Origin of the sequence: Streptomyces sp. NPDC047917 (assembly GCF_043204345.1) — a bacterium.
In the GTDB taxonomy this organism is placed as follows: Bacteria; Actinomycetota; Actinomycetes; order Streptomycetales; family Streptomycetaceae; genus Streptomyces; species Streptomyces sanglieri.
This window is the reverse complement of record NZ_JBIDCA010000008.1, coordinates 1-115,343: the sequence shown is the minus strand read 5'-3', so window position 1 is coordinate 115,343 and position 115,343 is coordinate 1. Positions and strand designations below refer to the sequence as shown.

General features: G+C 72.5%; 86 protein-coding genes, 1 tRNA gene and 2 pseudogenes (1 of these 89 running past the window's edge). 36 read left to right on the top strand and 53 right to left on the bottom strand.

Annotated elements, in window-relative coordinates; all coding sequences use genetic code 11:
- On the top strand, nt 1-1,002 hold the 3' portion of the coding sequence (locus ACGF8B_RS20535) for a von Willebrand factor type A domain-containing protein (RefSeq protein WP_392740356.1). Its footprint begins 606 nt before the window's first position; 1,002 of the gene's 1,608 nt are visible here — the last part of the coding sequence; its start codon lies off the left edge, out of view; it ends in the stop codon at nt 1,000-1,002.
- Nucleotides 1,003-1,220: 218 nt separating this feature from the next.
- Nucleotides 1,221-1,688 carry a DUF1772 domain-containing protein gene (locus ACGF8B_RS20530; protein WP_392740354.1) on the top strand — a complete coding sequence of 156 codons (468 nt, stop codon included), beginning with the start codon at nt 1,221-1,223 and terminating at the stop codon, nt 1,686-1,688.
- A gap of 18 nt (nt 1,689-1,706) precedes the next feature.
- On the opposite strand, the pseudogene ACGF8B_RS20525 reads toward ACGF8B_RS20530, so the two are convergent.
- The 5 genes and pseudogenes from ACGF8B_RS20525 to ACGF8B_RS20505 form a co-directional block, all read right to left on the bottom strand.
- Nucleotides 1,707-2,020, bottom strand: a pseudogene (locus tag ACGF8B_RS20525) (L-rhamnose mutarotase).
- Between the two features lie 22 nt (nt 2,021-2,042).
- Complete coding sequence (gene rhaS / locus ACGF8B_RS20520; protein ID WP_392740351.1) at nt 2,043-3,110, bottom strand: rhamnose ABC transporter substrate-binding protein; 1,068 nt, start codon at nt 3,108-3,110, stop codon at nt 2,043-2,045.
- Nucleotides 3,111-3,155: 45 nt separating this feature from the next.
- Nucleotides 3,156-4,205: an ABC transporter permease gene (locus ACGF8B_RS20515; protein ID WP_392740348.1), complete on the bottom strand. Its 1,050-nt coding sequence runs from the start codon at nt 4,203-4,205 to the stop codon at nt 3,156-3,158.
- On the bottom strand, nt 4,189-5,244 hold the full coding sequence (locus tag ACGF8B_RS20510; RefSeq protein WP_392740345.1) for an ABC transporter permease: 1,056 nt from the start codon (nt 5,242-5,244) through the stop codon (nt 4,189-4,191). Before ACGF8B_RS20510 ends, ACGF8B_RS20515 begins: the two co-directional genes overlap by 17 nt.
- Entirely contained in the window at nt 5,241-6,779 is a 1,539-nt protein-coding gene (locus ACGF8B_RS20505; RefSeq protein WP_392740342.1) for a sugar ABC transporter ATP-binding protein, read from the bottom strand. The genes ACGF8B_RS20510 and ACGF8B_RS20505 overlap by 4 nt, the downstream gene beginning before the upstream one ends.
- A 335-nt stretch (nt 6,780-7,114) precedes the next feature.
- On the opposite strand from ACGF8B_RS20505, the gene ACGF8B_RS20500 reads away from it, so the two are divergent.
- Entirely contained in the window at nt 7,115-8,626 is a 1,512-nt protein-coding gene (locus ACGF8B_RS20500) for an FG-GAP and VCBS repeat-containing protein (RefSeq protein ID WP_392740339.1), read from the top strand.
- A 507-nt stretch (nt 8,627-9,133) separates the two neighbouring features.
- Here ACGF8B_RS20500 and ACGF8B_RS20495 read toward each other — a convergent pair.
- Nucleotides 9,134-9,206, bottom strand: a tRNA-Arg gene (locus ACGF8B_RS20495).
- Nucleotides 9,207-9,534: 328 nt separating this feature from the next.
- Between ACGF8B_RS20495 and ACGF8B_RS20490 the strand changes: the two genes are divergently transcribed.
- The 8 genes from ACGF8B_RS20490 to ACGF8B_RS20455 all read left to right on the top strand — a co-directional run bounded on the left by ACGF8B_RS20490 (nt 9,535) and on the right by ACGF8B_RS20455 (nt 19,959).
- Nucleotides 9,535-11,193, top strand: coding sequence for an ATP-binding protein (locus ACGF8B_RS20490; RefSeq protein WP_392741011.1), 1,659 nt, complete (start codon nt 9,535-9,537; stop codon nt 11,191-11,193).
- The gene (locus tag ACGF8B_RS20485; protein ID WP_392740337.1) at nt 11,190-13,091 is read left to right on the top strand and encodes a YfjP family GTPase; all 1,902 of its coding nucleotides are present in this window, start codon (nt 11,190-11,192) and stop codon (nt 13,089-13,091) included. The genes ACGF8B_RS20490 and ACGF8B_RS20485 overlap by 4 nt, the downstream gene beginning before the upstream one ends.
- Nucleotides 13,092-13,190: 99 nt before the next feature.
- Complete coding sequence (locus ACGF8B_RS20480; RefSeq protein ID WP_392740334.1) at nt 13,191-13,751, top strand: single-stranded DNA-binding protein; 561 nt, start codon at nt 13,191-13,193, stop codon at nt 13,749-13,751.
- A 297-nt stretch (nt 13,752-14,048) separates the two neighbouring features.
- The gene (locus ACGF8B_RS20475) at nt 14,049-15,497 is read left to right on the top strand and encodes an LAETG motif-containing sortase-dependent surface protein (RefSeq protein ID WP_392740331.1); all 1,449 of its coding nucleotides are present in this window, start codon (nt 14,049-14,051) and stop codon (nt 15,495-15,497) included.
- A 262-nt stretch (nt 15,498-15,759) separates the two neighbouring features.
- A complete protein-coding gene (locus ACGF8B_RS20470; RefSeq protein WP_392740328.1) occupies nt 15,760-16,944 on the top strand; it encodes a PQQ-binding-like beta-propeller repeat protein in 1,185 nt (394 codons plus the stop codon).
- A 242-nt stretch (nt 16,945-17,186) separates the two neighbouring features.
- A complete protein-coding gene (gene ettA, locus ACGF8B_RS20465) occupies nt 17,187-18,851 on the top strand; it encodes an energy-dependent translational throttle protein EttA (protein ID WP_392740326.1) in 1,665 nt (554 codons plus the stop codon).
- Nucleotides 18,852-18,856: 5 nt separating this feature from the next.
- Nucleotides 18,857-19,279: a thioesterase family protein gene (locus tag ACGF8B_RS20460; protein WP_342285932.1), complete on the top strand. Its 423-nt coding sequence runs from the start codon at nt 18,857-18,859 to the stop codon at nt 19,277-19,279.
- On the top strand, nt 19,276-19,959 hold the full coding sequence (locus ACGF8B_RS20455; protein WP_392740325.1) for a hypothetical protein: 684 nt from the start codon (nt 19,276-19,278) through the stop codon (nt 19,957-19,959). The genes ACGF8B_RS20460 and ACGF8B_RS20455 overlap by 4 nt, the downstream gene beginning before the upstream one ends.
- A gap of 132 nt (nt 19,960-20,091) precedes the next feature.
- On the opposite strand, the gene ACGF8B_RS20450 is transcribed toward ACGF8B_RS20455, so the two are convergent.
- The 6 genes from ACGF8B_RS20450 to ACGF8B_RS20425 all read right to left on the bottom strand — a co-directional run bounded on the left by ACGF8B_RS20450 (nt 20,092) and on the right by ACGF8B_RS20425 (nt 30,590).
- Entirely contained in the window at nt 20,092-21,288 is a 1,197-nt protein-coding gene (locus ACGF8B_RS20450) for a serine hydrolase domain-containing protein (protein WP_392740324.1), read from the bottom strand.
- Nucleotides 21,285-22,844: an alpha/beta hydrolase gene (locus ACGF8B_RS20445; protein WP_392740321.1), complete on the bottom strand. Its 1,560-nt coding sequence runs from the start codon at nt 22,842-22,844 to the stop codon at nt 21,285-21,287. Before ACGF8B_RS20445 ends, ACGF8B_RS20450 begins: the two co-directional genes overlap by 4 nt.
- A gap of 111 nt (nt 22,845-22,955) precedes the next feature.
- Nucleotides 22,956-23,921 (bottom strand): ABC transporter ATP-binding protein, encoded by a 966-nt coding sequence (locus ACGF8B_RS20440; protein ID WP_392740318.1) that lies wholly within the window; start codon nt 23,919-23,921, stop codon nt 22,956-22,958.
- Nucleotides 23,918-26,719 (bottom strand): FtsX-like permease family protein, encoded by a 2,802-nt coding sequence (locus ACGF8B_RS20435; RefSeq protein WP_392740315.1) that lies wholly within the window; start codon nt 26,717-26,719, stop codon nt 23,918-23,920. Before ACGF8B_RS20435 ends, ACGF8B_RS20440 begins: the two co-directional genes overlap by 4 nt.
- A gap of 1 nt (nt 26,720) precedes the next feature.
- A complete protein-coding gene (locus tag ACGF8B_RS20430; RefSeq protein ID WP_392740313.1) occupies nt 26,721-30,014 on the bottom strand; it encodes an FtsX-like permease family protein in 3,294 nt (1,097 codons plus the stop codon).
- A gap of 171 nt (nt 30,015-30,185) precedes the next feature.
- Nucleotides 30,186-30,590 (bottom strand): globin, encoded by a 405-nt coding sequence (locus tag ACGF8B_RS20425; RefSeq protein WP_392740310.1) that lies wholly within the window; start codon nt 30,588-30,590, stop codon nt 30,186-30,188.
- 154 nt (nt 30,591-30,744) lie between these two features.
- Here ACGF8B_RS20425 and ACGF8B_RS20420 point away from each other — a divergent pair, with 154 nt between their 5' ends.
- Nucleotides 30,745-31,725, top strand: coding sequence for a methyltransferase domain-containing protein (locus tag ACGF8B_RS20420; RefSeq protein ID WP_392740308.1), 981 nt, complete (start codon nt 30,745-30,747; stop codon nt 31,723-31,725).
- A 42-nt stretch (nt 31,726-31,767) separates the two neighbouring features.
- Here the strand turns inward: ACGF8B_RS20420 and ACGF8B_RS20415 are convergent, their stop codons facing one another.
- The 14 genes from ACGF8B_RS20415 to ACGF8B_RS20350 form a co-directional block, all read right to left on the bottom strand.
- Complete coding sequence (locus ACGF8B_RS20415; RefSeq protein WP_392740307.1) at nt 31,768-33,063, bottom strand: FHA domain-containing protein; 1,296 nt, start codon at nt 33,061-33,063, stop codon at nt 31,768-31,770.
- Nucleotides 33,064-33,200: 137 nt separating this feature from the next.
- Nucleotides 33,201-34,559 carry a VWA domain-containing protein gene (locus tag ACGF8B_RS20410; protein WP_392740304.1) on the bottom strand — a complete coding sequence of 453 codons (1,359 nt, stop codon included), beginning with the start codon at nt 34,557-34,559 and terminating at the stop codon, nt 33,201-33,203.
- Between the two features lie 123 nt (nt 34,560-34,682).
- The gene (locus tag ACGF8B_RS20405; protein ID WP_392740301.1) at nt 34,683-35,999 is read right to left on the bottom strand and encodes a protein phosphatase 2C domain-containing protein; all 1,317 of its coding nucleotides are present in this window, start codon (nt 35,997-35,999) and stop codon (nt 34,683-34,685) included.
- A gap of 2 nt (nt 36,000-36,001) precedes the next feature.
- Nucleotides 36,002-38,758 (bottom strand): tetratricopeptide repeat protein, encoded by a 2,757-nt coding sequence (locus ACGF8B_RS20400; protein ID WP_392740298.1) that lies wholly within the window; start codon nt 38,756-38,758, stop codon nt 36,002-36,004.
- A 64-nt stretch (nt 38,759-38,822) separates the two neighbouring features.
- Complete coding sequence (locus ACGF8B_RS20395) at nt 38,823-40,145, bottom strand: hypothetical protein (protein WP_392740297.1); 1,323 nt, start codon at nt 40,143-40,145, stop codon at nt 38,823-38,825.
- Between the two features lie 105 nt (nt 40,146-40,250).
- Nucleotides 40,251-41,294, bottom strand: coding sequence for a glutamate ABC transporter substrate-binding protein (locus ACGF8B_RS20390; RefSeq protein ID WP_392740294.1), 1,044 nt, complete (start codon nt 41,292-41,294; stop codon nt 40,251-40,253).
- Nucleotides 41,295-41,305: 11 nt separating this feature from the next.
- Nucleotides 41,306-42,697, bottom strand: coding sequence for a hypothetical protein (locus ACGF8B_RS20385; protein WP_392740291.1), 1,392 nt, complete (start codon nt 42,695-42,697; stop codon nt 41,306-41,308).
- 396 nt (nt 42,698-43,093) lie between these two features.
- On the bottom strand, nt 43,094-44,068 hold the full coding sequence (locus ACGF8B_RS20380) for an N-acetylglucosamine kinase (protein WP_392740289.1): 975 nt from the start codon (nt 44,066-44,068) through the stop codon (nt 43,094-43,096).
- Nucleotides 44,059-45,348 carry a 6-phospho-beta-glucosidase gene (locus tag ACGF8B_RS20375; protein WP_392740287.1) on the bottom strand — a complete coding sequence of 430 codons (1,290 nt, stop codon included), beginning with the start codon at nt 45,346-45,348 and terminating at the stop codon, nt 44,059-44,061. The genes ACGF8B_RS20380 and ACGF8B_RS20375 overlap by 10 nt, the downstream gene beginning before the upstream one ends.
- A 3-nt stretch (nt 45,349-45,351) precedes the next feature.
- Nucleotides 45,352-46,254, bottom strand: coding sequence for a carbohydrate ABC transporter permease (locus ACGF8B_RS20370; protein ID WP_384776537.1), 903 nt, complete (start codon nt 46,252-46,254; stop codon nt 45,352-45,354).
- A 1-nt stretch (nt 46,255) separates the two neighbouring features.
- A complete protein-coding gene (locus ACGF8B_RS20365; RefSeq protein ID WP_384748566.1) occupies nt 46,256-47,197 on the bottom strand; it encodes a carbohydrate ABC transporter permease in 942 nt (313 codons plus the stop codon).
- Nucleotides 47,198-47,204: 7 nt separating this feature from the next.
- Nucleotides 47,205-48,539: an ABC transporter substrate-binding protein gene (locus ACGF8B_RS20360; protein WP_392740284.1), complete on the bottom strand. Its 1,335-nt coding sequence runs from the start codon at nt 48,537-48,539 to the stop codon at nt 47,205-47,207.
- Nucleotides 48,540-48,601: 62 nt separating this feature from the next.
- On the bottom strand, nt 48,602-49,825 hold the full coding sequence (locus tag ACGF8B_RS20355) for an ROK family transcriptional regulator (RefSeq protein WP_392740282.1): 1,224 nt from the start codon (nt 49,823-49,825) through the stop codon (nt 48,602-48,604).
- 220 nt (nt 49,826-50,045) lie between these two features.
- Nucleotides 50,046-51,110, bottom strand: coding sequence for a mechanosensitive ion channel family protein (locus ACGF8B_RS20350; RefSeq protein WP_392740280.1), 1,065 nt, complete (start codon nt 51,108-51,110; stop codon nt 50,046-50,048).
- 365 nt (nt 51,111-51,475) lie between these two features.
- Here ACGF8B_RS20350 and ACGF8B_RS20345 point away from each other — a divergent pair, with 365 nt between their 5' ends.
- Entirely contained in the window at nt 51,476-52,012 is a 537-nt protein-coding gene (locus ACGF8B_RS20345) for an HNH endonuclease (protein WP_018552807.1), read from the top strand.
- A 47-nt stretch (nt 52,013-52,059) separates the two neighbouring features.
- Here ACGF8B_RS20345 and ACGF8B_RS20340 read toward each other — a convergent pair whose 3' ends face one another.
- The gene (locus ACGF8B_RS20340) at nt 52,060-55,074 is read right to left on the bottom strand and encodes a beta-N-acetylglucosaminidase domain-containing protein (RefSeq protein WP_392740277.1); all 3,015 of its coding nucleotides are present in this window, start codon (nt 55,072-55,074) and stop codon (nt 52,060-52,062) included.
- 332 nt (nt 55,075-55,406) lie between these two features.
- Here ACGF8B_RS20340 and ACGF8B_RS20335 point away from each other — a divergent pair, with 332 nt between their 5' ends.
- From ACGF8B_RS20335 to alc, 5 genes are all read left to right on the top strand, one after another.
- On the top strand, nt 55,407-55,691 hold the full coding sequence (locus tag ACGF8B_RS20335) for a hypothetical protein (protein WP_392740275.1): 285 nt from the start codon (nt 55,407-55,409) through the stop codon (nt 55,689-55,691).
- Nucleotides 55,692-57,902, top strand: a complete 2,211-nt coding sequence (malQ, locus tag ACGF8B_RS20330; RefSeq protein WP_392740272.1) for a 4-alpha-glucanotransferase — start codon at nt 55,692-55,694, stop codon at nt 57,900-57,902. It begins immediately after the preceding gene.
- Between the two features lie 276 nt (nt 57,903-58,178).
- Nucleotides 58,179-58,391, top strand: coding sequence for a hypothetical protein (locus ACGF8B_RS20325; RefSeq protein WP_093542474.1), 213 nt, complete (start codon nt 58,179-58,181; stop codon nt 58,389-58,391).
- Nucleotides 58,392-58,500: 109 nt separating this feature from the next.
- The gene (locus ACGF8B_RS20320; protein ID WP_392740269.1) at nt 58,501-59,424 is read left to right on the top strand and encodes a LysR family transcriptional regulator; all 924 of its coding nucleotides are present in this window, start codon (nt 58,501-58,503) and stop codon (nt 59,422-59,424) included.
- A gap of 55 nt (nt 59,425-59,479) precedes the next feature.
- Nucleotides 59,480-60,619, top strand: a complete 1,140-nt coding sequence (gene alc, locus ACGF8B_RS20315) for an allantoicase (protein WP_392740267.1) — start codon at nt 59,480-59,482, stop codon at nt 60,617-60,619.
- Between the two features lie 151 nt (nt 60,620-60,770).
- Here the strand turns inward: alc and pepN (ACGF8B_RS20310) are convergent, their stop codons facing one another.
- Nucleotides 60,771-63,347, bottom strand: a complete 2,577-nt coding sequence (gene pepN, locus ACGF8B_RS20310; RefSeq protein ID WP_392740265.1) for an aminopeptidase N — start codon at nt 63,345-63,347, stop codon at nt 60,771-60,773.
- Nucleotides 63,348-63,446: 99 nt separating this feature from the next.
- Here pepN (ACGF8B_RS20310) and ACGF8B_RS20305 point away from each other — a divergent pair, with 99 nt between their 5' ends.
- The gene (locus tag ACGF8B_RS20305; protein WP_392740262.1) at nt 63,447-63,671 is read left to right on the top strand and encodes a ribbon-helix-helix domain-containing protein; all 225 of its coding nucleotides are present in this window, start codon (nt 63,447-63,449) and stop codon (nt 63,669-63,671) included.
- Nucleotides 63,664-64,011 carry a type II toxin-antitoxin system PemK/MazF family toxin gene (locus tag ACGF8B_RS20300; RefSeq protein ID WP_392740260.1) on the top strand — a complete coding sequence of 116 codons (348 nt, stop codon included), beginning with the start codon at nt 63,664-63,666 and terminating at the stop codon, nt 64,009-64,011. Before ACGF8B_RS20305 ends, ACGF8B_RS20300 begins: the two co-directional genes overlap by 8 nt.
- Before the next feature lie 70 nt (nt 64,012-64,081).
- Here the strand turns inward: ACGF8B_RS20300 and ACGF8B_RS20295 are convergent, their stop codons facing one another.
- The 4 genes from ACGF8B_RS20295 to pepN (ACGF8B_RS20280) form a co-directional block, all read right to left on the bottom strand.
- Complete coding sequence (locus ACGF8B_RS20295) at nt 64,082-65,110, bottom strand: aspartate-semialdehyde dehydrogenase (protein WP_392740258.1); 1,029 nt, start codon at nt 65,108-65,110, stop codon at nt 64,082-64,084.
- Between the two features lie 190 nt (nt 65,111-65,300).
- Nucleotides 65,301-68,615, bottom strand: a complete 3,315-nt coding sequence (locus ACGF8B_RS20290; RefSeq protein ID WP_392740256.1) for a S8 family serine peptidase — start codon at nt 68,613-68,615, stop codon at nt 65,301-65,303.
- A gap of 329 nt (nt 68,616-68,944) precedes the next feature.
- Entirely contained in the window at nt 68,945-70,030 is a 1,086-nt protein-coding gene (locus tag ACGF8B_RS20285; protein ID WP_392740253.1) for a hypothetical protein, read from the bottom strand.
- A 331-nt stretch (nt 70,031-70,361) separates the two neighbouring features.
- Complete coding sequence (gene pepN, locus ACGF8B_RS20280; protein WP_392740251.1) at nt 70,362-72,983, bottom strand: aminopeptidase N; 2,622 nt, start codon at nt 72,981-72,983, stop codon at nt 70,362-70,364.
- A 132-nt stretch (nt 72,984-73,115) separates the two neighbouring features.
- Between pepN (ACGF8B_RS20280) and ACGF8B_RS20275 the strand changes: the two genes are divergently transcribed.
- Nucleotides 73,116-73,766 carry a DsbA family protein gene (locus ACGF8B_RS20275; RefSeq protein ID WP_392740249.1) on the top strand — a complete coding sequence of 217 codons (651 nt, stop codon included), beginning with the start codon at nt 73,116-73,118 and terminating at the stop codon, nt 73,764-73,766.
- On the opposite strand, the gene ACGF8B_RS20270 is transcribed toward ACGF8B_RS20275, so the two are convergent.
- Nucleotides 73,729-74,337, bottom strand: a complete 609-nt coding sequence (locus ACGF8B_RS20270) for an NUDIX hydrolase (protein ID WP_392740247.1) — start codon at nt 74,335-74,337, stop codon at nt 73,729-73,731. The genes ACGF8B_RS20275 and ACGF8B_RS20270 overlap by 38 nt on opposite strands.
- A 179-nt stretch (nt 74,338-74,516) precedes the next feature.
- On the opposite strand from ACGF8B_RS20270, the pseudogene ACGF8B_RS20265 reads away from it, so the two are divergent.
- Nucleotides 74,517-75,208: pseudogene (locus ACGF8B_RS20265) on the top strand (ArsR/SmtB family transcription factor); the annotation flags it as partial.
- 58 nt (nt 75,209-75,266) lie between these two features.
- On the opposite strand, the gene ACGF8B_RS20260 reads toward ACGF8B_RS20265, so the two are convergent.
- The 5 genes from ACGF8B_RS20260 to ACGF8B_RS20240 form a co-directional block, all read right to left on the bottom strand.
- Nucleotides 75,267-78,860 (bottom strand): hypothetical protein, encoded by a 3,594-nt coding sequence (locus tag ACGF8B_RS20260; protein ID WP_392740244.1) that lies wholly within the window; start codon nt 78,858-78,860, stop codon nt 75,267-75,269.
- A gap of 596 nt (nt 78,861-79,456) precedes the next feature.
- Nucleotides 79,457-80,110 (bottom strand): TOPRIM nucleotidyl transferase/hydrolase domain-containing protein, encoded by a 654-nt coding sequence (locus ACGF8B_RS20255; protein WP_392740241.1) that lies wholly within the window; start codon nt 80,108-80,110, stop codon nt 79,457-79,459.
- Between the two features lie 132 nt (nt 80,111-80,242).
- Complete coding sequence (locus tag ACGF8B_RS20250; protein ID WP_392740238.1) at nt 80,243-80,710, bottom strand: tectonin domain-containing protein; 468 nt, start codon at nt 80,708-80,710, stop codon at nt 80,243-80,245.
- A 241-nt stretch (nt 80,711-80,951) separates the two neighbouring features.
- On the bottom strand, nt 80,952-81,791 hold the full coding sequence (locus ACGF8B_RS20245; RefSeq protein WP_392740236.1) for an MOSC domain-containing protein: 840 nt from the start codon (nt 81,789-81,791) through the stop codon (nt 80,952-80,954).
- Entirely contained in the window at nt 81,788-82,444 is a 657-nt protein-coding gene (locus tag ACGF8B_RS20240; RefSeq protein ID WP_392740233.1) for a CatB-related O-acetyltransferase, read from the bottom strand. Before ACGF8B_RS20240 ends, ACGF8B_RS20245 begins: the two co-directional genes overlap by 4 nt.
- Before the next feature lie 75 nt (nt 82,445-82,519).
- Here ACGF8B_RS20240 and ACGF8B_RS20235 point away from each other — a divergent pair, with 75 nt between their 5' ends.
- From ACGF8B_RS20235 to ACGF8B_RS20220, 4 genes are all read left to right on the top strand, one after another.
- Nucleotides 82,520-83,188: an O-methyltransferase gene (locus tag ACGF8B_RS20235; protein ID WP_392740231.1), complete on the top strand. Its 669-nt coding sequence runs from the start codon at nt 82,520-82,522 to the stop codon at nt 83,186-83,188.
- Nucleotides 83,189-83,281: 93 nt separating this feature from the next.
- The gene (locus ACGF8B_RS20230) at nt 83,282-83,800 is read left to right on the top strand and encodes a proline dehydrogenase (protein ID WP_392740228.1); all 519 of its coding nucleotides are present in this window, start codon (nt 83,282-83,284) and stop codon (nt 83,798-83,800) included.
- 219 nt (nt 83,801-84,019) lie between these two features.
- On the top strand, nt 84,020-85,231 hold the full coding sequence (fabV, locus tag ACGF8B_RS20225; RefSeq protein WP_392740226.1) for an enoyl-[acyl-carrier-protein] reductase FabV: 1,212 nt from the start codon (nt 84,020-84,022) through the stop codon (nt 85,229-85,231).
- A 198-nt stretch (nt 85,232-85,429) separates the two neighbouring features.
- Nucleotides 85,430-86,302 carry an alpha/beta fold hydrolase gene (locus ACGF8B_RS20220; RefSeq protein WP_392740224.1) on the top strand — a complete coding sequence of 291 codons (873 nt, stop codon included), beginning with the start codon at nt 85,430-85,432 and terminating at the stop codon, nt 86,300-86,302.
- Between the two features lie 120 nt (nt 86,303-86,422).
- Here the strand turns inward: ACGF8B_RS20220 and ACGF8B_RS20215 are convergent, their stop codons facing one another.
- The 9 genes from ACGF8B_RS20215 to ACGF8B_RS20175 form a co-directional block, all read right to left on the bottom strand.
- Nucleotides 86,423-87,064, bottom strand: coding sequence for a superoxide dismutase (locus ACGF8B_RS20215; RefSeq protein ID WP_362445666.1), 642 nt, complete (start codon nt 87,062-87,064; stop codon nt 86,423-86,425).
- A gap of 130 nt (nt 87,065-87,194) precedes the next feature.
- Entirely contained in the window at nt 87,195-88,610 is a 1,416-nt protein-coding gene (locus ACGF8B_RS20210) for an FGGY family carbohydrate kinase (protein ID WP_392740222.1), read from the bottom strand.
- Between the two features lie 14 nt (nt 88,611-88,624).
- A complete protein-coding gene (locus ACGF8B_RS20205; RefSeq protein ID WP_392740219.1) occupies nt 88,625-89,671 on the bottom strand; it encodes an NAD(P)-dependent oxidoreductase in 1,047 nt (348 codons plus the stop codon).
- The gene (locus ACGF8B_RS20200; protein ID WP_392740217.1) at nt 89,668-90,744 is read right to left on the bottom strand and encodes an ABC transporter ATP-binding protein; all 1,077 of its coding nucleotides are present in this window, start codon (nt 90,742-90,744) and stop codon (nt 89,668-89,670) included. Before ACGF8B_RS20200 ends, ACGF8B_RS20205 begins: the two co-directional genes overlap by 4 nt.
- Nucleotides 90,745-90,764: 20 nt before the next feature.
- Nucleotides 90,765-91,583, bottom strand: coding sequence for a DeoR/GlpR family DNA-binding transcription regulator (locus tag ACGF8B_RS20195; protein ID WP_384748472.1), 819 nt, complete (start codon nt 91,581-91,583; stop codon nt 90,765-90,767).
- Nucleotides 91,580-92,701: an ABC transporter ATP-binding protein gene (locus ACGF8B_RS20190; RefSeq protein WP_392740213.1), complete on the bottom strand. Its 1,122-nt coding sequence runs from the start codon at nt 92,699-92,701 to the stop codon at nt 91,580-91,582. The genes ACGF8B_RS20195 and ACGF8B_RS20190 overlap by 4 nt, the downstream gene beginning before the upstream one ends.
- Nucleotides 92,698-93,528: a carbohydrate ABC transporter permease gene (locus ACGF8B_RS20185; RefSeq protein WP_384748466.1), complete on the bottom strand. Its 831-nt coding sequence runs from the start codon at nt 93,526-93,528 to the stop codon at nt 92,698-92,700. The genes ACGF8B_RS20190 and ACGF8B_RS20185 overlap by 4 nt, the downstream gene beginning before the upstream one ends.
- 37 nt (nt 93,529-93,565) lie before the next feature.
- Nucleotides 93,566-94,537: a carbohydrate ABC transporter permease gene (locus ACGF8B_RS20180; protein WP_392740211.1), complete on the bottom strand. Its 972-nt coding sequence runs from the start codon at nt 94,535-94,537 to the stop codon at nt 93,566-93,568.
- A 3-nt stretch (nt 94,538-94,540) separates the two neighbouring features.
- On the bottom strand, nt 94,541-95,968 hold the full coding sequence (locus ACGF8B_RS20175; RefSeq protein WP_392740208.1) for an ABC transporter substrate-binding protein: 1,428 nt from the start codon (nt 95,966-95,968) through the stop codon (nt 94,541-94,543).
- Between the two features lie 159 nt (nt 95,969-96,127).
- On the opposite strand from ACGF8B_RS20175, the gene ACGF8B_RS20170 reads away from it, so the two are divergent.
- Together ACGF8B_RS20170 and ACGF8B_RS20165 are read left to right on the top strand one after the other, a co-directional pair.
- On the top strand, nt 96,128-97,555 hold the full coding sequence (locus ACGF8B_RS20170; RefSeq protein ID WP_392740205.1) for an FGGY-family carbohydrate kinase: 1,428 nt from the start codon (nt 96,128-96,130) through the stop codon (nt 97,553-97,555).
- A gap of 93 nt (nt 97,556-97,648) precedes the next feature.
- A complete protein-coding gene (locus ACGF8B_RS20165) occupies nt 97,649-98,290 on the top strand; it encodes a histidine phosphatase family protein (protein ID WP_392740202.1) in 642 nt (213 codons plus the stop codon).
- Here the strand turns inward: ACGF8B_RS20165 and ACGF8B_RS20160 are convergent.
- A complete protein-coding gene (locus ACGF8B_RS20160; protein ID WP_392740199.1) occupies nt 98,280-99,698 on the bottom strand; it encodes an amino acid permease in 1,419 nt (472 codons plus the stop codon). The genes ACGF8B_RS20165 and ACGF8B_RS20160 overlap by 11 nt on opposite strands.
- Nucleotides 99,699-100,234: 536 nt before the next feature.
- Between ACGF8B_RS20160 and ACGF8B_RS20155 the strand changes: the two genes are divergently transcribed.
- Nucleotides 100,235-100,831, top strand: coding sequence for a biotin transporter BioY (locus ACGF8B_RS20155; RefSeq protein WP_259931165.1), 597 nt, complete (start codon nt 100,235-100,237; stop codon nt 100,829-100,831).
- On the opposite strand, the gene ACGF8B_RS20150 is transcribed toward ACGF8B_RS20155, so the two are convergent.
- Together ACGF8B_RS20150 and ACGF8B_RS20145 are read right to left on the bottom strand one after the other, a co-directional pair.
- On the bottom strand, nt 100,812-102,110 hold the full coding sequence (locus tag ACGF8B_RS20150) for an FAD-binding oxidoreductase (RefSeq protein ID WP_392740196.1): 1,299 nt from the start codon (nt 102,108-102,110) through the stop codon (nt 100,812-100,814). The genes ACGF8B_RS20155 and ACGF8B_RS20150 overlap by 20 nt on opposite strands.
- Before the next feature lie 71 nt (nt 102,111-102,181).
- A complete protein-coding gene (locus tag ACGF8B_RS20145) occupies nt 102,182-103,636 on the bottom strand; it encodes an amino acid permease (protein ID WP_392740194.1) in 1,455 nt (484 codons plus the stop codon).
- 271 nt (nt 103,637-103,907) lie between these two features.
- Between ACGF8B_RS20145 and ACGF8B_RS20140 the strand changes: the two genes are divergently transcribed.
- Together ACGF8B_RS20140 and ACGF8B_RS20135 are read left to right on the top strand one after the other, a co-directional pair.
- Nucleotides 103,908-104,396, top strand: a complete 489-nt coding sequence (locus ACGF8B_RS20140; protein WP_342283107.1) for a ribose-5-phosphate isomerase — start codon at nt 103,908-103,910, stop codon at nt 104,394-104,396.
- A gap of 83 nt (nt 104,397-104,479) precedes the next feature.
- Complete coding sequence (locus ACGF8B_RS20135) at nt 104,480-105,289, top strand: Fpg/Nei family DNA glycosylase (protein ID WP_392740190.1); 810 nt, start codon at nt 104,480-104,482, stop codon at nt 105,287-105,289.
- Between the two features lie 43 nt (nt 105,290-105,332).
- Here ACGF8B_RS20135 and ACGF8B_RS20130 read toward each other — a convergent pair whose 3' ends face one another.
- On the bottom strand, nt 105,333-106,565 hold the full coding sequence (locus tag ACGF8B_RS20130; RefSeq protein WP_392740188.1) for a GNAT family N-acetyltransferase: 1,233 nt from the start codon (nt 106,563-106,565) through the stop codon (nt 105,333-105,335).
- Between the two features lie 105 nt (nt 106,566-106,670).
- On the opposite strand from ACGF8B_RS20130, the gene ACGF8B_RS20125 reads away from it, so the two are divergent.
- Nucleotides 106,671-107,816 (top strand): PP2C family protein-serine/threonine phosphatase, encoded by a 1,146-nt coding sequence (locus ACGF8B_RS20125; protein WP_392740186.1) that lies wholly within the window; start codon nt 106,671-106,673, stop codon nt 107,814-107,816.
- A gap of 179 nt (nt 107,817-107,995) precedes the next feature.
- Here ACGF8B_RS20125 and ACGF8B_RS20120 read toward each other — a convergent pair whose 3' ends face one another.
- Nucleotides 107,996-109,186 carry a cation:proton antiporter gene (locus ACGF8B_RS20120; RefSeq protein ID WP_392740183.1) on the bottom strand — a complete coding sequence of 397 codons (1,191 nt, stop codon included), beginning with the start codon at nt 109,184-109,186 and terminating at the stop codon, nt 107,996-107,998.
- A 318-nt stretch (nt 109,187-109,504) separates the two neighbouring features.
- Here ACGF8B_RS20120 and ACGF8B_RS20115 point away from each other — a divergent pair, with 318 nt between their 5' ends.
- From ACGF8B_RS20115 to ACGF8B_RS20105, 3 genes are read left to right on the top strand one after another with little or no spacing between them, the layout of a single operon-like run.
- On the top strand, nt 109,505-110,350 hold the full coding sequence (locus tag ACGF8B_RS20115) for an ABC transporter ATP-binding protein (RefSeq protein WP_392740181.1): 846 nt from the start codon (nt 109,505-109,507) through the stop codon (nt 110,348-110,350).
- Nucleotides 110,350-112,830 (top strand): ABC transporter permease, encoded by a 2,481-nt coding sequence (locus tag ACGF8B_RS20110; protein ID WP_392740178.1) that lies wholly within the window; start codon nt 110,350-110,352, stop codon nt 112,828-112,830. The genes ACGF8B_RS20115 and ACGF8B_RS20110 overlap by 1 nt, the downstream gene beginning before the upstream one ends.
- A gap of 9 nt (nt 112,831-112,839) precedes the next feature.
- A complete protein-coding gene (locus ACGF8B_RS20105) occupies nt 112,840-113,346 on the top strand; it encodes an HD domain-containing protein (protein ID WP_392740176.1) in 507 nt (168 codons plus the stop codon).
- Between the two features lie 18 nt (nt 113,347-113,364).
- On the opposite strand, the gene ACGF8B_RS20100 is transcribed toward ACGF8B_RS20105, so the two are convergent.
- A complete protein-coding gene (locus ACGF8B_RS20100; protein WP_392740173.1) occupies nt 113,365-114,519 on the bottom strand; it encodes an acyltransferase family protein in 1,155 nt (384 codons plus the stop codon).
- Nucleotides 114,520-115,019: 500 nt separating this feature from the next.
- Here ACGF8B_RS20100 and ACGF8B_RS20095 point away from each other — a divergent pair, with 500 nt between their 5' ends.
- Nucleotides 115,020-115,214 carry a hypothetical protein gene (locus ACGF8B_RS20095; RefSeq protein ID WP_124717718.1) on the top strand — a complete coding sequence of 65 codons (195 nt, stop codon included), beginning with the start codon at nt 115,020-115,022 and terminating at the stop codon, nt 115,212-115,214.
- Nucleotides 115,215-115,343 lie beyond the last annotated feature (129 nt).

Below are 115,343 nucleotides of genomic sequence, written 5' to 3'. Positions count from 1 at the left end.
ACCGACGAACTCCGCGACGACGACTCAGTCTCCCTGGTCACCTTCAGCGACGAGGCGAAGACCCTGCTGCCGATGACCCGGCTGCGCGACCACCGGGGCCGGATCCGCGACCGGGTCGACTCCATGGAACCCACCGACTCCACCAATGTGGAGGCCGGCATCCGCCGCGGGTACGACGAGGCGGTCGACGGCCATGTCGAAGGCGCCAACAACCGGGTCGTGCTGCTCTCCGACGCCCTCGCCAACACCGGCGAGACCGACGCCGCGGCCGTCCTGGAACGCATCGGCTCCGCCCGCCGGGACCACGGCATCACTCTCTTCGGGGTCGGCGTCGGCAGCGACTACGGCGACGCGTTCATGGAGCAGCTCACCAACAAGGGCGACGGCCACACCACCTACATCGCCGACGAGGAGCAGGCCCGCAAGGTCTTCGTCGACCAGTTGCCCGCCCACCTCGAACTGACCGCGCGCGACGCCAAGGCCCAGGTCGCCTTCGACCCGAAGACCGTCAAGCAGTTCAAGCTCATCGGGTACGAGGACCGCAAGGTCGCCGACGAGGACTTCCGCGACGACCGCGTCGACGGCGGCGAGGTCGGCCCCGGCCACACCGTGACCGCGCTCTACGCCGTACGGCTCAGGACGGGTGCCTCGGGGCACGTGGCGACGGCCACCGTGCGCTGGCTGGACCCGAAGACCCGGGCACCGCACGAGGAGAAGGGCACGGTGGCGACGGGCGCGATCGGCGGACCGCTGTGGGACGGCGACAGCAAGCGTCTCCAGGTGACCGCGGTCGCCGCCTGGTTCGCCGGGTCACTGCGCGGCGAACAACTGCCCGGCGCGCCCGGCCTCGGCGAACTCGCCTCGCGGGCGGGCAGGCTGGCGGAGGCCACCGAGGACGAATCCGTACGGAAGCTGGCGACCGCGATCGGGCAGGCCGACCGGCTCAGGGGAGGGGCGGGCGACGGCGGTTCCGGGGGAGCGCGGGAGGGCGAACTGGACTGAACGGGGCACGGGGCCGGGGAGAGCCGGCGCGGTCCGCACCGACCTGCGCGAGGGGCTGGGGAGAGCCGGTGTGGTCCGCGCCGACGTCCACGAGGGGGCGGGGAGAGCCGGTGCGGTCCGCGCCGACCTGCACGCGGGGCTGGGGAGAGCCGCTGCGGTCCGCGCCGACCTGCGCAATCCGGCTGTGCGGGGCGCCCGGCGACGCCATGATGTTCGGCATGTCGTCCTCCCTGTCCTCCCTGTTCCTGGCGCTTGCCGTGATCACGACGGGCCTCTACGCCGGATTCATGCTGACGTTCCGGATCGCGATCATGCCCGGCATCGCGGCACTGCCCGACGAGCGGTTCACCGACGCCATGCGCCGCTTCAACGAGAAGGTGCCCGGACCGGTCTTCCTGCTCCTCTTCCTGGGGGTGATCGCCCTCCCGGCGGTCGTCGTGTTCGGCGGCGACGGCGGCACGGACCGGGTGCTCGCCGTCGCGGCGCTGGTCTGCGCGGTCGCCGGGCACCTGATCACGATCGGCGGCAACATCCCGCTGAACAAGGCGCTCGCGGAGTCCGAGGGCGGCGACGACAGCGCGGCCCGCGCGGCGTTCGAGGCCCGCTGGAACAGGCTCCACCTGGTCCGGACGGCGCTCTCCCTCGCCGCGTTCGCCCTGCTGGCAGCGGTCGGGGCCGATCTCTGAGCCGGGCGGCGGTCCCGCTCACGCGAGGTGGAAGACCTCGGTGAGCGGGACCGTCGCCTCGCCGGCCGCCTCCGGCTGCTCGAAGAAGTCCGCCATGTCGCGCTGCCACCGCTCGTTGACCCCGGTCGCGGCCATCGCCTCGCGGGCCGCGTCGAAGTCAGGTGTCTCCAGATGGCCGACGAGCAGGCCGTCCTCCCGCAGGAAGAGCGAGTGGTTGTCCGGCCGGCCGCACGGAGCGCGGCGAGCAGGTCCGGCCGGACCGCGGCGTGGCGCTCGCGGTACTCGTCGATCCGGTCCTTGCGTATGGTCAGCGGAAAACAGACACGCTGCACGGTGCGGGCCCCCGGTGTCCGGTCAGAAGTCGAACTTGTCGATGTTCTTGCGGTCGAAGACGGTCGGCTCGCCGAGGATGACCTCACCGTCCTTGCCGACCGTGTACTCGCCGAGCCTGCCCGCCTTGAACTTCTCCCCCTGCGCGCCGGTGATCTGCCCGGACGCCAGCGCGGCGGCGGCGTACGAACCGAGGTGGCCCAGCTCCTGCGGGTTCCACAACGAGAACTGCTCGACCGTGCCGTCCTTGACGTACTTGCGCATCTGGTTCGGCGTGCCCAGACCGTTCAGCACGACCCTGCCCTTGTACGAGGAGTCGCTCAGATAGCGGGCGGCGGCGGCGATGCCGACGGTGGTGGGCGAGATGATGCCCTTCAGGTCCGGATACGCCTGCATCAGGCCCTGCGTCTGCTGGAACGACTTCTGGTCGGCGTCGTCCCCGTACGCCACCTTCACCAGCTTCATGTCCTTGTACTTCGGCAGCTTCAACTCGTCCTGCATGAAGCCGATCCAGGTGTTCTGGTTGGTGGCGTTCTGGGTGGCCGAGAGGATCGCGACCTTCCCCCGGTAGCCGATCTGCTCACCGAGGTGCTGCACCAGACTGCGGCCGATCCGCTCGGAGCTCGCCTGGTTGATGAAGAGCTGACGGCAGTCCTTGGCGGTGTCGGAGTCGTACGCGACGACCTTGATGCCCTTCTTCATGGCCTGCTTCAGCGGGCCGCACACCGCGTTGGGGTCGTTGGCCGCGACCAGGATCGCGTCCTGGCGCTGCTGGATCAGCGTGTTGATGTAGCTGACCTGCGAGGAGGCGCCGGCGTCGGAGGGGCCGACCTCCTTGCCCGTGCCGCCGTACTCCAGGGCCGCCGCGATGCCCGCGTCGTCCACGATCTTCTCGTACGGGTTGTTGATCTGCTTGGGCAGGAAGGCCAGCTTCAGGCCCTTCTTCAGCGGCGCGTCCGGATCGGCCTTCGCCGTGGCCCCGGACTTCGCGGAGTCCTTGCCCACGCTGTCCTTCGTGGTGCCGGAACAGGCGGCCAGGGCGAGGGCGAGGGACACGGCGGCCGCGGCGGTCGCGGCGGTGCGGAGCATCATGGCGGTGACGTGCCTTTCGACGGGGGACAGGGGGGGGGAGGGGGTTCAGAGCCGGTCGCCGGCGGCGCGCCGGTGCCGTCGTTCGACGACGGCGGCGATCACCCGGGGGGTGAGTACGGACGCCACGAGCAGCAGGCCGGTCACGATCACCTGCACCTCGTTGGCGACGTCGTTGAGCGTCAGGAGGTTCTTCAGCACTCCGATCAGCAGCACCCCGGCGACCGCGCCGAAGAGGGTGCCCTTCCCGCCGTCGAAGTCGATCCCGCCGAGCAGCACGGAGGCGATCACGAGCATCTCGAAGCCGAGACCGTTGTCGGCGCGGGCACTGCCGTACCGCAGCGTGAACAGGACACCGGTGAACGAGGCGAACAGCCCCGTCACGACGAACAGCAGCAGCTTGATCCGCTTGACCCGGATGCCCGCGAAGTACGCCGCCTCCTCCTGGGCACCGATGGCGAACAGCGAACGGCCGAACCCGGTGGCGTGCAGCACGACCGCGGTGATCACCGCGAGGACCGCGAAGAGCAGGACCGGGTACGTGAGGAAGGTGCCGGGCACCGTGGTCGTGTCGACGGTCCACCGCGCGTACGTGGCCGGGAAGTCGGTCACCGCGTCGCTGCCCAGCGCCACCGAGGCCAGGCCCCGGTACAGGGCCAGGGTGCCGATGGTGACGGCCAGCGACGGCAGCCCCACCCGGGTGACCAGCCAGCCGTTGAGCAGCCCGCCCGCCACACCGGCCAGCAGCACCACCGGAACGATCGTCTCGAAGGCCCAGCCGGCGTTCCACAGCGCACCGGTCAGCGCACTGCCCAGGCCCAGCATCGAGGCGACCGACAGATCGACCTGACCGGCGACGACGAGCAGCGTCATCGGCAGCGCGATCAGGGCGACCTCGACGACATCGTTGAACGCGAAGGCGAGGTTCTCGCCGGAGCCGAAGCCGTCCGTGGAACCGAGGCCCACGACGATCACCGCCACCAGGAGCACCCCGACCGCGGTGTCCCAGCGCAGCGCCAGGCTCCGTACCCGGCCGGCCGGGCCCTGCCCGGACCGCGCGGCGTCCGCCGCCTCCCGCGTCTCAGCCGCCGTTCCCATGCCGGGCGCTCCTCTTCCTCAGTGCGGCGGTCATCCGCAGGTTCACGATCCGGTCGACACCGATGGCGAGCAGCAGCAGCGCACCGGTGATGGCGCCCTGCCAGAAGGAGCCGACCTTCAGCACGACCAGGACGCTGCCGATGGTGGTGAGCAGCAGCGCGCCCAGCGCCGCGCCCCAGACCGTCCCCGTACCACCGGTGATGGCGACGCCCCCGACGACCACGGCGCTCACCACGGTCAGTTCCCAGCCGTGCGCGTTGTCCGCGACGACCGTGCCGAACCGGGCCAGCCACAGGGCCCCGGCGAAACCGGCGACGGCCCCGGAGAAGACGTACGCGGCCAGGATCCGGCGGCGGATCGGGACCCCGGCGAGCAGGGCGGCCTCCGGGCTCGAACCGATCGCGTACAGCTCCCGGCCCGAGCGGTGGCAGCGCAGGAAGTACGCGGTCGCGGCGAGCAGCAGCAGGGCGATCAGCGGCAGGTACGGCACTCCGAGAACGCCGCCGCTGCCGAGCCCGAGGACCCGGTCCGGCACCTCGGCGGCGCTGATCTGGTCGCCCTGCGCCCACCAGTAGTCGACGCCCTGGATGATGTAGAGCATGCCCAGCGTCACGACGAGCGCCGGGACCCCGCCGAAGCTCACCAGGGCGCCTGAGACGAGCCCGCAGACCACCCCGACGGCGACGCCGAGCAGCAGCACGGTGAGCACCCCGTGATCCGTTCCGGCGACGAACCTGCCGCAGGCGAAGGCGGAGAGACCGACGACCGACCCGACCGACAGATCGATGTTGCGGGTGATGACGACGGCCGACTGACCGACCGCGAGCAGCACCAGGATCGACGCGTTGAGCAGCAGGTCCTTGACGCCCTGGCCGGACAGGAACCGCGGGTTGGCGACGGAGGTGACGAGGACCAGCAGGAGGAGTGCCCCGGCGATGGAGATCTCCCTGGCCCGGAACACGGCGTCCACCAGCGCGGCGGCGCTGCGGGGCGGGGCCCCGGCACCGATGTCCGGCGGACCTTCGACGGTGGTGGTCATGGAGCCGTCCTCCCGCCCAGGCCGGTCGCCGCGGCCATGACCGATTCCTCGGTGGCGGCGCGGCGCGGGAGTTCGGCGACGAGCCGGCCCTCGCGCATGACCAGGACCCGGTCGGCCATCCCGATCACCTCGGGCAGATCGGAGGAGATCATCAGCACCGCGAGCCCGTCCGCCGCCGACGCGGAGAGCAGCCGGTGGACCTCGGCCTTGGTGCCGACATCGATGCCGCGGGTCGGCTCGTCGACGATGAGCACGGCCGGCTCGGTCGCCAGCCACTTGGCGAGCACGACCTTCTGCTGGTTGCCGCCGGACAGCACACCGACGGCGTCCGTGAGCCGGCCGTACTTGAGCCGGAGGCGCACCGCCCAGTCGGCGGCCCGGTCGTGCTCCAGGGTCCGGCGGACCAGGCCGCGCCTGCGGACGGCGCCGAGGCCGGTGAGGCCGATGTTGCGCTCGATGGACATCGCCATGACGAGCCCGCGCTGACGGCGGTCCTCCGGTACGAGCGCGAGCCCGGCGGCCATCGCGGCGGTCGGCGACCCGGGGCGCAGCGCGGTGCCGTCGACCCGTACCTCCCCGGCGTCCGCGCGGTCGACGCCGAAGACCGCCTGGGCGACCTCGGTCCGGCCGGCGCCGACGAGCCCGGCGAGCGCGACGATCTCCCCGCGCCGGACCTCGAACGACACATCGCGGAAAACGCCCTCGCGGGTCAACCGGCTCACGGCCAGGGCGACTTCGCCGACCGTCGCCCGCTGCTTCGGGTAGAGCCCGGCCGGCTCGCGGCCGACCATCCGGCGCACCAGATCGTCCTCGGTCAGTCCGGCCAGCGGTTCGCAGGAGATCAGGCGGCCGTCGCGCAGCGTCGTGACCCGTTCGCACAGCTCGAAGATCTCGTCGAGCCGGTGCGAGATGAACAGCACGGCCGCGCCCTCGTCGCGCAGCGTCCGAACCACGGTGAAGAGCCGGGCCGTCTCGGCGCCGGTGAGCGCGGCCGTCGGCTCGTCCATGATCAGGACCCGGGCGTCGAAGGAGAGCGCCTTGGCGATCTCGACGATCTGCTGGTCCGCGATGGAGAGCCCGCGGGCCGGCCGCTCGGGCGACAGGTCCACGCCGAGCCGGCGCATCAGCTCCGCGGTGGCCCCGCGCAGGGCGCGACGGTCGATCCGGCCGAGGCCGCGCCGGGGCTGACGGCCCATGAAGATGTTCTCGGCGATGGACAGATCGGGGAAGAGGGCCGGTTCCTGGTAGATGACGGCGACCCCGGCGTCGCGGGCGTCGGCGGGCCCGTGGAAGGCGACCGGCCGGCCGTCGAGCAGCACCTGCCCGCCGTCCGGGCGGTGCACCCCGGCGAGCGTCTTGATGAGGGTGGACTTTCCCGCGCCGTTCTCCCCGGCGAGCGCGTGGACCTCGCCGGGGCACAGGGACAGCGACACCTCGTGCAGGGCGCGTACGGCGCCGAAGGACTTGCTCACGTCCTTCAGCGCCAGGACCGGGCCGGCGGATGCCGGGGCCGGGTCCTTGGCGGGCTGGTTCATGAGGGCTCCTCAGCGGAGGCACGCACCGGTGGGACGCGGTGCCCCACACACCGTGAAAGGATTCAATGCGGTAGCTGGGAAGCTAGACGGGGAGTGCGGGAACAGTCAATGGGACGGTGAGCACGGCCGTTTCGGACCTGTCGTCCAGGGGCCCGGCGGACCCCGGCGGTCACCGCCCGCGCGAGTGGAGGAGCTGTGACGGTTGCCGTGAAAACGCAACCGGCAAGCGTCCCGGCCGGTCTGACTCCGCACAGCAACGGTGCCGTGCCGGTGCAGCGAACCGCCGGTGAACCTCCGCTTGCGCAAACCTCCCGCACCCGAACGAAGGAGTCCACGTGGCATCCCGTGCCCTAGGAACCACCGTGGTCCTCGCCATCACCGTGGCGACCGCCGTGACCACGTTCCCCATCGCCCGGGCGGCGACGCCCGACCGCGTCCCGACCTCGGCGTCGGCGTCCGCGAACGGGGCGGTGCCCGCACCGGCCCCGCGCCGTGACGACTTCAACGGGGACGGCTATCCGGACCTGGCGTTCACCGCACCCGGTGCCACCGTCGACGGCAAGGCCAAGGCCGGGTACGTGGCCGTGGTGTACGGCTCCAAGAACGGGCCGCAGACCTCCACCAAGCAGGTCTTCACACAGAACTCGCCCGGCATGCCGGACTCCGCCGAGGCCGGCGACGGGTTCGGCGGCTCGATGGTCTCCGCCGACCTCGACAAGGACGGATACAGCGACCTCGTGGTCGGCGCCGGCAACGAGAAGATCGGCACGGCCGGGTCCGCCGGAACGCTCACCGTGATCTGGGGCGGTGCGAAGGGCCTGTCCGGCGGCGCGACCCTCCTGAACGGCGACGAACTGTACGACGAGGTCGGCGCCCGGACCGCGGCCGGTGACTTCGACGGCGACGGCGCCCTGGACATCGTCACCGTCGGCATGCACAACACGTATGCCCTGTCGGGCCCGTTCAAGCGCGACGGCAGCGCGGCGGCCCCCGTCAGGGAGATCCGCGACATGGACGACCTGCGCTACATGGACGTCACCGCGGGCGACTTCGACGGCGACGGCCGCGACGACCTGGCCGGCGTCGTCCACGACGGCGACGAGTACGACGCCCGCCGCATCCTCGTCCGCGACGGCGGCGCCACCGGCCTCGCCGAGGACTACACCGTCGTCAACGACGCCAAGGGCGGCCGCCTCCAGGCAGGCGAGACCATCACGGCCGGCCGGGTCGACGGCGACAAGTACGCCGACCTCGTCGTGGGCCGCCCGGTCGACGGCTACGACAGCGACCTGGGCCTCCCGCTCGCCAAGGGCGGCATGATCACCTACGTACCGGGCGGCGCGAAAGGCCCGCGGGGCGACCGGGCCAAGGTCTTCAACCAGGACAGCGCCGGTGTCCCGGGCGCCGCCGAGGAGGGCGACGGCTTCGGGGCCTCGGTGTCGATCGGCGACGTGAACGGCGACGGCTACGGCGACATCGCCGTCGGTGTCCCGGGCGAGGACCTCGGCACGACGAAGGACGCGGGCTCCGTCCTGGTCCTCCCCGGCACCGCGTCCGGCCCGACCGGGACCGGCACCGTCGGCTTCAACCAGGACACGGCGGACGTGCCGGGGGCGGCCGAGGCGAACGACCGGTTCGGCGGCGCCGCCAAGCTGGTCGACGCCAACCGCGACGGCCGCAGCGAACTGGCCGTCGGCGCCCCCGGCGAGAACGCCGGCGCCGGCTCCCTGTGGATCTTCCCGACCACGGCGGCCGGCCCGACGGCCAGGGGCTCGTTCACCTTCGGCCACGGAACGCTGGGCACGGTGGCGAAGTCCGCCGAACTCGGCTCGTCCTTCAACCGCTGACCGCCGACCGCTGACCGCTGACCGCTGACCGCTGACCGCGTACCGCGACGCGGGAGCGTCGCCCGCGAGACGCGGAGTGCTGCGGGACGGGGCGTGCATGCCCGCCCCCCCCACACGCCGCGAGGCGGAACCGGACGGCCACGCGGAGTCGGCGGCCCGCTGTCGTCCCTCACGAACACGCCCCAGGAGGCGTAGGCCCGCCCGGTGTTGACCCCGGCGTTCCCCTTGCCGGGGCCAACGCCGGGTTGGGCCGGGGACGGAGAAGCCCGTACGGGATCAGCCCGTACGGGATCAGCCCGTACGGGATCAGCCCGTACGGGATCAGTCCGTACGAGGTCCGTCCGTACGGGGTCAGCCCGTACGAGGTCCGTCCGTACGGGTCCATCCGCACCTGGGACAGGGCGGGCGCCGGAGAAGGCGGACTCGGCAAGGCGCTCTGCCCGACACCACCGGACACTTGGGTGCCACACGCACCTCTGGTGCTCCGCGCCGGTCAATGACCTGTTGCGCCCCCGGCAGGACTCGAACCTGCGGCCAAGCGCTTAGAAGGCGCCTGCTCTATCCACTGAGCTACGGGGGCCGGGTGTTGGCCTCGGCGGCCTGGTGCCCTGGGGCCGGGCCGGTCGGTGACCTGCCGGGACAAGGATAGGGCTCCGATCGCCTCGTCCTGGTTGCTTCACCTGCGTGGCACGATGTGGAGGTTCGGTGAAGCGAACCGATAATCGCAGGTGGGTGGGATTCGTGCACCGCTTTTGACGCCTCGCGCCCCGGGTGTTGTGCACTCGTTATGCCTGCGCCCCACTCATCCCCTCTGTCCCGACTTCATCCCTGGGAGAGAACCGGCGCGCAGAGGCGGCTATACGCTTCAAAAAGACGCCAAAATTGGGCATTCTTCGCATGTGGTGACCTTGGACGTACGGCCTCAGCTCATCGACGCACTTTCCGCCCTGCGCGACCGTGTCGCTGCCGTGCGTCTTCCACTGCCGCTCCCGGGGGCCGGGCGCGCCCGGCAGACCCGGAGCGAGTTGCTGGCCCAGCTCGACGACTATCTGCTTCCCCGGCTCAGGGATCCCGAAGCGCCGCTGCTCGCGGTGGTCGGTGGTTCAACCGGGGCGGGGAAGTCGACGCTGGTCAATTCGCTGGTGGGGCGGCCGGTCAGCGAGGCCGGGGTGCTGCGGCCGACCACCCGGACCCCCGTGCTCGTCTGCCACCCGGACGATCACCACTGGTTCGCGGGAGCACGCGTACTGCCGCGGTTGACCAGGATCTGGCTGCCGCCGGAGGAGTCCGGGGAGCCCGGCGGGTGCGACGGCCTCGACGGGCTCGACGGCCTCGACGGGGACGAGGAGGACGGGATCTCGCTGCGGGTCGAGACCTCACCGGGGCTGCCGCGCGGGCTCGCGCTGCTCGACGCGCCCGACATCGACTCGCTCGTGGTGCGCAACCGGAGGCTGGCCGCCGAGCTGATCTGCGCCGCGGACGTATGGGTGATGGTGACCACTGCCTCCCGGTACGCGGACGCGGTGCCCTGGCACCTGCTGCGTACCGCCAAGCAGTACGACGCGTCCCTCGTCACCGTCCTGGACCGGGTGCCGCACCAGGTGATCGCCGAGGTGTCCCGGCAGTACGGGGCGCTGCTCACGCGGGCCGGGCTCGGCGAGGTGCCGCGCTTCACCATCCCCGAACTGCCCGAATCCGCCGGTGGCGGCAGCGGGCTGCTCCCCACCACCGCCGTCGCCCCGCTGCGGGCCTGGCTCAGCCACCGCGCCCAGGACCCGGCGGCCCGCCAGCAGGCGGTCGGGCGTACGGCGGCCGGGGTCATCGACTCGCTGGACGTGCGGATGCCCGAGCTGGCCGGGGCCGTCGCGGCGCAGTACGCGGCGGCCGTGCGGCTGACCGGTGTGGTCGAGGACGCGTACCGGGCGGAGGGTGCCCGGGTCCGGCGCAGGCTCCGCAACGGCGGCGTGCTCGCCGGGGACGCCCGGACCAGATGGCGCGGCTACCCGCAGTACAGCACCTCGGGGGAACTCCTCGAAGCGCTGGTCGAAAGCCTCGCCGCACTCCTGCAGTGCGCCGTGGCCGCCGCCGACGAACAGATCCGCTCGACCTGGCAGCGCGAACCCGCGGCCCGGGAGTTCGGCTTCGAGGACGTCGGCCGGGAAGCCGGGGGATGGGGGCCCGCCGAGGACATCCGAGGCCGGATCGCCATGGCCGTACGGCGCTGGTGGCGGGTCCTGGAGGAGCTGGCAGAGGAAGAGGTGCGGCGGCTGGAACGCAACGCCGCACCCGACGCCGAGACCGTGGCGGCGCTGCTGGCCGCCGCACTGCTCGGCGGCCGCCGCACCCGTGGCGCCGGGGAGCAGCTCGCCGAACGGATCGGCGCCCAGGGTGCGCTGAGGCTGCGTGACAAGGGCGGGGTACTGCTCACCGAATGCCTGGACCGGGTGCTGAACGGCGAGCGCGACCGGCGGCTCGCACCGCTCGACGCGCTCGACGTGGCCCCGGAGCCGCAGGCCGAACTGATCGCCGCGCTGTCCGTACTGCAGAAGGAGAGGTGGCAGCGATGACTGCCGTCACTGACGAGGGGACCGGCCCGGCCGGGAGCCCCGCTTCCCACGAGGACCAGGACGCGGACGGGGTGGTCCGGGTGCCGGGGACCGGCCGGGTGCCGGAGCCGGGCCGGGACTGGAACGACGGGCTCATCGCCCGGCGGGCGGTGGCCAGGGCGGTGGATCCCGGGCCCGGGACCGCCCGGGACGACGACGTACGGCCGCCCCAGGTCGAGGCCTATGTGCCCTCCGGCGGCCCGCTCCGGCCGCGGCTGGACGCGCTGCGCGAACTCGTCGGGCTGTCCCGGGCCCGGCTCGACGGGGACACCCTCGACGAGGCGGGACGAGTGCTCGACGAGGCGGCGGCCCGGCAGCGGCTCTCCTCCCGGCACACCGTCGTCGCCATCGCCGGGGCCACCGGCAGCGGCAAGTCGATGCTCTTCAACACCCTCGCGGGCGCCCAGATCTCCGACACCGGACTGCGCAGGCCGACCACCGCCGCCCCCATCGCCTGCTCCTGGACCGACGGGGCCGCCGGACTGCTCGACCGGCTCGCCATTCCGGGGCGGCTCAGGCGAAGGCCGCAGCAGGGCGGCGCGGACACCGACGAGGCACTCCAGGGACTCGTGCTCGTCGACCTGCCCGACCACGACTCGGCGGCGACCGAACACCGCGAACAGGTCGACCGGGTACTGGCGCTGGTCGACGCGGTGATCTGGGTCGTCGACCCGGAGAAGTACGCGGACGCGGCCCTGCACGAGCGCTATCTGCGGCCGCTCGCCGGGCACGCCGAGGTCACCTTCGTCGTCCTCAACCAGATCGACCGGCTGCCCGGCGACGCCGCCGACCAGGTTCTCGACGATCTGCGCCGGCTGCTCGACGAGGACGGCATGGCACTGGGCGAACACGGCGAACCGGGCGCCACCGTCATGTCCCTGTCCGCGCTCACCGGCGAGGGCGTCGGCGAACTGCGCGAGGTGCTCGGCCGGTTCGTCCAGGAACGGACCGCGGCGGCGCGCAGGCTCTCCGCGGACGTGGACGCCGCCGCGGCCAGGCTCCGCCCGGTGTACGTGGCCGAGGGCCGGCCCGGCCTCGGCGAACAGACCCGCGAGGAGTTCGCCGACCGGCTGGCGGAGGCCGTCGGGGCGGCCGCGGCGGGCCAGACGGCCGAGCGCGAGTGGCGCAGGAACGCCGGACGGGCGTGCGGAACGCCCTGGCTGCGGCTGTGGCGCTGGTACGAGTCGGCCCGGCGGCCCGGAAGCCCGGAACGCGCGGCGCAGCCCGAGCCCCCGGAGGAGGAGATCACCGCCCGGCAGCGCGTCGAGCAGGCGGTACGGACGGTGGCGGACGAGGCCGCCGACGGGCTTCCCGGGCCCTGGGCCCAGGCGGTCCGCGAGGCGGCGGTGCACGGCGCGGACGGGCTGCCGGAGGCACTCGACGCGCTGGTGGAACGGGTAGGTGCGGAGCACGCCCCGGGCGGTCCGGCGGTGGTGGCGACGGGCGTGGCCGGGGCCTCGGGGGTGGCACACAGCGGCCGGGTGGGCGGGAAGCCGCCGCGGCCGAAGTGGTGGCCCGCCGCGGTGCTGGCGCAGGCCGCGATGACGCTGCTGCAGATCTTCGGCGGGCTCTGGCTGGTCGGGCAGATCGTCGGCGTGCTCGAACCGGGTTACCTCACGCCCGCCCTGGTGATGCTGACCGGGGTGGTCGGCGGGCCCCTCGTGGAGTGGTCGTGCGCGGCGGCGGCGCGTGGGCCGGCGCGACGGTACGGGCAGGAGGCCGACCGGCAGCTGCGCGAGGCGGCGGCGGCCTGCGGGCGGGCCCGGGTGCTCGATCCGGTGGCCGCGGAGCTCGTGCGGTACCGCGAGGTGCGCGAGAGGTACGCGGCGGTGACGGAGATTTCCACAACCGGCGGGTAGTCCACAGGCCCCGGCAGGAATTCCGCCTTCCCTTCAACCTGGGATCAGTGACCGCGCGGACGCGATCGCTGTTCCGAAGGCCGAAGGGGAGGCGGAGTCATGAACGACACCTTGGTGACATTGGTGGGCAACGCGGCTACGGGCGTGGAGTTCCGGGAGACCGCGACCGGTGGAATGGCGCGATTCCGGTTCGCGGTGACGCCGCGCCGCTGGGACCGCGAGAAACAGCTCTGGTCGGACGGGCACACCAGCTTTTACACGGTGTGGGCCTGGCGGACCCTGGCCTTGAATCTGTCCGGTTCCGTTTCCGTCGGGGAACCACTGGTCGTGCACGGCAGGCTGAAAGTGCGCGAGGAGGAACGGGAGGGGCAGCGCAGGACGTTCGTGGACATCGAGGCGGTCGCGGTGGGCCACGATCTGACCCGGGGGACGGCCGCGTTCCGGCGGGTGCTGAGGGGCGAGCCCGCGCTGACGGCCCGGGTGGGCAGCGCCGAGAGGCCGGGTGCATCGGCCCGACCGGAGGGGTTCACCGGGCCGGACGATCCGGAAGTCCAGGGTGATCCGGGTGATCCGGGCGATCCGGGGAAACCGTACGGTTCCCGAGCCAAGCGCCCGACAGCCCGTCAGAAGGCTGGAACGGAGCTCGCGTCGGTGCCGTGACGGACCGGGGCGGCGTGCCGGGCACACGTGCCGGGCGCGAGCCGGGAGGGGAGGGACCGGGGCAGGCCGGGGAACCGGAAGCGGGTTGGCGGGGGCCGGGATCGGGCCGGGCGAGCGAACGCGAGTGATACCGGCGATAACGATTCCGATTCGGAATGGTTGTACGACGGTATGACGGGGGACTGTTCATCGCTTCGTCCTTAGGATTCCCAGTACTCACGGGGCACTTGAGTCGACTGGCGGGGCAATCCCCACACGCGCATCAGGCGCGGAGGGTCCCGCCCGGAGGGGAATTCTGTGTTTTCTGCTTCTTCAGCGACCGCTTCGTCGTCCTCGGCGACGACGGCCAATTCTCCACGGCGGCGCGGCATAGCCCGGCTGGCCGCATCGGTGGTGGCATCCGGTCTGGTCATGGCAGGCGCCCTCGTCGGCGCGGGCGGCGCGGTCGCCGACGAGGCGCCGCAGCACCAGGGCGGCGCGGCCGCGGTGCTGGACGGGTTGAAGACCTTCGACCGCGCCGTGCTGCACACCGGCGGCCGGGACCAGCAGCTGCCCGCCGGCCTCTTCGAGATGACCGTCGACGGCGGCGGCCAGATCAAGACGTACTGCATCGACATCCACAACCCCACGCAGGACCAGGCGAAGTACCTGGAGACCCCCTGGAACCAGACCTCGCTCGGCGCGAACAAGAACGCCGGCAAGATCCGCTGGATCCTGGAGCACTCCTACCCGCAGGTCGACGACCTCGCGGCGCTCGCAAAGGAGGCCGGTACCGGCCCGCTCACCGAGAAGGCCGCGGCGGCGGGCACCCAGGTCGCCATCTGGCGCTACTCGGACAACGTCGACATCGAGGCCACCGACGGCCAGGCCGAGAAGCTCGCGGACTGGCTGGAGCGCAGCGCCGTCGACCAGGCCGAGCCGAAGGCGTCCCTCGCGCTGGACCCGGCCGCGGTCTCCGGCAAGTCCGGTGAGCGGCTCGGCCCGGTCACCGTCCACACCAACGCCGGCCAGGTCTCCGTGACCCCGCCGGCCGACGCCGCCAGCGGCGTCAAGGTCACCGACAAGGCCGGCAAGCCCGTCACCGCCGCCGCCAACGGCGCCGAGCTCTACTTCGACGTGCCCGAGGGCACCGCCGACGGCTCCGCCTCGCTGACGGTCCAGGCCACCACCTCGGTGCCGGTCGGCCGGGCCTTCGCCGGTGTCACCAAGAGCCAGACCATGATCCTGGCCGGCTCCAGCGAGACCACGGTCTCCGCGACCGCCACCGGCACCTGGGCGAAGAAGGGCGCGATCCCGGCCGTCACGGCCAAGAAGAACTGCGCCAAGGGCGGCATCGACGTCACCGCCGCCAACACGGGCGACGAGGCCTTCACCTTCGAGCTGGCCGGTGTGAAGCACACCATCGAGGCAGGCAAGTCCGAGACGGTCACCGTCCCGGTCGCCGAGGACCAGGCCTACGACTTCACGATCACCGGTCCGGGCGGCTTCACCAAGACGTTCAAGGGCGTCCTGGACTGCAAGACCAGCGGCAGCGCCACCGGCGGCACCGACACCCAGACCGGTGGCGACAAGCCGGCCCCGGCCACCTCCGGCGGCAGCACCTCCGGCGGCTCGGGCGACCTCGCCGAGACCGGTGGCTCCAGCGCCACCCCGGTCATCGCGGGCGTCGCGATCGCCCTCGTCGTGGTCGGCGGCGGCGCGGTCTTCCTGCTCCGCAAGCGCAAGGCCCAGCCCTCCGCGCAGTAACCCCGCACCACCTCTCCGCGCATCGGCCGCGGAGTGACGAACGACGGGCGGACGGTCACGTCCACCCGATGACGGCCCCGGCACGCAGACGCGTACCGGGGCCGTCGCATGTCCGGGGGTGTGGCTCAACCACCGGAAAATGAAAGGCGGTTGATGCATCCGCAGGGGATCATTGGGTCCGAAGCGGGCCACCGGATCCGGGGGCCGGTCCGCCCTGTGCGCATCGCCACGGCGATGCCGGATGAGGATGGGGGATGTCCGAGTGAGACTTCGAAGATCCATCGCCGCGGTGTTCGGCGCGGCGCTGTCGGCCGTCGTGTTCGTGACACCGGTCGACGCGCAACCGGTGCGTACCGGCGCCACGACCACCTATCAGATCAACGCACGGCACGACGGCAGCCTCGTCGACACCGCCGTGGGTGCGCCGCCGCTCAGCCAGAAGTGGTCCCGCGACCTGGGCGGGAACGTCTCCTACCCCGTCGTGGCCGGCGGGCGCGTCTTCGCCACCGCCGCCTCGCCGGACGGGTACGGCACCGTCCTCCACGCCATCGACGCGGCCACGGGCGAGGACGCCTGGGCGCCCGTCGACCTCGGTGGCACCTACTGGTGGTCCGCGCTCGCCTACGGCGGCGGTCGGCTCTACGCCCAGAGCGACGACGGCGTACTGACCGCGTTCAACCCGGCCACCGGGGCGAAGATCTGGACCACCACGCTGACCCCGCAGTACTCCTTCACCTCGCCGCCCACCTTCGCCGGCGGCGTGGTGTACACGGGCGGCGCCGGCTCGGGCGGCACCCTGTACGCGGTGGACGCGGCCGACGGCTCCGTGCTCTGGACCCAGCCCGTCGAGAACGGGGACAACAGCTCGCCCGCCGTCACGGCCGACGGGGTCTACGTCTCGTACGCCTGCGAGCAGACGTACGCCTTCGACCCCAAGTCGGGCGACCCGATCTGGCGCCACCGCACGGACTGCTCCGGCGGCGGGGGCCGCACCCCTGTCCTCGCCGACGGCGGTGTCTGGATCCGCGACGCGGGGATGCCCTCCACGGTCCTCGGCACCACCGACGGGCAGGTCCGCGGCAGCTACGAGGCCTCCGGCCGGTCGCCCGCCCCGGCCTTCGACGGCCGCCAGGGCTACTTCGTCGACGAGGGCGTCCTTCAGGAGCGGCACAGCCGCACCCTGGACACCCGCTGGAAGTTCGAGGGCGACGGCCGGATCAGCACCGCGCCGATCGTCGTCAACGGCTACGTCTACGTCGGCTCCGCGACCGGCCGCCTGTGGGCCCTCAACGGCGCCACCGGCCAGTCCGTCTGGTCCACCGACGTCGGCGCGCCGATCAACGAGCCCGACGAGCAGAACGTGTCCCAGCCCCTGACCGGCCTCGGCGCGGGCGGCGGACTCGTGGTGGTCCCGGCCACCCACCTGCTGGTCGCCTACGGGCAGTGAGCAACGGGTGTGGTCGCCGGCCCCGGCGACCACACCCGGCCGCAGGCCGCCGCCGGTGGCCCGTCGGTGACCACCGGCTACGTCCGGTGACCGGTCGGCTACCGGCGGGGAACGATCGGCTGCCGGTGGGCACGGCGAAGGGGCAGGTCGCGGGCTCCGGGTGATACGGGTTTCCATCCTGGGATGGACGTCAGGCAAGATGGGGTGTATCTGCCCACACATCGATTGCCGGACGGTTTCTCTTGGCTGAGTACATCTACACGATGCGCAAGACGCGCAAGGCGCACGGCGACAAGGTGATCCTTGACGACGTCACGCTGAGCTTCCTGCCCGGGGCGAAGATCGGTGTGGTGGGTCCCAACGGCGCCGGTAAGTCCACGGTGCTGAAGATCATGGCGGGGCTGGAGCAGCCGTCCAACGGTGACGCGTTCCTGTCGCCCGGTTTCAGTGTCGGCATCCTCATGCAGGAGCCGCACCTCGACGAGACCAAGACCGTTCTGGAGAACGTCCAGGACGGGGCCGCCGAGGTCATGGGCAAGCTCAAGCGCTTCAACGAGGTCGCCGAGCTCATGGCGACCGACTACTCCGACGCGCTCATGGACGAGATGGGCAAGCTCCAGGAGGACCTGGACCACGCCAACGCGTGGGACCTGGACGCGCAGCTGGAGCAGGCCATGGACGCGCTGGGCTGCCCGCCCGGCGACTGGCCGGTCGTCAACCTCTCCGGTGGTGAGAAGCGCCGCGTCGCGCTCTGCAAGCTGCTGATCGAGGCCCCCGACCTGCTGCTCCTCGACGAGCCCACCAACCACCTCGACGCCGAGTCGGTCAACTGGCTGGAGCAGCACCTCTCGAAGTACGCCGGCGCCGTCGTCGCCGTCACGCACGACCGGTACTTCCTGAACAACGTCGCCGAGTGGATCCTCGAACTCGACCGCGGCCGCGCCATCCCCTACGAGGGCAACTACTCCACGTACCTCGACAAGAAGGCCGCCCGCCTCAAGGTCGAGGGCCGCAAGGACGAGAAGCGCGCCAAGCGGCTCAAGGAAGAGCTGGAGTGGGTCCGCTCCAACGCCAAGGGCCGGCAGACCAAGTCCAAGGCCCGTCTCGCCCGTTACGAGGAGATGGCGGCCGAGGCGGACAAGATGCGGAAGCTGGACTTCGAGGAGATCCAGATCCCGCCGGGCCCGCGACTCGGTTCCATCGTCGTCGAGGTCGAGAACCTCTCGAAGGCCTTCGGCGACAAGGTCCTCGTCGACAACCTGTCGTTCACGCTGCCGCGCAACGGCATCGTCGGCATCATCGGTCCGAACGGCGCGGGCAAGACCACGCTGTTCAAGATGATCCAGGGCCTGGAGTCCCCCGACAGCGGCTCGGTCAAGATCGGTGACACGGTCAAGATCTCCTACGTCGACCAGTCCCGCGCCAACATCGACCCGAAGAAGACCCTCTGGGCCGTCGTCTCGGACGAGCTGGACTACATCAACGTCGGCCAGGTCGAGATGCCCTCGCGGGCGTACGTCTCCGCGTTCGGCTTCAAGGGCCCGGACCAGCAGAAGCCGGCCGGGGTCCTCTCCGGTGGTGAGCGCAACCGCCTCAACCTGGCGCTGACGCTCAAGGAGGGCGGCAACCTGCTGCTCCTCGACGAGCCCACCAACGACCTCGACGTGGAGACGCTCTCCTCGCTGGAGAACGCGCTGCTCGAATTCCCGGGTGCGGCCGTGGTCATCTCCCACGACCGCTGGTTCCTGGACCGGGTCGCCACGCACATCCTCGCCTACGAGGGCGACTCCAAGTGGTACTGGTTCGAGGGCAACTTCGAGTCGTACGAGAAGAACAAGGTCGAGCGGCTCGGTGCGGACGCGGCCCGTCCGCACCGTGCCACGTACAAGAAGCTCACGCGAGGCTGATCGTCTTGGCTCGTCACATCTACAGCTGCCCGCTGCGCTGGTCGGACATGGACGCCTTCGGCCATGTGAACAACGTGGTCTTCCTCCGCTATCTGGAGGAGGCGCGGATCGACTTCATGTTCCGGCTGGCGCCGGGGGACGGATCGCCGTCCTTCGCGGGCGGCTCCGTCGTGGCCCGGCACGAGATCGACTACGTACGGCCGCTGGTCCACCGGCACGAGCCGGTGACCGTCGAGTCGTGGGTCACGAAGATCGGTGCCGCGTCGCTGACGATCGCGTACGAGATCAAGGACCCGGAACAGGTGTACGTCCGGGCCTCGACCGTCGTCGTGCCGTACGACCTGGCCGAGGAGCGGCCCCGGCGGATCTCCGCCGAGGAGAAGCTCTTCCTCCAGCAGTACCTGGCCGAGGAGCCCGCCGCAGCATGACGGTGCCCGTACGGTCGCTGGAGTTCGCCGACACGAGGGAGGCCGCGGATCTCGCGGCCTTCCTCGGCCGGCTGCTCCACTACGACCGGGCCGCCGCAGTGCGGATGCAGGCGGGCGGCGGTGCGCTGGCCGTGTTCGGCAGGCCGCCGTCGTTCGAGGTCCTGGCGATCCGCACGGCGCGGCTGGCCGGTCCGGACGACGGCTTCGACGTCACCGTGTCCGCCGGTGAACTCCTCGAATCCCTCGGGGAGTCCACCGAAGCCGGTGCGATCCCGGCCCCCGTCACCGGTCCGCCGTGGACGGGCGTCCTCCCGCCGCGCGGCGGCTGGCGGGAACAGCCCGGCCTGCCGGGGCCGATGGCCCTGCGCGACGCCGTGGCCGTCGCCGTGGCCGAATTCCGGTCCCGCGACGAGGAGTTGCCCGAGGAACGCCGCACCCGGGCGGAACGGGACCTGATCGGCCGCGAGATCTGGTCGCGGACGGTCGGCGACACCCCGCTCCCGCTGCGCGCCGTGCACGCCGCCCAGTCGCTGGGATTCCTCCGCCCGGTACCGGACTTCCCCGTGGCCCTGCTCGCGGCCGGGTCCTGGCTGCGGCTGCGCACCCCGTTCGGCTCCATCGCCCTGCGCGGTTCGGGCAGCGGGCTCGGCACGCTCAACCTGTCGGTGGGCACGGGCTGAGCGGCCGGCCTCAGCCGTCACCATGCTGGGCCGACCGGTCGTGCAACGGGTCGTTCGGTCCGGGGACCGGGGCGTACGCGGCCGGGCGGAGTGCCCGGCCGCCGCTCGCGGCCGTGCCGCCGGGGCCCCGGTCTAGAGGCCGGTCAGGGCCCTGTCCACCAGGCGTCGCGCGGCCGCGTCCTGGGCGTCCTGGGCCGGGTCGCCCATCCGCAGGGTGAACGTGGCGCTGGTCGCGGCCCGGGAGCCGTCCGGCGTCACCCCGCTCTCGGAGACGGTCCCCAGATGGGTTCCGCCGTGGAACCAGATCCCGCCGTCGCTCCCGGCCACCGGGCGCCAGGCGATGCCCAGCCCGTAACGGACTCCCGGCGCCGCGATCCAGTCCTCGGCCACGGCCGTCTCCTTCATCGAGGCCAGCTCGGCCGGGCGCAGCAGCCGGCCGCTCATCAGGGCGCGCAGGAAGACCCCGTGGTCGTGGGTGGTGCTGATGACGGAGCCGTCCGCCCCGCCACCGGGGGCCACCGTCGTGTCGGTGGGCCGGGTGCTGCCGGGGAACCAGGTGCACGCGGTGGCCGTGGGCCGGGGCACGTACGGCGAGGTTCCCGGGGTGAACGTGTGGCGCAGGCCCAGGGGTTCGACGATCCGGTCGTGGATCTCCTGTGCCCAGGAGTTGCCGGTCACCCGCTCGATGATCAGGCCCGCCACCACGTAGTTGGTGTTGGAGTAGCCCCAGCGCCGTTCCCGGGCGGGGCGTTCCGCGTCCGGTACCCACAGGGGCGGCCGGCTCAGTGCCGCCTTCAGCTGGTCCTCGGGGGTGGTGACGCGGAACCGCGAGCGTCGGTAGCCGTCCGGGGTGAACGCGTCGGCCGAGCCCGGTGAGACGGCGAGGTAGTCGTTGAGCCCGCTGGTCTGGCGCAGCAGGTCGGCGACCGTGATCCTGCGGCCGTCGTTGCCGTTGCCCTGCACGGTGCCGGGCAGCCACCGCTCGACGGTGTCCTTGAGCGCGAGCCGTCCCTCGCCCACCAGTTGGAGGGCGAGCGTGGCCGTGAACGTCTTGGTGTCGCTGCCGATCCGGTAGTAGGCGTCCCGGGGGACGGGGTGGTGCGGGCCGCCCGGGGCGGTGGAGCCGGCGCGGGCCGTGGTCCGGTCGCGGGCGCTCTGGACCTCGGCCAGTACGCCGGTGGCTCCGGTGGCCACGATCGCGTCCACATCTTCCTGGAGGCGGTCGCCGAGCCCGGGACGGTGTCGGGGGGCGGCCGTCGCCGCAGGGGCGGCCGCTCCGGTGAGCAGGACCGCCGCCGTGGCCGCCAGGCCCGTACGTCTGCTGATCACCGGTCCTCCCCGGTGCGCGGGCAGGTCAGGTCGGCGGTGGGGAGCGTGCCGTCGCGCAGGTAGTCGTTGACGGACTCGTCGGCGCAGGGGACGGCGGTGAGGCCGCCGACGCCGCGCCCGTACACCCCGTGCGAGCGGATGTCCGCCGTCACCAGCCGTGAACCGGTCAGCCGGTGATGCAGCGCCAACCCCCCTTCGTAGGGGACGTTGTTGTCCCGCCGGGCCTGGAGCATCAGCACGGGTACGCCGTTGCCGATCACCGTGGCGGGCTCACGGGAGGTGCTGGTCCAGAACGCGCACGGGGCCGTCATGCCGTTGACGAACGGGCCGAAGACGGGCTGTGCGGTGCGGCTGCGCTCCATGTTCTTCCAGTACGTCTCCGGGTTCTTCGGCCAGCCGCCGGCCGGCCAGCCGCGGTCGCCGCACATGAACAGGGTCCCGCCCAGCATGCTGTCCGCCAGTTCCGGTGAGGCGAGCAGCTCCAGCATGGCGGCGAGCTCCGGGCCGGGCTCGACCGGCCGGCCCGCGGCCGCGTCGATCAGGTCGCGCATCGTACCGGCGAGCGCCGGGTCGTACTCCTCGTGCTGGACGAGCTGCCGCAGCACCAGCCGCAGCAGCGGAGCGTCGAGCCGGACGCCGGAGACGGTGACCGGGCGCCGCTCCGCTCCGTCGAGCAGCCGCTGGACGTTCGACCGTACTCGGGAGGGTGTCCTGCCGAGCCGGTAGGTGGCGTCGTGCCGTGCGGCCCATCCGGCCCAGGCGTCCAGTGCCTCTTCGAGCGGCTTGCCCGCCCGCTGGAAGAGTTCGTACTGGGTGGCCGTCGGGTCGGTCGAGGAGTCGAGGACGAAGCGGTCGGCGCGGCGGGGGAACATCTGGGTGTAGACGGCGCCCAGGTCGGCGCCGTACGAGACGCCGTAGTACGAGAGCCTGCGCTCGCCCAGTGCCGCACGGATCGCGTCCATGTCGCGGGCGACGTTCCTGGACGTGGCGTGCGGCAGGAGCCGGGCGTTGTCGCCGTGCTCCAGGCAGCGGCGTGCGGTGTCGCGGGCGGACCGTACCGACTGCTCGAAGTCCTGGCGGCGGGTCGTGGCCGGGCCCGGCGCGGGCGTCGGGGCGGCGGGGTCGCAGGTGATGGGGGTGGACTCGCCGAGGAAGCGGGGATCGAAGCCGATCAGGTCGTAGCGGCCCGCGACGTCCTTCAACGCGGGGCGCAGATAGAGGGTGTTGGCGAGCCCCGGCCCGCCCGGTCCGCCCGGGTTCGACAGCAGGATGCCGCGCCGCTGTCCGTGCTTCGCGGTGGCCCTGATGCGGGAGACGGCGATCCGGATCTTCCGGCCGCCGGGATCGGAGTAGTCGAGCGGGACGGTCACCTCCGTGCACCGCGCACCCGCCTCGTTCAACTCCCGCTGCTGAGGCGAACAGGGGCCCCAGGCGAGCCGCTGGCGAGCGGTCGGGGCGGTCGGGGCGGTCGGGTCGGGGGCGGCCGCCGCGGGCAGGCTGCCCGCGAGCAAGCAGGTCAGGCCCAGGCCGGCGGTGACCAGTGAGGCGACGCGCATCGTGCTCCTCGGATCAGGTGAATGACTCCCGCACGACGCTAGGCACGTACGCGGTGCGGGAACATCCGGCCACCCGGTCGAAGCGACCTGGGGCCAGCACCACCGCGACCGTCACGGCTTGGCGTCGTCCGGCCAGACCCCGATGTGGTCGTGCTCCAGTTCCAGCATCACCCGGTGCTCCATCCCGAGCGTCTCCGTGTAGTCGGCGGGCAGTTGGAGCCGGCCGGCCCGGTCGAGCATCGCGTACTCCCGGGCCACCTGGGACTCCAGGCCCGTCGTGGCGTCGACCTCGGTGTGGCGCAGCACCTCGGAGGACGTACGGCCGTCCCGGATGGCCACCGTGCGGCGGACCTCGGAGGCCACCGCCTGGTCGTGGGTGACGATCACGATGGTGGTGCCCAGCTCCTCGTTGGCACGCCGGAACGCCGCGAAGACCTGCTCACCGGTGGCCGAGTCGAGCTCGCCGGTCGGTTCGTCGGCGAGCAGCACCGACGGGTTGTTGGCGAGCGCGACCGCGATCGCCACCCGCTGCTGCTGCCCGCCGGAGAGCTGCTGGGGGCGCCGGTCGCGGCAGTCCGCGACCTCCAGGATCTTGAGCAGCGACTCGGCGCGGGCGGCCCGCTCGGCACCCCGGCCCCGGCCCCTGCCGCGCAGCTGCATCGGCAGGGTGACGTTCTGGACGGCGGTGAGATACGGGAGCAGATTGCGGGCGGTCTGCTGCCAGACGAACCCGACGACGTCCCGCCGGTAGCGGAGCCGTTCCTTCGGCCCCATCGACAGCAGATCGCAGCCCGCGACCTTCGCCGACCCGGCCGTCGGCACGTCCAGGCCCGCCAGGATGTTCATCAGGGTCGACTTGCCGCTGCCCGACGCGCCGACCAGGGCCATCAACTCGCCCTCGGTGACCAGGAGGTCCAGGCCCTGGAGGGCCTGCACCTCCACCCCGTCCGCGGAGAAGATGCGGACCAGACGGTCGCAGGCGATCAGCGCGTCGTGCCCGTACGAGGGCCGGTCGCGGCGCGCGGTGGCGCGCTGTTCGAGCTCGGCGAGTGTGGTGTCGGCCGACGGCGATGTCATCGTGAGTCTCCTGCCCTGAGTTCGGTGTTCGGTCCGCGACGGCCGGCCCACCGGGCCTGGACGGCGGCCACCGCGGCGGTGAGGGCGACCACACCGAGCGCCGGGAGCGTCAGCGACCACGGGTCGGACCGCAGCCGGGCGATGTCCGGCATGGTGGTGCCCGGCCCGTTGAAGAGCGCGAGCCCCGCGAGGTCGACGCCCGGGGCCAGCAGCGAGATCGTCGCCCAGCCGACCAGCACCCCGCCGACGGCCACGGGCAGCGCCTGCGGCAGCGCTTCGAGGCCGACCAGCCGTCTGCCCTGCCGGGTGGGGAGGCCCATGGTCCGCAGCCGGGCCAGCAGGGCGGTGCGCTCCGGTGCGGTGCGCAGCAGCGACAGCAGGACGGCCAGCAGGGCGTAGCCCGCCCCGACCGCGACCGCCGCCGCGTAGATCCCGCGCGCCCCCAGCTGCATCGGGGTGTCGACGAACGCCGCCCGCTCCTCGGCGCGCAGCCGTACGGAGATGCTCTCGCCCGCCTGCCGGGTCATGGCCCGCAGCGCCTTCGGGTCGGGGTCACCGGCCACCAGCAGGGTGGTGGTCCGCTGCCAGGTGAGCGCCGCGGTGTCGACGAGCAGGAAGTCGTGGTCGGGGACGGCGGCGGTACGCGGCACGATCCCGGCCACCCGCACCCTGAGGTCCCCGCCCGGGGTGGTCAGGTCGCGCGGCCCGTCGCCCAGCTTCGCGGCGATGGACGGCGACGCGATCACCGGCACGACCACGCTCCCGGCCTTGCCCCTGCCCGCCCGCAGCCGGTCGGCCGGGAACGCCCCCAGGTCCGCCGTACGGGCCAGCCCGGCGTACGCGTCGGGGTCGACACCCAGCACGACCGTTTTCTCCATGCGGCCGGTGCCGTCCGCGCCGGGCGGCATCGGTACCTCGGACATCACCTGCACCGCGGCCACCTGCCGTACGCCGTCCGCCGCCCGGACCTCCCGGACCAGGCGGGCCGGGAGCGGCGCCGTGTCGAGCATCCCGCTGATCCGGGCGTCCGCGCCGACCGTGAGCAACGCCGCCCGGTCCCGGGCGTCCGAGACCCCGGCGAGGACCGAACCGCCGAACCCCGCCGTGGTCAACGCCAGCAGCAGCGCGAGCAGCGGCAGCACACCGCCCGCCGAACTCCGCCCGGCACGGGCCAGCGACAGGAAGCCGACCGCCCCGCGCCGCCGGGCGACGGCCCGCGAGGCCAGCCGCAGCGGCCACGGCAGCAGCCGCACCAGAACCAGCGCCGCGATCAGCCCGACGAGCACCGGGGCCGCGCTGAGCAGCAGATCGCCGCCGCCGTTCGCCGTACCGCGCCGCCGCAGCCCGGCCACCGCACCCACCGCCAGCACCAGCACGGTGAGCTCGGCGACCGTACGCAGCCGGGACGGGCGGGCGTCCATCAGGTCGTCGCGGGTCCCGGGCAGCCTCGGCCGGCGGTGCGGCAGCACCGAGCCCAGCGGCAGGGCCACGCAGACCAGCGCGGCGACGACGGCCGGCCCGGCCACCGAGGGCCACAGCCGGGCCGGTCCGAAGAACGCCAGCGCGCCCAGCAGCCCCAGCGCCGCCGCGGGCACGGCGACCACCGCCGTCTCGGCGAGCAGCCGCCGGCCCAGCCCGGCCAGCGAACCGCCGCGCGCCCGCAGCAGCGCCAGTTCCTCCCGGCGCCGCCCGCCGATCAGCCCGGCCGTCATCAGCAGCACCGCGGCGGCGACGGCCCCGACACCCACGGCGGCCACCGTGACGACCGGCTCGATCGCCGCGCGCAGCGTGGCGTACCCGGCGAGGATCTGGTCCAGTTCGGTCCCGAAGGCCGCGTTGTCACCGGCCATCCCGCGCAGCCGCACCAGCCCCGGACCGCTCTCCAGCGAGGCGATTGCCGAGCGCAGCCCCGGTACATCGGCGGCGGTCAGACCGGAGGCGTCCGGCGCGAACCGCCAGAACATCTCAGGCTCGCCGGTCGAGCCGAGCAGGGCGGGCCCGGCGTCCGGCGGCAGCAGCACAGTCGCGGTCCAGTAGTAGCGGGGCGGGTCCAGGCGCGGCGGGGTCGAGGCCGGCTCCTGCACCAGGGCCGGGGTCCGGAACAGCGGATCGGCCGACCAGTAGGTGCTCCGGGGCTTCCCGGGGGCGACGACGCCGGTGATCCGTACGGTCAGCTGCTCCCCGGCCCGGGTCGGTACGGAGATCGTCGAGCCGGGCCCGGCCCCCAGCGCCTTCGCCGTCTCCTCGGTGACGACACCCTCCACCTCACCGGTGTCCTCGGTGACCGTGCCACGCACGGTGGGCCAGGCCCCGGAGCGCAGTGCGGCGTGGCGCGGGAGGTCCGACAGGGTGGTGTAGTTCAGCTGCGGGTCGAGCCCGTCGGGCCGGGGCAGCCAGGTCTCCTGCGCGGGTATCGTCCGGCTGGTGCCGAAGCCGTACGCGGAGTCGGCGGCACCGGGCCGCACCTCGGCGGGCAGCGCGGCGCGCACTCTCTCGTGGACGGTCTTCAGCGCCGCGCCGCGCACCGCCCCCTCGCGCTCGGCCGGGGGCATCTGGAGGCTGGGCTGCGGGCTGCTCAGCCCCAGGACGCTGTGCTGGGGGCCGGCGGCGGTGATGTCGTGGCGCAGCCCATCGGTCCCCTGGCGCTCCACCACGCGCGGGAAGAGGGCCGCGAGGAACGACGTGACCAGCACCAGCAGCGCCAGCGCCCAGGCGGTGCCGGGCGCGGTGCGCAGCCGGGTACGGACCCAGGGGGCACCGGCGGGGGCGCCACTGTCTCGAACGGAACGCGGAGTCATGTCAGTTGTCCCCCTGGACGCGCAGCGAGGCCGCGGGGTCGGTACCGCGCAGAGCGAGGGACACGACGATGACCAGCGGCAGCGCGGCCACGCCCGCCAGCAGTGCCGCGACCTGCCCGGCAGGCAGTTGCACCAGCACCCCGGGCACCGGCGCGGTGGCCTGCCCGGTCAGTACGACGAGCGGTACGACGGCGCGGTTCAGCACCGCCCCGAGCACGGTCCCGACCAGCAGCGCGATCGCGATCAGCACGCCCTGTTCGGTGGCGATCATCCTGGTCAGCCTGCGGCGTGGGGTGCCCAGCGCCCGCAGGACGGCGAACTCGGCGGCCCGCTCCCGCTGCGCGCCGACGGCGCTCACCGCGAAGCCGACCGCGGCCAGGGCCGCGGCGACCACCGCCACCGCGGGCAGCGCGGACTGCGGCCCGGCACCCAGCGGATCACCGACCAGTTCCCGCGCGATCTCGTCCCGCACCAGGACCTGCGCCGGATCGGTGTCCGGCTGCGCCCGCAGCGTGGCGGCTGCCTTCGCGGCCTGCCCGGGGGCGGTGCCCAGCCACCATTCGTTGGCGGAGAGCGCGGCGTTCGGGCGCTGCGCGAGGACGTGGTTGACGGCCCGGAAATCGAGCAGCAGCGCACCGCCGTCGCGGTCCGGGCCGCCGCCGGGGACGGAGTCGTCCGCCCCGGGGCCGGTGGTCGGCAGCCGGCGCACCGTGTCCACGATCCTCACCCGGACCGTCTCACCGGCCAGCGTGACATCGACGTGCTGCCCCTTCCTCGCCCCGGCGGCCTTCAGATACGTGTCGGTGACGATGGCGTTCGGCATCGGCGCCTTCGGGCGGGGCGCGGTGGCCCGCAGGGAGTAGGCGGGCGTGTAGTCCCACACGTTCGGGGCGGCACCGGTCTCGTACGTGAAGGCCAGCGGGGTCTTCGCGGAGGCCGTCGCGTCCACCGGTTCGCCGCGCCGCGTCTCGGCGCCGGAGCCGGTGCCGGTCAGTTCGGCGTTCCAGCGGAAGCCCTCGGGGACCCGGACCGGCTGCTCGGTGCCGTCGGACGTCACGGTCCGCAGGGCGCCGACGACGAACCCGTACGACGTGCTCTCCCCCTCCGGCCGGTTGCCGTTCAGCTCGAAGCCGGTCACGGCCAGGTCGCCCGCGGCCGACACCTCGAAGGCGACCGGACGCGCCTTGCCGTCGGTGCGGACGGTCCCGGCCGACAACCGGTAGGGCAGGCCGTAGCGGTCCTCCAGCAGCACGGCGAGGACCGGGTCGTCGCCCTGCCGCCCGTGCGTGCCGGCCGAGGTGATCCGTACGTCGAACCGGAGCCGCTCGCTCTTCTCCGGCAGCACCAGCCCGGCCCGTGCGGGGCTCGGCCGGTCGAGCGGGTCGAAGAGCCGCTCCTGCGGCCGGTCGCCGAGATCGTCGCGGATCAGCATCCGCTCGGTGGCGTGGGCGGTGTCCAGGGCGAGGACCGAGGCGGTCCGGTTGCCCGAGAGTTCGGTGGTGGTACGGAACGCGGGCGCGGCGTCCCGTACGCCCGGCAGCCGCGCGTACCTGCCCGACTTCACCGGATCGTCCTCGACGCCGGTGATCACGCGCAGCGAGGCACCGGCCCTGAAGTCCGCCTGGTCGCCCTGCGAACGGTCCCAGGAGGCGCGCTGCCCGACGGCCAGCATGCCCATGGCCACCGCGAGGACCAGCAGCAGCACGGGCCCGGCGTTGCGCAGCGGGCGGCGGCTGAACTGCCAGCCGGACAGGGCCGCGATCAGCCCCCGGCCGCCCGCGGCCGCGCGCTCCGCCAGCCGGGCCGCGGGCGGCAGCAGCCGCAGCGTCAGCACGGTGCCCGCGAGCAGCAGCAGCGCGGGCGCCGCGACCAGCAGCGGATCGATGCCGAGCCGCCCTTGCCGGTCCCCGCTCAGCACCCCGCCGCCGACCTCGGTGGCCCGCCGGTCGAGCTGCCAGTACGCGACCGCGGCGATCACCAGCAGGCCGAGGTCGGCACCCGCCCGGAGCGGCGCGGGCAGCGCCACGGCCCGGCCCGCCCTGCGCTCCGAGGCACCCGCCGCCAGCGCGGGCGCCACGACGGCCAGCGCGCAGCAGAGCGCGGTGACGGCGGCGACCAGCCAGACGGTGGCGGTGGCGCCGCCGTCGACCCGCAGCCCGATCCGGGACAGCGCGCCGCGCGTCGCGAGCAGCCGGGTCAGCGGTCCGGCGAGCAGCGGGGCGATCAGCGCGGCGGGCAGCGCCAGCAGCAGTGCCTCGATCGCGGCGAGCGCCGTGATACGGCCGCGCGATCCGCCCCGGGCCCGCAGCAGCCGGGTCTCCCCGTCGCGCTCGCTGCTCAGCAGCCGGGCCACCAGCAGCAGCGCGTACCCGGCGAGCAGCACCAGCTGGACGGCCACGATCATCAGCGTGGAGCGGGAGACCAGCAGCGCCCGGTCGATCTGCTCCAGGACCCGGGGCAGCGAAGTCCGGGCGGTGGCACCGCTCTTGAACTCGGGGGCGGCCAGCAGCGCCTTCGGAGCGGTGGTGGCGGTGTCGTGCAGCGCGTCGACGCGGCCGGTGGTGACCGTGCGGAAGTCGGCCGCCGCCAGCCAGGACATCGTCCCGGCACTGATCCGTCCGGATCCTGCCGCGGCAGGATCGGTGAGCAGCGGACCGTAGGTGGTGAAGGCGACCTTGCGGATGCCGCGCCCGCCGAGCTCGTCCAGCTGCCAGTACGGATCGGCCGGGTCGGACACCTCGTACACGCCCGTGACCAGGATCCGCAGCGGCTTGTCGGTCAGCCGGTCGGTGACGGTGAGCCGGGCACCGGGCTTCAGCTTCAGCGCCTCGGCGGCGGTCCGCGGCAGCGCCACCTCGACGGGCTCGCCCGGCCTTTCGCCGCCCGCCGCCGGCATCCGGCCCGCGGCGATCCGGACGCGGCTGCGGTCGAGCGAGGCGAAGTGGGTGAGATCGGGTTCGCCGCCGGCGGCCCGTGGATCACGCGGCAGCGCGTACGCCCCCGACGTCTCCATCGTCCGGACGGTCACCGGAAGTCCGCCGAAGGTCTCGCGGGCCGCCTTCCGGGCGATCACGTCGGCCGCCTCCCGCTGCGCGGGCGCCACCTGCGAGGACATCACGAGGGAGGCGTCGGCAGCCGAACGGTGGGTGAGGGCGTTGCGGAGCGCCGCGTCACCGACCGAACCGGAGAAGGCGGTCAGCGCGGCCAGCACCGAGGTGGTCAGCAGAACGGCGAGCACCGCCGCGGAGAGCAGGAGCCGGTGGGCCCGCACCCGGAGAAAGACGAAACCCGTCACTCACGCCCCCCTGGGCCCTCAAAACACACACGCCCCCCGGCGTTCACAGATGCTTTCAAGGCGCATGGGCTCTTGGAAACCGCTTGCGTGAGTACTTGATGCGATTGTGACCGTTTATCGGTGACGGACGACCGAATTCCGCGCCCGGTGAAGGTCCGCAGGTGACGGGGGTCAGCCCTCGGTGTTCACCATCGAGGCGGCCGCGTAGGTCAGGTAGTCCCACAACTGACGCTCGTGCTCCGGCGCCAGACCGAGTTCGTCGAGGGCCACCCGCATGCGGCTCAGCCAGGCGTCGTGCGCCGCCCGGTCCACCCGGAACGGGACGTGCCGCATCCGCAGCCGGGGGTGCCCGCGCAGCTCGCCGTACGTACGGGGCCCGCCCCAGTACTGGATCAGGAACAGCGCGAACCGCTCCTCGGCCGGGCCCAGATCCTCCTCCGGGTACATCGGCCGCAGCAGCGGGTCCTCCGCGACGCCCTGGTAGAAGCGGTGCACCAGGCGTCGGAAGGTCTCCTCGCCGCCGACCTGCTCGTAGAAGGTCTGCTCCTGAAGCGTGTCGCGCGGGTTCTCTGTCACCCGTCCATCGTCGCAGACGCACCGGCCGAGGTCCGGAGTCCTAGGCCCTCTCGTCCGGAGCAGGCCGGGCTCGCGTGCCCCGGTGCCGCCCCGCCGGACCTCCGCCCGGCCCGGGTTCCTGGCCACTCGGCCCCCGGCGCAGGAAGGTGGAGGTATGGACGCGCACACCGACCGGTTCGCCGCGGCCGCCGCCGAGGAGCGGTGGGCGATGGTGCGGTCCATCGTGGCCGGCGGGGCGCTGGGTGATCCCGGCTGGCGGGCCGCCTTCGAGGAGGTGCCGCGGCACCTGTTCGTGCCGTACTACTTCGTGGACGGCGGATACGACCGGCTGTGGTGCGAGGACCCCGACCCGGTCCGGCGGGCCCGGTGGCTGATCGGCGCGTACGCGGACGGGCCGCTGGCCACCCGGATCCGGGACGGCGAACTGATCTCGTCGAGCAGCCAGCCGTCACTGATGGCCCGGATGCTCGAAGAGCTGGACATACAGGACGGGCACCGGGTCCTGGAGATCGGCGCGGGCAGCGGCTACAACGCGGCGCTGCTCGCCCACCGGCTCGGCGACGACGCCGTGACCACCGTCGACCTCGACCCGGAGATCACCGAGTCGGCCCGCCGGCACCTGGCCGCGGCCGGCTACCACCCGGCGGTGATCACCGGGGACGGGGCCCGGGGCTGGCCCCGGCGCGGCCCGTACGACCGGATCATCGCGACCTGCACCCTGCCGTGCGTACCGCAGTCCTGGCTGGAGCAGTGCGTGCCGGGCGCCCGGATCCTCGCCCCGTTCGCCACCGGACTGATCGCGCTGCGGGTACGGGAAGCGGCGCACGGGAAGTACGCCGAGGGCCGGTTCCTGCACACGGCCGCCTACTTCGTACCGCTGCGGGGTGCACCGGTGCGGCCCGTGCGGCACGCGCACACCCGCGCGGTGCCGAGGCGGGTCGGCGAGAACGACCTCTTCCGGTTCCTGCTGGAGCTGACCGAGGGCACCCTCGACCCGCGCGAGGCCCTCTCCCTCTGGCAGCGCGAGAAGCGCCCCGAGCGGGAGAGGTTCGGCATCACGGTCAGGGACGGGCGGCAGTGGGCCTGGCTGGACGACCCCGAAGGGCCGTACGCCTGGCCACTGCCGACCGTGTGACGCGTGTGGCGCGGGCGATGCCTGCGGCGCTTGCGACGCGGATCAGTCGCGGCGGATCGTGATCGTCGTCCACGCCCCGACGTGCACCCTGTCGCCGTCCTGGAGCGGGACGGGGACATAGGGCTGGATCGGGTCCTCGGCGCCGTTGAGCGTGGTGCCGTTGGTGGAGTTCTGGTCGACCACGGCCCAGCTGCCGTCGGGCTGCTGCACCAGCACCGCGTGCTGGTGCGAGACGCCCGGGTCCTCCGGCGGCACGGACAGATCGATGTCGGGGGACTCGCCGGTGCTGTGCCTGCGGCGGCCGACCGTGATCTGGTTGCCCGCCAGCGGAAGCTGCTGCTCCGGGGAGTACGCGGGCAGGTTCAGCCCGGTCGCCTCGGGGCCGCTGCGCTGCATCATCGCCAGGAAGTACTCCCGGTCCGGTGCGATGACCGCGGTCCAGCTCGCGGGCGGCTGGTTCTGGCTCTGCCCCGGGAACGGCGGCTGCTGCTCCGGGGTCGTCTGCTGCGGGCCCTGGGTGCGGGACGGCGGCGACAGCATCCAGTCGTCGTCGGCGCTCTGCGGGCCCTGCTGGTGCTGCGGCGGGGCGGGCGGCTGCGGAGCCGGCGGACCGGGCTGCTGGAACGCGGGCGGCGCCGACTGCTGCTGGAACGGCGGCGGCGCGGACTGCTGCTGGAACGGAGCGGGCGGCGCGGGCGGGGCCGACTGCTGCTGGAAGGAAGGCGGCGGGCCCTGCTGCTGGAACGGCGGCGGGGGCGACTGCGGACCCGGGCCGGGAGCGGGCGGCGGTGACTGCGGACCCGGGCCGGGCGGCGGTGACTGCGGACCCGGGCCGGGCGGCGGTGACTGCGGGCCGGGGCCGGGGGCCGGGGGACCGGGGCGGTTGCCCTGCTCGGCGGAGAGCGGCTCCGCCGGGCGGTTCATCTGCGAGGGCCGCGAACCCTGGTAGTCGAACGGGTCGCGCGGCAGCTGCGACGCGGCCGGCGGCTGCTGGGCCTGGAAGCCGGGCGGCAGGTTCAGTCCGGGCGGCGGGCCCGGAACGCCGTGGGCCGGGGCCAGCGGCGTGTACGACGTCGCGGTGTTCGTGAGGAAGTTCCAGCGGCACTCCTCGCAGAACGGTGCCATCGCCTCACGAGGCGTGCGGCACTGCGGGCAGAGCTCCGCGGCCTGGGTCGCGTCGGACCCCGGGCCCGGCGGGTAGCCGTAACCGAGGGCGGGCGGCGGAGGCGGCGGCGGGGGGACCGCGCCCGCAGGCGCGCCCGCGCCGGTCATGCGATGGCCGCAGACCTCGCACCAGTCATCGGAACCCGACTGGTGTCCGTTCGGGCAGGTCGGCATGTCGGCGCTTCCCCCTCTCCTGGGCCGGCCCGGGGGGCCGGCGTATTTTTCTGCTCTTCGCCTCCCGGTGGATCATTCCGTCCGGGCGGCTCGACTGCGTGGCTCTGTGCCTGCTGTTTGCTGATTGTTGAACGGTTCTACTTCTTGACGCGAACCGTCTTGGTCGAGCGCGTTTCGAGTGTCATCTCGTCGGCGTCCGCGACCTTTGCCTTCAGTCGCACAGTACCGGTCGCCGCGTCCACGACGTCCACCACCTTCGAAAGCAGTTTCGCAGTGTCCTCGTTCCCGGAGACCGATGCCAGCTGCACCGCGCGGCCCAGTTTCGCGGTCGCGCCGTCGAAGTCGCCCGACTTGCGGGCGTCGAGCCCCTGCTGGATGACCTGGGCCAGCTCCACCTGGCCGGTGTAGTGCGCGACCTGCGGATTGATCGAGGTGGAGGCCACCATGTCCTCGGTCCACACGGCTCGGACCAGGCCCTGCGAAAGGGTCTGCGGAGCCCCGCCGGACGGATCGGGCAGGACCAGCGAGACGCGGGACGCCAGCATTTCCTGGCCGATTCCGGCCTGCGGGACGGTCACGCACACGTGGTAGTCGCGGGACTCGTCGCCCCAGGAACCCGTGGGGTAGTCCCCGGCGCGGGGACCCGCCTCGGTACGCCGGCCGGTCAGATCGACGACCGTCGGTGCGACCTGTTTCACAAACTTGATCTCGACCCCGACGGGCGTCCAGAGCCGCAGCGCCACGTCCGCGACCTCCTTGCCCATCGCGTTCTCCATCATCCGCGTGAAGTCGGCGGCCAGCCCCGCGGGGTCGGCGACGATGTCCGCCGTGCCGAGCAGCGCGGAGGCGATCGCTGTGACCTCTTTCACCTCCCAGTCGGTGCCGACACCACGGGCGTCACAGGTGAAGCGGCCCGCGCAGGAGTCGAGGGCGGCCCGCAGGTCCTCCGGTGCCTCGTGCTCGTTGCGGCCGTCGGTCAGCAGGATGCCGTGCCGGATCTGCACATCGGCCGCGCCGAGCAGCCGGTCGGCCAGCCGCAGCCAGGTGCCGATCGCCGTACCGCCACCGGCGCTGAGCGCCCGCAGGGCACCCTTGGCCTGGGCCCTGGTCTGCGCGTCGGCCACGGCGAGCCTGCCGTTGCCCGGGTAGACCTCCTTGGCGACGTGCGTGCCGCCGACGACGGCGAACGAGGTGCCGTCGCGCAGGGTGTCGATGGCCGCGGCCGTCGCGTCACGGGCGTTGCGCATCTTCGTCGGCGGATAGTCCATCGAACCGGAGCAGTCGACCATGATCACCACGGCGGCCTTCGGTGACTGCCCGGGAACGTGCGCGGGCGACGCGGCCGCACCGGACAGCGGGACGCCGCCGGTGGTGCCGCCCCCGGTCGAGGTGACCGTGACGATCGCGTTGACCTCGCGGCCGCCCTCCGGCAGATATTCGTTCTGGTACACCTCGACGGAGAACTGCGGCACGTTCGACTTGGAGAAGTTGGCCATCTGGTCGGCTCCTTGGGACTCCAGGTGTCGGATGAAGACAGCTGTGAGGGAAGAAAAAAAGGACGAAGGCAGCGGTGACGGACCGGGCGGTCGGAACCGGAACCAAGTGTTACGGAACGGGACTCACGTGGTACCGCAGGCCGATCCTGCCCCCTGAGGTTCCACGGCGAACGGCAGCAGAGCCACTGTTACGTTGTCGTGGCCCCCACCGTCGAGCGCATGACCCACCAGCACCTGGGCGCCGTGCAACGGCCGTTGATGCGCGTCGGCCGGCACCGCCGCGGCCATCTCGGCCGCCGACTCCGCGTAGTTCCACAGGCCGTCCGTGCAGACGACCACCAGACCGGACCGGTCCGGCTTGAAGGAAACGGTGTGCGGTTCCAGGTCGTAGGCGTCGGCGCCGAGCCACCCGGTGATGGCGTGGGCCCGCTCGTCCGCGTACGCCTCCGCCTCGTTCATCAGGCCCGCCGCCACCATCTGCGCGGCCCAGGAGTCGTCCTCGGTCAGCCGGGCGGGCGGGTTGGTGCGGTCGTCGGGCACCCAGTAGACACGGCTGTCGCCGACCCAGCCGACGATCAGCAGACCGCCCGCCATGATCGAGCCGACCAGGGTGCACGCCGGGGCGTTCTGATGGCGGTGCCGGTCGTGCTCCCTGGCCCGGGCGGGCTCCTGGGCCAGGGCGTTGACCGCCTCGGCGGCCGCGAGGATCGCCTCGTGCATCGCCTGCTGCGGGTGGGTGCCGCGCGGCAGCGACTCCAGGAGCGCCTCGTTGGCCGCGCTCGCGGCGGCCGCCGACGCCTCGTCCGGGCGGCTGGCCGACGAGACACCGTCGCAGACGATCGCGACGACGGCCGGTGAACCGTCCGGCAGGGCGGTGGTCGACACCGCGAACGAGTCCTCGTTGCGGTGATGACGCAGACCCCGGTCGCTGACGGCGGCCACCGAACCGAGCTCCTGCTCCATGTGGTCCCGCTCGCGCGGCTGGGCATGACCGCAGTTCTCGCAGTAGCCGTCGGTGTCGACACTGCCCGCCCGGCAGGCCACACAGCGCTTGGCGCCGGCCGGTGGGGTGGCCGCCACCGGATCCACGGCGGGGGTACGGGGGTCGGGCGCGGCCGCCGGCGCGGGGGCACCGGCCGCCGCTGCGGGGGGCGGCGCGGCCGCGTCGGCGGACGGCGCCGGGGCGGCCAGCTCGAAGTCGTCCGATCCGTCCGGCCCGTCGGAACCGCCCGGTTCCTCCGATGCGCGCCGCCGGTCGAAGCGGACCTCCGCCGCGCCGTCCGCCGACGTGGTCATGGCGATCGTCGGATGGTCCTGGGGAACGGCGGGCACGGCCGACAGGTCGTACCCGCACGCACCGCAGAACAGGTCCCCCGGCTCCAGCGGCTCCTCGCAGCCGGGGCACTTCGACAGGGCCGTCTCCTGTGGCTTCTGCGACATTTTCACACCCACGTCCGGGGGCGGAAACGGTTGGCCCGCTCCACCAGTTCGATCCTCTCATCGCCGGGCTCCGCAAGCCTGGCGAGCATCCGGTACGAACGTTCGAGCCCGAAGCGCAGGCCCCGTTCGTCCAGCTCACTGCCCAGCAGCGTGCCCGGCCCGGTCGGGCCGGCCGGCGGCCGGGCCGCGGGGCCACCGGAGAGTACCCAGTCGAGCGCCGTGCCCAGCACCTCGGTCGACAACTGCTCCCGGCGCACCGCGTCCAGACCGAAACCGGCCAGCCCCGACACCTGCGCCGAGGCGGCCATCAGATCGGTGATCAGCGGCTCCTCCGGGGCCCGCCCTCGCAGCCGGGCACGCACCGCGGCCACCCGGGCCGCCGTGTAGTGGATCGACGCCTCCGGCACCGACTCCAGCGCCCCCACGGCCCCGGCCCGGTCCCCGGCGGCGAGCCGCACCCGGGCCAGCCCGAAGGCGGCGCTGACGAAGCTCGGGTCGGTCGTCCACACCAGCCGGTAGTACTCGGCGGCGTTGTCCAGCTGGCCCAGTACCTCCGCGCAGATCCCCAGCGCCAGCTTGGGCGCCGGCTCACCGGGGAACGCGTCGTACACCGCGTCGAAGGACAGCGCCGCGTTCTCGTTGTCACCGGTCACCAGCGAGGTGATGCCGCGGTACCAGACGACCCGCCAGTCGTCCGGGTACTGGCCCTCCAGCGCGGTCAGGGTCTGCCCGGCCGCACCGAGGTCGTTCAGCTCCAGCCGGGCGCGCAGCTCACGCAGCCGGGTCTCCAGCGACGCCACCGGCACCGCGCCCAGCGCGGCGACCAGCTCGGACGGGGCGGTGGTCATCAGACCTGCGAGGAAACCCGCGTTGGGGTCGCTCACGTCGACCCGGGGGACCGGCAGCGCCAGCGAGGTGGCCCCTACGTCGAGCCTGGACAGCCGGGGGACACCCGGGGCGGGGGAGAGCGCCGGCGCACCGGGGACGCCGGCCGGGACGCGGGGCGCCGGGATCGGGGACCGCGTCTGCGCGTACGCCAGGGCCTCGCCGTTCCCGGCCGGACCGTTGCCCGCCCGTACGTGGGTGGGCGGCGCGGCGAGCGGAGCGGCCCCCGGCGCGGGGTGTCCGGGAGCGGGCGGGGCGCCCGCGGGCAGCACGCCCGGCGCCGGTGCGGCGGACGTCGGCGCCGCGGCCCGGGGCCCGGTACCCGCCCCGCCGCGCCGCCCGGAGCGGCCGAGCCGGGCCGGAGCCGCGGCCCGGCCCCCCAGCTGCGACGCGTCGCCCATCAGCTCCGGGAACAACTCCGTGTCGGTGACCCGCACTTCGGTGCCGAACAGCGTCGAGAGCGCCGGGCGTGGCCGCCCGGTCTGGAGCGACACCACCTCGCGCAGCACACCCGTCAGCTGCTCCGCCATCTCCGCCGCGGAGGCGAACCGCCGGGCCGGATCCGGGTCGGTGGCCCGCACCAGCAGCCGGTAGAACGACTCGTAGGTCCGGAACACCTCGATGTTGTCCGGATCGGGCAGCGAGTCCACGAAGACGTTGGTGTAGCCCTGGAAGTCGAAGGTGAGCACCGCGAGGGTCCGCGCGACCGTGTACAGGTCGGAGGCGACCGACGGGCCGACCTCCGCGACCTCCGGCGCCTGGTACCCCACCGTGCCGTAGATGGCCGACTCGTCGTCGTCCATCCGGCGCACCGCGCCCATGTCGATCAGCTTCAGCTGGTCCTCGGTCTGGATCGCGTTGTCGACCTTGAAGTCGCAGTACAGCAGGTTGCGGCTGTGCAGATGACCGAGCGCCTCCAGCGCCTCGATGCCGTACGCGCACGCCTGCTCGACCGGCAGCGGATCGCGCTTCCCGGCGGCGGTGCGGCGCTCGTTGGCGATGTCCTTGAGCGCCTTGCCGCCGACGTACTCCATCACGATGTAGCCGTCGAGCGAGCCGGTGCGCTGGTCGAGGTGCTCGACGAAGTTGTAGATCCGGACGATGTTGGAGTGCTCGATCTCGGCGAGGAAGCGGCGCTCGGAGATCGCGGCCTCCATGGCGTCCTGGTCACCGGTGTCGAGCAGACCCTTGAGGACCACCCAGCGGTCCGAGACCGCGCGGTCGACCGCGAGATAGACCCAGCCGAGCCCGCCGTGCGCCAGACAGCCGGCCACCTCGTACTGGCCGTGGACGATGTCGCCCTCGTGGAGCTTGGGCACGAAGGAGTAGGGGTGGCCGCACTTGGTGCAGAACCCCTCCGTGCGGCCCGTCCGGTCACCGCGCGACCGGCCCACCGGCGCCCCGCAGTCGGACCGCGAACAGAAACGCTTCCGCTCCGGTACCTCCGGGTTCTCCATCACCGCCGAGCGCGGGTCGGGACGCGGCACGTCCGGCACCTCGACCAGACCCACTCCCAGCCTGCCCCGGGCGGACGCGCCCGAGGACGAACCGGAGGACCGGACCGAGACCGAGGGGGAGGTGGCGGCGCCGGACAGCGAGCGCGAGAGCCGCCCCGACACCGAACGCCGCGAGGTCGACGAGCGGGAGGAGCGGGACGAGCGCGAGGACGCCCGCGACGAGGACCGCGAACTGCTGTTGCTGCCCCGACTGCCCCGGCTGTTCGCACCGCCGCCCGCGATCCCGGTGGCGGGCGAGCTCACCATTCCGTTCGGCGAGACGACCGGAGCCAGACCGCAGGTGTCGCAGTACAGCTCACCGCCGCCCATGTCCTCGTAATTGCCCTCGCACGCGGGGCGCTGGCACTGCGTACTCATGGTCGGTCCCCCTGATCGCCCCGCCGCCGCAGCGGCGGCCCTGCCACCTTGCACACGTCTGTGGTCATCGCCGGTCCTCCGGTCCCGGCGCCCGGCGCTGGGACAGCAGCTCGGCCGCCGCCTCCTGGTAGCGCAGCACCGCCTGCCCGGCGACCCGCAGATCGCACGGCGCGCTCCACAGCATCCGGCGCGCCGCGTCGTACCGCTCGATCAGCAGCGGGTCCTCGGCCAGCCCGTGCCGGGCGACCTTCGCCTTGTACGCGTCGAGCCTGCCGCGCAGCTCCGCCCGCACGGCCAGCGGGGCCGTGACCGCGGTCAACGACTCGCGGGCCCGCAGCAGTTCCTCCTCCGCCTCCCGCTCCAGCGTCTCCAGAAGCGGGGACAGCCGGTGCCACTGGGCGTGCCTGCGGTACTCCGAGGCGGCGGCCAGCCGCTCCTGGAGGACCGTCGCCGGGCCGCTGACGGCGGGCACCTCGGTGGCCGCGATCTTCGCCAGCACCTCGCCGCGCGCCGACCGGGCCTCGGTCAGGGTGCGGTCCGCGCGGGAGAGCACGTCGCGCAGCTGGACCAGGCGCTGCTCGGCGTCCTGCCGGACCGCGAGCACCGCCTCGATCTCGCGGCGCACGTCGTCCAGGGCGCGGGCCGCCCGGTCGTAGCGCGCCGTGTCGGGGCGACCGCCGCCGGGCGCCGAACTGCCGGGCCCCGGCAGCCAGAACGCCAGGGGATCGGAGATCACCTGCACCCGCAGCGTGGTCAGCTCGTGGGTGATCGCCTCCAGGTCGTCGCCCGCCGGGTGCTCACCGGGCCGCACTCCCACGGAGTGCGCCAGCGAACGGGTGCGGTGCAGCTCGGCGGCGAGCAGATCTATCCGGGCGGGCAGCGCGGACCACACGGAGTCGGAGGCCACGACCATGTCCAGCGAGCGGGCGTACAGCTCGTTCATCCGGGCGACCAGCTCCTCCAGCGTGAACCGCTCGGAGAGCTTGGCCGGTCCGTTGACCGAGGGGTCGGGGCGGGCCGCCGCGTGCGCCACGGTGACGCCCTGGCCGCGCAGCAGCTCGGTCAGGGCCACCAGATCGTCCCGGTTGGGGTAGCGGCGGCGGGCCCGCACCGAACGGGCCTGGGCGAGCGCCCCCGCGTAGGCGTCGAAATACCCCCACAGCAGCGTGATCGACTGCTCGGTGGAGGCCCAGCGCTCCCGGGTGACACCGGTCAGCTCGGCGCCCTCCAGGAGCCGGCGGCCCGCGTGGTCCTGCAGGGCGAGCAGCGAGGTCTCGATCGCCTCGTGCTCCGCGCCGAGCCGGGCCAGCGCACGGTCCGCCTCGTCCCGGTCCATGACCGGGCCGGGGGGCCTGGCCGCATAGCCGGGGAAGGGGCCCGCGCCCATCGATCACCTCTCCGTTCTCGCTGCCGGGACGTGCCCGGCAGGATCAGTGCCACTGCCTCACCGCCCGGGTCCGCGCCATCGCGCTCACCCGGCCGGAGCCGGCGGTCAGTCGCTCCGGTACTTGGGGGCCGGCGGTCCCTTTATCCCCGGCAGCCCGGCCTCCAACCACTCCTGGTAGGACAGCATCCACTCGCTCTTCGCACCGCCGCTGCGGTAGCCGACCAGCACCTGGTTGACCCTGGCCACCAGATCGTCCGCCCCGAGCTTCGCCGCCACACCGTAGTACTCGGTGGTGAACGGCTTGTCGCCCTTCAGCTCGACCGCAGGATCCTGGGCGGCCTGCCCGGCCGCCAGGGCGTTGTCCGTGACCACCGCGTCGACCTCGCCCATCTGCAACCGCACCAGGCAGTCCAGCTGGTTGGGGACGGTGAGCTGGTTCTCGTCCGCGGCGGTGCCGTCGTGCGGGTCCTCGAAGACCGCGCCGAACGACTGCTTCTTCAGCGCGTCGTAGGCGGTGGAGCCGTTGGCGGTGCAGACCCGCTTGCCGGCCAGGGACTTGTCGTACCCGGTGATCGTCGAGTCCTTCGGCGCGAGGACCTGCTGACCGGCCTGGAAGTAGGCGGTGGAGAACGAGACCTTGCGCGCCTGCTTGCAGTTGATCGTCATCGTACGGACGACGACGTCGACCTTGCCGTCCGCCAGGAGTTCGGCCCGCTTGTTGGTGGGGATGGCCCGGAAGATCACCGCGTCGCGGTCGTTCAGGATGTTCCCGGCGATGGCCCGCACCAGATCGATGTCGAAGCCCTCGATCCGGCGGTTCTCCGGGTTGCGGTAGCCCCAGCGGAAGCTGTTCTGGTCGACGCCCGCGATCAGCTTGCCGCGCTTCTTGATCCTCTCGATGCTCGGCCCGTCGGCGGACGACGGCGGGAGGCTCGCCTCCGGGTCCGTGCAGTCGTCCGCCTTGGCCTGGATCGCCGTCGCGGTCCGCTGGCCCGCGACGGCCCCGCCGAGGGCCCCGGCGCCGCCGTGGGCGAGCGGAAGCAGGGTCAGCGAGGCCGTCACCGCGCAGGCCGCGGCCATGGCCGTCACCCCGCCCCAGCCGCGCAGCCCGACCCGGGCGGACCACGCGCCCCTGCGCCTGTCGGTCATCGCTCCCCTTCTCATCGGTACTCCGAGAGCCTGCGGTTGATCCCGACGATCGAGGCGGCGGCACCCAGCACGGCCAGCGCGGCGGCCCCGGCGGGCAGGCCCCACAGGGCCCCGCGCCCGTCCTCGGCGGCCCGGGTGAACTGGGCCTGCTCGTGGGCGAGCGCCTTCGCCAGCGCGTCGTCCACCTGCTGGAAGGACCGGCCGGTCGACTCCTTCGGCCCGATGATCTGCTCCAGGGCGCCCTCGTAGTCACCGTTGTCGTCGGTGGTGCGGGCGGCCCGGTGGCGTTCCTGCCACTCGGTGGCGGCGGTGACGGCGGCCTTCACCGGGGACTTCCCCAGGTCGTCCTCGGCCAGCCCCCCGGCGCTCCCCAGTGCTTCGCGCAGTGCCTTCATGTCCGTCGTGTAGTCCGACTCGTACTTGTCGTTCTTGCCGTCCGGGGTGAGCACCGCGCCCCGGGCGACGAGCGTGAGGTTCTCGTTGGCGCGGGCCTTCAGCGAGTCGATCCGCGCGTGGTTGAGCACATCGAGGGACTGCTGCCCGTTCACATCCGCGGCATGCAGCTGGGACCGGGCGACCGTGTGCCCCACGGCCAGCCACAGCAGGATCACGGTCGACGCGGCGGTCGCCACGATCAGCCCGTGGTTGAAGACCCGGTTCGTACGGCGGTAGTTGCGCCGCTGCGCCCAGAACAGCGCGGCCAGGGCCACCACACCGAGCCCCAGCGAGAGGAACGGCCAGGTCCGCGCCGAGTCGTTGTCCTCGCCGAGCCTGCCGGTCTCCGCCGTGTACAGCCGCTCGGCGGCCGGCAGCAGCACGTTGCTCATCTTCTGGTTGGCGTACCGGAGGTAGGCGCCGCCCAGCGGCAGGCCCTGCCGGTTGTTGGCCCGGGCGCGCTCGATCAGGCCGGTGTAGCGGGGGAGTTCCACGTTGAGGGTGGCGATCTCCTGCCCGGACTTCGTCGCCGCGTCCGTGTTGGCGGCGGCCCTCACCAGCAGCCGGGACGCCTCCTTGATGTCCCGCTCGTACTGGTCGTGGACGTCCTTCGGCTCCTGGGCCCCCGCCAGGAAGCCGCTCGCCGCGGCGGTGTCGGCATCCGCCAGCGAGCGGTAGACGGCCGCCGCGTCGGCGCTCAGCGGCTGGCTGCGGCCCACCACGTCGCTCGCGGCGGACTCCCGGTCGGCGACCTCGAACGCCGTCACGGCCCCGAACGCCACGACGAGCAGGGCCAGTACGGCCCCGATGATCTGCAGCCTGCCCGGCTCGGTGGTGGCCGCTGCCCGCACCCGGCCGGCCGTCATGGACAGCACGCCGCGGTGCGGCGGAGCGGGTACGGTCGCGGGCGCGGGCGGCGATGCCTGCTCGTGTTCCGGCGCCGTGCGTACATTCGGCGGGTATGTCACTCGACCTCCCCCTCGGTCACTGACGGTGGCCCGGCCCCCGGCCGATCGGGGGCTGGTGCCCGGCCATGAAGTATGGCCGCAGGGACCGGCGTCCACACCTGGAACGTCCGGATCCTGCATCGGCCCACGGACGCGCTCACGCGCGTACGACTGCGGTCACCCCGCATTCGATCAAGGCCTGCGCCGCCGATCAAGACGATCGGCGGACCAGTACCCGATGCGGGCCGATCTCCCCACTCATGAACACGTCCGGGACAACTGATCGGTTCCCGTACGCAAGGGGCGTCCCCCGGCGCACAGGCACCGGGGGACGCCCCTCGGGCCTGTCCGTCGGATCATGGCCGGGGTCGTGGCGACCCTGATCCGACGGACAGGCCCGTGACGGCGGACGACGCGTCAGCCGTACTGCGCGCGCAGCCTCTCGTGCACCGGGGCCGCCGCACCCGTGTGGTCCAGGCCGAGCAGCGCGGCGCCCAGCACCGGCGGCTGGGTCACCACCCGGACGACCGCCTTCGGGGCGCGCGCCGCGAGGAGTCCGGTGATCTTCGTGTCCAACTGCGGGTGGCGGGCGGCCAGTACGCTGCCGCCCAGTACCACCGGCGCCGGCTCGTCCAGCAGGTCGAGCCGGCCCAGCGCGACCGAGGCCATCGCGACGACCTCCTCGGCCAGCCGGTCCACCAGCGCGCCCGCCACCGCGTCCCCGGCCGCCGCGGTCGCGAAGAGCACCGGAGCCAGTTCGTGCCGCCGCTCGAACTCGACCCGGCCCAGGTGCAGCGCCTCGATCAGCGCGTACATCGAGCCGAGCCCGAAGTGCCCCGGCAGCGTGCGGACCAGCTCGGTCGGCTCACCGCGCCCGTCCTCGGCCCGCGCGGCGAACCACATCGCCTCCTCGGCCAGCCCCGCGCCACCGCCCCAGTCACCGGAGATCCGGCCAATGGCGGGGAACCGCGCGGTCCGCCCGTCCGGCACCATGCCGACACAGTTGATCCCCGCGCCGCAGACCACGGCCACCCCGCGCGGCTCGTCCACCCCCGCGCGCAGTATCGCGAAGGTGTCGTTGCGCACCTCGACGGTGGCGCCCCAGCCCCGCGCGAGCAGCGCGGCGGCCAGCTGTTCCTCCTCCACCGGGAGGTCGGCGTTGGCGAGACAGGCGGACACGTGCGTGACGGAGCCGACCGGTACGCCGGACTGCTCCAGCGCCCGCCCGACCGCCGTCCCGAGGGCGTCGACAGCCGCCTCGATGCCCACGGCGGGCGGCTGGAAGCCGCCGCCGCGGGCTGTCGACAGCACCGTTCCGTCCGCGCCGATCAGTGCCACGTCGGTCTTGCTGTTCCCCGCGTCGATCGCGAGGACCGAAGCGTTCACGCCCACGCCAGGTGCTCCCGGTTGTGCGCGATCAGTTTGTCGGTGAGCGCCTCGGCGTACTCGAACTGACCGATCAGCGGGTGCGCGAGCAGCGCCTTGAACACCGCGTTCCGCCCGGCCTCCCGCCCGGTGGACCGGCCACCGAGCAGCGCGGCCTCCAGGGCGAGGTCCTCGTACGCCGTCACGTTGGAGATCAGACCGGCGTACAGCGGGTCCAGCGCGGGCACGGCGAGCGGCGTCGCGCCCGTGCCGTCGACCCGGGCCTGCACCTCGATCACCGCGTCGTCCGGCAGGAACGGCAGGGTGCCCCGGTTGTAGGTGTTGACCACCTGCACCGCGGAGCCGCCGGAGCCGAGCAGCGAGGACGCCAGGTCCACGGCCGCCTCCGAGTAGAAGGCGCCGCCGCGCTTGGCGAGCAGCGCGGGCTTCTCGTCCAGCGCCGGGTCGCCGTACATGGCGAGCAGTTCCTTCTCCATCGCGGCCACCTCGGCCGCCCGGGACGGCTTGGTGCCGAGCTCCCGCACGACCGCGTCGTGCGCGTAGAAGTAACGCAGGTAGTACGAGGGGACGACGCCGAGCCGGTCGGTGATCGCCCGGGGCATGCGCAGATCGTCCGCGATCGCGTCGCCGTGCTCGGCGAGCAGCCTCGGCAGCACGTTCTCGCCGTCCGGGCCGCCGAGGCGCACCCCGAGCTCCCAGGTCAGGTGGTTGAGCCCGACATGGTCGAGGTGCACCTCGGCCGGGGTGACGTCGAGCAGCCGCGCGAACTTGCGCTGGAAGCCGATCGCCACGTTGCACAGGCCGACGGCCTTGTGGCCGGCCTGGAGCAGCGCCCGGGTGACGATGCCGACCGGGTTGGTGAAGTCGATGATCCAGGCGTCCGGGTTGGTCCGGCGGACCCGCTCGGCGATGTCCAGGACGACCGGCACGGTGCGCAGGGCCTTGGCGAGGCCGCCGGCGCCGGTGGTCTCCTGGCCGATGCAGCCGCACTCCAGCGGCCAGGTCTCGTCCTGGTTGCGGGCGGCCTGGCCGCCGACGCGCAGCTGGAGCAGGACCGCGTCGGCGTCGGCGACGCCCGCGTCCAGGTCGGAGGTGGTGACGATCCTCCCCGGGTGGCCCTGCTTGGCGAAGATCCGCCGGGCGAGGCCGCCGACGAGTTCCAGGCGGTCGGCCGCCGGGTCGACGAGCACCAGCTCCTCGATGGGCAGCGTGTCCCGCAACCGGGCGAAACCGTCGATCAGTTCAGGTGTGTAGGTGGACCCGCCACCAACTACTGCGAGCTTCATAGGTCAGCCCTTTACTCCGGTCAGTGTGACGCCCTCGACGAATGCCTTCTGGGCGAAGAAGAAGACGAGGATCACGGGGGCCATGACCAGTACGGTCGCGGCCATGGTCAGGTTCCAGTCGGTGTGGTGTGCGCTCTTGAAGGAGTCCAGGCCGTAACTGAGCGTCCAGGCACCCGGGTTCTCCGACGCGTAGATCTGCGGGCCGAAGTAGTCGTTCCAGGCGTAGAAGAACTGGAAGAGGGCGACGGCGGCGATGCCCGGCTTGGCCATCGGCACCACGACGCGCATCAGGGTGCGGAACTCGCCGCAGCCGTCGACCTTCGCCGCGTCGAGGTACTCGTTCGGGATGGTCAGCAGGAACTGCCGCAGCAGGAAGATGGAGAACGCGTCGCCGAACGCCATCGGGATGATCAGCGGCCAGAGCGTGCCGGACATGTCCAGCTGCTTGGCCCAGAACAGATACATCGGGATGATGACGACCTGCGGCGGCAGCATCATCATCGAGATGACCAGCATCAGCGACAGATGCCGGCCGCGGAAGCGGAACTTGGCGAGCGCGTAGGCCACGGGCAGCGACGAGACGACCGTGAGGACGGTGCCGAGCCCCGCGTACAGCAGGGTGTTGCGCCACCAGATCAGGAAGCCGTCGGTCTCGAAGACCCGCCGGTAGTTGCTCCACTCGAAGGGGTGCGGCCACAGATCGCGGGTCAGCGCCTGCTGGTCGCTCATCAGCGAGGTGAGCAGCAGGAAGACGAACGGCAGCACGAAGAAGAGCGCGGCGGCGACGCCGAGCGCGTGCACCGCGATCCAGTTCAGCATCGACTTGCGCCGCGCGACGCGTTCGGCCGGGGTGGCCGGGCCGGTCGCGGGGCCGGTCGTCTTCACGGCGTCGAGAGTCTGCGCCACGTCACTCACCTGCCTGGATCAGTCCGCTGCGGCGCCGCATCAGCAGTGCGGTGAACGCCATGGCGAGTACGAAGAGAACGAGCGCGACCACGCAGGCGGAGCCGTAGTCGAAGCGCTGGAAACCGAGGTTGTAGACGACCTGCGGCAGCGTCAGTGTCGACTTGTCGGGATAGCCCGGTTCGAACTGCTGCCCGGAGCCGCCCAGCACGCCCGAGGCGACCTTCCCGGCCACGAACGGCTGGGTGTAGTACTGCATCGTCTGGATGATCCCGGTGACCACCGCGAACAGGATGATCGGCGAGATGTTCGGCAGGGTGACGAAGCGGAACCGCTGGGACGCGGTCGCCCCGTCCAGCTCCGCCGCCTCGTACTGCTCCTTCGGTACGTCGAGCAGCGCGGCCATGAAGATCACCATCAGGTCGCCCACCCCCCAGACCGCGAGCGCGGTCAGGGCCGGCTTGGACCAGGCGGCGTCGGTGAACCAGCCGGGCGTGGGCAGCCCGATCTCGCCGAGGATCGAATTGACCGGCCCGGTACCCGGGTTGAGCAGGAAGACGAAGCCGAGGGTCGCCGCGACCGGCGGGGCCAGGTAGGGCAGGTAGAACAGGGTCCGGAAGACCCCGGCACCCGTCTTGATCTTCGTGATCAGCAGCCCGACACCGAGGCCGAACACCACCCGGCAGGTGACCATGACCACGACCAGCCAGAGCGTGTTGCGCAGCGCCGGCCAGAACAGCGGGTAGTCGTTGAAGACGAACGCCCAGTTCTTCAGCCCGCTGAACTCGGGGGCCGTGAAACCGTCGTACGAGGTGAAGGAGAAGTAGACGGTGGAGATCAGCGGGTAGGCGAAGAAGACGCAGAACCCGATCAGCCACGGCGACATGAAGGCCGCTGTCCGAAGCGCCGACCGGCGGCGCTTCGCGCGGAGTGTGTACGTGGTCATCGCGGCGCTACTTCGCCTGCGCGATGGCTGCGTCGATCTCCTCGGCGGATTTCTTCAGACCCGCCTCGATGTCCTTCTGATTGCCCTTCTCGATGTCGAATCCGAGGTTCTGCAGGGACACCAGGTACGCGCCGCCGTTCACCGAGGGCGGGGTGGTGGTGCTCTTCGGGTTCCCGGCGATGTCGAGGAAGGTCTTGAACCGCGGGTCGTACTTCAGCTTCGGCGACTTCAGCGCCGCCAGGGTGGAGGGCACGTTGTGAATGGCGTTGGCGAAATTCACGACGGCGTCGGTGTCGGTCGTCATGAACTTCACCAGCTCCCAGGCCGCGTTCTGCTTCTTCGAGGTGGCGGCGATCCCGGCGATGGTGCCGGTCACATAGCCCTTGCCGTAGGTGTCGGCCTCGTCGTCGGCGACGGGCATCGGGGCGACGCCGATCTCGAACTTCGGCTTGGCCTCCTCGGCCATCCCGAGCCGCCACTCGCCGTCCAGCTGCATGGCCACCTGGCCGGTGTGGAACGGGTGCTTGGCGCCCCACTCGTCACCGAACGACGTGCGGTACTTCTCCAGCTTCTCGTACCCGCCCAGGTCGTCGACCAGCTTCTTCTGGGTCCTGAGCATGTCGGCGAACGCCGGGTCCTTGGCGATGTTCGACTTGCCGTCCGCGTCGAAGTACTTCGGGTCCCAGCCGCCGAGGTAGTGCTCGGTGGTCGACTCGTAGCCGTGGTAGTTCGGCATGAAGCCGAGCCGCTCGTACGAGTCGCCCTTGGTCTTCGTCAGCCGCTTGGCGGTCGCGGCCAGCTCCGACCAGGTCTGCGGGGGCCGCTTGATGCCGGCCTTCTCGAACGCGTCCTTGTTGTAGTAGAGGCCGTACGCGTCACCGAGCAGCGGCACGGTGCAGCGCACCCCGTCGAACTGGGTGTACTCGTTCATCGCCTTCGGGAAGGTCTTGTCCGGGTCGATCCCGTCCTTCTTCAGGAAGGGGTTGAGGTCGACGAACGCCTTCGACGAGCAGAACTTGCCGACGTTGTTCGTGGTGAACGACGAGATGACGTCCGGGGCCTTCGAACCGCCCGCCCGCAGCGCCTGGTTGATCTTGTCGTCGGTCATGTTGCCGATGACCTTCACATGGATGTTGGGGTGCGCCTTCTCGAAGGCGTCGACCGTCGCCCGGATTCCCGCGACCTCGTTCGCGTTGACCCAGCCGTGCCAGAAGTTGATGGTCGTCTCCTTGGACGGGTCATCACTGGCACCGTTGCTCTGCCCCGTACAGGCCGAGGCGAGCAGAGATATGGCGGCGGTCGCGGCGAGCGCGGCGGCCGTCTTCCGGCGGTTTCCGGACATGGCGGTCTCCCGGTGAAGGAATGGGGCAGGGGTACGGAGGGAACGGGCGGGCCGAGAAGGGTTCAGCGGGACGTGTCGAAGACTTCGTCACGGGTGGTGGCGAGGGCGCTCTCCAGCGCGCCGCGCAGTACGGGGCGGCGCATCACCTCTCCGGCGATCAGCCGGGGACGGGAGGCGGCCAGCTGGGTGAGCTCCGCCTCCACCCGGCAGCGCAGCGGCTCCCCGCCGGCCGCGATGACATCGCCGGACAGCACGACGATCTCCGGGTCGAGCACCGCGATCATGGAGGCCAGGCCGGTCGCGAGGCCGGTGGCGAACCGGTCGAGCAGCCGGGGGTACGGGCCTTCCTCGCCGGCCTCCGCGGCCTCGGCGGCGCGGGTGAGCAGCCGGGCCGCGACCTCGTGATGGGTGCCGGAGGCGCGGATCAGCTCGTCGTCGATGCCGAGCTCCCGGCCCACCCGGGACAGCACCTGGGCGCCGGCCAGCTCCTGGAAGCCGCCCGCGTTCACCTTGGTGACCTGACGGACCAGCGGGGCGCCCGGCACCGGCAGGAAACCGACCTCGCCGGCGCCGCCGGTGAAGCCGCGGTGCAGCCGGCCGTTTATGACGAGGGCGGCGCCGAGCCCCTCCTCGTTCCACAGCAGGACGAAGTCGTCGTGCCCCCGCGCCGCGCCCAGCCGCTGCTCGGCCACCGCGACCAGGTTCACGTCGTTCTCGTACTCCACCGGCATCGGCAGGAAGGCGGCCAGCTCCTCCAGCAGCGTGGGGGAGTGCCAGCCCGGCAGGTGCGAGGCGTACCGCAGCCGCCCGGTCCCGGGGTCGAAGGCGCCCGGGGTGCCGATGACGACCCGGTGCACATCGCCGCGGGTGAGCCCGGCGTCCTTCACCGCCCCGTCCAGCGCCTGAGCCACCTGGCGCACCACGCTTTCGGCCCGCCGCCCCGGGGTGCGCAGCTCGAAGTTCCCGACCGTCTCGCCGGTCACATCGGCGACGGCGGCGACGATCCGGCGGGCGTTCACGTCCAGGCCCGCGACATGGGCGGCTCGCGCGTTCACCCCGTACAGCTGCGCGTTGGGCCCCGGGCGCCCCGCCACCGTTCCGGTCGCGACGACCAGCCCGGCCGCCTCCAGACGGGCCAGCAGCTGCGAGGCGGTCGGCTTGGAGAGCCCGGTCAGCTTCCCGATCCTGGTCCGGGACAGGGGGCCGTGTTCCAGCAGCAGATCGAGGGCGGCCCGGTCGTTCATGGCCCGCAGAACGCGGGGGGTACCCGGTGTGGTTCCGGCCATGAGCGCTGCACCTGCCCTCTGTTAGGAAAGTTTCCTATTCGGTGAGAGGACGGTATGCGCACGTCACCGGGGCGTCAATGGGCAGTGCCCCGGTGGCAACCAAAGCGTTACCTCGGTCACTTCCGGAATCTCCGGGTCCATGGTGGCGCATGCCCGATCGGGCCGCCGGTGAACCGGGTCGGGGACCCGCCCGCCCGTCGGCCGCCCGCAGGGCCGGGGGCTACTTCGAGATGTTCGGCGGACTGATCGGGGCCGTGGCCAGCGACTGCGGCGAGGTGGCCGAGGCATAGGCCGAGGGAGCGGCCACGGAGGCCGAAGGATCGGCCTTGGCGGGCTCGTCCGCCTGGGCCGGGACGCCGCCGACGATGCGGATGCCCGCCTCGTCGAAGGCCCGCTTGATCCGCCAGCGCAGCTCGCGCTCCACGCCCAGCGCCTTGCCCGGCATCGTCTTGGCGCTCAGCCGCACCGTCATCGAGTCCAGGAGCACGGAGTCCAGGCCCAGGATCTCCACGGGGCCCCACAGGCGCTCGTTCCAGGGGTCCTCCTTGGCCATGGCCGCGGCGGCCTCGGCGATCACCGTACGGACCGTGTCGAGGTTCTCGGTGGGGCGCACCGTCACATCGACGCCGGCCGTGGACCAGCCCTGGCTGAGGTTGCCGATCCGCTTCACCTCGCCGTTGCGGACGTACCAGATCTCGCCGTTGTCGCCGCGCAGCTTCGTGACCCGCAGGCCGACCTCGATGACCTCGCCGGAGGCGACGCCCGCGTCGATGGTGTCGCCCACGCCGTACTGGTCCTCCAGGATCATGAAGACACCGGAGAGGAAGTCGGTCACCAGGTTGCGCGCGCCGAAACCGAGCGCCACACCGGCCACACCGGCGGAGGCCAGCAGCGGGGCCAGGTTGATCTGGAAGGCACCCAGGATCATCAGGGCGGCGGTGCCGAGGATCAGGAACGACGCGACCGAACGCAGTACCGAACCGATCGCCTCCGAGCGCTGGCGGCGGCGCTCCGCGTTGACCAGCAGCCCGCCGAGCGCGGTGCCCTCCACCGCCTGGGCGCTGCGGTTCATCCGTTCTATGAGCTTGGTCAGAGCACGCCGGATCGCCGTCCGCAACACGATCGCGATCGCCGCGATGAGGATGATGCGCAGACTGGTGTTCAGCCAGGTGGACCAGTTCTCCTCCACCCAGCCCGCGGCGTCGCCGGCCTGCTTGGCGGCTTCGTCCAACGAGCTGCCGGGCTCGGGTGACGGGGCTGCGGCCAACAGGGCGGACAGGGACACGGTGGGACCTCCAGGTGGGCGACGACGGCCCGACCACACTAACGGGGCATCGTGAGTACTCCGTTGCCGTGACCGAGGGGAGAGACACGTCTCACGGGGGACACCGGGGCCGGGAAGCGGCTGCGGCGAGCGGCCGGTGCGGCCGTCCGTGGCCGATCGCACATCGGGCGCGGCCGCCCGGACAGCGCCGCCGGAGCACCCGCTTGCGCCGCACGGCCGCGGCACGGGCGGCGGGCGGCCGGGAGGAAAATCCTCCCGGCCCGTTACCCGCACGTGGTGGCGCTCCGACCAGGCAGGAGTAGAGACTGAGATCGGATCGTCCCGGCGCGAGCCACGCGCCGCCGGCGTACAAGGAGGCATCCACCGTGCCGCATGTCCTGGTTCTCAACGCGTCGTACGAGCCACTCGGCGTCGTACCGCTCCGCCGCGCGCTCGTCCTCGTCCTCGAAAACAAGGCCATCTGCCTAGAGGAGTCCGGCGCCTTCATGCACAGTGCCACCCGGGCCGTCCCGGCCCCCAGCGTCGTCCGCCTGAAGCGGTTCGTACGCGTCCCCTACCGGGGGCCCGTGCCGTTGACCCGCAGGGCGCTGTTCGCCCGGGACGGGGGGCGCTGCATGTACTGCGGCGCCGCCGCGACCAGCGTCGACCACGTGATTCCGCGCAGTCGCGGCGGACAGCACGCCTGGGACAACGTGGTGGCCGCCTGCCGCCGCTGCAACCACGTCAAGGCGGACCGGCACCTGCCGGAACTCGGCTGGCGGCTGCACCAGCAACCCGCCCCGCCCACGGGCCTGGCCTGGCGGATCATCGGCACGGGACACCGGGACCCGCGCTGGTTGCCGTACTTGCAACCGTTCGGCGCGGACGACGCCATGGCCCGGATCGACGGCATTTCTGCCTGAGGGATCCGGGCCTTCGTCGTCCCGGCGGGCGGCAGGGGCCCGGATCGTTACTCCGTCCCGGCGACGGCGTACGCCTCCACCGACCAGAGCGAATAGCCGAACTCGCTGCCCCGGGCATCGCCCTGGACCCTGAGGTAGCGGGCGTCCTTCGCGTCCATCCGGACCGACTCGTGCCCGCCCCTGCCGTCCCGGACGGTCGCCGCCGTGCGCCAGCTGCGGCCGTCCGAGGAGACCTGGAGCCGGTAGCGGGTGGCGTACGCGTCCTGCCAGTTCAGCACCACCCGGCCGATCCGCGCGGTCCGCGGCAGTTCCGCCTGCCACCAGGCGTTGTCCTCGACCGGTGAGGACCAGCGGGTCTCCGGATCGCCGTCGGCGGCGGCCGACGCCGGGAAGTCGGGGGTCTCGTCGCCGGACGAGGACGCGGTGGCGCTACGCAGCAGATCGGGGCCCGCGGTGCGCGGGAACGCCCGGACGGTGAGCGTGCTGCGCTCGTCGCCGAAGCTCAGCGGCACCTCGTACTCCCCGGCCGGGGTGCCCGCCGGGACCGTGATCTCGACCGGGACCTCGGTACGCGAACCGCGCGGCACCCTCGTCTGCTTCGGGATGTCCACCTTGATGCCCTTGGGCGCCTTCGCGGTGAGCGCGCCCCGCACCTCGGTGGGGCGCCGGGCGGCCAGCCGCGCGTCGACCCGCTGCGGCCCGCCGCCGATCTCGGCGTCCGTCTCGCCGCGCGCGAGATCGAGCCGGGCCGCGGGCTCGTCGCCGAACCAGGGCACCAGCGCGTGCACCCGCGGAGCCGGCACCGAGGTGTTCCCGGCGGCGTTGCTCCCCGGGGCCATCGGCGCCACCGGGCCCGCGACGACCGGAGGCATCGACGGGCCGCCCGTGGGCCAGCTGATCCGGATCGCGTCGGCCCGCAGACCCCTGCCCGCCGTCTGGGTCCAGCCGGTCCCGGACAGCGGGCCCAGGCGGCGCCAGCCCTCACCGGGCACATGCGCCTCCAGCGCCGCGCCGGCCACCGTGCCGCCGCCGGGCAGGGTCATCGCCGTTATGGCCTCCACCGGACGCGACCGGTTCAGCCGGACCGTGTAGCTGCCCGGAGCCCTGGTGACCGTACCGGCGTCGCGGTCCGCGCCCGTCCAGGCGTCCGCCTCCCGGCGCACCCGGTCCAGGAACGGGCCCAGGACCCCCTTGCCGACCGTCGCGCCGTCCGCCTTCGCCGTCCTGCGCACCGGCTCCAGGGCCAGCGACGCCTGCCAGGCGGCGTCGCCGTCGCCGCGCGACTGGGCCTGGAGCAGGTCCACGGCCAGCTCACCCGCCCGGCCGTACCGGGACAACTGCTCGGTCCACGGACGCACTTCGTCGTCCAGCCGCCCGTCCGCCAGGCCCTTCAGCCGCTGCGGGGCCTCCCGCATCACGGTGAACGCCTCCCGCAGCGCACGCGCCGCGTCGTCCCGGGCCGCCACGTCGTGCGTCGCGCGGGACTTCCAGAACGCGGCCAGCAGCGGGCGCAGATACGCGGACTCGTCACCGCCCAGCACCGACGTCGCACTGTTCCCGGCCAGCGCGCGCAGCGCCTCCCTGGTGCGGGCGTCGCCGCCCGCCAGATCGTCTATCGCCGCCCGCCAGGACTCCTGCGGCCGGTAGCCCTTCGGGTTCCAGGCGAAGTCGGCGGCGGTGAACAGCGGGATGCGGGACGCGGAGGGCTGCTCCATCGCGTTGGCGAGCAGTGCCGCGGAACCCGTGGCCACCGCGGGGTCCCGGCCGGTGTACGGGCCGAGGAAGATCCGGTCCTGGGCGTAATCGTTGACCGGGTAGTTGTCCATCGTGACCAGCGGGTGCCCGAACGCGGCGCGGGCGCCTGCCAGTTCCCCGCCGGTGATGGTCCTCGGCACGACGCCGACCCCGGTCCAGGCGATCTGGACCCGGTCGTCCAGCTCCTCGGCCAGCGCCTTGCGGTAGTCGGTGGACCCGTCCTGGTAGAACTCCGTCGGCATCACCGACAGCGGCTGCGAACCCGGATACCGGTCCGCGAGGTGCCGTGCCACCTCGCCGGCCACCCGGGCCTGCGCCGTGGCCGCCGCCCGGGGGCCGCTGCCGAAGGTCTCGGCGTCGCTGTCGCAGTGCCATTCGCTGTAGCTGACGTCCTGGAACTGGAGCTGGAAGACCCGCACGCCCAGCGCCCACATCGAGTCGATCTTCTTCGTCAGTGCCTTCACGTCACCGGCCGACGACATGCACATGGCCTGGCCCGGGGCGACCGCCCAGCCGAGCGTCACATGCTCGGCGCGGGCCCGCTCGGCCAGCGCCCGGAAGTCGGCGCGCCGGTCGGCCGGGTAGGGGTCGCGCCAGCGGGCCTGCCGGTACGGGTCGTCGCCCGCCGCGTACAGATACCTGTTCTGCTTGGTGCGCCCCATGAAGCCGATCTGGGCCAGCCGCTCCTGACGGGTCCACGGCTGCCCGTAGAAGCCCTCGGTCATCCCGCGCACGGCGGTGCCCGGCCAGTCCCTGACGGTGACCCCGGCGACGTTTCCGTCCCGGATCAGCTGCCGCAGGGTCTGCACGCCGTGGAAGAGGCCGTCCTCGCCGACGCCGTCCACGGCGACGGTGTCCCGGCCCGCGACCCTGCCGACGGCGAGCCGGTAGCCCCCGGAGGGCAGATCGCCGCGCTCCGGGGCGCGCAGGGTGCGCAGCGCGTCGCGCGCGCCGTCGCCGCCGAGCCTGATGACCGGGCCGCGGCCGGGCAGGGCCTCGTGGACGGTGCGCACGCCCGCGTCCCGCAGTACCTGCCGGAGCGCGTCGACCGCGTACGGATCGGCGTGCGCGCCGGCGACCAGGGTGGCCTCGGCGGAGAGCGGTACGGACTGCCCGGCGGCCTCGACGGACTGCGGCCGGGGCCATACGGCGGGCAGCCCCGCGTCGTCCGCGCGGTCGGGGGTGGCGACGGCGGGGGAGCCGGGTGCCGAAGGGGCCGCGACGGCGGCCGGTGTTCCGGTGGAGAGCAGTCCGCCGAGCACGGCGACCGCGATGGCCGTCGCCTGCTTTCCGCGCCTGAGCCGCATCGCCCGTCTCCCTCGTTCCCGCCGGTGGTCCCCGGCGTTCGGGCCGGTGGGCTCCGAGCCCACCACCCGCGCGCGAGGGTGTCAATGCGCGTGGGTGGTGTGCCGGAAATGCCCGAAGTCGCAGATGGGGCGGGCCGTGGCCGGGCGGGGCCGCGGACGCGAAAGATGACGCCGGATGGCCGAAAAGAGCGGACAACTTGCGGGGAACCGGCCCGGGGGGAACGGAATGTGACCCAGGGCACGTTGGACTCGTTGTGATGACGCCTACGTCTGTGGTCGAGCCCGCCGGGTAGGTCTGCTGTGTCCTGTATCCCCACGGCCAGGAGGCCGCCATGCCCGCCGCCGCACAGCTTCTGCTCTCCGCCCTCGCCGGACAGGTGCCGGAGGCCGCCGCGCCCCCGGCTCCCGGCACCGACGTGCCGCTGGTCCCGGCGCCCCGCACCGGCCCGCTGACCAGCGAGCCGCCGCTCGCCGACGCGATACCCCTCACCAGCGAGCCGCCGCTCGCCGACGCCACCCCCCTGACCAGCGAACCCCCGCTCGCCGTATACGCCCCGCTGACCAGCGAGCCGGCCACGTCCGGCGGCGCATGGGGCACGGAGTCCCCAGGAGTCTGAATGGGCTTGTCCCGGCTCGCCGCACTGCACGGCGTCGCCACCTCCTACTCGCCGTCCGCCGATGCGACGGCGTCCGTCCCCGACGACACGGTCGTCGCCGTGCTCGCCGCGCTCGGCGTGGACGCCGCCACACCCGAGGCGGTACGGGAGTCGCTCGCCGCGGCCGAGTCCGCGGCCCGCTCCCGGCTGCTCCCGCCGACGCTGGTGGTGTGGACGGGAGAGCCGCTGCCCGAGGCCCTGACCGGCCTTACGCCCGGCACCACGCTGGAGATCCACCTGGAGGACCCCGGCTCGGACCCGCCCCCGCGGATGCGCGTTCCGGCCGGCCGACCGGATCCGGCCGTTTCGGCGTGGGGCCCCGCCGGCGGGCGCACGGACCCCGGGGGCGACCGGGGCGCGAGCGGCACGGGCACGGTGCCGGAGGCCGGTGCGCAGGCGCCCGCGGCCCCCGCCTGGTGGACCGAGCCGCCGCTCGGGGTGCACCGGCTGGCCGTGCGGGCACCCGGCGGCCGGACCGGCTCCGGCACGCTCGTCGTCGCCCCGCCCCGGGCGCCCCGGCCGCCCGCCCGCAGCCACGGCTTCCTCGTCCAGCTCTACTCCCTGCTCTCCGCCCGTTCCTGGGGCATGGGCGACCTCGGCGACCTGGCCGACCTCGCCGCCTGGTCCGGGCGGACGCTGGGCGCCGGCTTCGTCCAGGTCAACCCGCTGCACGCCGCGGTGCCCGGCCGCCCCTCCGACCCGTCGCCCTACCGCCCCTCCTCGCGCCGCTTCCCCGACCCCGTGCACCTGCACATCGAGTCCATCCCCGAGTACGGGCACGTGACGGACCGGGGCGCCCTCGACGATCTGCGGCAGGACGCCGCGACGCTCAGCGACACCGTCCTGAACAAGGGCGCCCTGATCGACCGCGACGCCGTCTGGGAGCTCAAGCGGCAGGCTCTCGAACTCGTACGGGAGGTGCCCCTCGGCCCGGGCCGCCGCGCCGCGTACTGCGACTTCCTGGCCGGGCAGGGGCAGGCCCTGGAGGACCACGCCCTGTGGTGCGCCCTCGCCGAGGTGCACGGCCCCGACTGGCACACCTGGCCCGCCGGGCTGCGTGACCCCCGTTCCCAGGAGACCGCCCGCGCCCGCGGCGAGCTGCTGGACCGGGTCGACCTCCATTGCCGGCTCGCCTGGCTGACCGACGGTCAGCTCGCCGACGCCCAGCGCGCCGCGCTCGACGCGGGCATGTCCGTCGGCGTCGTCCACGACCTCGCCGTCGGCGTGCACCCCGGCGGCGCCGACGCCTGGGCCCAGCAGGACGCCCTCGCGCACGGCATGTCCGTCGGCGCGCCCCCGGACGCCTTCAACGCCCGGGGCCAGGACTGGGGCCTGCCGCCCTGGCGCCCGGACGTCCTGGCCGCGTCGGGCTACGCCCCGTACCGCGGACTGCTGCGCGGGCTCCTCGCCCACGCGGGCGCCCTGCGCATCGACCACGTCATGGGCCTGTTTCGGCTCTGGTGGGTGCCCGAGGGGCGCCCGCCCACCGAGGGCACCTATGTCACCCACGACGCCGAGGCGATGCTCGCCGTCCTCGTCCTGGAGGCACACCGGGCCGGCGCGGTCGTCGTGGGGGAGGACCTCGGCACCGTCGAGCCCGGGGTGCGCGAGGAGCTGGCCCGGCGCGGGGTGCTCGGCACCTCCGTCCTCTGGTTCGAGCGGGACTGGGCGGGCACCGGCCGCCCGCTGGCCCCCGAGCAGTGGCGCGAGGACTGCCTGGCGACGGTCACCACCCACGACCTGCCGTCCACCGCGGCCCGGCTGAGCGGCGACCATGTGACGCTGCGCCACCGCCTGGGCCTGCTCACCGGCCCCCTGGACCAGGAGCTGACGGCGGACGCGGCGGACACCACCGAATGGCTGGGGTATCTCTCCAGACTCGGCCTGCTCCCCGAGGGCGAGGGCGACGAGGAGGGCGCCGTACGCGCCGTGCACCGCTTCCTGCTGCGCACCCCCGCCCGCATGACCGGCGTCTGGCTGCCCGACGCGCTGGGCGACCGCCGCCCGCAGAATCTCCCCGGCACCTGGGACCAGTACCCCAACTGGCGCCTGCCCGTCGCCGACGCGGAGGGCCACCCGGTCACGCTGGAGGAGCTGGCCGCCGCGCCCCGCCTGCACCGGCTGATGGAGGTCTTCGAACGACGCGGGGACCATCCGGAGTGCGCCCGGTGACCGGGCCCGCGGTCAGTCCCGCGATCCGGCCGCGGCGAGGCCCGCGGTCAGTCCCGTTTCGGCACGCGCGACTCCACCCCGGACCACGCCCCGAACCCCACCCGGACCACGCCCCGGACCACGCCCCGAACTCCACCCCGGATCCCACCCCGGACCACGCCCCGGATCCCGCCCCGAACTCAGCCCCGGATCCCGCCCCGAACCCCGTACGGCACCCCCGGGCGCGCGCCCCTCACGGGCGTTCGCTACGTTTGCACCGTGGACAAGAAGAACGCTATGCGCGCCGGCGCCGTCGCGGCCGGAACGACGCTGATGATGCTGCTCATGTCGTCCCCCGCGCTCGCGCTCACCCGCGACGACGGTGACGACCCGGGGCCCGGCCTGAGCGCGATGGAGACCATCGGCCTCTACGTCGTGGCACCCATCGTCCTGTTCCTGGTCATCGCGGGCCTGGTCATGGTCCTGGACAAGTCCAAGAAGCAGGCCTGACGCTCCACGCCCGTCCCGAGTGCGCCGCAGGTACTCCCCGAGTACCGCGCGGCGCACACGCATGTCCGCGACCGGTCTCCCCGTCCGGGGCGCCGGGTAGGTTGCGGCCATGATCGAGTGGGACGTCAAGAAGCTCCGCATCCTGCGCACCCTGCGCGACCGGGGCACGGTCACCGCCACCGCACAGGCCCTGCTGATGACCCCCTCCGGGGTCTCGCAGCAGCTCTCCGGTCTGTCCAGGCAGCTCGGCGTCCCGCTCCTTGAGGCCCAGGGCAGACGGGTCAGGCTCACCGACGCCGCACACCTGGTGCTGCGTCACGCCGAGGCGGTGTTCGCCCAACTGGAGCGCGCCGACGCCGAACTGACCGGCTATCTGCGCGGCGAGGCCGGCGAGGTACGGATCGCGGCGTTCTCCACGGCGGTGTCCGCCCTCGTCGTACCGGCGATCCAGCGGCTGCGGGCCGAGGACCGCCCGGGGCCCGACGTGCGGGTGCGGGAGGCGGAGGCCGCCCAGGCGTACGAGCTGCTGGTCGCCGGTGACGTGGACCTCGCGCTGTCCCTCGCCGCGCACGCCCCGACGGCCCGCGATCCCCGGTTCGCGGTACTGCCGCTGCTCGTGGACCCCCTGGACGTGGCACTGCCCGCGGACCACGGCCTCGCCGCCGCGCCCGCCCTCCGGCTGGCGGACCTCTCCGGCGAACCCTGGATCTTCGGCGGCTCGGGGCCCTGGTCGCAGATCACGACGGCCGCCTGCGAGGCCGCCGGGTTCGTGCCCGAGCAGGCGCACAGCGCCTCCGGCTGGACGGCGATCCTGGCCATGGTCGAGGCGGGCATGGGCGTGGCGCTGGTCCCGCGCATGGCGTCGGCGGAACGCCGCAGCCGGGGCGGTGTGGTGATGCGGGCGCTCGACGCCGACCAGCCGCGCCGTCATGTGGTGGCGGCGGTGCGACGGGGCGCCGAGCGGGGCCCCGCGGTGGCCAGGGTTCTCGCCGCGCTCACCACGACCGCCGAATCATTCACTTCCACTGAATGAACAGTGCAAAAACTTTCGCTGGACCTGATGGTTCTTCCGCCGTGACAGTAGGCGCATGACCTTCGACCAGAATGAGAACCACCACGAGGACCCCCACGCCAACGACGCGGCCCCGTACAGCGGCGGTGACCCGTACGCCGACTACCGGACCACCGGCCTCCCCTTCACCGAGCTCGTCGACCTCGCCGACCGCCGCCTCGGCGCGGGCGTGATCGCCGCCAACGACGAGTTCTTCGCCCAGCGCGAGAATCTCCTGCTCCGGGAGCGCGCGGTCTTCGACCCCGAGCACTTCGGACACAAGGGCAAGATCATGGACGGCTGGGAGACCCGCCGCCGGCGCGGCGCGGACGCGGAGCACCCGTTTCCGGCCCCCGACGAGCACGACTGGGCGCTGATCCGCCTCGGCGCGCCCGGCATCATCCGCGGCATCGTCGTCGACACCGCCCACTTCCGCGGCAACTACCCGCAGCGCGTCTCGGTCCAGGCCACCTCGGTCGAGGGCTCGCCCGGCCCCGCCGAACTCCTCGCCGACGACGTGAAGTGGGAGGAGATCGTCCCGCCGACCCCCGTACGCGGCCACGCCGCCAACGGCTTCGAGATCACCGGCGGCCGCCGCTACACCCACGTACGCCTGTGCCAGCACCCCGACGGCGGCATCGCCCGCCTCCGCGTCCACGGCGAGGTCCTCCCCGACCCGTCCTGGCTCGCCACGCTCGGCACGTTCGACCTGATCTCGGTCCTGAACGGCGGCAGCTACGAGGACGCCTCCGACCGCTTCTACTCCTCGCCGACCCAGATCATCCTGCCCGGCACCTCCCGCAAGATGGACGACGGCTGGGAGAACCGCCGCCGCCGGGTCCGCGACACGAACGACTGGGTGCGTTTCCGTCTGCCCGCCCAGGGCGCGGTCCGCGCGATCGAGATCGACACGGCCTACCTCAAGGGAAATTCGGCCGGCTGGATCGCCCTCCAGGGCCGCAACGGCGAGAGAGGCGAATGGTTCGAGATTATCCCCCGCACCCGGCTCCAGCCCGACACCCCGCACCGCTTCCCGCTCCGCGCCCAGGCGATCGTCACCCATGTCCGCCTCGACGCCTTCCCGGACGGCGGCGTCGCCCGCATGCGCCTGCACGGCAGCCTGACGGAATCCGGCGCGACCGAACTCGCCCGCCGCTACGAGGAGTCGGGCGCCTAACCGGCCCCCGGGCGCCCCTGCTCCCGCCCGTCGGACGGCTGCGCGACGGCGCCCGTCCGACGGGCGGTATCCAGCACCACGCGGCCCGGAGCACGAAGAAGGGGCGCCCCCGTCACGGGAGGCGCCCCTCACTGCTTCACCGTCCGGCGCGTTACGCCGTCGCCGCCGCCGCGTCGGCCGTGCGGGCCTTCAGCGCGCGTTCCACGCCCGCGCGGGACTCCGACACCAGGCGGCGCAGGGCCGCGCCCGGCTCCGCCGTGGCGAACCAGGCGTCCGTGGCGTCCAGGGTGGCCTGCGAGACCTGGAGGGCCGGGTAGAGGCCGATCGCGACCTGCTGGGCCATCTCGTGGCTGCGCGAGTCCCAGACGTCCTTGACCGTGGCGAAGAACTTCTCCGCGTAAGGGGCCAGCAGTTCGCGCTGGTCGGTCTGGACGAAGCCGATGATGACCGCCTCCTGGAGGGAGTTCGGCAGCTTGTCGGACTCGACGACCGAGGCCCACGCCTCCGCCTTCGCCTCCTCGGTGGGGCGTGCCGCGCGGGCGGTCGCCGCGTGGCGCTCGCCCGCCGCCGTCTTGTCACGCTCGTACTCGCCGGCGATCTCGTCCTCTTCGAGGAGACCGGCCGCGGCGAGCCGCTCGACGAACGCCCAGCGCAGCTCGGTGTCGACGGCCAGACCCTCGATGGTCTCCCGGCCGTCGAGCAGCGACTGGAGCAGGTCCGTCTGCTGCGGGGTGCGGGCCGTCGCCGCGAAGGCGCGGGCCCAGGCCAGCTGGTGGTCGCTGCCCGGCTCCGCCGCGCGCAGGTGCGCGAGCGTGGCCTCGGTCCACCGGGTCAGCCCGGCCTCCCGCCACTCCGGCGCCGCGTACAGGTCCAGCGCCAGCTTGACCTGGCGGTGCAGCGACTGGACGACGCCGATGTCCGACTCCTTGCCGATGCCGGAGAGCACCAGGGCCAGGTAGTCGCGGGTGGCCAGCTCGCCGTCGCGGGTCATGTCCCAGGCGGAGGCCCAGCACAGGGCGCGGGGGAGGGACTCGGTGAAGTCGCCGAGGTGCTCGGTGACGACCCGCAGCGACTCCTCGTCGAGCCGGACCTTCGCGTACGAGAGGTCGTCGTCGTTGAGCAGGATCACCGCGGGACGGGCGGTGCCGGCCGGGAACGGCACGGTCGTGCGCGCCCCGTCGACGTCCAGCTCGATCCGGTCCGTACGGACCAGCTTGCCGGAGCCGTCGAGTTCGTAGCAGCCGATGGCGATGCGGTGCGGCCGCAGCGTTGGCTCGCCCTTCGCGCCGGCCGGGAGGGCCGGGGCCTCCTGGAGCACGGTGAACGACGTGACGTGGCCGTTCTCGTCCGTGGTGATCTCCGGGCGCAGGATGTTGATGCCCGCCGTCTCCAGCCATGCCTTCGACCAGGCCTTCAGGTCGCGGCCGGAGGTCTCCTCCAGCGCGCCCAGCAGGTCGGACAGCCGGGTGTTGCCGAACGCGTGCGCCTTGAAGTACGCCTGGACGCCCTTGAAGAACTCGTCCATGCCGACGTACGCCACCAGCTGCTTCAGGACCGAGGCGCCCTTGGCGTAGGTGATCCCGTCGAAGTTGACCAGCACGTCGTCCAGGTCACGGATGTCCGCCATGATCGGGTGTGTGGAGGGCAGCTGGTCCTGGCGGTACGCCCACGTCTTCATGGAGTTGGCGAACGTGGTCCAGGAGTGCGGCCACTTCGACCCCTCGGCGTACGCCTGGCAGGCGATCGAGGTGTACGTGGCGAACGACTCGTTCAGCCAGAGGTCGTTCCACCACTCCATGGTGACCAGGTCGCCGAACCACATGTGGGCCAGCTCGTGGAGGATGGTCTCGGCCCGCGTCTCGTACGCGGCGTCCGTGACCTTCGAACGGAACACGTACTGGTCGCGGATGGTGACCGCGCCCGCGTTCTCCATCGCGCCGGCGTTGAACTCCGGGACGAAGAGCTGGTCGTACTTGGCGAACGGGTAGTCGTAGTCGAACTTCTCCTGGAACCAGTCGAAGCCCTGCCGGGTGACGTCGAAGATCGCGTCCGCGTCGAGGAACTCGGCCAGCGACGGACGGCAGTAGATGCCGAGCGGGACGGACCGGCCGTCCTTCTCGTAGCTGCTGTGCACCGAGTGGTACGGGCCGACGATCAGGGCCGTGATGTACGACGAGATGCGCGGCGTCGGCTCGAAGGACCAGACGTTGTTCTTCGGCTCGGGCGTCGGAGAGTTCGAGATGACCGTCCAGCCCTCGGGAGCCGTCACGGTGAACCGGAACGTCGCCTTCAGGTCCGGCTGCTCGAAGCTCGCGAAGACCCGGCGGGCGTCCGGCACCTCGAACTGGGTGTAGAGGTACGCCTGCTGGTCGACCGGGTCGACGAAGCGGTGCAGGCCCTCGCCCGTGTTGGTGTACGCGCAGTCGGCGACGACCCTCAGCTCGTTGGAGCCCGCGACCAGGTGCGGCAGCGCGATGCGCGAGTCGCGGAACACGGCCGCGACGTCCAGCGACCTGCCGTTCAGCTCGACCTCGTGCACGGCCGGGGCGACCAGGTCGATGAAGGTCTCCGCACCGGCTTCGGCGGAGTCGAAGCGCACGGTGGTCACGGACCGGTAGGTGCCGCCCTCCTGCGCTCCGGAGAGGTCGAGATCGATCTCGTACGCGTCCACGGTCAGCAGGCGCGCCCGCTCCTGTGCCTCTTCGCGGGTCAGATTCGTGCCAGGCACGCGGTCATCTCCTTGGTATGTGACGTTTCCGGTCATCCTTCCACGTCGTGCACCGGAGTGGGGTGGCTACGGGTTGGCTACTGCGGTAGCATCGAGGGTATGAAGATCAGTGTGAGTCTTCCGCAGGAGGATGTCGCCTTCGTCGACGAGTACGCCGTGAAGACCGAGGCCGATTCCCGGTCCGCGGTGATTCACGCCGCGATCGAGCTGTTGCGTGCCGCCGGCCTGGAGGCGGAGTACACGGAGGCGTTCGAGGAGTGGGACGCGAGCGAGGACGCCGAGCTCTGGGACCGCACGGTCGGGGACGGAATCGCCGATGCGTAGGGGAGACATCCACCTGGTCGATCTGGAGCCGGCCAGAGGCAGCGAGGCCAACAAGGTCAGGCCGGCCGTGATCGTGTCCAACAACGCCGCCAACCAGTCGGTCGAGCTCAATGGCAGAGGCGTCGTCACCGTCGTGCCCCTGACGTCGAACACCACCCGTGTTCTCACGTTCCAGGTCCTTCTCCGAGCCGACGAATGTCGTCTGCCGAAGGATTCGAAGGTCCAGTGCGAGCAGGTCCGGGCAGTCACCCCGGACCGCGTCCTGAAGCGGGTCGGCACCGTCCCCCGCCAGCGTCTGGCCGAGATCGACGCCGCCCTGCGACGCCACCTCGCCCTCTGACGCACACCGAGGACATGCGAAAGGGCGGCCACCGCACCCGGTGGCCGCCCTTTCCCGTGTCCGTCCGGCGTCAGCCGTTCAGCTCCGCCGCGACCAGCTCCGCGATCTGCACCGCGTTCAGCGCCGCGCCCTTGCGCAGGTTGTCGCCGGAGACGAAGAGCGCGAGGCCGTTCTCCACGGTCTCGTCGGCCCGGATCCGGCCGACGAACGAGACGTCCTTGCCGGCCGCCTGGAGCGGGGTGGGGATCTCGGAGACCTCGACGCCCGGCGCGTCCTTCAGCAGCTCGTAGGCGCGCTCGACGCCGATCGGACGGGCGAAACGGGCGTTGATCTGGAGCGAGTGGCCGGTGAAGACCGGCACCCGGACGCAGGTGCCGGACACCTTCAGCTCCGGGATCTCCAGGATCTTGCGGGACTCGTTGCGGAGCTTCTGCTCCTCGTCGGTCTCGAAGGAGCCGTCGTCCACGATCGCCCCGGCCAGCGGCAGCACGTTGAAGGCGATCGGACGCTTGTAGACGCCCGGCTCGGGGAACTCGACGGCCCCGCCGTCGTGGGTGAGCCGGTCGGCCTCGGCGACGACCTTGGCCGCCTGGCCGTGCAGCTCGGCGACACCGGCCAGCCCGGAGCCGGACACCGCCTGGTAGCTGGCGACGACCAGTGCGTCGAGCCCGGCCTCGTCGTGCAGCGGGCGCAGCACGGGCATGGCGGCCATCGTGGTGCAGTTCGGATTGGCGATGATGCCCTTGGGCCGGTCGGCGATCGCGTGCGGGTTGACCTCGGATACGACGAGGGGGACCTCGGGGTCCTTGCGCCAGGCGGAGGAGTTGTCGATCACGACGGCACCCTGCGAGGCGACCTTCTCGGCGAGCGCCTTCGACGTGGCGCCACCGGCCGAGAACAGCACGATGTCCAGCCCGGTGTAGTCGGCCGTCGAGGCGTCCTCGACGGTGATCTCCCGGCCTTCCCACTCGATCGTCGAGCCCGCGGACCGCGCGGAGGCGAACAGCCGCAGTTCGTCGGCCGGGAACTTCCGCTCGGCCAGGATGCTGCGCATGACTGTGCCGACCTGACCGGTGGCGCCGACGATTCCGACCTTCACGGGGACTCCTTCGAACGTTCGAACTGAGACGGTTGCCGCTCCATGATGCGTATGTCCACGGCTTTCTTGTCCAATCCATTGTCCGGGGTACGGACAGTGCCCGCCCGGCCGGGCACACGGCAGTGGGGCGGGAGCTCTGCCGAGCGCCCGCCCCACCGTCGTGCCTGTCGTACGGATCACATGGTGACCGTTACTTCGTGACCCTCTCGATCACGACGCTGCCGGTACCGGCCGGGGATCCCTTGCCGTTCACCAGGTGGACCTCGCCGAAGAACTGCCGGCCCTCGGGGGCCGCGGAGGCGACCGAGACCTCGGCACCGATCTGCGCCGAGGCGCCGTTGGCCAGGTTCACGGCCTTCGACTCGTCGACCTTGATCGTGCCGAGCGACGGTGTGTAGTACACGTCGCGGTAGTCGTACGTGGTGGTGCCGGCCGGGACGTCGTAGCCGTCGATCACGACGGTGTACGTGCCGGCGGCCGGCTTCGCCAGGCTGACGGCCTCCTCGGAGCCCGCCGTGGTGGACTTGCCGACCTCGGTGTCACCCCGGTAGACGTACAGGTCCAGGTCCGCGTTGGCGTCCGCCGTGCCGCCGATGTTGACGTCCAGCTTCTCGACGCCCTCACCGATGGTGACGGTGTACTCCTGGGTGTCACCCGTCTTGATCGACGGCTTGTCGACCTTGGCCGAGCCCAGCGAGCCGCCCTTGAGCCTGCCCTCCAGCGGGCCGGCGTTGTTGGTGACCTTCCAGTTCACCGAGGCGGGGGTGCCGATCTTCGCCTCGGCGATGGTCTGCACCGCCGGGTCGAAGGTGGCGCCGAGCAGCGAGACATCCAGCTTGTACGGGTTGTCCAGCAGCGGCGACGTGCGCCGTGCCTCGACCTCGATCTCCCAGACGCCCGGCTGCGGGTCCTTGTACGAGCGCACGTCCGGACGGCAGGTGTTGGCCGGGTTCTCGTAGTTCGGGTAGCAGAACGGCGTTCCGCTGTCCTCCATCTGCACCCCGTACGGGTGGAGGGAGATGAAGCGGGTCTGGCTGCCCGAGCGCAGCGCGCTCATCGCGACCTCAAGGGTCTTGGCGCCCTCCGGCACGGTCACGAAGTACGACGTGGTGCCGTTGCGCTGCACCGAGCCGGACGCCTTGAACGCGTAGCCGGGCTTCACCAGCTTCGTGGAGACGACCACCGTGGTGAGGATCTGCTGGTCCACACCGGCGGTCCTGCTGTCGTCCACCTTCAGGATCGCGCTGTGCACGCCCGCGCTGCCCGGCTTCGCCTGGACCTTGACGGTGACCGGCTTGCCCAGCGGCAGCGAGACGGTGCTCGGGCCGGTCAGCTTGAAGGTGCCGTCGTTGTTCTTCCACGACAGCTTGTGCTTGACGGCCTTGTCCGGACCCGTGGTGCGGGTGATCGTGACGTCGTACGACTTCTTCTGGCCGGCCTTCAGGCCGCCCTCACGGTCGTACAGGCCGGTTCCGAAGCCGGGGGTCTTCAGCGCGAAGTCGATCGCGGTGTCGACCGGGGCCTTCACCGAGTACTCGTGCGCCGGGGTGCCCTGCTTCTCGATCTGCTTCCAGGCGCCGACGATGTCGATCAGACCGGAACCCTGGGCGTGCGCGGGCACACCCTTGATGTGGGTGGCGGTGCTGGTCAGCGCGGAGCGCAGGTCGGCCGGGGGCAGCTCGATGTGCTTCTGCTTCGCGGCGGACAGCAGCAGCGCGGTGGCGCCCGCGGCCTGCGGCGAGGCCATCGAGGTGCCCTGCAGCATGGAGTAGCCGGCCGGGAGCGAGTAGCCCGACTCCTTGACCGGGCCGCCGGGCAGCCAGGTCTGGGTGGTGTTGATGGACGCGCCCGGAGCGGTCAGGATCGGCGCGAAGCCGCCGTCCTCACGCGGACCGCGCGAGGAGAAGGGCAGCATGTCGTACTTCTTGGTGACGTTGGAGCCGTAGTTGGCGGCCCAGGTCTCCTTGGAGATCGACGCGCCGACGGAGATCACGTGGTCGGCGAGGCCGGGGTCACCGATGGTGTTGACGCCCGGACCGTCGTTGCCGGCCGAGATGACCAGCTGGACGCCGTAGATGTCGACGAGCCGCTTGTAGAGCTCGGCGCGGGCGTTGTTGCCGTCGTTGAGCGGCGGCAGGCCGCCGATCGACATGTTGACGACATCGACACCGCGGTTCACGACGAGGTCGATCATGCCCTCGGTGAGCGCGATGTTGGTGCAGCCGCCGTCCCAGGTGCAGGCACGCGAGGAGACGATCTTCGCGCCCGGCGCGGCACCGTTCATCTTGCCGCCGAACAGGCCGTTCGCGGCGGTGATGCCCGCGACGTGGGTGCCGTGCTCGCTCTCGATGACACCGATGTTGACGAAGTCGGAGGTGTCGCCGGCCGCGTTGTAGACGACGTCCTTGCGGGTCTCGACGACGAACGGGATGCGCTCGACGACATCGGTCCGCGGGTCGTCCTTGCCGAAGTAGGAGACCTGGTGCTTCTCCTTGTACGGCTTGAGCACGGCGTCGTCGGAGAAGTCCGCGTTGTTGTTCAGGTCGACACGGGTGGTGCCGGTGACCGGGTCGTAGAGCACCGCCCACACGTCGGTGGTGTCACCGTCGCGGTTCAGGTCGCCCGCCATGTCGCCGCCCTTGGTGGCGGACTCGGCGAACAGCTTGATCCGGTAGTCGCCCTCGGGCGCCTTGTACGTGCTGCCCTTGTACGTGAACGTCGGGCCGGACACGGCGTCCGTCATCCGCAGCCAGGTGCCGTCGCCGTCGCTGACCGGGTCGGTCGCGGTCACCCAGTCGACGATCTTGCGGGCACCGGTGGTGGTCTTCTGCAGCGCCGGGTGACCGAGGTCGACACCCGAGTCGAGAACACCGATGGTCACCCCGCGGCCGTCGGCCTTCGGATGCTGCTGGACGAAGTCGACCGCGCCCGTCTCGAACGACGGGTTGTACGGGTTCTTCGCCGGGGTCTTCTTGCCGGGCGCCGGGTAGGAGCCGGTCGACCTGGTGCTGACCTTGGCGCCGGTCGCCCGGTCCGCGGTCGGCGTCGGGTCGTCCAGCTTGATCTCCTGCTTGAGATCGATGCCGTGGACGGACGGCAGCTTGGCGGCCGCCTTGATGGTCGCCTCGGCGGTCGCGGTGGGCACGGTGGCCCGTACGTAGCCGAGCTTGTCGTACGCGCGTCCCAGCACGGAGCCCTTGACGGCGTCCAGCTGCTTGGCGACCTGCTCGGTCGCACCGGGAGCGGTGGCGACCATCATCGTGACGTTCTTCTCGCCCTTGGCCTTGGCCTTGGCCAGAAGTTGCTCGTCGTTGGTGCCGAGCTTGTTCGCCGTGGCGTCCCCGGCGGCGGCCGACTTGACGGGCGCGGTGTCGGGGGCGTCGGCGGCGAAGACGGGGGCGACACCGGTGGCGGCCAGCGCGGCCACCAGACCGGCGGCAGCCGCGACTCGGGCCGCGCGTCTCGCCCCGGGTATGGAACTGGGGGATTCGGAGGTCATCAGCATCCCTGGATATGAAAGAGAGAGTCCGGAATTCGGTACCGGATGACCGCTCACCCTTTCGTAAATGACAGGGGTTTGTGGAGAGTTGAAGGGGGCGAGATGAGGACATGGCAGAATCCCGCCACCGTTACCGATGCGCCATCAGGGACGAAGTGGTGGATAAGTGGCGCCTGTGACCCGCTCCGCCGTTCTCCGCGGTCCTGCTTTCGCAGTTCCGCATGCGCAACTCCCTCTCCGTGACTTCGTCTCCGCGGTCCGTCCCGGTGGTTTCCGGCCTGGTGGCTCCGCTCGGAGGCCCCGTCCGGACGGGCGGGATCACCACAGGGCGTCGCTCAACGCGGCAGGACCGTCACCTGCGCGGCCGGTTCGCGGTCGGCGGCCGCCATCAGCGCCGTACGCACCACGACCGCCTGCTGCTCGCCCGCGTCGCGGAGCTTTCCCGGCGTGAGGTGGACGACGGTGATGCCCAGCCGCTCCAGGTGCTCCCGCCGGGCGGCGTACGCGGACCACCGGGCCTCGTGCTCCTCCCGGTACCGGCCGTTCCCGGGCCCGCCGCGCCGCGGCGCCCTGGTGTCCAGCTCCACGGCGACCGCCTGCTCGGGCCAGTAGGCGTCCACCCCGCCGAGCAGGGGGCCGCCGGGCAGCCGCAGCTCCACGTTCCACAACGGCTCAGGCAGCTCGTACGTCCGCACCAGGTCGTAGAGCCGGCCCTCGGCCAGCGCCCGGCCCTCGGCGAGGAAGGAGTCGACGGCCGCCACCACCTGGGGTCGCCCCAGCAGCTTGGCGCGGCTCAACTCCCGTACCACCACGGCCGGTTCGCAGTGCCCGCCGCGCACCGCCTCGATGAGCAGCCCGCGTACGGCCAGTGGGTCCCCGAGTCCGGCGATCGCATCCGCTAGTGCCCGCTCCACGGGAGCCACGGGCAGGCCGCGCAACTGCTCGGCGCGGGGCGTTCCGGCGGCGCGCACCAGGCGTACGTACCCGACCGGGCGCAGCCGCCGGGTGCGCGGCACCAGCACGTCGACGGCGTCCGCCGGTGCGGGCGGCGGGGCGGCGGTGAACCCGTGCAGGGCGAGCGCGGCGAGCCCGGTGATCATGGCCGCGCCGTACCCCGACCCCGGGTCCGCCTCCCGGCCCGGCTGCGCCGGTACGCTCCGCCGGCCGGAGGCCGGTGGCCGGCCGGCGTAGAGCAGGGCGGCGCGCAGCCGTTCCTCGCCGGTGGGCGGCTTTGGGTGCAGTACGTACACACCGGGCAGCGGCTGCTGCCACGGCCCGCCGTCCCCGCAGCGCGCGGCGGCCTCCGCGACGGACACCCCCCGCGTCTTCAACTGCGCTGCGGACAGCACGCGTTGGCTGAGATCGGCGGTGCTGCGGGGGTGGCAGGGGGAGGCCGCGGAGGGCGGGGTGTTCTTGGTCATGTTCCGGGGTATCCCGCACGACGTGGCGGCGCTAACCCCTGTTACACGCTCGTCGACAATTCAGGACAACGCCGTCCTAAAGTGCGCGCGTTCGACGACCGAAAAGGCCCGGCCCGCCCCCCTTACGACCGCGCGGGCCGGAGCGCGGGCCGGGGCGCGGGCCGGTGCGGCGCGCTGCGGGACCAGTGCGGCGCGGGCCGGGGCGATACGGGCAGGGACAGTGCTGGGCAGGGGCGACGGGCCAGGACGGTGCCGGGCCGGGGCGATACGGGCCGGTGCGGTGCCGGGCCGGACAAGCCGACCCCGCACCGCCCCTGCCCACTCCGCGTCCTCAGAGCCCGGCCGCCGCCCCGGCCTCCGCCGCGCCCGTGTCGCACGCCTGCGCCCGCAGCGCCCGCGCCAGGTCGTCCCGGGCTTCGAGCACCAGCCTGCGCAGCGCCGGCGCCGCGTCCGCGTGGGCGGACAGCCATTCGTCCGTGGCGGCCAGCGTCGCCGGGTCGTCCTGAAGGGCCGGGAACAGGCCCTTGACCACGATCACCCCGATCTGGATCGACCGCTCGGCCCAGACCCGCTCGATCGCGTCGAAGTACTTGCCCGTGTACGGCGCCAGCAGCTCCCGCTGCGAGGACTGGGCGAAGCCCGCGATCGTCGCCTCGACGAGCGCGTTGGACAGCGCGTCCGACTCCACGACGCCCGCCCACGCCTGCGCCTTGACCGCGGCGGAGGGCCGCGAGGCCAGGCACCGCACCTGGTGCCGCTTGCCGGACGCCGTGTCGTCGCGGGCCAGTTCGGCGTCGATGACCGACTCGTCGGCCACTCCGTGCGAGGCCAGCGGGGACAGGAACGCCCACCGCAGCTCCTGGTCGACGTCGAGCCCGTCGATCCGGGCCGAGCCGTCCAGCAGCCCCGACAGCAGCCGGAAGTCCGCCTCCGCATCGGCGACCGACGCGAAGAACCGCGCCCACGCCAACTGGTGCTCGCTGCCCGGCTCGGCGACCCGCAGCTCCCGCAGCGCGCCCTCGGCCAGCGCTCGGCCGCCCTCCTCGCGCCACCCGGGCGCCGCGTACTGGGTGAGCGCGGTCCGGGTCCAGGCGTGCAGCATCTGGAGCACGCCGATGTCGGACTCCCGGCCGGCGAAGGCCAGCACCAGGGAGGCGAAGTCGCGGGCCGGCATCAGGCCGTCCCGGGTCATGTTCCACAGCGCGGACCAGCACAGCGCCCGTGCCAGGGGGTCGGTCATGTCGCCGAGGTGCGCCCGCAGCGTGGCCAGCGACGCCTCGTCGAAACGGACCTTGCAGTACGTGAGGTCGTCGTCGTTGACCAGGATCAGCTCGGGCCGCTCGGCCCCCGCCAGCTCCGTGACCACCGTGCGCGGCCCGGCCACGTCGACCTCGGCGCGGGCGTAGCGCACCAGGTCGCCGTCGGCGGCGCGCCGGTACAGGCCGACCGCGACCCGGTGCGGCCGAAGCTCCGGGTGCGACTCGGCCGCCTCCTGGAGGACCGCCAGCTCCGTGATCCGGTCCGCCGCGTCGTACGTCACCACCGGGGTCAGCGAGTTGACGCCCGCGGTCTGCAGCCACGACCGCGACCAGGCGGCCATGTCCCGCCCCGAGGTCTCGGTCAGCACCGACAGCAGATCGCCCAGCTGTGTGTTGCCGTAGGCGTGCTTCTTGAAGTAGCGCCGCGCGCCCTCCAGGAACGCCTCCCGCCCCACGTACGCCACCAGCTGCTTCAGCACCGAGGCGCCCTTGGCGTACGTGATGCCGTCGAAGTTCAGCTTGGCGTCCTCCAGGTCACGGATGTCGGCCGTGATCGGGTGGGTGGACGGCAGCTGGTCGGCGCGGTACGCCCAGGACTTGCGGTTGTTGGCGAAGGTGACCCAGCCGTCCTTGAAACGGGTCGACTCGACCATGGCGAAGGCGCCCATGAAGTCGGCGAACGACTCCTTCAGCCACAGGTCGTCCCACCACTGCATGGTGACGAGGTCCCCGAACCACATGTGCGCCATCTCGTGCAGGATGACGTTGGCCCGGCTCTCGTACGCCGCCCGCGTCACCTTGCCGCGGAAGATGTACTCCTCGCGGAACGTGACACAGCCCGGGTTCTCCATCGCGCCGAGGTTGTACTCGGGCACGAACGCCTGGTCGTACTTCCCGAACGGGTACGGGTAGTCGAAGTTGTCGTGGAAGAAGTCCAGGCCCTGCTTGGTGATCAGGAAGATGTCGTCCGCGTCGAAGTGCCGGGCGAGGCCCTTGCGGCACATCGCGCCGAGCGGGATCTCCAGCGTCGTGCCGTCCTCGAAGGTGCGGCTGTAGGAGTCCGTCACGTAGTGGTACGGACCGGCGACGACCGCCGTGATGTACGTGGAGATCGGCTTCGTCTCGGCGAACCGCCGGACCTCGCCGTCCCGGGACTCCTCGGCCCCGTTGCTCCGGACCGTCCAGCCCTCGGGCGCCGTCACCTGGAAGCGGAAGGGGGCCTTCAGGTCGGGCTGCTCGAAGTTCGCGAAGACGCGACGCGAGTCGGCCGGCTCGTACTGCGTGTAGAGGTAGACCTCGCCGTCCTCCGGGTCCACGAACCGGTGCATGCCCTCGCCGGTCCGGCTGTACGCGCACTGCGCGTCGACCACCAGGACGTTCTCGCCCTCCGGCAGCTCGTCCAGCGCCACCCGGGTGCCGTCGAAGACGGTGGCGGGGTCGAGCGGCCGTCCGTTCAGCGTCACCGCGTTCACGGCAGGCGCCACCAGATCCGCGAAGGTCGACGCCCCCGCCCGCGCGTTGCGGAAGCGGATCGTGGTCACCGAGCGGAAGGTCCGCGGGCCGGAGGCGGTGTCCCCGTCCCCGTCGGGCCCGCCGACGGCGGACCGCAGATCGAGATCGATCTCGTAGCCGTCGACGCTGAGCAGCTCGGCCCGCTCGCGGGCCTCGTCGCGGGACAGGTTCTCACCGGGCACGGGCACACTCCTTTGTGTCACGTTCGAATACTTTGATCCTCCCATGCCGCCACTCGGCCCGGCGTACGGGAATGGCGGGTGCCTCCAAGAACGTTCTGCGCACAGACGCGATCGCCCTTACGAGGAGAGACGATGCCCGACAACAGCACGGCGACGACCGGGAAGACCCCTGTCGACTTCTGGTTCGACCCGCTCTGCCCCTGGGCGTGGATGACCTCCCGCTGGATGCTGGAGGTGGAGAAGGTCCGCGATGTCGAGGTCCGCTGGCACGTGATGAGCCTGTCCGTCCTCAACGAGGACAGGCTCGACGAGCTGCCCGAGGAGTACCGGGAGCTGCTGGAGAAGGGCTGGGGCCCGGTCCGCGTCGTCGTCGCCGCCCAGCAGAAGCACGGCGACGAGGTCGTCGGCCCGCTCTACACCGCGCTCGGCACCCGTTTCCACAACCGGGGCGAGGGCGCCACGCGCGAGGCGGTCGTGGCCGCGCTCCAGGACGTCGGCCTGCCGGTCGAGCTGGCGGACTTCGCGGACTCCGACGCGTACGACACCGAGCTGCGCGCCTCCCACAAGGAGGGCATCGACAAGGTCGGCCAGGACGTCGGCACCCCGGTCATCGCCGTCCCGGGCGCGGACGGCGAGCAGATCGCCTTCTTCGGTCCGGTCGTCACCCCCGCCCCGAAGGGCGAGGAAGCGGCGAAGCTGTGGGACGGCACGCTGCTGGTCGCGTCGATCCCCGGCTTCTACGAGATCAAGCGGACCCGGACCCAGGGCCCGATCTTCGACTGACCCGTACGGGGCGGTGCGGTGCCGGGCGGCCGTCCGGCACCGCACCGTGCTCGTCCTTGTCCACGTCTTTGTCCTCGACGATGTCGAAATCGCCCAGATGCAGCGGGGCTCGCGGACCGGGTTCCTGCCTCCCGAGCAGGGGCGGCAGGAGATCGCCCATCCCCTTCGGCCAGACCGTCTCCCGGGTGGTCGCCAGCTCGTCCACCGTCCACCACCGATGGCCGTAGCGGGCCTCGTCGGTCTCCACCCGCATCGCCGCCACCTCGGCGGCGGTCACGTGGACCACGCGGTACTCCTCGTACTGGTCGAAGCCCTGGCCGTCCACGCCGAACAACGTCCGCCGCGTCCACACCACCGGCCCCAGCCGGTCGGCCGGCAGGCTCAGTGCGGTCTCCTCCCGTACCTCGCGCAACGCGGTCCGCACGCAGTCCTCGCCGTCCTCGACCCCGCCGCCGACGGTGAACCACCACCGGGCGCCTTCCCGCCTCGGGTCCCTGCCGCACAACAGCAGCAGTCGTTCATGCCCGTCGATCAGCAGCACCCGCGACGTCCACCGCTTCCGAAGTCCCATGGACCGCAAGGCTATCCGCCGCCTCCGTGGAGCCCGCGGCCCGGCGACCGGCCGCGGTCAGGGCCAGGGTGACCGTGATCGAGGCCGCCGCCATCACGGTCATCGCCGTCGCGGGGGACGTCCACTGGGCGACGGTGCCGGCCAGCGCCGCCGCGACGCCCTGCATGGTGAGCATCCCGGCCCCCGTCCGGGCGACCACCCCCGAGCGCGCCCGGGCGGACCTGACGGTGGCGCTCGGCGGCGGCCCCCTCCCGCCGCTCCTGGACCGCGACGACCTGGCCCGGCGGGCCGCCGACGTCCTGCACTGGGTCTGGCTGCGCACCGTCCTGCCGGACTGGCCGCGCCGCCGCCGGATCATCGAGGCGGACATCGTCGCGCGGACCGGACAGCTGAGCCAGGGCGGCTGGGCGGCCGCCCTGGGCGGCCTGTGCCCCGGAATGCGATGGCTGGGCGGGAGCCGGCTCCGGATCAACGCGCACGACTATCCCCCGAAGCAACTCTCGGGCGTACGGCTGCTGTTCGTCCCGGTCACCCAGCGCTCCGGCTGGGCCTCCTGGGACGACGCGGCCGAGCGCTACGCACTCGTCTACCCCTGTTCGGGCACCCTCGCCGACGCGGACGGGCCCGGGTCCCGGACAGCCTGTCCCGCCTCCTCGGCCCGGGGCGGGCATCGGTCCTGGTCCTCCTCTCCAGCCCGAAGAGCACCACCCAACTGGCCGCCCTGACCGACCAGGCCCTCGGCTCGGTCGGCCGTCACCTCAAGATCCTCCTGGACGCGGGCCTGGCGGGTCGCCGCCGAGCAGGCCGCTCCGTCCTCTACTTCCGGACGGAGGCGGGGGACGTACTGGTGGGGGCCCAGGGGGGAGGGTGAGGGGACGCGGGGCCACTCCGCACCCGGCGAACGTATGGGACCGCAGCCCCGTCGGGTGTCACTCCTCGAACCCGACGGCTCCGCGGGCGGGTCGTCCGGTCCCGGCCGTGTCCAGCAGCGCGGCCACCGGTGACATCGGCTCCCACTCGGGCGCGTGCCCGGTCAGGCGCTCGGCGACGCGGGCCCAGGCCGCCCCGTCCGTGCCGAGCCGGGAGCGTACGAGCTCCGCGAGGCCGGCCCGGGCGGCGGCGGCCTCGGGCGGGGCGTCCGTGCGGCGGGCGGTTCCGCTCAGGTAGGCGAGGATCCGGGCGGCCGGGGCCGCCGACCACAACAGGTCCGCGCCGCTCAGCAGGCCCGCCGCGAGCAGGCCGTCCAGCTGGGTGGCCGGTGCGCAGTGGAACGGGCCGCCGAGCCCGTACCGGGCCCGCTCCCGGGTCAGCCGCACGCTCCCGGACAGGCCGTCGGGTCCCGGCTCGGGCAGCAGCGCCGCGTGCCGCAGCCGGACCTCCTCCGGCACCTCGTCCAGGCGGACCACGTCGGACCAGTACGCGAACGGGTCCTCGGCGTGGGCGGCTTCGAGGGCCGCCCAGTCCACGGCCTCGCCCGGCGGCAGCGACTCGACGACGTCGCGCGCGAACGCGGCGTGCCGGGCGCGCCGCAGCTTCGCGACGAGCTTGCCCGGTGCCAGTTCGCGGTCGAGCCGGGCGCGGAGCACGCCGGCGGGGCCCGCGGCGGCCAGCGCCTTCGCGCACACGGTGGCGACGGCCCGCCCCAGCAGGTCCGAGCCCGCGACACGGGCCAGCCGGTCGGCGCCACCGTGCTCCAGCAGCCGCAGACAGCCGAGGAGTTGATGGGCGACGTCGAGCTTCGTGCCTTCCTTGGCGAGCAGCTCCTCGACGAGGTCGGGTTCGGCGGAACAGAGCCACATCAGGCCCCCGGCAGGGCGGGCGGAGCCGCGGGCGCGCCAGTCGGCCAGCACCCGGCCGCCCAGCGACGTGCTCCCCGCGACCGGCCGTGAGCGGGTCACGATCCGGTGGACGGTGCGCCGGGGGCTCCCCTGCCGCAGCAGAGCGAGGTCCACGTCGGGGTCGTCGAGGTCGACGAGGCGTTCCACCGATCCGCTCCGCCCCATCCAGCGGGCCTGCTCGGCGAGGACGCGCAGCGCGTCGCGGTCGCGTCCGGCGAGCAGCCGGTCGAAGGCCCGGCGCGGCGTGCGGTCGTACCGCAGCAGATACGCGGCCAGGAGCCAGGGCCCGTCGGGGCCGAGCCGGGGCAGCACGGCATCGACGACCTCGGCGTCCGCCAGACAGAGCAGGGTGCCCTCCGGCCATGTCCACAGGTGGTTGCCGCGCTCCAGGAGCTTGATCGCCTCGTCGGGTGTGCCCGGTCCGGGCTTCGGTACGAGCGGCCCGCCGCCCCTCGCCGGGACGGCTCCACCCGGCCGCGACTGCGCGCGCCGCAGCAGCTCCGCCCAGGTCAGCCCCTCCGCGGCGGCTTCGGACTCCGTCACCGTCGCGGCCAGACGGAGCCACGCGTCGGGGTCGGTGCCGAGCTCGGCGCGCAGCCGTCGGGCGAGCGCGGACCGCCAGGCCTCCGCGAAGGCCAGCCGCCGCCAGTCGTGCGGCAGCGCGAGCAGCCGGTGCGCGGGCAGCAGGGCGATCAGTTCGTCTGCGGGCAACACGCCCTGTCGGTAGGCGTGTTCGGTGAGCTGCGCGCCCGATCCGTGCGTCGCCGGGAGCTCGGCGCGCAGCTCGGCGAGGCTGGGCGCGGCGTACGCGAAGCCGTCCTCGGACGCGGGGATGCCCTCGGCGGCGCAGGCGTCGGCGAACCAGCCCGGGGTGGTGAGGCCGGGCGCGTCGCTCCAGTCGTACACGGTCAGCGCGCGCAGGAGTTCCGGAGCGGCGGGCCGTGGCGCGGCGGCGGGGCCGAGGGAGTACAGCAGGTCGAGGGCGGCCAGGGCGTGGACCCGGTCCACTCGGTTCAGGGGTGCCCGGGGCGGCGGCACCGCGGCCGGTGGGGCAGGGACGGCGGCCTCCTCGGCGGGGGCCGCTCCCGCCCCGGCGATCAACTCCGCTACCGTGCCGGGGTGTTCGGGCAGCAGGGTGTCGAGCGCCGCCCAGGCGTCCGGTCGTTCGCCCAGGTGGGCCCCGGCCAGTGCGTGCAGTTCGGTGGCGGTCGCCCCGCCGAGCAGGTTCCGTTCGGCGAGCCGGGCGAGCGCGGCCATGGCGTGGACGGCGGGCCGCGCGGTGCGTACCAGCTCGACGGGGTCGAGGAGGCCCGCACCCGCCATGCCCTCCGCCCAGCGGGTCGCGCTGTCGTCGAGCGCCTCCTCGGCCAGGCGTCGCGCGGGTGGTGTGCTGTTGCCCGCGCGGCGTCCGCCGGCCCGCCACGGCTCGTTGAGGACGCTCAGCCGGAACGCCAGGCGCTGCGTGTCGTCCGCCGCCTCGTGGCGGGCCAGCTCCTCGCAGGCCCTGGGCATGAACGGGGCCGCGGCGTGGGTCGCGGCCAGGGCGTCGAGATCGTGTGCGTACGGCTCGGCCAGCAGATCGCGCAGGGTGCTGGTGCCCCGCGCGGTGGCCAGCAGCGCGGGCAGCCGGGCCGGGTCCTCGTACGGCTCGCCCTGCGCCCGCAGCCGGCGCAGGGCGGCGCCTCCCCTGTCGCGTCCCCTGTCGCCGTCCCTGTCGTCGTCCGTGCCGGACAGGGCCCCGGTCACCGCGGTCACGACGGCCCGGCTCAGCCAGGCGGTCGCGGCAGGGTCGGCGAGCAGGGCGCGTACGGCGTCCGGGCCGCCGCGCTCCCAGATCCGCACCAGCGCGTACTGCTGCGCGACCTGACGGAACCCGACCGGCAGCGCGAGGACCACGAGCCTCGGGTCGCCGGAACCGAGCAGCGGCGCCAGCCAGGAGTGCGGCACATCGCCGTGCGGTGCCGTCAGCTCGTCGAGCAGCGCGCCGTCGAGAGGGACGGTGGCGGTCCGGTGCGCGATGGTACGGCGCAGGGACGCGGTGGTGCGCGGGTTGCGGTAGACGGCGGCCGAGACCCGGGCGTCACCGATCGCGGCCAGCCGGGCGAGCACCCGGGTGTCGAGCCGGGGATGGCGGGCCAGCGCGGCGCGGGAACGGCGGTCGCCGTGGTCGAGCACGGCGGCGACGAGGGCGGGCGCGGGCGGTGCCCCACCGGCGAGCAGGTCCGTCGTCGCCCGCTCGGGCAGCGCGGCCAGGGCCGCGGCGGCATCGCACGGCTCGGCGTGCTCCAGGAGCAGACCGAGTGTGGTGTGGACGCTGCGGGGTGCGGGCGCACGGAGCGTGTCGCCGGGCTCCAGGGGCGTCGGCTGCTCGGCGAGCAGCGCGGGCAGGCCGCCCCGGTACCCGGGAAGCGCGTCGTACAGGCCGCGCCACCGGCCCACGTCGGAGCCGAGGTGGCGCCCGGCCAACTCCCGCAGCAGCGCGGCCGCTTGCCCATCGGCCCCGCCGGCCGCGGCGACCTTCGCCGCCACCGTACGCGCGGGCCGCCCCCGCTCCACCGCCCGCAGAGCGGCGCCCTCTTCCTCCTGGCCCGTACCGTCCGCACCCCGGGCAACGTCGAGAATGCCGCGCAGCGTCCGTCCCGCCGCTCCGACCTGCGCCTCTGCCATGAATGCCGTGAACGCCATGGCCGTCATGCTAAGGGCTGTCCCGCAATTCCTGGCGGGCGTGCGACGACAGCTACGGCACCTCGCCGCGTTGTCGGAACATCCACATACATCCAGTATGTGGACGTCCCTCCGCCTTGCGATGCACCGCATCCGACGCCGCACGCTGTTCCACCAGGAATTGCGGGACAGCCCTTGGGGCCTCCCGTTCGGGTCGGCCGGGCTCGTGTGCCCCGGTGCCGCGCCCCGCCCCGCCGCGTTGTCGTCGGTCGCCGACGCGCCTTCCCCCGGGCTCCCGGCTCCGCTCGAACAGGGGAGACCCCGCTGGTTCCCTCCTCCGCCTTGCGACGCACGACACCGGACCCCGCTCCCCGATCCGGCACGACCCGATCCGGCTCGATCCGGCCCGATCCAAACGGAAGACCCCGGATCCGGTGGCCGATGCCCGACCGGCCGGGCTGCGGCCCGACACGCCGGAAGCGACCGTGGCAGCCACAGGACCGCGGCGACCCCGGCCACGGGCAGGACCCGCACGGGGAGCCGGACTCGTTGAACACGGCGGCCCCGCCCGCAAGGTGCGGGCCTTCGGGGGCCGACGCCACCCGGGGACGGATGCGCTAGACGTCCGCGAGGAGGCGTTCCAGGGGCCGGGGCACGTGCTTGAGGTCCAGGTGGCCGATCAGCGCCTGCGCGTAGAGCGCCTTGCGGCCGCTGTGTGTGCCCATGAACCGCCGCAGTTGGTGTTCCACGGGGCGTTCCCGTTGTGCCGGCTGGCCCTGGAACGTGAGGAACGGACGGATCTCGCCCTGGGCCTCGATCACCTGCCGTACCTCGTCGGCACCGAGGGCGCGGATCAGCTCGTCCTCCAGATCGGCGACGCACACCTGGAAACCGAGGGCCTCCAGTCCGGCACGGGTGAGGCCGGAGCCGAGCCCGACCCGCTCCAGGTGGCGCCGGAAGTGCCGCTCCTCGCCGATGTCGCAGAGTCCCGCCAGCGGGAGGCCGAGCCCCGGCGGGCCGCACACGTTCAGGAAGCGCCCGATGCTCGTCGCGCCGCCGAGCGGTACGACCGCGACGCCCTCCGCGCCGAGGTCGCGGCAGTGGCGCGTGGCCAGTGCCTCGATCGCGACCTGGTCGCTGCCCCCCTCGACGAGCACGACCGTACGCACACCACCGGCCAGTTCCCGCGCTTCCACGGCTGCCGCGTCCGCCCCCGCCCCGCCGGCCGCCCATGCGACCACTGCCTGACCAAATCGCCTCAACTCATCCACGGGACCTCGCTTTCCGAGGCCATCCTGCACGGCGGGGATCCCGTACGCATACACGTTTCCCCGACAGCGTCCGCCGCCAGGAAGAGTGGGCCCACGCGGTGTGCGTGGCCCCACTCCCCTCGATGGCCGGGATCAGCTCGGCTGGTCTCCGGTGTAGCGGTAGATGCCGCCTGCTGAGTTGACGTGCCATACGGTGCCGTCGGCCGCCGCGCCGATGTCGACGGCGTTACCGGGGATGCCTACCCATGGGTTGGAGTCGTGGCCGGTGTAGCGGTAGATCTGGCCGAGGGAGTTCACGCCCCAGACGTGGGTCCTGGAGCCGACGGAGATGCGGGTCAGGCCGCCCGGGACGGAGACCCAGTCGGTGGAGCCCTGGTCTCCGGTGTAGCGGTAGATGCCGCCTGCTGAGTTGACGTGCCATACGGTGCCGTCGGCCGCTACGCCGATGTCGACGGCCTTGCCGGGGATGCCTACCCACGGGTTGGAGTCGTGGCCGGTGTAGCGGTAGATCTGGCCCAGGGAGTTCACGCCCCAGACGTGAGTCCTGGACCCGACCGAGATCGAAGTGAGACCACCGGAGACGTTCTTCCAGTCAGCCATTTTCCTGTCCCCTTACCTCGAACCTTGCGAGGGGAATTTTGCTGCTCGGAGAGATCACCCAAACGGCCTGATATGCCGATTGGCTACAGAGACAAACCAAAAATCGCCGTTTGACTCCCTTCGCCCCTCTGCCTGCCGGGGATGTGGCTCACCCGCCTCGCCACCAGGAGACCGAATCCGCTGTAACCCACAAGGGAACAGGGGCGGTGTTCCGGTCCCGAGTGCGTGACGTCCGGTGTACCTACGCGCCGAGCCACTCCGCGACCTCGACCACGTCCCCGACGCTCACCACGCCCTCGCAGACCACCGCGTTCTTCGCGCCGAAGCTGACCTTGTTGTTGAACTCCGGTTCGCGGCGGTACGTCGACAGGGTGCGGATCGGTTCCGGACCGGCGCGGTGGCCGGTGGCCTGGTCGACCATGGGGACGGCGCAGCGCGTCGCCCGGGTCGAGTGGGCCAGTTCCACCGTGCCGAGGAGCATCCGGCGCACCCGGTCCTCGAAGTGGGGCTCGTCGTCGCCGGTCAGGACGATGTTGGGGCGGAAGCGGTTCATCGGGACGGTCTTCGCGTCGCCCCGGGCGGTGATGCGGGCGTTGAGGCCGTCCAGGGAGGCCGTCGAGGTGACCAGCACCGCGTGCGCGTCCGCGAAGTTGACCTTGCCGGGGGTGTCGCCCCAGCCGTCCCGGTCGAAGCCGGGAAGCACCCGCACCAGACGGGACTTCACGCCGAGCGCGTCGGAGAACCACTCCGCGACCTTGTCCCCCTGGTCGGCGGCCATGCCGAGGGGGCGGTCGAACATGCTGACGTCACGGCGCGCGCCGTCGCGGTCCACGTCCAGGCGCAACGGCTCGACGCCCTCGGCGGTCAGGGCCAGCGCCGCCCCGCCGTCCAGGACCCCGACCCTGATCGCGGCCATCGCGGGGTGTGTGCGCTGGCTGCGGAAGGAGCCGTCGGCCGCGTCCACCACCATGAACGTACGGTCGTGTGCCAGCCCCGTGCCGAGGACCTGCGCGGAGTCGACCGTGGTCCCGGCGCAGCCCTTGACCGGGTAGTAGGCCAGTTCGCGGACGGTGATCGTCATGGTGTCCCCTCCGGGGCAGCCGCTTCGAGGGCGTCGACGCTGCCGGACATGATGGTGCGGATGTGTCGGGTGAGGTGATCGGTGGGCCAGTCCCACCAGGCGACGGCGAGGAGCCGGGCGACGGTCTCCTCGTCGTAGCGGGTACGGATCAGCCGGGCCGGGTTGCCGCCGACGATGCCGTAGTCGGGTACGTCCGAGGTGACGACCGAGCCGGCGCCGATGATCGCACCGTGTCCGATGCGTACGCCGGGCATCACCATGGCGTCGTAGCCGAACCAGACGTCGTTTCCCACGACCGTGTCGCCCCGGCCCGGCAGCCCGGTGAGCAGGTCGAAGTGCTCGGCCCAGGAGCCGCCCATGGAGGGGAACGGGAAGGTGGACGGGCCGTCCATCCGGTGGTTGGCGCCGTTCATGATGAACCGCGTCCCGGTCCCCAGTGCGCAGAACTTCCCGATGACGAGCTTCTCCGGGCCGTAGTGGTACAGCACGTTGCGCGTCTCGAACGCGGTCGCGTCGTCCGGGTCGTCGTAGTACGAGAAGTCTCCGACCTCGATCAGCTCGGACTTCACCAGAGGCTTCAGCAGTACGACCCGGGGCTGGCCGGGCATCGGGTGCAGAACAGTGGGGTCGGCGGGGGCCGGGCTCGTGTCCATGGCGCTCATCATCGCATCCACCTCGCATGATGTAGGTTCCTTTTGGGAACTCATTGGGCCGGAGAGAGGGAAGCCATGACGGACGCGCGGTGGGCCGAGGTCGACGACTACTTCAACGGACTGCTGGTGGGCCCGGACGAAGCCCTGGACGCGGCCGTGGAGGCCAGTGACGGGGCGGGTCTTCCGGCGATCCAGGTCGCGGCCAACCAGGGCAAGCTGCTGAACCTGCTGGCCCGGCTCCAGGGTGCGCGCACCGTGCTGGAGATCGGCACCCTGGGCGGCTACAGCACCATCTGGCTGGCCCGCGCGCTGCCGGAGGGCGGCAGGGTCGTCACGCTGGAGGCCGATCCGGCGTACGCGGAGGTGGCGCGGGCCAACATCGAGCGGGCGGGGCTCGCGGACGTCGTCGAGATCCGGGTCGGCCGGGCGCTCGACACGCTGCCGGAGATCGCGGAGGAGGGGTACGGGCCGTTCGATGTGGTGTTCATCGACGCCGACAAGCCGAGCAACCCCGACTACCTCGCCTGGTCCCTGAAGCTGACCCGGCCCGGGAGCCTGATCGTCGCCGACAACGTCGTGCGCGACGGAGAGGTGGTCGACGGCACCAGCGCCGACCCGAAGGTGCAGGGTGTGCGCCGGTTCACCGAACTCGTAGCCGCCGAGCCGACGTTGAGCGCGACCGCGCTGCAGACCGTCGGGAGCAAGGGGTACGACGGGCTGATGATGGCGCTGGTCACCGGCTGACGACCGCACAGGTCCGCCCGGACACGGGACCCCTCGTCCCGCTCCTCTTGCCGCCCTTTCCCGACTGCGGTGAAGCGGGGGCAGAATGCGCTCATGGATGCTGGAATCGCCGCGCTGCTCGGTGCCGCCGTCGGCTCGCTCGCCACCCTCGGCGCGGCGCTCGTGAACGGGCGTGCCGTGGCACGCTCGCAGTACGCCCAGTGGCGCAGGCAGCACCGCAGGGACGCCTACGCGGACTACCTCGGCGCTCTGCACGATCGCGACCTGGCCATGGACGCCGTCTTCGACGTACTCCGGCCGGACAGTCCTGACCTGCGGGAGGTCGACGAGAAGGTGCAGCACTTCGTCACCCTGGCACGTGAGGTGCACCGTGTGGCCGAAGTCGTCATCATCGAAGGGCCGCTTCCCATGGTGCAGGAAGCCGACCGGGTGGCCCGGGCATCCGGTGACCTCTCCGACGTGATGCGGCGGATGGTGAGGAACGCTCACGCGGGGGACGCCTCTCGCAAGGCAGCGGACACCGCCGGTGCCGCCGAGCGGGAACACGTCCTCTACCAGGCCGTGCAGAGCTTCCGCTCGGCAGCCAGGGACGTTCTCGGCAATCCGGACTGAGCCGGTGTCCCGCGCGGTCGAGTCCGGAGGAACGCCCCCGGGGCCTTCCCTGGGGCCTCCGGGGAAGGCCCCAGGGGGAAGCCTCCAACAGTTGCCGGGCAATACTGTCGTCGGCGAGGTGATCACCCGTCCACGCACCGTCGCAGACTTGCAGGGCGCGGTGCATGCCCTCGCGGCCGCCGCTTCCTCGTCCGTGCCGATCCGTAAGGACCCGAATCCATGAGCGAACACGTCATCGCCCCCAAGAACCGCGGATTCCTCTTCCTCGATTCCCATCCGGCGGGCTGTGAGCGGCTGGTGGAGGAGATGTGGCGGGCAGTCCCCGCCCCGCCCCGGGCGCCCGACCGGGCACCCGTGGCGCTGGTCATCGGCTCCTCCGCCGGGTACGGGCTGGCCGCGACGATCGCGGGTCTCGCCCGTGCCGGGATCCGCGGCATCGGGGTCTGCTTCGAGAAGGCCCCCGGGCGGCGTACGGGTACGGCCGGCTGGTACCGCACGGCCGCGACCGCCGAGCTCGCCCGTCGGCACGGTCACGACATGGTGTTCCTCAACGGGGACGCGTTCTGCGACGAGATGAAGAACCAGGTCGCCCAGGTGCTGGAGGAGCGGTTCGACGGCCGTCTGGACTACCTGATCTACTCGGTGGCCGCCCCGCGCCGTACCGACCCCGTCACCGGAACCACGTACGCCTCCGTCCTCAAGCCCATCGGCGAGGCGTACCGCACCAAGACCCTCGTCTTCGACGACGGCGGCACCGGTGAGGTGCGGGAGGTCGGGACGCAGCCGGCCGACGGCGACGACATCGAGCAGACCGTCGCCGTCATGGGCGGTACCGACTGGGAGCGGTGGATCGACCATCTCGCCGACCGCGGACTGCTCGCCGAGGGATTCACCACCGCGGCCCTCTCGTACATCGGCTCCGCGCTGACGGCGGCGATCTACCGGCAGGGCACCATCGGTGCCGCCAAGTCCCACCTCGAACAGACCGCCCGCACCCTGGACGAGCGGCTCGGCAAGCTGGTCGGCGGGCGCGCGGTCACCTCGGTCAACGCGGCCGCCGTCACCCAGTCCTCGACCGCGATCCCCGGCATCGCCCTGTACGTCGGGCTGCTCCACGGTGTTCTCGGCCGTGCCATGGTCCCGCCGATCGGCCAGCTCACCGACCTGTGGGACCAGCTCACCGGCGCCCGTCCGCTCGACCTCGACGACGAAGGACGGGTGCGCCTGGACACCTGGGAACTCGCCCCTGACGTCCAGGCGGCCGTCACCGAGCGGTGGAACACCGCCACCACCGGGAACATCACCGAGCTCGCCGACCTCGGCTGGTTCCACGCCGAAGTGCAGCGGCTGTACGGATTCGCCGTGCCCGGCATCGACTACGCCGCGCCGGTCGAGACCGACGTCCCCTGGCCGGCCGCCGTCACCCCCTGAGCCGCACCGATGAACGCACCGGCCACCGGGCCGCAGCCAACTGACATGCTTGTGGCGATCATGACGAGCGGTCAGAGAGGCGGGGAGTGTCCGGGGAAAGGACCCGGCCGGCCCGGCCCGCTTGGCTTGCCTGGCCTGGTCTGCGGTCGGCGGGAAAACCCTTGGACGCGGACGATGGACCCGGCCATGATCGGATGCATGGATTTGTACGTGATCAACCCGGTTCGTAGCGGTACGGAGCAGCTCCCGGGAGGGCGGTCGCTGGGCTGGGCCGAGTGGGGGCCCGCGGACGGGGTGCCGGTGCTGTTCTCGCCGGGGGCGGCCACCAGCAGGCACCTCGGGTTCGGCGCCGAGGTGCTGGACGCGCTCGGCGTGCGGCTGATCTCCGTCGACCGCCCCGGCCTGGGCGCCTCCTCGCCCCTGCCCGGCCGCACCTTCGACGACTTCGTCGACGACGTCCGCGCGTTCGCCGGTCTGCGCGGCCTGGGGCGGCCCCTGATGGTCGGCAACTCCCAAGGGGCGCCGTTCGCGCTGGCGTGCGCCGCGGCCGGAGCGGTCCGGGCGCTCGCGGTGGTCTCCGGCGGGGACGAGATCGCCGAGCCGCGGTTCGCCGACGCCCTGCCGGGCGAACTCCGGCGCCTGGTCGACCTCGCCGTCCTCGACCCGGCCGCCGCCGAGCAGGTCTTCGCCGGGTTCAGCTCACAGGCGATGTGGGACATGGTCATGTCCGGCAGCCCGGAGTGCGATCTCGCCGTCTATCAGCAGCCGGCGTTCGCGGCCGCCTACCGGCGCGCGCTCGACGAGGCCTTCGCGCAGGGAGCGGCCGGCTACGCCCGGGACACCGTCCTGGCCATGGGGCGCTGGGGCATCGCACTGACGGACATCGCCGTACCCGTCGACCTCTGGTACGGGGAGAAGGACACCGGCCACTCGCCCGACCAGGGGGCCGGACTGACCGAGCGCATCCCGGGCGCGGTCCGGCACCTGCTGCCGGAGGCCGGTGGGGCGGTGCTCTGGACGCATGCCGAGCAGGTGCTGAGCACGCTGCTGGGGCGCGCCGCGGCAGCCTGACCCCTCGAACACACAGAAGAACCCCCGCCTGCACGTCCAGGCGGGGGTTCTCCCTTCATCCGCCTGCCCGGTGAAGGTTGAGAAGACGATCACGAGGCAGGACGTCCGGGCGTCCTCCGGTCAGGGGGCGAGCAGCAGGACGTCGGCGCGCTCCTTGGCGGCCGCGTAACGCTTCGCCACGTCCTGCCAGTTGACGACGGCCCACATGGCCTCGATGAAGTCGACCTTCTGGTTCTTGTACTGGAGGTAGAAGGCGTGCTCCCAGGCGTCGAAGACCAGGACCGGGACGGAGCCCTGGCCGACGTTGCCCTGGTGGTCGTAGACCTGCTCGACGATCAGCTTGCCGCTGACCGGCTCGTACGCCAGGACGCCCCAGCCGGAGCCCTGCGTGGTGGCCGCGGCCTTCGTCAGCTGGGCCTTGAAGCCGGCGAACGAGCCGAACGACTCGGCGATCGCGTCCGCCAGGTCGCCGACACCGTCCGCGGCGAGCGGCTCGCCGCCGCCGTCACCGGTCATGTTGTGCCAGTAGATGGAGTGCAGGATGTGGCCGGAGAGGTGGAACGCGAGGCTTTTCTGAAGCCCGTTGATCGCCCCCCAGGCCTCCTTGTCGCGGGCCTCCGCCAGCTGCTCCAGGGTGTCGTTCGCACCCTTCACATAGGCGGCGTGGTGCTTGTCGTGGTGGAGCTCGATGATCTGCGGATTGATGACCGGTTCGAGCGCCGCGTAGTCGTACGGGAGTTCCGGAAGCGTGTACGTGGCCATGTGGTCGAACCCTCCAGCTGCTGTCCTGTTGTTATTGCAACCTATATGCAAGAGCAGGCTAACAGCAGGAGGGGTCGAAAATGATCAGCCCTTCGACGTAGGTCCGGGGTCGCGTCCGGGAATGGCAGGCTCAGGCGCGGGCGTGCGTGCGGGCCTGAGCGAGCCGGTTCAGGTGGTCCTCGTACGCCTTCGTGTAGTGCGCCGCGTGCGCCGGGTCCGGTTCGACGATCGAGGTGGGGGCCGTCCACGCGGCCGTGTCCAGCTCCACGCCGAAGCGCTCCGCCGCCGCCAGCACCGCGCCGCGTGCGCCGACCTCGCCCTCCACGATCCGGACCGGCCGGCCCAGCACATCGGCGAACAGCCGCATCCACGCGGGGGAGCGGGTGCCGCCGCCGCACAGGGCGAGGGTGCCGGTGAGGCCCGCGGCCTCCAGACAGTGCCGGGCGGCGAAGCCGATGCCCTCGCAGACGGCGCGGATCAGATCGGCGGGGGTGGTCTCCAGGGACACCCCGGTGAACTCGGCGCGCAGCCTCGGCTCGACGAACGGGGCGCGTTCGCCGGACGGGGCGAAGTAGGGGAGCACCCGGACCCCGTTCGCGCCCGGCGCGGTGGTGGCGAGCAGCGCGTCGACCTCCGCGTGGCGTACGCCGGTGGTGGTCAGCACCCAGTCCAGGGCCGCCGTGCCGACCATCGCGGGCATGGCGCGCAGCCAGTGGCCGGGACGGTCGGTGGAGATGTGCAGGCCGGCCGGTTCGCCGTCCAGGTCGAGCTGTTCGGTGGCCACCAGCGAGGCCAGACAGGTGCCGACGATCAGCAGCCCGTCGCCGGGGCGGGTGACACCCGCGCCCAGCGCGCAGGCCGGCAGGTCGTACGGGCCGTTGGAGATCCGTAATCCGGAGGGGAGCGCGGCGGTGGCCACCGGGTCGCTGACCGGGGCGAGGAGCGGCGCCCGGTGGGCGAGGCCGAGCGCGGCCACCACGTCCGGGGCGTACGCGCGGGTCACCGGGTCCAGGAACGGCATCGACGCGTCGGAGACGTCCGTGGCCCGGACCCCCGTCAGCCGCTGGAACACCATGTCCTTGCAGTACAGGGCGGTCGCCGCGGCGTCGAGCGAGGCCGGTTCGTGCCGGTCGAGCCAGGCCAGCAGCGGGCCGGGGCAACCGGGGAACATCGCGCTGCCGGTGCGCCGGTAGACGGTCTCGAAGACCCCGGACGCCAGCCAGGAGCCGACCAGTTCATGGGCCCGGCCGTCCATCCAGGAGATCGCCTTGCGGACCGGCCGGCCCGCCCCGTCGACCAGCCAGACACCGTCGCCCTGGCCGGTGAGGCCGACGAACCCGGCTCCGTCGGAGCCGAGCGCGTCCAGCACCTCGCGAACCGCGCCGTACACCTCGTCCATGTCCTGCTCCACGGACCCGCCGTGGATCGCGAGCCCCACCGGGCGGGACTCGACGGCCAGCGTGCGGCCGCCCGGGTCGAAGGCGGCGGCCTTCACCACGGACGTGCCGACATCGACGCCGATGTATCTCGTCGTGCCTGCGGTCATCGTCACGGTTCCTCTCACAACGCGTGGGCGAGCGGCTCGTCCCGCACATGGCGCGCCACCTCGGCCGCCGCGATCCGGGCCGCCTTCTCCGCGACAGCCCGGCTGGCCCCCGCCACGTGCGGGGTCATCAGCAGACGCGGGGTACGGAACAGCCGCGAGTCGGGCGGCGGCGGCTCCTGCTCGTACGTGTCGAGCGCCGCGGCCCGCAACTGCCCCGAGTCCAGGGCGTCGCACAGCGCGTCCGTGTCCAGCAGCCCGCCCCGCGCCGCGTTCACCAGCACCGCGCCGCGCGGCAGCATCGCCAGCTCGCGGGCGCCGATGAGGTGCCGGGACTCCGGGGTGAGCCTGGCGTGCAGGGTGAGGACCCGGGAGCGGGACAGCAGCGCCTCCAGCGACGCGGCGCGCATGCCGTGGACGTCGCCGCGCACATAGGGGTCGTACACCTCGACCTCGGCACCGAACGCGGACAGCACCCGGGCCACCCGGCTGCCCACCGCGCCGTACCCGATCAGGCCGACCGGGGTGTCCTCCAGCTCCAGGCCGCAGTTCTCGTACGTGTAGTGGGTGGCGTCCCAGCGGCCGTCCGCGGCGAGGGAACGGTGGGCCTCGGGGATGCGGCGCAGCGCGGAGAGGATCAGCCCGACGGTGAACTCGGCGGTCGCCGCCGCGTTGCGCCCCGGCGCGAAGCACACCCGTACGCCCCGGGCGCGTGCGGCGGCCGCGTTCACATTGACCGGGCCGCCCCGGCAGACCACGATCAGCCGGAGGTCGGGGGCGGCGGCCAGCACCCGCTCGGTGAACGGGCCCATCTGGGTCACGCACACCTCGACCCCGTCCAGGGCGGCGATCAGCGCGTCCTCGACATCACTCGCCTCGTCGACCTCGGCGACCTTGCCGAAGGGCTCCAGGGGCCAGGGCAGGGTGAGTTCGGTGAGCTGCGGCTCCGTGCCGGTCGGGCCGAGCGCCTGGTGCACGGCCTCGGCGAGCAGCGAGTTGCGGACGAAGTGGTCACCGGCGAGCAGAATCCTCGTGGCGGGGCGGACCGTCTGGGGGCGGGTCATCGCAGAGCGTCTCCTGTCTGGGCGTCGAAGACATGGACGTGCCGGGGATCGGCGGTGATGCGTACGGTGTCGTCCCGGTCGAGCCGTACCTCCGGACCGGTCACGACGACCAGCGGCTCCGCCACCCCGTCGAGCGAGAGCGTGGCGATGCCGGATTCCAGCAGGGGCTCATGGGCGGCGACCCGGGCCCGTGCACCAGTGTCGTCCAGGCGCACATCCTCCGGGCGGATGCCGAGCACCACCGCGCGTCCCGCCGCGATCCGGTGCGGTACGGGAACGCGTACGGAGTCCGAGAGGCGCACCGCGCCCGAGCCGGTGGCCGTGCCCGGCAGCAGATTGACGGCCGGCTCCCCGACGAAGTCGGCGACGAACAGGTTCGCCGGGGCGTCGTAGATCTCCTCGGGGGTGCCGAGCTGCTGGATCTCGCCGTCCCGCATCACCGCGATCCGGTCGGCGAGCGACAGCGCCTCCTCCTGGTCGTGGGTGACCAGGATGGTGGTGTGGCCGCTGTCGCGCTGGATCCGTTTCAGCTCGCGCCGGGTGGTGTCCCGCTGGCCGGCGTCGAGATGGGAGAGCGGCTCGTCCAGGAGGAGCACGTCGGGCACCCGGATCAGCGCGCGGGCCAGGGCGACCCGCTGCTTCTGGCCGCTGGAGAGCCCGGCCGGGCGGGCGTCCAGGAGGTCGGTGATCCCGAGCCGTCCGGCCATCGCGGCGACCCGGCGGCCGATCTCGGCCCGGCCGCACCCGCCCCGGGCGGCCAGCCCGAAACCGAGGTTCTCCGCGACCGTCAGCGGCGGGTACAGCGCGTAGTTCTCGAACGCCACCCCGATGTTGCGCTGCCGGGCCGGGAGCGGTACCACCGACGAGCCGCCGATGAGGATGTCGCCGCCGGTGACCGTCTCCAGGCCGGCGATCATCCGCAGGGTGGTGGACTTGCCGCAGCCGGACGGGCCGAGCAGCCCCAGCAGCTCGCCGGAGCGCAGCTCGACGTCGATGGACCGGACGGCCTCGACGGCGGCTCGGCCCCGCCCGGTGTAGGTCTTGCGCAGTGCGCGCAGGGCCAGTTCAGTCATCCCTCACCGCCGCCTCACCCTCACCCGTCATCGCCGTCCCCCGTTCCGGAGTCCCGTCCGGTGGAGCAGACCTCGTAGGGCACCTTGTGCTCGTCGAGCTCGCTCAGCGCCTGCGGGGACGCCCCGTCGTCGACCAGCAGCAGATCGAAGCGGGAGAGCGGGGCCAGCCGGTGCAGGGCGACCCGGCCCAGCTTCGAGTGGTCGAGCAGCAGCACATTGCGGCTCGCCGAGTCGAGCATCGCCCGCTTCACGGCGATGATGTGCTGCTCCTGGTGGTAGGCGAAGCCGCCGGACGCGGCGGAGGTCGAGGTGAAGCAGATGTCGACCTGGAGCGACTGCACCGCCTCCACGCAGGAGACACCGAGGAACGAGGAGTGCAGCGGGTCGAAGTCCCCGCCGAGGCCCATCAGATGGATGCCGCGCTCCTGCGACAGCAGGTTGATCGCCTCCAGGAAGTTGGTGACGACGGTCAGCGGGGTGATGGAGCGCAGCCTGCGCGCTATCTCCAGCGTGGACGTCGAGTCGTCGAGCATCACCGCCATGCCCGGCTCTATGAGCTTCAGGGCCCGCTCGGCGACGGCGGCCTTCTCGGCCCGCATCGTCTTCAGCCGGTAGGAGACGTTCGACTCGAAGACGCCGGACGGCTGGGCGGTGACGCCGCCGCGGAACTTGCGGACGATGCCCTGCCGTTCCAGCTCGTCCAGATCGCGGTGGATGGTCATCAGGCTGACGTCGAAGCGCTCCGCCAGCTCTGCGGCGCTCACCTCGCCCTGCGCGAGGACGTACTCGGCTATGGATGCCTGGCGCGGGGCGGGGCCCCGCTGCGGAACGTTGCTCACGTGCTGATCCTTCGTCCTGGACGTGCCGGCCGGTCGGCCTCGAACAGCAGCAGACTCTCAGGCGGTACGGAGAGCCGGACCGGCCGGTCGGGACTCAGTCCGGCCGCCTCGGCGCGCGGGACGACGAGGGACAGCCGCTGCCCGCCGATCCGCACGGTCACCTCGGTGGCCCGGCCGAGCAGCTCGGTGACATGGACGGCGCCGGTCAGCTCCAGGTCCGGGCGCCCGGTGCCGCCCCCCGCCGGACCCCAAAGGCCGATGTCCCGGGGCCGTACGCCCAGTTGGACGGCGGTCCCGGGCGGTGCGGGCACCGTCAGCGGCAGCTCGTACGCCCCGTCCGGCGACCGGAAGTGCCCCTCGGTCGTCACCGTGCCGGGCAGCAGATTGATCCGCGGCCGGCCGAAGGACCGGGCGACGAAGGTGTCGTACGGGCGGTGCCACAGCTCCTCGCGGGTGCCGGTCTGCACCATCCGGCCGTCCCTGATCACCCCGATCCGGTCGCCGAGCGCCAGCGCCTCCACCGAGTCGTGGGTGACGTACAGCGTGGTCGTGCGCCGGACCGCGCCGATCGCCCGCAGCTCCGCGCGCATCGCCTGCCGCAGCTTCGCGTCCAGATGCGACAGCGGCTCGTCGAGCAGGAACGCCCTGGCCGGCCGGACCAGCACCCGGCCGAGCGCCACCCGCTGCCGCTGACCGTTGGAGAGCCGGCCCACCTGGCGGTCCAGCAGGGCGCCGATGCCCAGGAGCTCGGCGATCTCCCCGATCCGCTCGCGCGCCTCGGACGCGGGGAGGCGGTGGCGCGGCGAGCGGAGCGGGGAGGCGAGGTTGTCGTACGCGGTGCGGTGCGGGTAGAGCGCGTACGACTCGAAGCACATGGCCACGCCCCGGTCGTAGGGCTCCACACCCGCCATGTCCGCCCCGTCCAGCTCGACCGTCCCGGCCTGCGGCTGTTCCAGGCCCGCGATCGTCTTGAGCGTGGTCGTCTTCCCGGCGCCGGACGGGCCGAGCAGACAGAAGAACTCGCCCTCGGCCACCTCCAGGTCCAGGCCGTCGAGCGCGGTGTGCTTCCCGTACCGCTTGCTGACACCGCGCAGCGCGATGGCCGCCCGGCCGGTCATGACTTCACCGCCCCGAACGACAGCCCGCGCACCAGGTACCGCTGGATGGTGAGCGCCAGCAGCAGCGGCGGGACCACCGAGACCAGCGCCGCCGCGGCCGTCAGGTTGTACTTGGGCCGGTCGCCGCCGAGGAAGGACAGCGCCCCGACCGTCACCGTCTGCGCGTTCGACGAGGTGAGGATCAGCGGGAAGACGAAGTTGTTCCACGCGAAGATGAACGCCAGCAGCGAGACGGCCGCGATCCCCGGCTTCACCAGCGGCAGCGCGACCCTGAAGAACGCCTGCTTGCGGGTGTAACCGTCCAGCAGCGCCGCCTGCTCCAGCTCGGGGGAGAGATCGGAGAAGTACGACCGCATGATCCAGACGATCAGCGGCAGCGTCACCAGTTGCAGCACCCACACCATGCCGACGTACGTGTCGAAGAGCCCCAGCCGCTGGTAGAGCACGAACAGCGGGATGATCACGGTGAGTTCGGGCGCGAAGCGGAACGAGAGCAGGGTGAACATCAGGTTCTCCGAGCCGCGGAACCGCCACCGCGCGGCGGCGTACGCGGCGGGCAGCCCGATCACCAGCGACAGCGCGACCGCGCCCAGCGACACGACGAGGCTGTTCACGAAGAACCGGAGGAACGGCACCCCCTGGTCGCCCCCGGCACCCAGCACCGTGCGGTACGAGTCGAGGGTCGGGGTGAACGAGAAGTACGTGCTGAACAGCTCGTTCGTCGGCTTCAGCGACAGGACCACCATCCACGCGACCGGGAACAGCGCGAAGACGAAGTAGCCGATCAGCGCCAGATCCGCGGCGACGGAGAGCACTCTGCGCCTCACCGGTCCGCCTCCGCGCCGACGCGGGGCACCGTGCGCCTCATCCCGGCACCTCCGCCGCCCGGTTCTGGATCCGGCCCAGATAGCGCACCAGCACCATCGTGACCAGGTAGACCACGGCCCAGAGCACGATCATGTAGCTGATCCCGAACGAGTAGCGCTGGAAACGGATCGCCTCCAGATAGGCCCGGATCTGGAGCACCATCGTCGAGTCGCCGGGCCCGCCCTCGGTCAGCGCGTAGATGATGTCGAAGACCTTCAGCGAGTCCATGAACCGGAAGATCACGGCGACCAGCACGTACGGCCAGAGCATCGGCAGCGTCAGCCGCCGGAAGGTGAACCACCAGCCCGCCCCGTCGACCGCCGCCGCCTCGAACGGCGAGGCGGGCAGCGAGCGCAGACCGGCCAGCGCGAGGATCGCGACGAACGGGGTGTAGACCCACACGTCCACCGTGATCGAGGAGAGCAGCGCGCCCGTCGGGGTGTCCGTCCACTGCACACCGCCCAGGCCGAACGGCTCCAGGAGATGGTTGATGACCCCGACCGACGGCTGGAGCATCAGCTTCCACATGATCGCGGCGATCACCGGCGCGATCATCAGCGGCAGGATCAGGATCTTCTCCAGCACCCGCCCGACCCGGCTCGACCGGTGCAGCAGCAGCGCCACGGACACTCCGAGCACCGTCTCGACGGCCGCCGCGCCGACCGCGTACGCGACCGTCACCCGGGCCGAGTCCCAGAACGCCGGCTGGGTGAGGATCCGCCGGTAGTTCCCGATGCCCACCAGGTCGGGCTGCGGCCTGCTCGCCGCGAAGTCGTACAGCGTGTAGTAGAGGCCGAGCCCGAACGGGTAGAGGATCCCGCCGGTCAGCAGCAGCGCGGGCACGATCAGCAGATACGGCCGCAGCGAACGGCGCCACGCCGGAACCGCCCGCACCACCCGCTTCCCGGGCCCCTGGCCGGCGGCCGCCCCGCGGCCGGTCTCCGGCACGGTGGCCGCGCGTCCCGGCACCGGTCAGCCGACCTTCGACGCCAGATCGCCGGCCAGGCCGTTCAGCACCGACGAGGCGTTCTTCCCGCCGTAGATCTCCTGGAGCGCGGCGGCCCAGCTGGTCGTCGCGTCGAAGAACTGCTCCTGCGGGGTGAACTGGATCCTCGTCTCGTCGACGACCGTCTCGAAGGTCTCGATGAACCCGGGGATCGCCCGCATCTTGTCCTTATACGCGGCGTCCCGGCTCACCGACTTCCGCACCGGGTCGATGTGGTTGTGCTCGACCGCGCCCCTGCGCAGGTGCTCCTTGCCGGTCGCCCACTGGAGGAACAGCCAGGCGGCGGACTTGTTGCGGCTGCGGGCGTTCATACCGAGCGACCAGATCCACATGTTCGTGGCGAGCGAGCCGCCCGGGCCCTTCGGGCCGGGGTGGAAGGCGATCTTCCCGGAGGCGGGCGAGGCCCCCTCCACCGCCTGGAAGTACGCGGCGGTGTCCGCGTCGAAGAGCATCCCCGCCTTCTTCGCCCCGAGGTCGCCGGAGCACTGGTACCAGGTGTACGAGGTCCAGGACGGCGGCCCGCCCTTCCTGACCATCTCCGCCCAGTCCCGGGTGAACGCGACCGCCTCCGGGGAGTTCATTGCGGGCTTCACCTTCCCGCCCTCGACGGTGAAGTCCTTCAGGCCGTTGCGGGCGTACATCGTCATGAAGCCGGGATGGATCGTCGCCCAGCTGCGCGAGCCGCGCACCGCGACCCCGTACATCCCGTCGAAGCCCGCGCCCGGCGCCCGGCGGGTGATCGCCCCGGCGATCTCGCGCAGCTCGTCGAAGGTCTCGGCGGGCTTCAGGCCGAGCTTCTTGAACACCTCGGTGTTGTACGCGACGACATTGGTCTCCCAGCCCCACGGCAGCGCGTACTGCCCGCCCTGCCCGAGCGGCGCCCCCGCCTCCAGCGACCACTGGTCGGCCGCGAGCAGGTTGGGGAAGAAGTCCTCCCGGTCCCAGTCGTCCCCGGTGGCCGAGGAGTTGCGCATCCAGGGGCCGAGATCCTCCAGCCAGCCCGGCGGCCCGTACTGCCACACCATGTACGCGCCGAGCATGAACACGTCGTAGGAGGCGCGCCCGCTGGACAGGTCGACGGTGAGCTTGTCGAAGTAGTTGTCCTCCGGGAAGACGTCGTACTCGACCCTGATCCCGGTCTTCTCGGTGAACGCCTTCAGATCGGCGATCAGCGCATCGGTGTACGGGTGCTTGTTGAGCAGCGCCTTGACGGTCCGGCCCTCGGCCCGCTTCCAGTCGAACGGGCCGGTGACGTCGTCGGCCGCGGAGCCGCCGCCCTTCGGACCGCCGTCGCCGAAGCCCGCGCCGCACGCGGTCAGCAGCGGGGCGGCGGACGCGGCCGCGACCGCACCGAGGGCGAGGAACCGTCGCCGGTCGTGCGCGTGCATGTCCATCCGTGACCTCCACGGTCCGGCCGGAGATGGGTGGGGGGGTGCCCGTTCACACGTTGAATCGACTGGTTAACAGAGCTTGGAACAACGAAAGTTGGCCGTCAATCCCTCGCGCAACGGAAATTCTCGGTGCAGAGTGAGAACTTCACAGAGGGGACCGATATGTGGATGGGCATCGATCTCGGCACGCAGAGCGTCCGGGCGGTGGTGGCGGCGGACGACGGCGAGATCCTCGGCAGCGGCTCCGCCCCGCTCACGGGCAGACGTGACGGGGTACGGCATGAGCAGCGGCCCCTCGACTGGTGGACGGCGCTGTGCGCGGCCAGCCGGCAGGCGCTGCGCGACTGCCCCGCGCCGCGTGCGCTGGCCGTCTGCGCCACCTCCGGCACCGTGCTGCTCGGCGACCGGGAGGGGCGGCCGCTGACCCCGGGGGTGATGTACGACGACGGGCGGGCCGTCGCGGAGGCGGCCAGGGCCAAGGCCCCGCCGAGCTGGGCGCTGCCCAAGGTGATGTGGCTGCTGAAGGAGCACGGGCCAGGGGCGGGTGAGGCCGTACGGGTGATGCACCAGGCCGATCTGGTCCTGGCCCGGCTCGCCGGGACGCCGCTGCCCACCGATTCCAGCCATGCCCTGAAGACCGGCTACGACCTGGAGCGGGACGACTGGCCGCGGCGCCGGTTCGGGAAGCTGGGCCTGCCCGACGGGATCTTCCCGGACGTGGTGCGGCCGGGCACGCGGATCGGCGAGGTGGGGCGGGCGGCGGCCGAGGAGACCGGGATCCCGGCGGGCACCGCCGTCGTGGCCGGGATGACGGACGGGTGCGCGGCGCAGCTCGCCTCCGGCTCGCTCGCCGTCGGCTCCTGGAACTCGGTGCTCGGTACGACGCTGGTGCTGAAGGGGGTCACCTCGTCGCCGGTCGAGGACCCGGCCGGGGTCGTCTACAACCACCGCGCGCCGGACGGGAGCTGGTTGCCGGGCGGCGCCTCGGGCGTCGGCGGCGGGGTGCTGACCGCCGCCTTCCCGGACGTGGACCCGATCCGCATGGACGCGCTGGCCCGCGATCACGAACCGGCGCGGGTGGTGGCGTATCCGCTGGTGGCGACGGGGGAGCGGTTCCCCTTCGTGGCGCCGGAGGCCACCGGGTTCCTGCTCGGCGAGCCCGCCTCCGAAGCCGAGCACTGGCTGGCCCTGCTCACCGGCGTGGGCCTGGTCGAACGGCTCTGCTTCGACTACCTCGACCTGCTCGGCGCCCAGCAGTACGACCGGCTCACCTTCACCGGCGGCGCGGCCCGCAGCGGCTACTGGAGCAGACTGCGCGCCGACATCCTGGGCCGGTCCGTGTACATCCCGCAGTACAGCGAGCCCGCCCTCGGCATGGCCGTCCTCGCCGCGTACGGTGCGGGGGCCGGGACCAGCCTGATCAGGACAGCGGGTGCGATGGTGCGGCTGCGCCACGTGCTGCACCCGCACCCGGTGCGCACGGCGTGGTACACCGAGCCGTACCTCACGCTGGTGGACGAACTGGAGCGACGCGGCTGGCTCCCCGGCCCGGTCGCCGCCCACGCCCGCACCCGGGCGGAACGGCCGTGACCACGCGCCACCGCCCGGACCCGAACGGAGAAGCCATGACTGCCCGGACCCGAACGGAGAAGCCATGACTGCCCGGACCCGAACGGAGAAGCCATGACCAGGAGCCCGGCCACCCTGCTGCTCGCCCGCCACGGGCAGACCGTCTGGCACGCGGAGAACCGCTATGCCGGGGTCAGCGACATCGCCCTCACCGACGAGGGCCGCCGCCAGGCCCGGCAGCTGGGCGACTGGGCGCCCCGCAACGGGGTCGACGCGATCTGGACGTCCACGGTCGGCCGGGCGATCGAGACCGCGCAGCCCGCGTGCGAGGCGCTCGGCCTCGTCCCCCGGCGCGAACACGAGCTGCGCGAATGCGACTTCGGCGAGGTGGAGGGGCGCACCCTGGCGGAATTCGCGGCCGAGCAGCCGGAACGGGCCCGGGAGTATCGCGCCGACCCGGTGGCCCACCCCTTTCCGGGGGCCGAGGACCCCCGGGCCGCGGCGGCCCGGGGGACGGCGGCGCTGCGCCGGATCGCGGACGGGCACCCGGGGCAGCGGGTGCTCGTCGTCGCGCACAACACCCTGCTGCGGCTGGTGCTGTGCGAACTGCTGTCGATTCCGCTGGGCTCCTACCGCCGGGTCTTCCCGCAGCTGCGGAACGCGGCGGTGAGCGAGGTGCGGATCGGCGAGGCGGGCGGTGCGCTGCTCTCCCTCAACGTGCCCTGCGCACCGGAGGCACCCGGCGTCAGCCGCTGACGGCCGCCGCCCGGCGCTGGCGTACGACACCGACGGCGCAGAGCACGAGGGTCATGACACCGGTGGCCAGCAGCTGGTCCCGGGTGTCCGGCTGGCGGAGCATCAGGAAGAAGATGCCAGCCATGGCGAGGAGCGCCACCACCGTCAGGAACGGGAAGAACCACATCCGTACCACCAGCAGCTCGGGCGCCACGCGCTCCAGCCGGGCGCGCAGGATCAGATGGGAGACGGCGATGAAGATCCAGACGACCAGGATCACCGCGCCGATCATGTTGAGCAGCCACGGGAACACGTCGTCGGGACGCCAGTAGCTGAGCAGCACGCACAGGAAACCGAACACGGAAGAGACCAGGACCGCGGTGCGCGGGACGCCCGAGGAGATCCGGCCGAGCCGCTTCGGGCCCTGGCCCCGGCCGACCAGTGAACAGGCCATCCGCGAGGCGCCGTAGATGTTGGCGTTCATCGCGGAGAGCAGGGCGACCAGGATGACCACGTTCATGATCTCGGCCGCGCCGTGGATGCCGAGGTGGTCCAGCGCCGCGTAGAACGGGCCGACCTCCACGACCTTCGGGTCGTCCCACGGGACGAGCGTGACGACGACCGCCATCGAGCCGACGTAGAACAGCGCGATCCGCCACATCGCCGTCCGCACCGCACCGGCGACTCCCCGCACCGGGTTCTCGGACTCGGCCGCGGCGATGGTCACGGTCTCCAGACCGCCGTACGCGAAGACGGAGGCGAGCAGCCCGATCACCAGGCCCTCGGCGCCGTTCGGCATGAAGCCGCCCGCACCACTGAGGTTCTCGGTGCCGGGGGCGTCGGTGCCCGGCAGCACCCCGAGGATCGCCAGCACGCCGAGGACCAGGAAGAGCGTGATCGCCACGACCTTGAGGGTGGCGAACCAGAACTCGAACTCGCCGAACTTCTTCACCGAGGCCAGGTTGGTGCCCAGGAAGACCACCATGAACAGCGCGACCCAGGCCCACTCCGGGGTGCCGGGCAGCCAGCCGGTGACGATCTTCGCGGCGCCGATGCCCTCCAGGCCGACGGCGACGCAGAGCAGCACCCAGAACGCCCAGCCGGCGGTGAACCCCGCCCAGGGGCCGATCGCCCGCTCCGCGTGGACGGAGAAGGAGCCGGACGCCGGGTTCGCCGCCGACATCTCGCCGAGCATGCGCATCACGAGCATGACCAGCAGCCCGGAGACGGTGTACGCGATGATGATCGACGGGCCCGCGGCGGCGATGCCCGCGCCCGAGCCGACGAAGAGTCCGGCGCCGATGACCCCGCCCAGGGCGATCATCGACAGATGACGCTGCTTGAGCCCGTGGGTGAGAGCCGAATCGGCCCCGGTGTCGGAGACGGCGGCCGGGGAGCCGGTGGGGGGAGACGCGGAATTCCGAGACATGGACAAGCTCTGTTCGATCGGTGGTACGTGGGGGACGCACGGGTGGTACGTGGGGGGACGTGCGCGCACAGTCTGAGCACGCGTACCGCCGAGTGGGAACCACTGTCCGCTATACGGGCACGATGCTCACACAAGGTGCGCACCCGGACACGTGCGGCGCCCCCGCGGGCCGCGGGCCGGGGCGGCGCCCCGTGTGTCCGCGCCCCGTGTCCGCGCCGGTCCCGGGCGGATGCCGGTGGCGGTCCCGGGGCGCAATCGGCGGCAGGCCCCGGCGGAATCGGCGGCAGGCCCCGGGCGGATTTGGCGGGAACCTACAGTCCGTCCCGGCAGGTCCGGCCCGCCCGGATCCGGGTCGCTCCGTGCCCGGCTCAGTGACGAGCGTCACGCCGCCCCGCCGTTGCGTACCGTTCTTTGTGCGGACCCCACCAACGCCCCGGTCAACGCTTTGTGGGCCACTGATGGTGATCGGTCGTTAACCCGTGGGCTAACGTCGGGCTCAGTCTGTCCCCACCTGTCCTCACCCCCGCGGAGTCCCGATGAGCACTGCTGCCGCCGCCCCTGCCCGCACCGGAGCGGTCCTCGCCGACCTGCTGCCCGCCGCCAGGCACCGTTACGCCGTCGACACGGCCCTGGTCCTCGGTGGCGCCGCGCTCACCGGCATCGCCGCCCAGATCGCCGTGCCGGTCCCCGGCTCCCCGGTCCCGGTCACCGGCCAGACCTTCGCCGCGCTCCTCGTCGGCACCGCGCTCGGCGCCCGCCGCGGCTTCCTCTCCCTCGCGGTGTACGCGCTGGTGGGCATGGCCGGCATGCCGTGGTTCTCCGAGGGCACCTCCGGAATGGGCTTCCCCTCGTTCGGCTACGTCCTCGGCATGCTGCTCGCCGCCTCCGTGGTCGGCGGCCTCGCCCGCCGCGGCGGTGACCGCTCCGTGCTGCGCACCGCGGGCACGATGGTGCTGGGCTCCGCGATCATCTACGCGGTCGGCGTCCCGTACCTGGCGCTGGCCACCGGCATGTCGGCGAGCGCCGCGATCGCGGCCGGCCTGGTGCCCTTCCTGATCGGTGACGCGCTGAAGGCCGCGCTGGCCATGGGCGCGCTGCCCGCGGCCTGGAAGCTCATCGGCCGCCGGGGCTGATCCCGTAGCTCCCCCCGAAGAGGCTCGCCGGGTCGTGACGCGACACCAGACCGGCGAGCCTCTTCTGTGTCCGGGCGTCGTGGAAGCCCTCGGTCCGGTCCCCGCCGCCGAAGGAGAAGCCGAGCGACCGGCCCAGGGCACCGGGGGCGAGCAGCCCGGCCACCTCCGCGTACAGGGCCCGTACCGACGCCACGTCCGTACCGTCCAGCGGTGAGAGCAGCCGCAGCAGGAACCCGGCCTCCCGGTAGGGCACCGCGTTGTCCACGGCGGGCCGGGCGGCGAGCGCGCCGCCCAGGTGGTTGAGCTGGACCACGGTCATCATCGGCGCCTTCGGCCCGGTCAGCTCCAGCACGCGCGCGGCGAGGTCCCCGTCCAGGCCGTCGAGCACCACACTGTCGCCGTAGTAGGCGTGCGGGAACGGCGGGTCGCTGTGAATGGTGTGGCTCTCGGCGTACGTCATCTCCCGCAGCGAGTCCGCGAGGGCCGGACCGATCGCCCGCAGCGGCGCGACCAGATGCTCGCCCTCGGCCGCGCCGCCGGTGTACGCGACCCGTACCGAGATCACGTACCGCCCGCGCAGCGGCTGGGGCAGCTGCGGGAGGTCGGGGTAGCGGATCGCCGCCAGCGAGGACGTCAGGGTGTCCGGCACGGTGCGGGTCCACTCCAGATAGCGGCCGGCCACCTCGGCGGCGGTCCCGTCCCCGTGGAAGGCGATCGAGCCGCCGTACAGCCGCCCGGCCTCCACCAGGCCGATCTCCATGGCGGTCACCACGCCGAGCCGGTGGCCTCCGCCGCGCAGTGCCCAGAAGAGACCGGGCTCGTCTGCCGGGGAGACATGGCGCAGCACCCCGTCGGCCGTCACTACGTCCAGCGCGCGCACGTGGTCGGCCGCGTATCCGAACTCCCTGGCCAGGACGGGGAGCCCGCCGCCGAGGGTGTAGGAGACCGCGCCGACCGAGGGGGACGATCCGTTCAGCGGGGCGAGGCCGTACGGCACGGCGGCCTCGATCACCTGCCCCCAGGTGACGCCCGCGCCGATCCGGGCGGTGCGGCGGACCGGGTCGATCTCGACAAAGTCCATCCGGCGGGTGCTGATCAGGACCCCGCCCTCGATGGCGCCGGGCTGTCCGTGGCCGGTGGCGTGGACGTGGACCCGGAGGCCGCGCGCGGCGGCGTCGGCCACGGCGGCGCGCACGTCCTCGGCGTGGGCGGCCTCCACGACGAGGTCGGGGCGGATGGCGAAACCGGTCTGGAAGCCGGACGGGGCGGTGGTGGTCATGGAAAGGCTCTCCGATCGCTCGCTCGGTGGCGTTGCGGGGAGAGCCTTTCCGGTAAACCTGACAACCGCCGTCAGGTATTGGCGGGTGTCCTACCGGCTGCCCGGTTCCGGCGGTTCCTGGCCTCGCGGACCAGTGCGATCGCCACCACCAGCGCCGCGACGAGCAGCGAGAGCAGTACCTGCTGACGTCCGCTGTCGTCGGTCAGCATGTAGACCAGGACGAACGAGATCATCGCGATGGTCGCCCAGGTCAGGTACGGGAAGAGCCACATCCGTACGACCAGCTTCTCCGGCGACTCGCGCAGGATCATGCCGCGCATCCGCAGCTGGGTGAAGCAGATGACCAGCCAGACGAACAGCGCGACCGCACCGGAGGAGTTCAGCAGGAACTGGAAGACGGTGTCGGGCCACCTGTAGTTGAAGAACACCGCGACGAAGCCGAAGACCACCGAGGACAGGATCGCGGCCTGCGGCACGCCCCGCTTGTTCGTCCGGGCGAACGCCTTCGGCGCGTCCCCGCGGCCGCCGAGCGAGAAGGCCATCCGGGAGGCCGTGTAGAGGCCGGAGTTCAGGCACGACAGCACGGCGGTGAGAACGATGACGTTCATGACCTGTCCGGCGTGCGGGATGCCGATGGAGTTGAGGGCGGCGACATAGCTGCCGTCCTTCACGATCGACGCGTCGTTCCACGGCAGCAGCGTGAGCACGATGAAGATCGAGCCCAGGTAGAAGACGGCGATCCGCCAGATCACGCTGTTGGTGGCCTTCTGGACGGCGCGCTGCGGGTCCTCCGACTCACCGGCGGCGAGGGTGACGATCTCGCTGCCCATGAAGGAGAAGACGACCATCAGCACACCGGTGAGGATGGCGCCCGGCCCCTCGGGGAAGAACCCGCCGCTGTCGGTGAGGTGCGCGAAGCCCGCGCCGGGGTTGTCCGAGCCGGGCAGCACCCCGAAGACGGCGAGCAGTCCGACGACCACGAAGGCGCCGATCGCCACGACCTTGATCCCGGCGAACCAGAACTCGAACTCGCCGTACGACCCGACCGAGACCAGGTTCGTCGCGGTCAGCACCACCATCACGATCAGCGCCCACGCCCACTGTGGGACGCCCGGCACCCAGCCCTCCAGGATCTTGGCACCCGCCGTGGCCTCGACGGCGAGCACCACGACCCAGAAGAACCAGTACAGCCAGCCGATCGAGAAACCGGCCCAGCGGCCCAGCGCCTGGTCGGCGTAGGCGGAGAAGGAGCCCGAGCTGGGGCGGGCCGCGGCCATCTCGCCGAGCATCCGCATCACGAAGACGACCATCAGGCCGACCAGCGCGTACGACAGCAGGATGGCGGGTCCGGCGGCGGCTATACCGGCGCCGGAGCCCACGAAGAGACCCGCGCCGATCACACCGCCGATGGCGATCATCGAGAGGTGGCGGTTCTTGAGTCCCGGCTTGAGACCGTCCGGGGAGTGGGGGGAGTCCGGCTCGGCCGGCCGGTCGACCGGCCCGGCCGTGGTCGTCTGCGACGTCATGGATCGAATCCTTACGTTCTCGGATCACGCGATGCGCGCCCGGCCGCCGCAGTGGGGTGCGACAGCGAGTGATGCATTGAAGCCCGGCGAACGGTAGAAGCGGAACCCCTTCCTCCGAATCGTTGACCCGATCGTTGCCCATGTGGCCGCGCTCACACGGAATCCGTGCGCGGCGCGGTCACCCGGGGTCCGCCGCAGGTCCCGGGCGGACGGCCGGAAGGTTCCGACCCCGATGGCGGCTACCCCGCGTCGCACGTGCCACACTCGGAGCATGCGCGTGTACCTCGGCTCGGACCATGCCGGCTATGAACTCAAGAACCACCTCGTCGAGTGGCTCACGGCCCAGGGCCACGAGGCCGTCGACTGCGGCCCCCACATCTACGACGCCCAGGACGACTACCCGCCGTTCTGCCTGCGTGCCGCCGAGCGGACGGCCGCGGACCCGGACAGCCTCGGCATCGTGATCGGCGGCTCCGGCAACGGCGAGCAGATCGCCGCCAACAAGGTCAAGGGCGTCCGTGCCGCGCTGGCCTGGAGCGAGCAGACCGCCGCCCTGGGCCGCGAGCACAACAACGCGAACGTGGTCGCCATCGGCGGCCGGATGCACTCGGTGGAGGAGTCCACCAGGTTCGTCGAGATCTTCCTCGCCACCCCGTACTCCAACGAGGAGCGTCACACCCGTCGCATCGAGATGCTGACGGCGTACGAGACGACCGGCGAGCTCCCTCCGATCCCGGCCCACCACCCGCAGCAGGGCTGACCGGCCTCCACCCCCGTGCCGCCGGTGCCCCCGGCGGCACAGCCATGTCCGCCCCCGCACACCCACCGAGGAGAGCCGACGCCGTGCCCGAGGGACACACGATCCACCGCCTCGCCGCGGACCACCGGGACAGGTTCGCCGGGCGCCCGGTGCGGGTGAGCAGCCCGCAGGGCAGGTTCGCCGCGGGCGCCGCGCTGCTCGACGGCCGGCCCCTCGCCGACGTGGACGCCCACGGCAAGCACCTCTTCCTCGGCTTCGACGGCGCCGGCTGGGTCCATATCCACCTGGGCCTGTTCGGCAAGCTCGGATTCGGTACGGTCCCGGCCCCGCCGCCCACCGATACGGTCCGGCTGCGACTGCTGAACGAGGAGCACCACGCGGATCTGCGCGGCCCGACGGCCTGCGCGCTGATCACCGAGCCCGAGAAGCGCGCGATACACGAGCGCCTGGGACCGGACCCGCTGCGGACCGACGAGGACGGCGAGCGGGCCTGGCTGCGGATCTCGCGCAGCCGGATCACCGTCGCGGCCCTGCTGATGGACCAGAAGGTCATCGCGGGGGTCGGCAACGTCTACCGCGCGGAGGTGTTGTTCCGGCACGGGATCGACCCGTACCGCCTCGGCCGGGACCTCACGCGCGCGGAGTGGGACGCGATCTGGGCGGACCTGGCGGTGCTGATGCGCGAGGGCGTGCGGAACAACCGGATCGACACGGTCCGTCCCGAGCACCTGCCGGAGGCGATGGGCCGCCCGCCGCGCGTCGACGACCACGGCGGCGAGGTGTACGTCTACCGCAGGGCCCGGCAGTCCTGCCACATCTGCGGCGGCGAGATCCGCACCGCCGACCTCGCCGCCCGCAATCTCTTCTGGTGCCCGGGGTGCCAGAAGCGCTGAGGGCTGTCCCGCCAGGAATTGCGGGACAGCCCTTGGAAGGCCCCTAGAACCCCCGCGGCAGCCACGGCGCCACGTCGGAGAGGAACGCCGACGACGCCTCCGCCAGCGCGCCCGCCCGCAGCTCCCGTACCCGCCCGGCCTGCCCCAGCGAGCTCAGCGACTCGCCGCCCAGATAGGCCGAGCCCAACTCCCGTACCGAGAGCTCCAGATCGGCCGGGTCGTCGGTCCGGCGGCAGGACGCGACGCCCTTCTCGTCGGCCGTGAGCCGCCAACGCCCCTCGTTCCAGGGGCAGAACGCGTCCGCCACCTCGAACACCACGTCCAGCGGGCCCCGGTACGTCCGGGCCTCCAGCGCCGCACCCAGCTCCACCAGGCGCACGTGGAGCGAGTCGCGGACCCGGATGTTGCACCGCCGCACGTCCGACACCAGGTGCAGCACCGCGTCGTCGACCGGGCGGTTGCGGGCCACGACCGTCGTCATCAGGTCGATCTCGAAGACGAACCGCCACAGCGCCGCGTACGCCGCCGGGTCCAGGGCGGCCAGATCGTTGACCACGATGGTGCCCTTGGGACCGGACGGCTCCCACTCCGGCTTGATGTGATACGTCACATTGCCGACGATCTCCCCGTCCCGCTCCGCCAGCACGCACTGCTGTGCCGAGGAGCCCTGGCGGCCGGAGACCGGGTCGATCATGGGCTTGCGTTCCCAGCCGGGCCCGTGGACCGGGACGCCGGGACGGCCGGAGACCAGCCGCTCGTACACGCTCTCGCACGCGGCCATCGCCTCGTCCGGCTTCGCGTGGCGCAGCCGGACCTCGTCCGTGCCCGGCGGCACGTCCAGCCGGATCCGGTCCTTCTCGATCGTCATGGACATCTGCCGCGAGGCGGGACCGTAGCCGAACCGGCCGTAGATCGCCGGTTCCGAGGCCGTCAGCACGGCGAACGGCTCGCCCAGCGCGCGGATGTCGTCCAGCTGCCGGCGCATCATCGAGGTCAGCAGCCCACGCCTGCGGTGCGTGGAGGCGACGCTCACCATCGTGATCGCGGCGGCGGGCACCAGCGCCCCACCCGGCACGGCGACCCGGAAGCTGAACGCCCCCGCCGTGCCGACCACGTCGTCACCGTCCCAGATACCGAGCGACCGTTCGTGCTCGGTCAGCTGCTCGAACAGCTCGCGCTCCTCGGGCGTCTCCGGGTCCCCGCCGAACGCCAGCTCCAGACACTCGAACCATTGGTTCCATTCGGACGGACGCAGTACGCGAAGCTCAGTAGTCATGGGCCATGCCTACCAGGGGCAAGGCGCTGGGGGCGACCCGATTTCGAACGCATTGTCGCGGGGTCCCCCTGCACCTCGGGCGGCCGGGTGGATAAGGTCCCCGCAATGGCACGTCGCGCAGGAGCAGACACGTACCCGGCCCGATTGCGGAAATCGGCGCACCGGGCACGCATCGCGCTGCGCAAGTCCGGGGTCGACTACTTCCGCGGCGACGGATCGGACTGGATCGCGCTGGCAGGTCTGCTGCTCACGATTCCGGCCATCACCTGCGCCACCCTCTTCGACGCGGTGTGGTGTTCCCCGGCCGCACTCGTCCTGCCGATCGTCGCGGGCGGCCTGCTGCTGCGCCCGGCCAGTCTGCTGGGCCTGTACGCGACCGCCGCCACCGCCCTGATCGTGGAGTCGGTCGCGCTGGGCCCGTACGGCGACGGCCCGGCCCGGGTGACCCCCGGGATCGTCCTGGTGGTCGCGGCCTGCGGCTTCTTCGGACTGATCCTCGCCCAGTTCCGGGCCAGGGTCGGGGTGCCGTGGCGGCGCGGCGGCACCATGCTCTTCGACCTGCGCGAACGCATCCGGGTCCAGAGCGCCCTGCCCCGGCTGCCGCAGGGCTGGCACCGCGAGATGGCGCTGCGCCCGGCGGGCGGGCAGTCCTTCTCCGGGGACTTCGTCGTCGCCGCCCGCACCAACGGCGGGCGCACCCTGGAAGCCGTGCTCACCGATGTCTCCGGCAAGGGCATGGACGCGGGCTCCCGCGCCCTCCTGCTGTCCGGCGCCTTCGGCGGGCTGCTCGGCTCGCTGCCCCCGCACGGCTTCCTGCCGGCGGCCAACGGCTATCTGCTGCGCCAGGACTGGGACGAGGGGTTCGCCACCTCGATCCATCTGGTCCTGGACCTCGAATCGGGCGACTACGAACTCCTGTCGGCCGGCCACCCGCCCGCCCTCCAGCTCCACTCGGGCAGCGGCCAGTGGGAGGAGAAGGCGGCCGAGGGGCCGCTGCTGGGGGTGTACGACGGGGCGCAGTTCGACGCCGTGAAGGGCTCGCTGGCCCCCGGCGACGTGCTGATGCTCTTCACGGACGGCCTGGTCGAGGCGTCCGACCGGGACATCGCGGAGGGCATCGACCGGCTGACCGGCGAGGCCGACCGCTATGTCGCCACCGGGTTCGAGGGCGCGGCCTGGCATCTGATCGAGGCGTGTGCCAAGGACGTCAACGACGACCGGGCGCTGCTGCTGCTCTCGCGCAGGTCCTGAACCGACACCGACACCGACACCGACACGGGCGCCGACACCGACACCGACACGGGCGCCGACACCGACACCGGCACCGGCACCGACACCGGCACCGGGTCCTCCGGGCACGGGCGCCTCCGGGCACGGGGCCGAGCGGGCCGAAGCCGCTCTCCCTGCCCCCGGAACGCCACGGGTGCCGCTCAGGCCGGGACCGGGAGTTTCCCGGATCGGCTGTCGCTGTCCTCGTCCCGGCCCCGCCCGCCCGGCAGGATGCGGGCGAGCCAGTGCGAGCGCCCGGCCGCCAGCGGCGCGAGGACCGCGAGGAGCAGTACGTAGCCCGCGATGAACGGGGAGAGCCGCTCGTCCAGCCCGGCGGCCGCCGCCATCGTGGCGAGGATCAGGGCGAACTCGCCGCGCGCCACCAGCGTGGTGGAGATGTTCGCGGTGGCCTGCGGACCGAACGAGTAGACCTTCGCGGCGGCGATTCCCGCGCATACGTTCATCACCAGGGTCACCGCGACGGCGGCCAGCACCGGCCAGAGCACGGTCGGCAGATCGCCCGGGTCGATGGAGAGCCCGAAGGCGAAGAAGAAGATCGCGCCGAAGGCGTCCCGCAGCGGGTGGACCAGCTTGAGGATGCGTGGCCCGGAGGCCGTGCTGCCGAGCATCAGGCCGACCATGAAGGCGCCGATCGCGTCCGCGACCCCGAACCACTCCGAGACGCCGGCCACGAGGACCGCGGCACCGAGGAAGGAGATGACCAGGAGTTCGTCGTCACGGGTGTTGATCAGCTTGCCGATGACCGCGGTGCCGAACCGGGCGGCCAGTGCGAGCAGCAGCAGGAAGCCGAAGGCCTTGCCGCCGTCGACCGCCGCGGCGGAGAGGCTGTCGGCGCCCGACAGGATGGGCTGGAGGGCGGCCAGGTAGAGGGCGAGGAAGACGTCCTCGACCACGATGATGCCGAGGATCGGCTTGGTCTCCGGATTGCCGATCCGGCCCAGGTCGACCAGGACCTTGGTGACGATGGCGGACGACGAGATGCCGAGCACACCGGCGAGGACCAGCGCCTCGGACGTGCCCCAGCCCAGCGCGAAGCCGAAGCCGAGCCCGGCGCCGACGTTCAGGGCGAGATAGGTGCCACCGGCGACGGCCATCTTGCGGCCGCCGGTCTTGAGGTCGTCGAGGTGGAATTCGAGGCCGAGGTAGAAGAGCAGCAGCACCAGACCGAGCGCGGAGAGCATCTCCAGCTCGTGCGGGTCGGCGACGAGCACGATCCCGGGGGTGTGCGGGCCGAGCAGGATTCCGGCCAGGATGAACAGGGGGATGGTCGGCAGTCCGATGCGGCTGCCGACGCGGGCGAGAACGGCGGCGGCCAGGAAGGCGCCGCCCATGGCGATGAGCGTGTCTGCGTGTCCGATGAGCCCAGTCCTTCGTCAAGTCAAGAGAGTGTCAAGAAAGCGTCAGTAATTAGTTTACCGAACGATTGACCTTGCAACTGTGTGCCCCTTCAAGGCGTCGGCTGTCCGCCCCGCCGGGTGCCGGCCCCAGGACCCCCGCCCCGACCTCCCCGGATCCGCCTTCCCCCGGGCGGACCTGGGGTTTTCCCCACCCTCGATCCGCCAGCAGCCGCCATGTTCCCGATCCGCCCGGCTCCGTAGGTTCGAATCACGGTCGAAGAAGCGGCCGTCGAGCAACGGAAGGCGGACATCATGGGGCTGCGACGCAGCAGGCAGCGCGCGCAGGACGGGCAGTACACGGCGGACTTCCACCACGGGCCCGCGCCCGTGGACCTCGCCGTCGAACTGCGCGGTGTCCGCAGGCAGTACGGCCGCGGCGGCTCCGCCGTCCACGCGCTGCGGGGCATCGACCTCGCCCTCCCGCGCGCCACCTTCACCGCCGTGATGGGCCCCTCCGGCTCCGGCAAGTCCACCTTCCTCCAGTGCGCGGCCGGACTCGACCGCCCCACCGAGGGCTCCGTACGCCTCGGCGGCACCGAGATCACCGGCCTGAGCGAGAACCGGCTCACCGAACTGCGCCGCACCCGCCTCGGCTTCGTCTTCCAGTCCTTCAACCTGCTGCCGTCCCTCACGGTCGAGCAGAACGTCGTCCTGCCGATGCGCCTGGCCGGACAGCGCACCGGCTCCGCCCGCGGCCGCCGCGACGCCGCCGAGATGCTCACCCGGGTCGGCCTCGGCGACAAGGGCGGCCGCCGCCCCTCCCAGCTCTCCGGCGGCCAGCAGCAGCGCGTCGCCGTCGCCCGTGCCCTGGTCACCCGCCCCGACGTGATCTTCGCCGACGAGCCGACCGGCGCCCTCGACACCACCACCGCCGCCGAGATCCTCGCCCTGCTCCGCAACGCGGTGGACGGCCTCGGCGCCACCGTCGTCATGGTCACCCACGACCCGGCCGCCGCCGCCTACGCCGACCAGGTGCTCTTCCTCGCCGACGGCGCGATCGTGGACCGCCTGCCGCGCGCCGACGCCGCGCAGGTCGCCGCCCGGATGGCCGCACTGACCGCCCGGACCGTCCCCGCCCACGCAGGAGCAGCAGCCTGATGTTCAGCCCGCACGCCCCGAACGGCCTCGCCCGCGCGGCCGTCCGCTTCAAACCCTCGTCGTTCATCGGGACCTTCGTCGCGCTCCTGCTGGCCGCGGCCGTCGTCTCCGCCTGCGGCATCCTGCTGGACACCGGCCTGCGCGCCTCCGTCCCCGCGGACCGCTACGCGAAGGCCCCCGTGGTGGTCGCCGCCGACCAGCGGGTCCACATGACGGTCGGCACCGGCGAGGGCTCGTACGACGCGGCCCAACCCGTACCGGACACCGCGCGACTCCCGGAATCCCTGGTGGGCAAGATCGCCGCGGCCCCCGGCGCGGCGGCCGCGATCGGGGACGTGAGCTACTCCGTACGACAGGGCGGCACCTCCCTCACCGCTCACGGCTGGGGCTCCGCCGCCCTCACCGGTACACGGCTGCTCACCGGCGAGGCGCCCGGTACCGGCGAAGTCGTCGTACCCACCGCCACCGGGGCCCGGGCCGGCGAGCAGATCACCCTCGACACCCCCGCCGGCGCGCGGGAGTTCCGCGTCGCGGGCACCACCGCCACCGACGTCACCGTCTGGTTCACCGACCGGCAGGCCGTCGAGCTCTCCGGCCACCCCGGCCGGGTCGACGCCATCGCCGTACTCGCCGCCCGGGGCACCACCACCGACACCCTCGCCGGCCAGGTGCGCGATGCCGTCGGCCGCACCGCCACCGCCCAGGTCCACACCGGTGACGGCCGGGGCGCCGTCGAGGACGCGGGACTCGCGGGCGCCTCGGAAGTCCTCGTGGGCCTCGGCGGATCCTTCGGCGGCATCGCCACCATGGTCGCCGTCTTCACCGCCGCCGGTACGGTCGCCCTCTCCGTCGGCCAGCGCAGCCGCGAGTTCGCCCTGCTGCGCGCCATCGGTGCCACCCCGCGCCAGCTGCGCCGCTCCATCGCCACCGAATCCCTGCTCGTCGCCCCGCTCGCCGGAGCGCTCGGCTGCCTGCCCGGAATCGCCCTGGCCCACTGGTGGTTCGGGCAGCTCCAGGACCGGGGAGCCATCCCCGGGCCCGTCGGTCTGCGCGTCTCCTGGCTGCCGTTGACCGTCGCCACGGCCGCCACGATGCTCACCGCGCTGTGCGCCGGATACTTCGCCGCCCGCAAGCCGTCGAAGAGCAAGCCGGGGCAGGCGCTCGCACAGGCCGCCGTGGAACACCCCCCGTTCGGCTGGATCCGCACCCCGCTCGGTATCGCCGCCCTCGTCGGCGGTGGAGTCTTCGCGGGCGTCGCCGCGTCCACGAGTGGCGAGGACGCGGCGAACGCCGCACTCGGCGTCGTCATGTTCTTCATGCTCGCGGTCGGCCTGCTCGGTCCGCTGATCGCCCGGATCTGCGCCGCCCTCATCGGCCTCCCGCTGCGCGCGGCAGGCGCGTCGGGCTCGCTGGCCGCCGCCAACTCCATGACGAACTCGCGCCGACTGGCCTCCGCGATCACTCCGATCGTGCTCGCCATGGCCTTCTCCTCCACACTCGTCTTCATGCAGACCAGCGAGGAGCGGGTGGTCGCTCACCAGCAGCGTGACGCCGTCACCGCCGACCACATCGTCTCCGCCCCGGGCGGGCTCGCCTCCGACGCGACCGAACGGGCCGCCGCCACACCCGGTGTCACGACCGCCGTCGGGCTGCTCCGCAGCTCCGTCCTGGTGCCCACCGGATCGGGCGGGGACCGCAGGCTCCAGAGCACCTCGGCCCAGGGGATCACCGGCTCCGCCGACGACCTCGCCGAGGTCCAGGACCTCGACGTCAGGACCGGATCGCTCACCGGTCTGCGGCCCGGCACCGTCGCCGTCGACACCACCCTCGCCGACTCGGCGGATCTGGGCACCGGTGACCGGCTCGCCCTGCGCCTGCCGGACGGCACCAAGGCGTCCCCGAAGATCGTCGCCGTCTACGGACGCGGCCTCGGCACCAGCCTCGTCACGTTCCCCGCGGCCGATCTGAAGGCCCACCTGACCTCGTCGTACGTCTCCGACGTGCTGGTGCGGGCCACTCCCGCCGCCGCACAGAAGCTCACCGCGCTCGGCACCGTCACCGACCGCTCCGGCTACGCCGCCGCACAGGACAGGGACCGCGAACTCAACGCCTGGGCCAACACCGTCATGGCCTCGGTGCTCGGCGGGTTCGCCGCCGTCGCCGCCGTCAACACCCTGGTGATGACCGTCCTGGACCGCCGTCGCGAACTGACGATGCTGCGGCTGGTCGGCTCCACCCGCCGCCAGGTCATGGGCATGATCCGCTGGGAGGCCCTGCTGGTCACCGTGGCCGGCGCCGCGCTCGGCATCGCCATCGCCCTGGCCACGCTCTTCCCGATGATGAAGGGCCTGACCGGTGAGTCGCCGTACATCCCGCCGGCCCTGCTCGGGACCTTCGTCGCCGCGATCATCGGCCTCGGCCTCGCCGCCGCCCTGATCCCGGCCCGGGCCGCCCTTCGCAGGACGGAGGCCCGTCCGTAGAGTCGGCCCATGACCGAGCCGCACGCCCATCTGACCCTGGCCGAAGTCGAGGCGATCGCCCGCGAGGCCCACGCCGAGCAGCGGGACAAGGCGGGACGCCCGTACACCGAACACCTCGCCGCGGTCGCCGAGGGGGTACGGGTCCGGGGCGGCAGCGACGACCAGATCGCCGCGGCCTGGCTGCACGACGCGGTCGAGGACGACGCGCTGCCGGCCCGGTGGCTGGCGGAGGCGGCGCTGCCGCAGCAGGTGAAGGACATGGTCCTCGCCGTCACCAGACGTGACGGCGAGGACCTCCGTGCGTACACCCGGCGCATCCTGGACACCCCGGGCGCCCTGCTGGTCAAGGAGTCCGACCTGGCGCACAACGCGGACCCGGCCCGCCTCGCCGTGCTGGAACCGGCGACCCGTACCCGGCTGACCGAGAAGTATGCGCAGGTACGGGCGATGCTGGGGCTCACCCCGGGCGAATCGCCCGCCGAGCAATCGGTTCAAGCCAACACGGTGAAGGGCTGATCCACTTCTCCGCCCGGCTCAGAGCCGGGCGGAGGCCCGCCGGAACGCCCAGTCCATGTCCGGCTCCGTCACCGGGCGCAGCACCCGCCGCACCGGCGGTGTGCACATCAGCGTCACGGCGACCGCAGCGACCACCGAGACGAGGACCAGGCCGACGGGGGCCGCGAGCCAGTCGTAGACGTCGAACACCCCGGCGTACCCGGCTCCCTTGATCAGGAAGCCGTGCAGCAGATAGCCGCAGATCGTGCCGGCGCCGAGCACCGTGAACCACATGCGGCGGCGCGGCACCCAGGCCAGGAAGCCGATGGTGAGCAGCAGCGCGCAGCCGAACATCGCCAGGGTCATCACGGCGCCGGACCACCACGGCGCGCCCATCTCCTGCGCGCTGTTGCTGCGGTAGAACCAGCCCAGCTGCATCCGGGGCGCCACCCAGTACGCGAACAGCAGGGCCCCGGCGAACAGCGGCAGCGCGGCCGTCCGCACCTCACGCCGGCGCACCAGCTCGAAGTGCTCGGGCCTCAGTCGCAGCCCCAGCACGAAGAACGGCAGGAACTGCAGGACACGCTGGAGATCGAGGTCGTCGCCGATCGTCGGGCAGACGGAGGCGAGTACGGCGATGACCAGCGCCACCGGCAGCGGATGGCGCAGCGCCTGCCAGATCGGCGTGGTGAGCCGCCAGACGAACAGCGCGATCAGGAACCACGTGAGGTACCAGGGGTCGAGCAGGCTGATCGACTGATCGGCCGCGTCGTCCGCGTACCGCTTGAACAGGGAGTACGCCGTCTCGAACACCACATAGGGCACGGCGACGCCGGTGACCAGGCGCTTCACCTTCGCGGCGGACATGTCGAAGGAGCGGGAGAAGTAACCGGAGACGATGATGAACGCCGGCATGTGGAAGGTGTACGCCACCATGTACAGCGCCCGGGCGGTCCGGCTGCCGTCCATCACCGGTTCCCACGAGTGCGCCACCGCGACGAGCACGATGGCCAGGTATTTGACGTTGTCGAAGTAGGCATCACGCCGCTTCGCCGGTGCGGCGCCCGGCGGCTTGTTCGCCACCGGCGCGGTGGGTGGCGCGGTGGCTGTCGTCGTCCCTCGGTGTCTGGGCTCCGACTCCCGGGTCGCCGATGGGAGCGGGGCCCTCTGAAATACGTTCGGAGCGTGGAACATCTCACGCACCTTAGACGCCCCGATTGCAATTCGTAAAACCGCTCCGAGATATCGATCGTTCCTGCCCCAATCGAAAGTGAAACCACCAGCAACCGCCCGCTATGCACCGATTAATCCACCTTAAATGGTGCATATCGGCAGGCAGTTGAGGGCCGTGAATTTAATCGCACCTGAAGCTTGGAATTGCATGTGGATGAAGTGTGTGGGTATGGAAACCGTCACATTCGCAAGCCATTGTGAATGATCGATTCACAGTTCAATCACAGGAATGCGGAACGCTGTGCGCGGGCCCGCGGGGCGGGGGCGGGCGCAGTGCGACCCCTCGTGCGGCTGTGCGCCCCGAGTGCGCGCGGGGCGCAAGGATGGCGCGATCCCGTCACTTCGATCCGTCACCCGGCAGCGACCACAGGGGAGTTGGTGGCACGATGGACGGGACGGAGGAGTGCTAGGCCGCACACCTCCGGGCCGGCAAGGCGGACCGACCAAGGGTGTGAGCAGTCGTGGCCATTTCACTGTCTGTGGTGCTGATGTTGGCGATCATCCTGGTGGTCCTGATCCGGGGCGGCTCGATCAAGCCCGGGCCGGCGATCGTCGCGGCGCTCTTCGGCTTCTTCCTGGCGTCGACCGGCATGGCGCCGTCGATCAACAGGTTCATGAACTCGATAGCGGAGACCATCAACCAGATCTCCTTCTGACCCCGGCCGGGGGGGGGCCCCCCCCCCCCCGCGGGGGGGGGGGGGCCCCCGGGGGGGGGCGCCCCCCGCCCCGAAAAGCCCCGTGCCGCGCGGGCTTACCCCGCCCCGGCCCCAACCAGGAGCGGGCGC

Excerpts from the sequence above, each read along its gene's own strand:
- ACGF8B_RS20530 (WP_392740354.1), top strand. The coding sequence starts at position 1,221 with ATGTCGTCCTCCCTGTCCTCCCTGTTCCTGGCGCTTGCCGTGATCACG.
- rhaS (WP_392740351.1), bottom strand. The coding sequence starts at position 3,110 with ATGATGCTCCGCACCGCCGCGACCGCCGCGGCCGCCGTGTCCCTCGCC.
- ACGF8B_RS20515 (WP_392740348.1), bottom strand. The coding sequence starts at position 4,205 with ATGGGAACGGCGGCTGAGACGCGGGAGGCGGCGGACGCCGCGCGGTCC.
- ACGF8B_RS20510 (WP_392740345.1), bottom strand. The coding sequence starts at position 5,244 with ATGACCACCACCGTCGAAGGTCCGCCGGACATCGGTGCCGGGGCCCCG.
- ACGF8B_RS20505 (WP_392740342.1), bottom strand. The coding sequence starts at position 6,779 with ATGAACCAGCCCGCCAAGGACCCGGCCCCGGCATCCGCCGGCCCGGTC.
- ACGF8B_RS20485 (WP_392740337.1), top strand. The coding sequence starts at position 11,190 with ATGACTGCCGTCACTGACGAGGGGACCGGCCCGGCCGGGAGCCCCGCT.
- ACGF8B_RS20480 (WP_392740334.1), top strand. The coding sequence starts at position 13,191 with ATGAACGACACCTTGGTGACATTGGTGGGCAACGCGGCTACGGGCGTG.
- ACGF8B_RS20455 (WP_392740325.1), top strand. The coding sequence starts at position 19,276 with ATGACGGTGCCCGTACGGTCGCTGGAGTTCGCCGACACGAGGGAGGCC.
- ACGF8B_RS20445 (WP_392740321.1), bottom strand. The coding sequence starts at position 22,844 with ATGCGCGTCGCCTCACTGGTCACCGCCGGCCTGGGCCTGACCTGCTTG.
- ACGF8B_RS20440 (WP_392740318.1), bottom strand. The coding sequence starts at position 23,921 with ATGACATCGCCGTCGGCCGACACCACACTCGCCGAGCTCGAACAGCGC.
- ACGF8B_RS20435 (WP_392740315.1), bottom strand. The coding sequence starts at position 26,719 with ATGACTCCGCGTTCCGTTCGAGACAGTGGCGCCCCCGCCGGTGCCCCC.
- ACGF8B_RS20420 (WP_392740308.1), top strand. The coding sequence starts at position 30,745 with ATGGACGCGCACACCGACCGGTTCGCCGCGGCCGCCGCCGAGGAGCGG.
- ACGF8B_RS20415 (WP_392740307.1), bottom strand. The coding sequence starts at position 33,063 with ATGCCGACCTGCCCGAACGGACACCAGTCGGGTTCCGATGACTGGTGC.
- ACGF8B_RS20410 (WP_392740304.1), bottom strand. The coding sequence starts at position 34,559 with ATGGCCAACTTCTCCAAGTCGAACGTGCCGCAGTTCTCCGTCGAGGTG.
- ACGF8B_RS20405 (WP_392740301.1), bottom strand. The coding sequence starts at position 35,999 with ATGTCGCAGAAGCCACAGGAGACGGCCCTGTCGAAGTGCCCCGGCTGC.
- ACGF8B_RS20400 (WP_392740298.1), bottom strand. The coding sequence starts at position 38,758 with ATGAGTACGCAGTGCCAGCGCCCCGCGTGCGAGGGCAATTACGAGGAC.
- ACGF8B_RS20395 (WP_392740297.1), bottom strand. The coding sequence starts at position 40,145 with ATGGGCGCGGGCCCCTTCCCCGGCTATGCGGCCAGGCCCCCCGGCCCG.
- ACGF8B_RS20390 (WP_392740294.1), bottom strand. The coding sequence starts at position 41,294 with ATGACCGACAGGCGCAGGGGCGCGTGGTCCGCCCGGGTCGGGCTGCGC.
- ACGF8B_RS20375 (WP_392740287.1), bottom strand. The coding sequence starts at position 45,348 with ATGAAGCTCGCAGTAGTTGGTGGCGGGTCCACCTACACACCTGAACTG.
- ACGF8B_RS20365 (WP_384748566.1), bottom strand. The coding sequence starts at position 47,197 with ATGACCACGTACACACTCCGCGCGAAGCGCCGCCGGTCGGCGCTTCGG.
- ACGF8B_RS20360 (WP_392740284.1), bottom strand. The coding sequence starts at position 48,539 with ATGTCCGGAAACCGCCGGAAGACGGCCGCCGCGCTCGCCGCGACCGCC.
- ACGF8B_RS20355 (WP_392740282.1), bottom strand. The coding sequence starts at position 49,825 with ATGGCCGGAACCACACCGGGTACCCCCCGCGTTCTGCGGGCCATGAAC.
- ACGF8B_RS20340 (WP_392740277.1), bottom strand. The coding sequence starts at position 55,074 with ATGCGGCTCAGGCGCGGAAAGCAGGCGACGGCCATCGCGGTCGCCGTG.
- ACGF8B_RS20335 (WP_392740275.1), top strand. The coding sequence starts at position 55,407 with ATGCCCGCCGCCGCACAGCTTCTGCTCTCCGCCCTCGCCGGACAGGTG.
- malQ (WP_392740272.1), top strand. The coding sequence starts at position 55,692 with ATGGGCTTGTCCCGGCTCGCCGCACTGCACGGCGTCGCCACCTCCTAC.
- ACGF8B_RS20325 (WP_093542474.1), top strand. The coding sequence starts at position 58,179 with ATGCGCGCCGGCGCCGTCGCGGCCGGAACGACGCTGATGATGCTGCTC.
- ACGF8B_RS20320 (WP_392740269.1), top strand. The coding sequence starts at position 58,501 with ATGATCGAGTGGGACGTCAAGAAGCTCCGCATCCTGCGCACCCTGCGC.
- alc (WP_392740267.1), top strand. The coding sequence starts at position 59,480 with ATGACCTTCGACCAGAATGAGAACCACCACGAGGACCCCCACGCCAAC.
- ACGF8B_RS20305 (WP_392740262.1), top strand. The coding sequence starts at position 63,447 with ATGAAGATCAGTGTGAGTCTTCCGCAGGAGGATGTCGCCTTCGTCGAC.
- ACGF8B_RS20300 (WP_392740260.1), top strand. The coding sequence starts at position 63,664 with ATGCGTAGGGGAGACATCCACCTGGTCGATCTGGAGCCGGCCAGAGGC.
- ACGF8B_RS20290 (WP_392740256.1), bottom strand. The coding sequence starts at position 68,615 with ATGCTGATGACCTCCGAATCCCCCAGTTCCATACCCGGGGCGAGACGC.
- ACGF8B_RS20285 (WP_392740253.1), bottom strand. The coding sequence starts at position 70,030 with ATGACCAAGAACACCCCGCCCTCCGCGGCCTCCCCCTGCCACCCCCGC.
- ACGF8B_RS20275 (WP_392740249.1), top strand. The coding sequence starts at position 73,116 with ATGCCCGACAACAGCACGGCGACGACCGGGAAGACCCCTGTCGACTTC.
- ACGF8B_RS20270 (WP_392740247.1), bottom strand. The coding sequence starts at position 74,337 with ATGGGACTTCGGAAGCGGTGGACGTCGCGGGTGCTGCTGATCGACGGG.
- ACGF8B_RS20260 (WP_392740244.1), bottom strand. The coding sequence starts at position 78,860 with ATGGCGTTCACGGCATTCATGGCAGAGGCGCAGGTCGGAGCGGCGGGA.
- ACGF8B_RS20250 (WP_392740238.1), bottom strand. The coding sequence starts at position 80,710 with ATGGCTGACTGGAAGAACGTCTCCGGTGGTCTCACTTCGATCTCGGTC.
- ACGF8B_RS20245 (WP_392740236.1), bottom strand. The coding sequence starts at position 81,791 with ATGACGATCACCGTCCGCGAACTGGCCTACTACCCGGTCAAGGGCTGC.
- ACGF8B_RS20240 (WP_392740233.1), bottom strand. The coding sequence starts at position 82,444 with ATGGACACGAGCCCGGCCCCCGCCGACCCCACTGTTCTGCACCCGATG.
- ACGF8B_RS20235 (WP_392740231.1), top strand. The coding sequence starts at position 82,520 with ATGACGGACGCGCGGTGGGCCGAGGTCGACGACTACTTCAACGGACTG.
- ACGF8B_RS20230 (WP_392740228.1), top strand. The coding sequence starts at position 83,282 with ATGGATGCTGGAATCGCCGCGCTGCTCGGTGCCGCCGTCGGCTCGCTC.
- fabV (WP_392740226.1), top strand. The coding sequence starts at position 84,020 with ATGAGCGAACACGTCATCGCCCCCAAGAACCGCGGATTCCTCTTCCTC.
- ACGF8B_RS20220 (WP_392740224.1), top strand. The coding sequence starts at position 85,430 with ATGGATTTGTACGTGATCAACCCGGTTCGTAGCGGTACGGAGCAGCTC.
- ACGF8B_RS20215 (WP_362445666.1), bottom strand. The coding sequence starts at position 87,064 with ATGGCCACGTACACGCTTCCGGAACTCCCGTACGACTACGCGGCGCTC.
- ACGF8B_RS20210 (WP_392740222.1), bottom strand. The coding sequence starts at position 88,610 with ATGACCGCAGGCACGACGAGATACATCGGCGTCGATGTCGGCACGTCC.
- ACGF8B_RS20205 (WP_392740219.1), bottom strand. The coding sequence starts at position 89,671 with ATGACCCGCCCCCAGACGGTCCGCCCCGCCACGAGGATTCTGCTCGCC.
- ACGF8B_RS20200 (WP_392740217.1), bottom strand. The coding sequence starts at position 90,744 with ATGACTGAACTGGCCCTGCGCGCACTGCGCAAGACCTACACCGGGCGG.
- ACGF8B_RS20190 (WP_392740213.1), bottom strand. The coding sequence starts at position 92,701 with ATGACCGGCCGGGCGGCCATCGCGCTGCGCGGTGTCAGCAAGCGGTAC.
- ACGF8B_RS20175 (WP_392740208.1), bottom strand. The coding sequence starts at position 95,968 with ATGGACATGCACGCGCACGACCGGCGACGGTTCCTCGCCCTCGGTGCG.
- ACGF8B_RS20170 (WP_392740205.1), top strand. The coding sequence starts at position 96,128 with ATGTGGATGGGCATCGATCTCGGCACGCAGAGCGTCCGGGCGGTGGTG.
- ACGF8B_RS20165 (WP_392740202.1), top strand. The coding sequence starts at position 97,649 with ATGACCAGGAGCCCGGCCACCCTGCTGCTCGCCCGCCACGGGCAGACC.
- ACGF8B_RS20160 (WP_392740199.1), bottom strand. The coding sequence starts at position 99,698 with ATGTCTCGGAATTCCGCGTCTCCCCCCACCGGCTCCCCGGCCGCCGTC.
- ACGF8B_RS20155 (WP_259931165.1), top strand. The coding sequence starts at position 100,235 with ATGAGCACTGCTGCCGCCGCCCCTGCCCGCACCGGAGCGGTCCTCGCC.
- ACGF8B_RS20150 (WP_392740196.1), bottom strand. The coding sequence starts at position 102,110 with ATGACCACCACCGCCCCGTCCGGCTTCCAGACCGGTTTCGCCATCCGC.
- ACGF8B_RS20145 (WP_392740194.1), bottom strand. The coding sequence starts at position 103,636 with ATGACGTCGCAGACGACCACGGCCGGGCCGGTCGACCGGCCGGCCGAG.
- ACGF8B_RS20140 (WP_342283107.1), top strand. The coding sequence starts at position 103,908 with ATGCGCGTGTACCTCGGCTCGGACCATGCCGGCTATGAACTCAAGAAC.
- ACGF8B_RS20130 (WP_392740188.1), bottom strand. The coding sequence starts at position 106,565 with ATGACTACTGAGCTTCGCGTACTGCGTCCGTCCGAATGGAACCAATGG.
- ACGF8B_RS20125 (WP_392740186.1), top strand. The coding sequence starts at position 106,671 with ATGGCACGTCGCGCAGGAGCAGACACGTACCCGGCCCGATTGCGGAAA.
- ACGF8B_RS20120 (WP_392740183.1), bottom strand. The coding sequence starts at position 109,186 with ATGGGCGGCGCCTTCCTGGCCGCCGCCGTTCTCGCCCGCGTCGGCAGC.
- ACGF8B_RS20115 (WP_392740181.1), top strand. The coding sequence starts at position 109,505 with ATGGGGCTGCGACGCAGCAGGCAGCGCGCGCAGGACGGGCAGTACACG.
- ACGF8B_RS20110 (WP_392740178.1), top strand. The coding sequence starts at position 110,350 with ATGTTCAGCCCGCACGCCCCGAACGGCCTCGCCCGCGCGGCCGTCCGC.
- ACGF8B_RS20105 (WP_392740176.1), top strand. The coding sequence starts at position 112,840 with ATGACCGAGCCGCACGCCCATCTGACCCTGGCCGAAGTCGAGGCGATC.
- ACGF8B_RS20100 (WP_392740173.1), bottom strand. The coding sequence starts at position 114,519 with ATGTTCCACGCTCCGAACGTATTTCAGAGGGCCCCGCTCCCATCGGCG.